The organism is Vibrio gelatinilyticus (genome assembly GCF_022836845.1).
In the GTDB taxonomy this organism is placed as follows: domain Bacteria; phylum Pseudomonadota; class Gammaproteobacteria; order Enterobacterales; family Vibrionaceae; genus Vibrio; species Vibrio gelatinilyticus.
This window is the reverse complement of the sequence record NZ_JAJNNZ010000006.1, coordinates 57,672-173,014: the sequence shown is the minus strand read 5'-3', so window position 1 is coordinate 173,014 and position 115,343 is coordinate 57,672. Positions and strand designations below refer to the sequence as shown.

General features: G+C 41.5%; 97 protein-coding genes and 8 tRNA genes (1 of these 105 only partly in view). 43 read left to right on the top strand and 62 right to left on the bottom strand.

Annotation, left to right across the window (positions count from 1 at the left end; genetic code table 11):
* Both LNL84_RS10025 and LNL84_RS10020 read left to right on the top strand, forming a co-directional pair.
* Positions 1 to 429, top strand: partial view of a GGDEF domain-containing response regulator gene (locus LNL84_RS10025; protein ID WP_244357102.1) — the 3' portion only. The gene continues 534 nt to the left of window position 1, outside the view; only the last 429 of its 963 coding nucleotides appear in the window; the start codon falls outside the window, past its left edge; it ends in the stop codon at positions 427 to 429.
* A 59-nt stretch (positions 430 to 488) separates the two neighbouring features.
* Positions 489 to 1,460 (top strand): Solitary outer membrane autotransporter beta-barrel domain, encoded by a 972-nt coding sequence (locus tag LNL84_RS10020; protein ID WP_244357101.1) that lies wholly within the window; start codon positions 489 to 491, stop codon positions 1,458 to 1,460.
* 1 nt (position 1,461) lies between these two features.
* Here the strand turns inward: LNL84_RS10020 and LNL84_RS10015 are convergent, their stop codons facing one another.
* Positions 1,462 to 2,700, bottom strand: a complete 1,239-nt coding sequence (locus tag LNL84_RS10015) for a GGDEF domain-containing protein (protein WP_244357100.1) — start codon at positions 2,698 to 2,700, stop codon at positions 1,462 to 1,464.
* Positions 2,701 to 3,037: 337 nt separating this feature from the next.
* Here LNL84_RS10015 and LNL84_RS10010 point away from each other — a divergent pair, with 337 nt between their 5' ends.
* From LNL84_RS10010 to LNL84_RS09975, 8 genes are all read left to right on the top strand, one after another.
* Positions 3,038 to 3,316, top strand: a complete 279-nt coding sequence (locus tag LNL84_RS10010) for an HlyU family transcriptional regulator (protein WP_244357099.1) — start codon at positions 3,038 to 3,040, stop codon at positions 3,314 to 3,316.
* 312 nt (positions 3,317 to 3,628) lie between these two features.
* Positions 3,629 to 5,167: a Re/Si-specific NAD(P)(+) transhydrogenase subunit alpha gene (pntA, locus tag LNL84_RS10005; protein WP_244357098.1), complete on the top strand. Its 1,539-nt coding sequence runs from the start codon at positions 3,629 to 3,631 to the stop codon at positions 5,165 to 5,167.
* Positions 5,168 to 5,176: 9 nt separating this feature from the next.
* The gene (pntB, locus tag LNL84_RS10000) at positions 5,177 to 6,556 is read left to right on the top strand and encodes a Re/Si-specific NAD(P)(+) transhydrogenase subunit beta (RefSeq protein ID WP_244357097.1); all 1,380 of its coding nucleotides are present in this window, start codon (positions 5,177 to 5,179) and stop codon (positions 6,554 to 6,556) included.
* Positions 6,557 to 6,743: 187 nt separating this feature from the next.
* Positions 6,744 to 8,168, top strand: coding sequence for a sensor histidine kinase VxrA (gene vxrA, locus LNL84_RS09995; protein WP_244357140.1), 1,425 nt, complete (start codon positions 6,744 to 6,746; stop codon positions 8,166 to 8,168).
* Complete coding sequence (vxrB, locus tag LNL84_RS09990; protein WP_244357096.1) at positions 8,143 to 8,802, top strand: response regulator transcription factor VxrB; 660 nt, start codon at positions 8,143 to 8,145, stop codon at positions 8,800 to 8,802. The genes vxrA and vxrB overlap by 26 nt, the downstream gene beginning before the upstream one ends.
* On the top strand, positions 8,802 to 9,680 hold the full coding sequence (locus LNL84_RS09985; protein WP_244357095.1) for a DUF2861 family protein: 879 nt from the start codon (positions 8,802 to 8,804) through the stop codon (positions 9,678 to 9,680). The genes vxrB and LNL84_RS09985 overlap by 1 nt, the downstream gene beginning before the upstream one ends.
* A 77-nt stretch (positions 9,681 to 9,757) precedes the next feature.
* Positions 9,758 to 10,900, top strand: a complete 1,143-nt coding sequence (locus tag LNL84_RS09980; RefSeq protein WP_244357094.1) for a conjugal transfer protein TraF — start codon at positions 9,758 to 9,760, stop codon at positions 10,898 to 10,900.
* Between the two features lie 57 nt (positions 10,901 to 10,957).
* Positions 10,958 to 11,104 (top strand): YoaH family protein, encoded by a 147-nt coding sequence (locus LNL84_RS09975; RefSeq protein ID WP_244357093.1) that lies wholly within the window; start codon positions 10,958 to 10,960, stop codon positions 11,102 to 11,104.
* 1,715 nt (positions 11,105 to 12,819) lie between these two features.
* On the opposite strand, the gene yciH is transcribed toward LNL84_RS09975, so the two are convergent.
* Together yciH and LNL84_RS09965 are read right to left on the bottom strand one after the other, a co-directional pair.
* Entirely contained in the window at positions 12,820 to 13,131 is a 312-nt protein-coding gene (gene yciH / locus LNL84_RS09970; protein ID WP_244357092.1) for a stress response translation initiation inhibitor YciH, read from the bottom strand.
* Between the two features lies 1 nt (position 13,132).
* Positions 13,133 to 13,498 carry a DUF3319 domain-containing protein gene (locus LNL84_RS09965; RefSeq protein ID WP_244357091.1) on the bottom strand — a complete coding sequence of 122 codons (366 nt, stop codon included), beginning with the start codon at positions 13,496 to 13,498 and terminating at the stop codon, positions 13,133 to 13,135.
* A gap of 91 nt (positions 13,499 to 13,589) precedes the next feature.
* Here LNL84_RS09965 and LNL84_RS09960 point away from each other — a divergent pair, with 91 nt between their 5' ends.
* Positions 13,590 to 14,552, top strand: coding sequence for a tyrosine-type recombinase/integrase (locus LNL84_RS09960; protein WP_244357090.1), 963 nt, complete (start codon positions 13,590 to 13,592; stop codon positions 14,550 to 14,552).
* Between the two features lie 6 nt (positions 14,553 to 14,558).
* Here LNL84_RS09960 and LNL84_RS09955 read toward each other — a convergent pair whose 3' ends face one another.
* Together LNL84_RS09955 and LNL84_RS09950 are read right to left on the bottom strand one after the other, a co-directional pair.
* Complete coding sequence (locus tag LNL84_RS09955) at positions 14,559 to 15,554, bottom strand: D-alanine--D-alanine ligase (protein WP_244357089.1); 996 nt, start codon at positions 15,552 to 15,554, stop codon at positions 14,559 to 14,561.
* A 151-nt stretch (positions 15,555 to 15,705) separates the two neighbouring features.
* A complete protein-coding gene (locus LNL84_RS09950) occupies positions 15,706 to 16,305 on the bottom strand; it encodes an SPOR domain-containing protein (protein ID WP_244357088.1) in 600 nt (199 codons plus the stop codon).
* A 219-nt stretch (positions 16,306 to 16,524) separates the two neighbouring features.
* On the opposite strand from LNL84_RS09950, the gene LNL84_RS09945 reads away from it, so the two are divergent.
* Positions 16,525 to 19,221: a bifunctional acetate--CoA ligase family protein/GNAT family N-acetyltransferase gene (locus LNL84_RS09945; RefSeq protein ID WP_244357087.1), complete on the top strand. Its 2,697-nt coding sequence runs from the start codon at positions 16,525 to 16,527 to the stop codon at positions 19,219 to 19,221.
* Between the two features lie 63 nt (positions 19,222 to 19,284).
* Here LNL84_RS09945 and LNL84_RS09940 read toward each other — a convergent pair whose 3' ends face one another.
* From LNL84_RS09940 to LNL84_RS09920, 5 genes are all read right to left on the bottom strand, one after another.
* A complete protein-coding gene (locus tag LNL84_RS09940) occupies positions 19,285 to 20,172 on the bottom strand; it encodes a LysR family transcriptional regulator (RefSeq protein WP_244357086.1) in 888 nt (295 codons plus the stop codon).
* A gap of 443 nt (positions 20,173 to 20,615) precedes the next feature.
* Positions 20,616 to 21,629 (bottom strand): UDP-glucose 4-epimerase GalE, encoded by a 1,014-nt coding sequence (gene galE, locus LNL84_RS09935; protein ID WP_244357085.1) that lies wholly within the window; start codon positions 21,627 to 21,629, stop codon positions 20,616 to 20,618.
* 136 nt (positions 21,630 to 21,765) lie between these two features.
* Entirely contained in the window at positions 21,766 to 23,163 is a 1,398-nt protein-coding gene (locus tag LNL84_RS09930) for an FAD-dependent oxidoreductase (protein WP_244357084.1), read from the bottom strand.
* 278 nt (positions 23,164 to 23,441) lie between these two features.
* The gene (locus LNL84_RS09925; protein WP_244357083.1) at positions 23,442 to 25,859 is read right to left on the bottom strand and encodes an ABC transporter permease; all 2,418 of its coding nucleotides are present in this window, start codon (positions 25,857 to 25,859) and stop codon (positions 23,442 to 23,444) included.
* Positions 25,849 to 26,535, bottom strand: coding sequence for an ABC transporter ATP-binding protein (locus LNL84_RS09920; protein ID WP_244357082.1), 687 nt, complete (start codon positions 26,533 to 26,535; stop codon positions 25,849 to 25,851). Before LNL84_RS09920 ends, LNL84_RS09925 begins: the two co-directional genes overlap by 11 nt.
* Here LNL84_RS09920 and LNL84_RS09915 point away from each other — a divergent pair.
* The 4 genes from LNL84_RS09915 to LNL84_RS09900 all read left to right on the top strand — a co-directional run bounded on the left by LNL84_RS09915 (position 26,534) and on the right by LNL84_RS09900 (position 32,302).
* Entirely contained in the window at positions 26,534 to 27,139 is a 606-nt protein-coding gene (locus LNL84_RS09915) for an arylesterase (RefSeq protein ID WP_244357081.1), read from the top strand. The genes LNL84_RS09920 and LNL84_RS09915 overlap by 2 nt on opposite strands.
* A gap of 129 nt (positions 27,140 to 27,268) precedes the next feature.
* Positions 27,269 to 28,465, top strand: a complete 1,197-nt coding sequence (gene fabV / locus LNL84_RS09910) for an enoyl-ACP reductase FabV (protein ID WP_244357080.1) — start codon at positions 27,269 to 27,271, stop codon at positions 28,463 to 28,465.
* Positions 28,466 to 28,674: 209 nt separating this feature from the next.
* Positions 28,675 to 30,537, top strand: a complete 1,863-nt coding sequence (locus LNL84_RS09905; protein WP_244357079.1) for a putative bifunctional diguanylate cyclase/phosphodiesterase — start codon at positions 28,675 to 28,677, stop codon at positions 30,535 to 30,537.
* 115 nt (positions 30,538 to 30,652) lie between these two features.
* Positions 30,653 to 32,302, top strand: coding sequence for an ABC-ATPase domain-containing protein (locus LNL84_RS09900; RefSeq protein WP_244357078.1), 1,650 nt, complete (start codon positions 30,653 to 30,655; stop codon positions 32,300 to 32,302).
* A 32-nt stretch (positions 32,303 to 32,334) separates the two neighbouring features.
* Here LNL84_RS09900 and LNL84_RS09895 read toward each other — a convergent pair whose 3' ends face one another.
* The 7 genes from LNL84_RS09895 to LNL84_RS09865 all read right to left on the bottom strand — a co-directional run bounded on the left by LNL84_RS09895 (position 32,335) and on the right by LNL84_RS09865 (position 37,191).
* Positions 32,335 to 32,949 carry a DNA-J related domain-containing protein gene (locus LNL84_RS09895; protein ID WP_244357077.1) on the bottom strand — a complete coding sequence of 205 codons (615 nt, stop codon included), beginning with the start codon at positions 32,947 to 32,949 and terminating at the stop codon, positions 32,335 to 32,337.
* Between the two features lie 128 nt (positions 32,950 to 33,077).
* Positions 33,078 to 33,917: an isopenicillin N synthase family dioxygenase gene (locus LNL84_RS09890; RefSeq protein WP_244357076.1), complete on the bottom strand. Its 840-nt coding sequence runs from the start codon at positions 33,915 to 33,917 to the stop codon at positions 33,078 to 33,080.
* A 200-nt stretch (positions 33,918 to 34,117) separates the two neighbouring features.
* On the bottom strand, positions 34,118 to 34,453 hold the full coding sequence (cutA, locus tag LNL84_RS09885; protein ID WP_244357075.1) for a divalent-cation tolerance protein CutA: 336 nt from the start codon (positions 34,451 to 34,453) through the stop codon (positions 34,118 to 34,120).
* A gap of 4 nt (positions 34,454 to 34,457) precedes the next feature.
* Positions 34,458 to 34,709 (bottom strand): hypothetical protein, encoded by a 252-nt coding sequence (locus LNL84_RS09880; RefSeq protein WP_244357074.1) that lies wholly within the window; start codon positions 34,707 to 34,709, stop codon positions 34,458 to 34,460.
* Positions 34,702 to 36,420: an SgrR family transcriptional regulator gene (locus tag LNL84_RS09875; RefSeq protein WP_244357073.1), complete on the bottom strand. Its 1,719-nt coding sequence runs from the start codon at positions 36,418 to 36,420 to the stop codon at positions 34,702 to 34,704. Before LNL84_RS09875 ends, LNL84_RS09880 begins: the two co-directional genes overlap by 8 nt.
* A 106-nt stretch (positions 36,421 to 36,526) precedes the next feature.
* On the bottom strand, positions 36,527 to 36,760 hold the full coding sequence (locus LNL84_RS09870) for a DUF3389 family protein (protein ID WP_244357072.1): 234 nt from the start codon (positions 36,758 to 36,760) through the stop codon (positions 36,527 to 36,529).
* Positions 36,757 to 37,191, bottom strand: coding sequence for a hotdog fold thioesterase (locus LNL84_RS09865; RefSeq protein ID WP_244357071.1), 435 nt, complete (start codon positions 37,189 to 37,191; stop codon positions 36,757 to 36,759). Before LNL84_RS09865 ends, LNL84_RS09870 begins: the two co-directional genes overlap by 4 nt.
* 104 nt (positions 37,192 to 37,295) lie before the next feature.
* Between LNL84_RS09865 and LNL84_RS09860 the strand changes: the two genes are divergently transcribed.
* Both LNL84_RS09860 and LNL84_RS09855 read left to right on the top strand, forming a co-directional pair.
* Positions 37,296 to 38,093 carry a M48 family metallopeptidase gene (locus LNL84_RS09860; RefSeq protein ID WP_244357070.1) on the top strand — a complete coding sequence of 266 codons (798 nt, stop codon included), beginning with the start codon at positions 37,296 to 37,298 and terminating at the stop codon, positions 38,091 to 38,093.
* Positions 38,094 to 38,260: 167 nt separating this feature from the next.
* Entirely contained in the window at positions 38,261 to 38,827 is a 567-nt protein-coding gene (locus tag LNL84_RS09855; RefSeq protein ID WP_244357069.1) for a PhnA domain-containing protein, read from the top strand.
* A 39-nt stretch (positions 38,828 to 38,866) separates the two neighbouring features.
* On the opposite strand, the gene LNL84_RS09850 is transcribed toward LNL84_RS09855, so the two are convergent.
* Positions 38,867 to 39,853 (bottom strand): endonuclease/exonuclease/phosphatase family protein, encoded by a 987-nt coding sequence (locus LNL84_RS09850; RefSeq protein WP_244357068.1) that lies wholly within the window; start codon positions 39,851 to 39,853, stop codon positions 38,867 to 38,869.
* 157 nt (positions 39,854 to 40,010) lie between these two features.
* Between LNL84_RS09850 and LNL84_RS09845 the strand changes: the two genes are divergently transcribed.
* Genes LNL84_RS09845 through LNL84_RS09830 form a run of 4 tightly spaced genes read left to right on the top strand, consistent with a single transcriptional unit; the run spans position 40,011 to position 45,704 of the window.
* The gene (locus LNL84_RS09845) at positions 40,011 to 41,741 is read left to right on the top strand and encodes a hypothetical protein (protein WP_244357067.1); all 1,731 of its coding nucleotides are present in this window, start codon (positions 40,011 to 40,013) and stop codon (positions 41,739 to 41,741) included.
* A 9-nt stretch (positions 41,742 to 41,750) separates the two neighbouring features.
* Positions 41,751 to 42,683, top strand: a complete 933-nt coding sequence (locus LNL84_RS09840; protein WP_244357066.1) for a glycosyltransferase family 2 protein — start codon at positions 41,751 to 41,753, stop codon at positions 42,681 to 42,683.
* Between the two features lie 13 nt (positions 42,684 to 42,696).
* On the top strand, positions 42,697 to 44,352 hold the full coding sequence (locus LNL84_RS09835) for an LTA synthase family protein (protein WP_244357065.1): 1,656 nt from the start codon (positions 42,697 to 42,699) through the stop codon (positions 44,350 to 44,352).
* 38 nt (positions 44,353 to 44,390) lie between these two features.
* On the top strand, positions 44,391 to 45,704 hold the full coding sequence (locus tag LNL84_RS09830; RefSeq protein ID WP_244357064.1) for an O-antigen ligase family protein: 1,314 nt from the start codon (positions 44,391 to 44,393) through the stop codon (positions 45,702 to 45,704).
* A gap of 423 nt (positions 45,705 to 46,127) precedes the next feature.
* On the opposite strand, the gene LNL84_RS09825 is transcribed toward LNL84_RS09830, so the two are convergent.
* Positions 46,128 to 47,177: a cysteine synthase A gene (locus LNL84_RS09825; RefSeq protein WP_244357063.1), complete on the bottom strand. Its 1,050-nt coding sequence runs from the start codon at positions 47,175 to 47,177 to the stop codon at positions 46,128 to 46,130.
* 168 nt (positions 47,178 to 47,345) lie between these two features.
* On the opposite strand from LNL84_RS09825, the gene LNL84_RS09820 reads away from it, so the two are divergent.
* Positions 47,346 to 47,561, top strand: a complete 216-nt coding sequence (locus tag LNL84_RS09820; protein WP_244357062.1) for an acetyltransferase — start codon at positions 47,346 to 47,348, stop codon at positions 47,559 to 47,561.
* A 280-nt stretch (positions 47,562 to 47,841) separates the two neighbouring features.
* Here LNL84_RS09820 and LNL84_RS09815 read toward each other — a convergent pair whose 3' ends face one another.
* Together LNL84_RS09815 and LNL84_RS09810 are read right to left on the bottom strand one after the other, a co-directional pair.
* On the bottom strand, positions 47,842 to 49,035 hold the full coding sequence (locus LNL84_RS09815; protein WP_244357061.1) for an acetate/propionate family kinase: 1,194 nt from the start codon (positions 49,033 to 49,035) through the stop codon (positions 47,842 to 47,844).
* Between the two features lie 275 nt (positions 49,036 to 49,310).
* Entirely contained in the window at positions 49,311 to 51,227 is a 1,917-nt protein-coding gene (locus tag LNL84_RS09810; RefSeq protein WP_244357060.1) for a DEAD/DEAH box helicase, read from the bottom strand.
* Between the two features lie 378 nt (positions 51,228 to 51,605).
* Between LNL84_RS09810 and rnb the strand changes: the two genes are divergently transcribed.
* Positions 51,606 to 53,606, top strand: coding sequence for an exoribonuclease II (gene rnb / locus LNL84_RS09805; RefSeq protein ID WP_244357059.1), 2,001 nt, complete (start codon positions 51,606 to 51,608; stop codon positions 53,604 to 53,606).
* Between the two features lie 63 nt (positions 53,607 to 53,669).
* Here rnb and LNL84_RS09800 read toward each other — a convergent pair whose 3' ends face one another.
* Positions 53,670 to 54,011, bottom strand: coding sequence for a DUF3024 domain-containing protein (locus LNL84_RS09800; protein ID WP_244357058.1), 342 nt, complete (start codon positions 54,009 to 54,011; stop codon positions 53,670 to 53,672).
* Positions 54,012 to 54,196: 185 nt separating this feature from the next.
* Here LNL84_RS09800 and LNL84_RS09795 point away from each other — a divergent pair, with 185 nt between their 5' ends.
* The gene (locus tag LNL84_RS09795) at positions 54,197 to 55,009 is read left to right on the top strand and encodes a phosphate ABC transporter substrate-binding protein (RefSeq protein WP_244357057.1); all 813 of its coding nucleotides are present in this window, start codon (positions 54,197 to 54,199) and stop codon (positions 55,007 to 55,009) included.
* Between the two features lie 49 nt (positions 55,010 to 55,058).
* Here the strand turns inward: LNL84_RS09795 and LNL84_RS09790 are convergent, their stop codons facing one another.
* The 14 genes from LNL84_RS09790 to LNL84_RS09725 form a co-directional block, all read right to left on the bottom strand.
* Positions 55,059 to 56,069: a tetratricopeptide repeat protein gene (locus LNL84_RS09790; RefSeq protein WP_244357056.1), complete on the bottom strand. Its 1,011-nt coding sequence runs from the start codon at positions 56,067 to 56,069 to the stop codon at positions 55,059 to 55,061.
* A gap of 15 nt (positions 56,070 to 56,084) precedes the next feature.
* Complete coding sequence (locus LNL84_RS09785; protein WP_244357055.1) at positions 56,085 to 57,014, bottom strand: type II secretion system F family protein; 930 nt, start codon at positions 57,012 to 57,014, stop codon at positions 56,085 to 56,087.
* 1 nt (position 57,015) lies between these two features.
* Positions 57,016 to 57,984 (bottom strand): type II secretion system F family protein, encoded by a 969-nt coding sequence (locus LNL84_RS09780; protein ID WP_244357054.1) that lies wholly within the window; start codon positions 57,982 to 57,984, stop codon positions 57,016 to 57,018.
* Position 57,985: 1 nt separating this feature from the next.
* Entirely contained in the window at positions 57,986 to 59,464 is a 1,479-nt protein-coding gene (locus tag LNL84_RS09775) for a TadA family conjugal transfer-associated ATPase (protein ID WP_244357053.1), read from the bottom strand.
* Between the two features lie 26 nt (positions 59,465 to 59,490).
* Positions 59,491 to 60,714, bottom strand: coding sequence for an AAA family ATPase (locus LNL84_RS09770; RefSeq protein WP_244357052.1), 1,224 nt, complete (start codon positions 60,712 to 60,714; stop codon positions 59,491 to 59,493).
* Positions 60,711 to 61,277, bottom strand: a complete 567-nt coding sequence (locus LNL84_RS09765; RefSeq protein ID WP_244357051.1) for a TadE/TadG family type IV pilus assembly protein — start codon at positions 61,275 to 61,277, stop codon at positions 60,711 to 60,713. Before LNL84_RS09765 ends, LNL84_RS09770 begins: the two co-directional genes overlap by 4 nt.
* Complete coding sequence (locus LNL84_RS09760; protein WP_244357050.1) at positions 61,267 to 61,716, bottom strand: TadE/TadG family type IV pilus assembly protein; 450 nt, start codon at positions 61,714 to 61,716, stop codon at positions 61,267 to 61,269. Before LNL84_RS09760 ends, LNL84_RS09765 begins: the two co-directional genes overlap by 11 nt.
* Before the next feature lies 1 nt (position 61,717).
* Positions 61,718 to 62,959 (bottom strand): pilus assembly protein TadG-related protein, encoded by a 1,242-nt coding sequence (locus LNL84_RS09755; protein WP_244357049.1) that lies wholly within the window; start codon positions 62,957 to 62,959, stop codon positions 61,718 to 61,720.
* A 26-nt stretch (positions 62,960 to 62,985) separates the two neighbouring features.
* A complete protein-coding gene (locus tag LNL84_RS09750) occupies positions 62,986 to 63,237 on the bottom strand; it encodes a hypothetical protein (RefSeq protein ID WP_244357048.1) in 252 nt (83 codons plus the stop codon).
* Positions 63,238 to 63,248: 11 nt separating this feature from the next.
* Positions 63,249 to 64,712, bottom strand: coding sequence for a type II and III secretion system protein family protein (locus LNL84_RS09745; protein ID WP_244357047.1), 1,464 nt, complete (start codon positions 64,710 to 64,712; stop codon positions 63,249 to 63,251).
* A 9-nt stretch (positions 64,713 to 64,721) separates the two neighbouring features.
* Positions 64,722 to 65,471, bottom strand: coding sequence for a Flp pilus assembly protein CpaB (cpaB, locus tag LNL84_RS09740; RefSeq protein ID WP_244357046.1), 750 nt, complete (start codon positions 65,469 to 65,471; stop codon positions 64,722 to 64,724).
* 3 nt (positions 65,472 to 65,474) lie between these two features.
* Complete coding sequence (locus tag LNL84_RS09735) at positions 65,475 to 66,809, bottom strand: AAA family ATPase (protein WP_244357045.1); 1,335 nt, start codon at positions 66,807 to 66,809, stop codon at positions 65,475 to 65,477.
* Between the two features lie 9 nt (positions 66,810 to 66,818).
* On the bottom strand, positions 66,819 to 67,328 hold the full coding sequence (locus LNL84_RS09730; RefSeq protein ID WP_244357044.1) for an A24 family peptidase: 510 nt from the start codon (positions 67,326 to 67,328) through the stop codon (positions 66,819 to 66,821).
* Between the two features lie 89 nt (positions 67,329 to 67,417).
* A complete protein-coding gene (locus LNL84_RS09725; RefSeq protein ID WP_244357043.1) occupies positions 67,418 to 67,594 on the bottom strand; it encodes a Flp family type IVb pilin in 177 nt (58 codons plus the stop codon).
* A gap of 456 nt (positions 67,595 to 68,050) precedes the next feature.
* Between LNL84_RS09725 and LNL84_RS09720 the strand changes: the two genes are divergently transcribed.
* A complete protein-coding gene (locus tag LNL84_RS09720; RefSeq protein ID WP_244357042.1) occupies positions 68,051 to 68,821 on the top strand; it encodes a helix-turn-helix domain-containing protein in 771 nt (256 codons plus the stop codon).
* Between the two features lie 53 nt (positions 68,822 to 68,874).
* On the opposite strand, the gene LNL84_RS09715 is transcribed toward LNL84_RS09720, so the two are convergent.
* Positions 68,875 to 69,558 carry a MaoC family dehydratase gene (locus LNL84_RS09715; RefSeq protein ID WP_244357041.1) on the bottom strand — a complete coding sequence of 228 codons (684 nt, stop codon included), beginning with the start codon at positions 69,556 to 69,558 and terminating at the stop codon, positions 68,875 to 68,877.
* Between the two features lie 332 nt (positions 69,559 to 69,890).
* Between LNL84_RS09715 and LNL84_RS09710 the strand changes: the two genes are divergently transcribed.
* Positions 69,891 to 69,981 (top strand) — tRNA-Ser (locus LNL84_RS09710).
* A gap of 86 nt (positions 69,982 to 70,067) precedes the next feature.
* On the opposite strand, the gene LNL84_RS09705 is transcribed toward LNL84_RS09710, so the two are convergent.
* Complete coding sequence (locus LNL84_RS09705; protein ID WP_244357040.1) at positions 70,068 to 72,539, bottom strand: molybdopterin oxidoreductase family protein; 2,472 nt, start codon at positions 72,537 to 72,539, stop codon at positions 70,068 to 70,070.
* A gap of 351 nt (positions 72,540 to 72,890) precedes the next feature.
* Here LNL84_RS09705 and cobA point away from each other — a divergent pair, with 351 nt between their 5' ends.
* From cobA to LNL84_RS09680, 5 genes are read left to right on the top strand one after another with little or no spacing between them, the layout of a single operon-like run.
* Positions 72,891 to 73,742 (top strand): uroporphyrinogen-III C-methyltransferase, encoded by an 852-nt coding sequence (gene cobA / locus LNL84_RS09700; protein ID WP_244357039.1) that lies wholly within the window; start codon positions 72,891 to 72,893, stop codon positions 73,740 to 73,742.
* A gap of 15 nt (positions 73,743 to 73,757) precedes the next feature.
* Positions 73,758 to 76,319, top strand: a complete 2,562-nt coding sequence (nirB, locus tag LNL84_RS09695) for a nitrite reductase large subunit NirB (protein ID WP_244357038.1) — start codon at positions 73,758 to 73,760, stop codon at positions 76,317 to 76,319.
* A gap of 10 nt (positions 76,320 to 76,329) precedes the next feature.
* Entirely contained in the window at positions 76,330 to 76,659 is a 330-nt protein-coding gene (gene nirD / locus LNL84_RS09690; protein WP_244357037.1) for a nitrite reductase small subunit NirD, read from the top strand.
* 19 nt (positions 76,660 to 76,678) lie between these two features.
* Positions 76,679 to 78,148 (top strand): NarK family nitrate/nitrite MFS transporter, encoded by a 1,470-nt coding sequence (locus tag LNL84_RS09685; RefSeq protein WP_244357036.1) that lies wholly within the window; start codon positions 76,679 to 76,681, stop codon positions 78,146 to 78,148.
* A gap of 31 nt (positions 78,149 to 78,179) precedes the next feature.
* A complete protein-coding gene (locus tag LNL84_RS09680; RefSeq protein ID WP_244357035.1) occupies positions 78,180 to 79,928 on the top strand; it encodes a bifunctional protein-serine/threonine kinase/phosphatase in 1,749 nt (582 codons plus the stop codon).
* A gap of 470 nt (positions 79,929 to 80,398) precedes the next feature.
* Here the strand turns inward: LNL84_RS09680 and LNL84_RS09675 are convergent, their stop codons facing one another.
* The gene (locus LNL84_RS09675) at positions 80,399 to 82,150 is read right to left on the bottom strand and encodes a bifunctional metallophosphatase/5'-nucleotidase (RefSeq protein ID WP_425244298.1); all 1,752 of its coding nucleotides are present in this window, start codon (positions 82,148 to 82,150) and stop codon (positions 80,399 to 80,401) included.
* 238 nt (positions 82,151 to 82,388) lie between these two features.
* Between LNL84_RS09675 and LNL84_RS09670 the strand changes: the two genes are divergently transcribed.
* A complete protein-coding gene (locus LNL84_RS09670) occupies positions 82,389 to 84,020 on the top strand; it encodes an ATP-dependent endonuclease (protein ID WP_244357034.1) in 1,632 nt (543 codons plus the stop codon).
* A gap of 49 nt (positions 84,021 to 84,069) precedes the next feature.
* Here LNL84_RS09670 and LNL84_RS09665 read toward each other — a convergent pair whose 3' ends face one another.
* Both LNL84_RS09665 and LNL84_RS09660 read right to left on the bottom strand, forming a co-directional pair.
* Complete coding sequence (locus LNL84_RS09665; protein ID WP_244357033.1) at positions 84,070 to 84,561, bottom strand: DUF1097 domain-containing protein; 492 nt, start codon at positions 84,559 to 84,561, stop codon at positions 84,070 to 84,072.
* A 129-nt stretch (positions 84,562 to 84,690) separates the two neighbouring features.
* On the bottom strand, positions 84,691 to 85,593 hold the full coding sequence (locus LNL84_RS09660) for a LysR substrate-binding domain-containing protein (RefSeq protein ID WP_244357032.1): 903 nt from the start codon (positions 85,591 to 85,593) through the stop codon (positions 84,691 to 84,693).
* Between the two features lie 289 nt (positions 85,594 to 85,882).
* Between LNL84_RS09660 and focA the strand changes: the two genes are divergently transcribed.
* Positions 85,883 to 87,331: a formate transporter FocA gene (focA, locus tag LNL84_RS09655; RefSeq protein ID WP_244357031.1), complete on the top strand. Its 1,449-nt coding sequence runs from the start codon at positions 85,883 to 85,885 to the stop codon at positions 87,329 to 87,331.
* A gap of 95 nt (positions 87,332 to 87,426) precedes the next feature.
* On the opposite strand, the gene LNL84_RS09650 is transcribed toward focA, so the two are convergent.
* The 3 genes from LNL84_RS09650 to LNL84_RS09640 form a co-directional block, all read right to left on the bottom strand.
* Positions 87,427 to 87,996: a YceI family protein gene (locus LNL84_RS09650; protein ID WP_244357030.1), complete on the bottom strand. Its 570-nt coding sequence runs from the start codon at positions 87,994 to 87,996 to the stop codon at positions 87,427 to 87,429.
* The gene (locus LNL84_RS09645) at positions 87,993 to 88,532 is read right to left on the bottom strand and encodes a cytochrome b (protein WP_244357028.1); all 540 of its coding nucleotides are present in this window, start codon (positions 88,530 to 88,532) and stop codon (positions 87,993 to 87,995) included. Before LNL84_RS09645 ends, LNL84_RS09650 begins: the two co-directional genes overlap by 4 nt.
* Positions 88,533 to 88,697: 165 nt before the next feature.
* Positions 88,698 to 88,934 carry a DUF2164 domain-containing protein gene (locus LNL84_RS09640; protein WP_244357026.1) on the bottom strand — a complete coding sequence of 79 codons (237 nt, stop codon included), beginning with the start codon at positions 88,932 to 88,934 and terminating at the stop codon, positions 88,698 to 88,700.
* 281 nt (positions 88,935 to 89,215) lie between these two features.
* Between LNL84_RS09640 and LNL84_RS09635 the strand changes: the two genes are divergently transcribed.
* From LNL84_RS09635 to LNL84_RS09620, 4 genes are all read left to right on the top strand, one after another.
* A complete protein-coding gene (locus LNL84_RS09635) occupies positions 89,216 to 89,860 on the top strand; it encodes a helix-turn-helix domain-containing protein (RefSeq protein ID WP_244357025.1) in 645 nt (214 codons plus the stop codon).
* 43 nt (positions 89,861 to 89,903) lie between these two features.
* Positions 89,904 to 90,539 carry a hypothetical protein gene (locus LNL84_RS09630; RefSeq protein ID WP_244357024.1) on the top strand — a complete coding sequence of 212 codons (636 nt, stop codon included), beginning with the start codon at positions 89,904 to 89,906 and terminating at the stop codon, positions 90,537 to 90,539.
* Between the two features lie 103 nt (positions 90,540 to 90,642).
* Positions 90,643 to 91,431 carry a lipase family protein gene (locus tag LNL84_RS09625; protein WP_244357023.1) on the top strand — a complete coding sequence of 263 codons (789 nt, stop codon included), beginning with the start codon at positions 90,643 to 90,645 and terminating at the stop codon, positions 91,429 to 91,431.
* Between the two features lie 342 nt (positions 91,432 to 91,773).
* A complete protein-coding gene (locus LNL84_RS09620) occupies positions 91,774 to 92,568 on the top strand; it encodes an EAL domain-containing protein (protein WP_244357021.1) in 795 nt (264 codons plus the stop codon).
* Here LNL84_RS09620 and LNL84_RS09615 read toward each other — a convergent pair whose 3' ends face one another.
* The 3 genes from LNL84_RS09615 to LNL84_RS09605 all read right to left on the bottom strand — a co-directional run bounded on the left by LNL84_RS09615 (position 92,569) and on the right by LNL84_RS09605 (position 94,546).
* A complete protein-coding gene (locus tag LNL84_RS09615) occupies positions 92,569 to 93,387 on the bottom strand; it encodes a hypothetical protein (protein WP_244357020.1) in 819 nt (272 codons plus the stop codon).
* A gap of 206 nt (positions 93,388 to 93,593) precedes the next feature.
* Complete coding sequence (locus LNL84_RS09610; RefSeq protein ID WP_244357018.1) at positions 93,594 to 93,986, bottom strand: nitrous oxide-stimulated promoter family protein; 393 nt, start codon at positions 93,984 to 93,986, stop codon at positions 93,594 to 93,596.
* An 83-nt stretch (positions 93,987 to 94,069) separates the two neighbouring features.
* A complete protein-coding gene (locus LNL84_RS09605) occupies positions 94,070 to 94,546 on the bottom strand; it encodes a LabA-like NYN domain-containing protein (protein ID WP_244357017.1) in 477 nt (158 codons plus the stop codon).
* A gap of 209 nt (positions 94,547 to 94,755) precedes the next feature.
* Here LNL84_RS09605 and LNL84_RS09600 point away from each other — a divergent pair, with 209 nt between their 5' ends.
* Positions 94,756 to 95,241: a DUF4174 domain-containing protein gene (locus tag LNL84_RS09600; protein ID WP_244357015.1), complete on the top strand. Its 486-nt coding sequence runs from the start codon at positions 94,756 to 94,758 to the stop codon at positions 95,239 to 95,241.
* A gap of 8 nt (positions 95,242 to 95,249) precedes the next feature.
* Here LNL84_RS09600 and LNL84_RS09595 read toward each other — a convergent pair whose 3' ends face one another.
* Positions 95,250 to 95,912 carry a potassium channel family protein gene (locus LNL84_RS09595; protein ID WP_244357014.1) on the bottom strand — a complete coding sequence of 221 codons (663 nt, stop codon included), beginning with the start codon at positions 95,910 to 95,912 and terminating at the stop codon, positions 95,250 to 95,252.
* A 105-nt stretch (positions 95,913 to 96,017) separates the two neighbouring features.
* Positions 96,018 to 98,249, bottom strand: a complete 2,232-nt coding sequence (locus tag LNL84_RS09590; RefSeq protein ID WP_244357013.1) for a peptidase U32 family protein — start codon at positions 98,247 to 98,249, stop codon at positions 96,018 to 96,020.
* A 338-nt stretch (positions 98,250 to 98,587) separates the two neighbouring features.
* Between LNL84_RS09590 and LNL84_RS09585 the strand changes: the two genes are divergently transcribed.
* The 4 genes from LNL84_RS09585 to LNL84_RS09570 all read left to right on the top strand — a co-directional run bounded on the left by LNL84_RS09585 (position 98,588) and on the right by LNL84_RS09570 (position 103,986).
* A complete protein-coding gene (locus tag LNL84_RS09585; RefSeq protein WP_244357012.1) occupies positions 98,588 to 99,991 on the top strand; it encodes an aminotransferase class V-fold PLP-dependent enzyme in 1,404 nt (467 codons plus the stop codon).
* A 62-nt stretch (positions 99,992 to 100,053) separates the two neighbouring features.
* Positions 100,054 to 100,986 carry a transporter substrate-binding domain-containing protein gene (locus tag LNL84_RS09580; protein ID WP_425244300.1) on the top strand — a complete coding sequence of 311 codons (933 nt, stop codon included), beginning with the start codon at positions 100,054 to 100,056 and terminating at the stop codon, positions 100,984 to 100,986.
* Positions 100,974 to 103,316 (top strand): putative bifunctional diguanylate cyclase/phosphodiesterase, encoded by a 2,343-nt coding sequence (locus tag LNL84_RS09575; protein ID WP_425244299.1) that lies wholly within the window; start codon positions 100,974 to 100,976, stop codon positions 103,314 to 103,316. The genes LNL84_RS09580 and LNL84_RS09575 overlap by 13 nt, the downstream gene beginning before the upstream one ends.
* Positions 103,317 to 103,488: 172 nt before the next feature.
* Complete coding sequence (locus LNL84_RS09570; protein ID WP_244357009.1) at positions 103,489 to 103,986, top strand: fasciclin domain-containing protein; 498 nt, start codon at positions 103,489 to 103,491, stop codon at positions 103,984 to 103,986.
* 69 nt (positions 103,987 to 104,055) lie between these two features.
* Here LNL84_RS09570 and LNL84_RS09565 read toward each other — a convergent pair whose 3' ends face one another.
* From LNL84_RS09565 to LNL84_RS09505, 13 genes are all read right to left on the bottom strand, one after another.
* On the bottom strand, positions 104,056 to 105,423 hold the full coding sequence (locus tag LNL84_RS09565) for a sigma-54 dependent transcriptional regulator (RefSeq protein ID WP_244357008.1): 1,368 nt from the start codon (positions 105,421 to 105,423) through the stop codon (positions 104,056 to 104,058).
* Positions 105,424 to 105,666: 243 nt separating this feature from the next.
* Positions 105,667 to 107,232, bottom strand: coding sequence for a hypothetical protein (locus LNL84_RS09560; RefSeq protein ID WP_244357007.1), 1,566 nt, complete (start codon positions 107,230 to 107,232; stop codon positions 105,667 to 105,669).
* 359 nt (positions 107,233 to 107,591) lie between these two features.
* A tRNA-Cys gene (locus tag LNL84_RS09555) sits at positions 107,592 to 107,665 on the bottom strand.
* 108 nt (positions 107,666 to 107,773) lie between these two features.
* Positions 107,774 to 107,860: transfer RNA gene (locus LNL84_RS09550), tRNA-Leu, on the bottom strand.
* Between the two features lie 69 nt (positions 107,861 to 107,929).
* Positions 107,930 to 108,005, bottom strand: a tRNA-Gly gene (locus tag LNL84_RS09545).
* A 19-nt stretch (positions 108,006 to 108,024) separates the two neighbouring features.
* Positions 108,025 to 108,098: transfer RNA gene (locus LNL84_RS09540), tRNA-Cys, on the bottom strand.
* A gap of 33 nt (positions 108,099 to 108,131) precedes the next feature.
* A tRNA-Leu gene (locus tag LNL84_RS09535) sits at positions 108,132 to 108,218 on the bottom strand.
* 82 nt (positions 108,219 to 108,300) lie between these two features.
* Positions 108,301 to 108,376 (bottom strand) — tRNA-Gly (locus LNL84_RS09530).
* A 20-nt stretch (positions 108,377 to 108,396) separates the two neighbouring features.
* A tRNA-Cys gene (locus tag LNL84_RS09525) sits at positions 108,397 to 108,470 on the bottom strand.
* 142 nt (positions 108,471 to 108,612) lie between these two features.
* Positions 108,613 to 110,058 carry an ATPase RavA stimulator ViaA gene (viaA, locus tag LNL84_RS09520; protein ID WP_244357006.1) on the bottom strand — a complete coding sequence of 482 codons (1,446 nt, stop codon included), beginning with the start codon at positions 110,056 to 110,058 and terminating at the stop codon, positions 108,613 to 108,615.
* 20 nt (positions 110,059 to 110,078) lie between these two features.
* Positions 110,079 to 111,740, bottom strand: coding sequence for an ATPase RavA domain-containing protein (locus tag LNL84_RS09515; RefSeq protein WP_244357005.1), 1,662 nt, complete (start codon positions 111,738 to 111,740; stop codon positions 110,079 to 110,081).
* 203 nt (positions 111,741 to 111,943) lie between these two features.
* Positions 111,944 to 113,458, bottom strand: coding sequence for an ATPase RavA stimulator ViaA (gene viaA, locus LNL84_RS09510; protein ID WP_244357004.1), 1,515 nt, complete (start codon positions 113,456 to 113,458; stop codon positions 111,944 to 111,946).
* Positions 113,452 to 115,143 carry an AAA family ATPase gene (locus LNL84_RS09505; protein ID WP_244357003.1) on the bottom strand — a complete coding sequence of 564 codons (1,692 nt, stop codon included), beginning with the start codon at positions 115,141 to 115,143 and terminating at the stop codon, positions 113,452 to 113,454. The genes viaA (LNL84_RS09510) and LNL84_RS09505 overlap by 7 nt, the downstream gene beginning before the upstream one ends.
* Between the last annotated feature and the right edge of the window lie 200 nt (positions 115,144 to 115,343).

Below are 115,343 nucleotides of genomic sequence, written 5' to 3'. Positions count from 1 at the left end.
CATCAAACACCCATGACCGTCATGTTACTTGATGTAGACCACTTCAAAGCATACAACGACAATTATGGCCATACGGCGGGTGATGACTGTTTAATAAAAATCGCCGACACGTTAGAACAGCTGTTTAGTCGAAGTGGCGAATATGTCGGACGCTATGGTGGCGAAGAATTTGTGATTTTTTTCAGTCAATCAGGGAAAAAGAGCGCTGAAGAAAATGCCAAACGCATTTTGGCGAATATGTGTCAGTTATCCATACCTCATGAGCACTCAGACACAAAGCCATACGTGACAGTGTCGCTTGGTGTGTTTTGTTATACGCCGTACGGGGATGAAGCACTAGCAAGTCTCTACCAGGCCGCAGACCAAAGATTGTATGCGGCAAAACACAACGGCCGAGATTGCTACGTACTAGAGCTCCCTGCTGGTTAATTTGGAACCAGAAAGGAATTGAATTACCTTTCGCTGTTAGCAAATAGACGGACTTATCATTGCGATTTCATCAACTACTTTTACTTTTCTTAGTGACCTCGACTCAGCAGGCTTATGGTGATGAGCGTTATCGAAGCTTCCTCGAAGATATGTTTGCGGGCGCGATTATCTTAAGTGACAGTGATGTATTCACAGTTGGCTTTAAAGATTTCGATCCCAATCAGTACTTAAATATTGATAACGAAGATATAGGTTCGTCGGAAGCTCTCGATCTAAGAAAAAGTTTTGACGTAACGACTCTACCTTGGTCTGTAGAATTGGAAGCCGATGAGTATAATATTAGCCGAAGTGTGGTATTTAGGTTTTCTGCTTTGAGTGCACGCGGTGATATTGTCAAGATTCCGAATGAGACTCCAGATCAGCATGATGAATGGATTTACGGAGGGTTTATTGGTTATGAACAGAAAATTCCCATTACGCAACACTGGTCTTTTGTTACAGGGTTAGGCGCTCATGTGCAATACTATCAAAGTAGCTATAGTTACAACTCGGCACTAACTCAAGAATACTTGAGGCCTGTTATCGATGGGTTACTTGTTAACACATCAGCGTGGGCGGCAGTGTGGCAGCCTAAGCTAAAGTTTCAATACGACAAGCCAGTGGGTTGGGGTGAATGGAAGTTGGCTTCAACGTATAACTACTATACAGGTACAGCTTGGGGGCAAGCTAATAATGGCAATGTAGGTGCCCCAGAAGGGTGGTACTTTAGTAATGAGGTAAAACTATTTTTTGATGTAACGCGTTGGGGGCGAGCCGTACAGACCTTATATACAAGTGCAAGACGCGTCGACATCGGAGGTAATTCTATCGATGTGTTCAATACGGCTAATTACTATGAAGCCAGTGTAGGGTGGTTGATGTCGCCACCTTTCAAAACCGACCTGTTTGAAAATGTAGGTTTAGGGCTAACAGTTAACTATGGAAGTGCGTTGAAAGGGGGGAGTTTGGTACTTTTTTTCAACCAAGAATAAGCTAACGGGAAAATACCACTCGGTTTCTACCTTGTTCTTTAGCTTTGTAAAGAGCATTGTCCGCTAACTTCATAACGGCTTCGGGATCGCGCGTCGTCCTGCTGTCAGCAGCGCCGATACTAATCGTCACATTAACAGACTTCGTTTTATTACTGATTCCTCTTCTTGCCGCTCCATCTGAAGCTTTATCAGGGCGGGCAGACGTATCGCGAAGAACCATTTCGTAGTGTTGGATCTCTTCTCTTAATTCTTCTAAATCGCGTTTACATTCTTTGGTTGTTTTTCCCTTGAAAAGAATAGTGAACTCTTCACCACCATAGCGATAAATTTTCGCGTTCCCACTGAGCATCTGCATACGAGATGCAACCAATTTTAATACGTCATCGCCGGTTTCGTGCCCATATGTGTCATTAAATTTTTTGAAATAGTCGATATCGAGCATCGCTATAGTGAACTTTCTGCCCATATGTTTTATGTCTAATTCAAGAGCTCGTCGACCTGGGATATTGGTGAGGCGGTCATTAAATGCCATGTAGTAAGTTGTCGAAATCAAATAAATCACCATCAATGCACCTGATAGGGAAAATAGCATGCAAGAGATATATGGCACGTGAAAAAAACTAAAGGTGGCACTAGATAAAAGCACACTGGAATAGATAACGACGTCGATTGACCGGTTGTAGTTGAGAACAAATATACCCCCAATGCCTGTCATAGCTAAGCAGTACAAAACCAGTACTACGGGCAGTTTAGACAACGTATCAACAGAATACAGTAGGTCCTGCCCAAAGCTGTCAAAACCACCTGTATAAAAATGCGTCAAGATAAGAGAAGACCATGACGCAAAAATTAATAATATAAAAATGAATGCAGCGACGCCCCGACTAAAAAGTTTAGTGTCACGAAACAAAAAAGGCAGTGTACACGAAACTGGCAATAAAAAGGCCAGGATAGACAGTTCCAATAATGTGGTTCCTGTCGATAAGGGAGTTTGAAGGCGAGTTTGTATAACTGTATATGCGGCAATCATGGCTAAAGCAACCATCGCTATGCGACCTTGCTTAAATAAGTGCGTCAAGACTAAAGAAGAACCGAATAAGAAATACGGAAGGTTTACAGAGAACCCTCGATTGTGTTCTATAAAAGACGCGATAGGTGAATACAAGGCCATCGTTACCGCAAGTAACAATAGCGGTAAAAACAGACGGCTTGAATTTGAACTGACTAAAGGTAATGACATTTAAAACGAGAGCTCTAATTACTCAATAATTAACGATTTGCTTACACTAAGCATACGATAATTTGATGATTTGCCAAGTAAATTCTTGTTTATGGATTTCATTTTCGGTACCCATGTTATACATCTGGAAACGCATAAGACAGTTACGTGAGCAGCAACTGAAGGTTTGGCTTATCGCTATTTTTGTCTTTGATACGGTTACTTCAATAATCATTGATTGACTTAGAACGATTTCGCCCACCTGTACGGCATTTATTAGATAGAGATGTTGACGCTTACTTATAAACGCTACAACATAGAATAGTAGTTAGTTATCAAGTTTCTAGGAGTCAATAAAGTGGTTTTTTTTTCTAAGCTTTTTGGAAGTAACAAAGAGAATAATACAAAGGTTGTAGAACCTGTTGAGTATAAAGGGTTCTTGATTTACCAAGATTCACTCGCTGAAAATGGTCAATATCGGATTGCTGGAAAAATTACTAAAGAAATTGAAGGCGAATTGAAGGAACATCGTTTCATCCGTTCTGATGTTGTCTCTGGTAAGGGTGACGCTGATGACTTGATGCTAAAAAAGGCGCAAATGTTCATCGACCAAATGGGTGATGGGATATTTGGGTGATCCTAAAGTTGTATCTTCTCCTCTGACCTCGTCAAAATGACGAATTCATTGACGCTAGTCATATGTTATTGAGCGAGTTTGCTTAGTATTAGCTTCTAACGTGAACATTCACTGTTAAAATGAGTTATCGCAGTGGTATGACCTCTGCTTTGCCCTAAATGTGTTGTTTTTTTACTGATATAAATTGAAAATCTTTCATTCCTCAAGGTTATATGTAATGAAATTTTGTATTTTTGTTACAAAAGGCTTGATGTTAAGTGCTTCATTAGTTTAAAAAAGAATAATCATTCTGCCAATAGTCAAGGAATAGCTATGCAAATTGGTGTGCCAAAAGAGGTGCTCGCGCACGAAACGCGAGTGGCTGCTACGCCCAAGTCGGTCGAGCAGTTAATTAAATTGGGATTTGATGTCTCAATTGAATTGCAAGCAGGCTTGCTTGCGAGTTTTGATAACGCAGCATATGAAGCTGTTGGTGCAAAACTTGTCTCTACAGAGGATGTATGGAATTCAGACCTTATCCTTAAAGTTAATGCTCCATCAGATGAAGAGATTCAACTGATCAAAGACGGTGCCAGTCTAGTCAGCTTCATTTGGCCCGCTCAGAACCCAGAGTTGCTAGAGAAATTGTCCAGCAAAAACATCAACGTTATGGCTATGGATTCAGTGCCACGTATTTCGCGCGCCCAAGCGCTTGATGCACTGAGCTCTATGGCAAACATTGCTGGTTACCGTGCTGTAGTTGAAGCCGCTCATGAGTTTGGCCGTTTCTTTACGGGACAAATTACGGCAGCAGGTAAGGTTCCGCCAGCAAAAGTTCTTGTAGCGGGGGCAGGAGTCGCTGGTCTTGCTGCGATCGGCGCTGCCGGAAGCTTAGGGGCTATAGTTCGTTCGTTTGATGTTCGCCCTGAAGTAAAAGAGCAAGTTCAGTCTATGGGGGCTGAATTCCTTGAAGTTGATTTTAAGGAAGATTCTGGTTCCGGTGATGGATACGCCAAGGAAATGTCTGAAGAGTTCAATAAGAAAGCTGAAGAACTCTATGCTGAGCAAGCTAAAGATGTCGATATCATTATCACAACAGCACTGATCCCAGGTCGCCCAGCGCCTAAATTGATCACCCAAGAAATGGTTGATTCGATGAAAGCGGGCAGTGTTATTGTGGATTTGGCAGCAGCTAACGGTGGTAACTGCGAATATACAGTGGCAGACAAAGTCATCACCACAGACAATGGTGTGAAAGTTGTTGGTTACACAGACATGGTTGGCCGTCTTCCAACTCAATCATCTCAACTCTACGCCACTAACTTGGTCAACTTGTTGAAACTTCTTTGCAAAGAGAAAGATGGCAACATTGATATCGATTTTGAAGATGTAGTACTGCGTGGGGTTACAGTCGTAAAAGAAGGCGAGGTTACTTGGCCTGCACCGCCAATTAAGGTTTCAGCGCAACCGCAAGCTAAGCCTGCTGAGCCAGTTCATGCAGAACCAAAAGTTGAAGAACCAACTTCACCCGCTAAAAAGCTAATCGGCTTGGCTGCAGGTTTGGGTGCTTTTGCTTGGGTAGCGTCTGTAGCTCCGGCTGCCTTTTTGTCACATTTCACTGTATTTGTATTAGCTTGTGTGGTTGGTTACTACGTTGTTTGGAATGTAACACATGCTTTACATACACCGTTAATGTCGGTAACTAATGCAATTTCCGGCATTATTGTCGTTGGCGCATTGTTACAGATTGGACAAGGAAGTGGCGTTGTCACTTTTCTGTCTTTCATCGCTGTTCTTATCGCAAGCATAAATATATTCGGTGGCTTTACGGTGACCAAGCGTATGCTAGAAATGTTCCGTAGAGATAAATAGGAGTAACACATGTCTGCAGGATTAGTACAAGCGGCATATATTGTTGCTGCTTTATTCTTTATTATGAGTTTGGCTGGGTTGTCAAAGCAAGAATCCGCGCGTGCCGGAAACTACTACGGTATCACGGGTATGGCGATTGCGCTTATCGCGACGATCTTTAGTCCTGACGCCCAAGGTTTTACCTGGGTTATCATCGCTATGGTGATCGGTGGCGGTATCGGCATTTTCTACGCTAAGAAAGTAGAAATGACAGAAATGCCGGAGCTAGTGGCGATACTTCACAGCTTTGTTGGTATGGCTGCTGTATTAGTTGGCTATAACAGTTATATCGATGCCCCTGAAGCGGCGACTCATGCTGAACACGTCATTCATTTGGTTGAAGTATTCCTTGGTGTCTTCATTGGAGCGGTGACTTTCACTGGTTCTATTGTAGCATTCGGGAAATTGCGCGGAATCATTTCGTCCTCTGCATTAAATCTACCTCACAAACACAAAATGAACTTAGCCGCATTAATTGCCTCGGCAGTGCTGCTAACTCAATTCGTTAACGCTGATGGTAGCATGTTTGCGCTGATAGTGATGACGCTAATCGCTTTTGTGTTTGGTTACCACTTGGTTGCATCTATTGGTGGCGCTGACATGCCAGTAGTTGTGTCTATGCTCAACTCCTACTCAGGTTGGGCTGCAGCTGCAGCGGGCTTCATGTTAGCAAATGATCTTCTAATCGTTACCGGTGCACTGGTCGGCTCTTCAGGTGCAATTCTTTCTTACATCATGTGTAAAGCAATGAACCGTTCGTTCATAAGCGTTATTGCAGGTGGTTTTGGGCAAGATGTGGTTGTTTCTGATTCTGATGAAGACCAAGGTGAACACACAGAATGCTACGCTGAAGATGTCGCAGATATGCTAAACAATTCTAAGTCAGTTATCATCACACCAGGATATGGCATGGCAGTTGCGCAGGCTCAGTATCCGGTACATGAGATTACAGAAAAGCTTAGAGCAAAAGGTATAGACGTTCGATTTGGTATTCACCCGGTGGCTGGCCGTTTACCAGGTCACATGAACGTACTACTCGCTGAAGCAAAAGTTCCGTATGATATTGTATTAGAAATGGACGAAATTAACGAAGATTTCGAACAGACTGATACAGTATTGGTTATCGGAGCCAATGATACCGTTAACCCAGCTGCTCTTGAAGATCCAAATAGCCCAATCGCTGGTATGCCGGTACTAGAAGTTTGGAATGCAAAGAATGTCATTGTCTTTAAACGTTCAATGAACACAGGTTACGCAGGTGTTCAAAACCCGTTGTTCTTTAAAGATAACACGATGATGTTGTTTGGTGATGCTAAAGAAAGTGTAGATGCAATTTCCAAAGCTCTATAACATCTAAATAATTTAGATAAGCCAGCGCTAGCTGGCTTTTTTTTCTTCAATCTAAGCCAAAAAGAAGGTTTGACACAGATTTAACGTGCACTGTTTTGAATTGTTGCCGATAATAGCCAATAAACAGGCCGACTTCTCAATATATAGATTATCTACTTTGAATAAAACGTTCAGATTTCTTGCATTAATGACAACTGTCTTTCTTTCTCTCGGAGCAAGAGCTGAATCCCTACCTGAAAGAATCGATAATTTTGTGGGGCTTTTTGATTTTGACAAGGCCACAGCTTCTTACGATATCCGTGTGATTCAGGCTGATTTCCCTACCCAGTTACTGACACCTCTTTCAATGTTGCCACAAACATCTAAGTATCCTTTAAAGGAAATCCAACTACTTTATAAGTTGGCTCAAAATTGCAGTGGAACATTACCTTTAAGCCCATTGATTACTGAACCTTTAGTTTTTACTCGAGCAATGTGTGCTGGAAGAAAACTCTCTAAAAAATGGTTTGCACGTAGCGGCTTGATCCATCCAGGAGGCGGAACGTATGCGGCTCGGTATATTGCAAAGTACCCGGAAATGTCCGACGAACTGCATAAGTACATGCACATAAAAGAACGCCGAATTGATATGCCCACTTCATTACTTGGTCGTCTTCAAGTCATGGACGAAAAAACAGTGATTTCTCTTATCCGCGGATCAACGATGTTTATTGAAAACAATGAGTTGTGGCTAAGACGTGGAAATCAATACTATTTATTTGAGCCAAGCCTATGGAAAGATAACATTAAAAAGGCTGGGTTGAGTTTCAAATTGTCCTCAGAAACAAACACCTGTTTTGTTCAACGAGGCAATTTATGCTGGGAAGTTGAAGATCATTCTGATTTACTGCGGGTCAGTATGATCAGTTTGATCATCGCCAATATCTTATTAGTAGTTGGCTGGGTGATCTATCGATGGAATGCCAAAAGACAAGAATTAAAAAGTAGAATGCTGGTTTTGCAAATTCTTACTCATGAATTGAGAACACCTATCGCTAGCCTATCGCTAACTGTAGAAGGTTTCCGCCGAGAATTTGAGCGTTTACCTGAATCGGTTTATGATGAATTCAGACGCTTGTGCGAAGATACCCGACGATTACGGCAACTAGCAGAAGCAAGTAAGGACTATCTTCAATCTGATAGTCGACCTTTAGCCACCGAATGGATTCCTTCAGTAGAAGAATGGTTAAGGTTTAAAGCGGAAGATGAGTTCGATGCTGACGTTAACTTGACTATTAACCAAGATATAGCGGCTAAAATCAATATATATTGGTTAGGAACATGTATCGATAATCTAATCCGCAATGCTATCAAATATGGCGTGGCACCAGTGACCCTTAATGTCGTAACGCGAGAGAAATCCATTCGTATTGAAGTTATTGACCAAGGGAAGCTAACCACAAGGGATTGGCGAACTTTGCGAAAACCGTTCGTAAGTAAAAGTGGCTTAGGACTCGGCCTTACGATTGTCGAATCGATGGTTGGACGAATGGGTGGGAAAATGTCCCTCATCGGTCCACCAACAACATTTATTTTGGAGATACCTTGTGAAACAGACACTGCTACTTGTTGAAGATGACAAGAATCTAGCTGACGGACTTCTAGTTAGTCTAGAGTTAGCTGGTTATAATTGCCTGCACGCTGAAATGATCGCTGATGTGGAGCAGCATTGGGCTGAAGCAGACTTGGTTATTCTCGATAGGCAATTACCCGATGGTGATTCAGTTGAACACCTACCAGGCTGGAAAACAATTAAAGATGTACCCGTGATTTTGCTTACTGCACTCGTTACAGTCAAAGATAAAGTAAGGGGGCTGGACTCAGGTGCGAGCGATTACCTAACCAAACCTTTTGCAGAGGCTGAACTTTTCGCACGAATTCGTGCGCAACTTAGAGCACCCGAGTCAGAAACTGATGACGCGTCAAAAGTATCAACCCAAAATTTGGTTATTGATAAAGCAACACGTGAAGTGATTTACAAAGACGAAATGATTACGCTCACTCGTACCGAGTTTGATTTGCTGCTGTTTTTAGCGAGCAATCTTGGTCGTGTATTCACACGTGACGAGCTACTTGATCATGTCTGGGGTTACAACCATTTCCCTACAACTCGAACGGTCGATACGCATGTACTTCAGCTACGCCAGAAGTTACCAGGCTTAGAAATTGAAACACTTCGTGGTGTTGGATATAAAATGAAGGGCTAATGAAAAAGTTTTTCTCAGCCCTAGCATTACTCACACTATTAGCGCCTTCAGTTAAAGGCGCTGATTGGTTTGAAACAAATACTCCTTTGACCCAGGTCCATCGATATTTGTTGAATAAAGATCTAGAAGCAATGTATAACGCTCTAGTTGAAGTGTGGCAACACAAACAATCGAAAAGTATAAAATCTCATATTAATAGAGTATTTCTTCAATCCCTTGAAGTCGATTGTGGTAAAGGATTGTCGAGTGAACCCCTTCCAGTTTGGTTACGGTCCGTGACCATAAGCCAGCAATCTGCACAAAGCCCAGGCCGTGATACATTCACTACATCGGTCGATATAGACTCGTTATCCAAAATAAATCAAATCCAGCTGTTAAAGTGGGTTGATAAAAAAATATCAAATGATTCAGAAGGTTATGAAACCATTAAGGGAGACGCTGTCAATAAGTTTTCTCGTTACGGAATTCGTTACAATCTAGCAGGTCCTTTAGAAGTCGGTTTATATAGTATTCAAGTGACTCTTGAAAGCGGGGAGTCTTGGAATCAATGGCTTATTTTTTCAGACCAAGCCTTGAAGCAGAGTGTACGCTGGGCAGCAAAGGACAAGTGGCGTATTGAGAAAAATGCTCTTTTAAACCCTTACTGTCCTTTGCCTAAACTGGAAGTTGCCTTGTACGATTATGTCGATGGAAAATACACTCAAGTGTGGGGAAAAGAGTACGAATCAGAATACCCAAGTCAACTCGAGGCAAAAGATATAGAACCAGACCGCTATGTCATTGCTGTATCGATAAAACAAAGTCGATGGCAAGGGCCGATTCTTTTTGTCCGTTCTCAAATAATTAGTAAAACGTTAGATGTTTCTCCAGAGGAATGAATTTCTATACAAATCAGTTAAAGTTTTCAAACTAAAAGCCGTTAATATTTTATAAAGGAATTAACGGCTTCTCTACAATGACAATAAATTTAAAACTCTTCGCCATTGCCACGATTACTGCTTCTACTTTTGCAAATGCAGCTACTAATACTGTAGATGCGCGCGGTGCGGGAATGGGAGGTGTTGGTGTGGTGTCTGGCTCTTATCTTACGGCTCCATTTTATAACCCCGCACTTACAGCAATCTATCGTAGAAATGACGACGCTGGAATGATAATTCCAGCATTGGGACTCAACTACAATGATGAGTATCAGATGCTTGATAAGATCGATAACGTTGTTAACTTGATGAACAATGGTGGTAGCCCTGAGGATGTCGATTCTGCTCTAAATGGACTAGAAGGGACCGATGCTAAAATTGATATAGGTGCGGCGGTTGCGTTTGGTATCCCAAATCGATTACTCGCTGCTACCATTTATGGTCAGGCATACACGGAAAATTTTGCGGCGCCAGATATTGATACAACAGGTTCAAATACCGCTGAACGAGTAACTCGAAGCGGAGTAAAAACAATGTCAGTCGGCATTGCGGAAGTTGGTGTGTCACTTGCTAAGTACCAAACACTTTTCGGGCAACATTTTTCTTTTGGCATCTCTCCCAAAATTCAAAGAGTTTATACTTTTACGTCAGTGAACACACTTAACGAATTTCAACTCGAAAACATTAAAGAGAGTTCATTGGGCGAAACCGCATTTAACTTAGATGCGGGGGCTCTATGGTTTCACGGACCGATGAGAGTAGGCTTTTCTGCTAAGAATCTAATGGCCAGAGAAATACAAACAGCGTCTGGTACCATTAATGTAGGTGGACGAGATATTCATTACGGTGACATATATAAAATGAACCCTGTGTATACCGTTGGTGCCGGCTTTGTAGCAGACTACTTTCAATTCTCTGTAGATTATGATCTAAACAAAGCTGAAAAGTTCTCTTCATTTGATGATGATACACAGGCACTAAGAGCAGGTTTAGAAGTTGATCTTGTTAGACAGATTCAGCTAAGAGCTGGATATATTAGAAACATGGCACGTGATACAGAAGATACGGTAACGGCCGGTATTGGTTTAAGTCCGCTAAATCTATTTGATATTCACGTTGCAGCGAGCTATACATCGAAGAACGCGATGGGCGCCTATTTAAACCTTGCCGCGTCTTACTAAAACACTATGCATCATTTGTATTTTGCTTTATAGTCGCCGTGATCTAGGGGAGGGCACATGTTAAACGACTTACCAACGTTGTCTCATGAAGAGCAACAAAAAGCAGTTGAACAAATTCAAGTTCTAATGCAGCAAGGGATCAGCACTGCTGAAGCCATTAAAATCGTAGCCGAGAAAATTAGAGCTGAACAAAAAACTGATTAAAAAGCCAAACCAAAACTAATATTTGGCATAAACATTATTAAGAGCCCTTTAGGGCTCTTTTTTGTGCCCGACAATTAACCATTCAAAATTACAATAGATACGCAATTGTGCATTGCCTTCATATCAAAACACATACCAAACAATGTCTACACGTTAATTATTCTACCTTTCAGTCACTTAGAGCAGAATAATCGACTGAGAGGTAGAATCCACTTAAGACTAGTGTAATTTTATTACACTAGTCTTAAGTGGAACAGAACGGGGTAGTGAAAAATACTGGCGTTAACACAAGGCCTCACGCGATAGTGAGTATTTACCATATAGAGCGGTAAAACTATGGCCATTCCGCTAGTTACATGTAGAACACGAAGAAGTAAAACTAATGCACTATAACTAATCGTTGGTAGCTAACAATAATTTGCTACCGTGCTCGTAAATAACCCGCAAACATCCTAACCATACTAACTAAGCCAAACGCTAAAGCTACTTGTAGCGTCCCGACAAGTGGATGCTATATTATTGATTTAAGTTACAGTGTGACATCTGACTGTTTATGATGCCGTTAATCAGCTAGGCTATACTAACAGTTTGTTTAACTAATTAAATTACTACTGTTATCCTTAATCAAACCATTCTTTAAATGTGCAAAAAATCGATTAAAATAGAACACTTTCTCGACGAACTGAACCCTGTGAACTATTGGTACAGATAATCTAAATTCTAAGCTCTTTTATTACTCGACCGTACTGAGTTTGACCTACTTATTTGTGTTTTTCTTGTTTTACATGAAAAGTCGAGTGTTTATCGCTGTAGAAAGTAACCAGATTACTATGCTCATGAAGGTATTCGTGGATTGCCAACATGTAATCCAACGCCGATTCGATTTTACTGAATCTTAAGTTCATCAAGCGACCAGTCGCATCATCGATGAAGACCAGTAGGCAGCACTTGTCACTGCGTCCTTCAAACCAATCATGGTGTGAGCCATCGATTTGAAAGAGTTCACCGAGACAATCACGACGAAGTGAGGCTGATAGACCCTAGGCTTTCGCTTGGTGTGAGGAGTCTAAAGGCCGTCAGCGATCATCCATTGACGGAGCGTTTCTTTAGAAACAGTCAGATTGTGATCCTCCGAGAGTTATCATAGCGGCGGTTGCTTGGACGACCACAAGATGAGTGCCAAGCATAAGTTAAAAGTTGATTTAGCAAGCGTCTGACATGTCGAGTAGAGATATTTAAAATATCAGCAGCGTCGATTTGTCGTAAGCGTTTTTCTCGCACATCTGTTGGGACTTTGAATCGATTAATCTCGTTATCACTCATAGCAATTAACATCAGTTTAGGTCCTCGAAGCTAAGTAATGTTTTAAGCTTAGGAGGACATTTTAAAGTTTCTCAAACCAAACATTACTATATTGCTCTTACAATCCCTATGCGCATTATGTATATTATGTTAAATGAGATCTAAGTTCGTATATGCCTATTAACCGGTACTTCACTCTTATGCCGCTATTTCTTCTTACTGTGTATTTCTTCTTTCGGTGATATTCAAAATACTTAATTTAACCTTATTTACCATAAAGTATATAATAATCAATCTGTTAATCTTTCGATTACCATCTGGAAATTATTATGAAAGACTAACCAATTTTGTTCTAAACACTAAATAATAACTAGCCGCAAATTTTGCTACAGCTAGTTATTAGCACCCAATCATTAACCACCGGATAATTTTACAGTGTGGCCTTTTTTCTCAAGGGTCAATTTAAGCTTATCGCGTACATCGCCCTGGATCTCAATGTTGCCATCTTTAACAGAACCGCCACATCCACAGGTTTTCTTAAGTTCTGCTGCTAGTAACTTAAGTGCGGTATCATCAAGATCTAAGCCAGTTACAATTGAAACGCCTTTACCTTTACGTCCTTTGGTTTGCTTGATAATGCGTACTACACCATCACCTTTTGGACGAACTGGTTTTGTTTCTTCTGGTTTAATTCTTCCAGTTTCTGTTGAGTATACTAAAGTCATTCTATCTACTTGATTGCTCTGCTTTTTGTTTCGCGATTAAGTAAGCTTCGATATGCCTTTGAATAGCAAGCTTACCACCTTTGATTAGTTTACCATTAAACATACAATACCAACCATTAATCTCGCCTGTATCATTACTAAGTGTATAACCATGGAATGATTCTTTAGATGCCGATGTTTTCGTTTCGTTTTGTACGTCTAAAGATGAAGGATCAATCAATGATGCCGTATCACACCACCAATCTATACTCTTCTTTACGCTGGTAAGCGTACCTTGTAACTCTCGTTTCTTTATCGAGACTTGCCAAATCTGATTGCTTTGTCCAACAGATTTTATAGTAAAGCCTCTGTAATTTGCTAAAGCCATTCTGACGTTCTCTATGTTCTGCGCTATGTCTTTGTATTGTAGTATGTTAACAGCTATAATCTAGCTATCAATTAAGTTATAGTGCATCAAAATGAAAAAAGATATACCAAAAATCCTAGATCAGGAACTAATTGATAAATATCTCGCCGCGCTTACAAGGCCAATAAACCTTGAACTGCTGAACGAAATGACGTCAGGAAAATATTCCCACAGTTCTCTGCTAGCAATTCGCAAGGATTGGCAACTTTTTCATGAGTTTTGTGTTGAGATGCACGTAAATAGTCTTCCTGCATCAGTTACCGCAGTTCGTCGGTTTATCGATAAACAAAGTAAATCTCGTAAATACTCTTCTATTAGACGTTATGTCATCACTATTGGCATGTTTCACTACCTTCTTGGTTTTAAAGATCCAACATCCCACAGGCAAGTTGGCTTTAGCCTTTCTGAATTAAGAACGAGTGAAAAGCACCAATCGGTTGAAACCAACCCTTTTACGGACAAACATTTAAATGAGTTAAACAAACGCCTATTTACAAGTAACGAGGCTTTAGATATTCGTGATTTAGCCATCTATTTCTGTATGTATGAATGTGCGCTAAAAAGACACGAACTTAGAGAACTCACTCACTCAAGCCTACGTATCGAGCCCAATTTAGTGGCTATAGAGATCAGTGATCAACTTTATATATTGAGCGAACAAGGTTCGATTGCAATGATAAAGTGGTTAGAGGTGAGTTCTGCACAAGGCGATATCGTCTTTTGTTCGATTGATAGACACGGGAACTTAAGTGGACGTCAACTTAATGATTCGTCGATATATAGAATTTTGCGACGGGCAAGTGCCCTATTATCTCTTCCAGAACACCTCAAGTTTTCAAGCCAGTCGGGACGAGTCGGACAAGTGAAGAAAAGAGCGAAAAGCGGACAAAATATCATTGAAATTCAAGATTTTGGTCGATGGTCTAGTCCGGCGATGCCATTGCAATACGCCGGAAAACTAGACTCTTCTGATAAGCAAAAGCAGAAGTTTAGACACAAAAAAGAATGGGATTGACTCTATTTACTTAGATCGCTCAATACAATCTCTTAGGAACTCACTAAATTTAAGGCCCGTATTCTCGACCATTTTAGGGAACATCGAGATAGGCGTCATGCCTGGAAAGGTATTGACCTCGTTCAGATAGACTTCGCCTTCATCAGTCAAAAAGAAGTCAATTCTAGATAAGTGCCTTAATTTCATGTGCGAAAACACTTTAAGTGAACTCTCTTTAATTAAATTAAGTTGAGAATCTGTAAGTTCTTCAGCTTCTACTTTCGTTATCGAATGACTATCTGCACTGTACTTTTCTTCGTAGGTATAAAAAGCATTATCTGGTGCGATGACTTCACCTGGCACCGTGACGTGGATTTGGCCTTCATATTCATAAGCTGCCACTTCAAGTTCACGCGGCTTTACGGCTTTTTCGACCACAACCTGATCCGAATATCCAAATGCACTATTAATCGCGTCCGCAAGCTGCGAGACAGAAGTGACCTTGTAACAACCTACGGATGAACCTTGTTTAGCCGCTTTAACAAATACGCTGCCCCATTTATCAAAAGCATCTTTAGAGCTAATGTGGGCCGATTCGTTGTTTTCCGTCAAAAATAGATAAGGCGTGTTGGGGATACCCAGTGCATCATACCAAAGCTTAGAAGTGATCTTATTAAAGCTATTGCTGCTCGCTTCAGGACAACACCCAAGATAAGGAATATCGGCTAATTCTAATAAGGACTGAATATCTCCAGTTTCACCTGGATAGCCATGAATACATGGTACTACGTAGTCAATAACACTAACGACTGACTCTTTGGCCTTGAGTTGCTTAGTGTTCAAATCTAGTGAAACAAGATTACCATCATTTAGAACCCAACCTTGCTTTGTGATTTCAACTTTAATTACGTTGTAATCAGCAAAACGCTTCAATTGAGCTTCTAAGTATCCCGCGGAGACCAGCGAGACTTCATGCTCCGCACTCGTACCGCCACACAAAAGTAAAATGTTCAGTTTTGACATGTAAAAACTATCCGTGAAAATCTATAGAGACATCATAAACTAAAGAAAAACAACATTCAGGTGAAATGTGTAAATTCGCAGTTAAATGCGTTTAGGTGGTGATTCTATATACGAAAAAAGGCAGTGTATGAATACTGCCTTGTGCTGTTAGTTAATTTAACTTGGTGAGTGTAGGGAAATCAGACTTCTTTATTGAGTCGATGCTTTTTACAAACGGCTTTAATTTATTGAAATCATCGGGTAGCTTTGTAATCGCCTCTTTAGCTTTTTTGCTTGTTGCGTAGTCACCGTACAATACTGTGTACCATTTAGTACCATTCACTACCTTGTAGTTAACCCAGATTGGTTGTTCGTTGTTAGGGAGCTTGCTCGAAAACTGCTCGACTTTTTCTCTGTTTCCAACCGCGACAACCTGAATAGTATATCCAAATCGCATGTTACTCTTTTCTTGTTTCTTAGTAGGAGGAGTAATCTTTACCGCACTTTTATTGGGTTGCTTTTGAGCTACAGGTTTGACTGAAGCTGATTGCTTCACCTGCGCATCGACGTGCGGCGTTTTCTCAGGTTTGGCTGGCGCGCTTTTCTCGCTAAAAGCACTTGCAGTGGCTACTACCGCAACTGGCTCTGAAACCGCTACAGTTTTGGGTGTAAAGTCTTCTTGGTAGCTTTCAGAGGTCACGTTGGTCGTATATGTACCTGAAGAGCATGCTGCTAATAATACTGATAATCCAACAATCAGAGTCTTTTTCATTTTATTTTTAGCCTAAGGTAGTTGTCTTTAAAATCATGCCGATTGAAGCCCGCATTATCAAGGCTTGTAAGCGCTGGACGCCATATCCTGTGACATGTTACACAATATTGGACTGACGGCAACACTATCATCTCAAATTAGCTTTGCTAACGGGTTAAATTGAACTTGCTCGGCTAATATATAGCCAAGTGTCTGATAATTAAGTTACAAGGATATCGTATGTCTTCGCTCGATACTCTGTTCAAACCCAACTCAATAGCGGTCATAGGTGCCTCTCAAAAACCTAATAGAGCGGGTAATGTTGTGATGAAAAATCTCCTTACGGGAGGTTTTTTAGGCACCATTATGCCCGTTCATCCTAGGTACCCTTCAGTAAACGGTGTGTATTGTTACAAGAGTATCGACAATCTACCTTTGACACCGGACATTGCCATTCTTTGCACCAACGCTAGCCGCAATGTGGCTATATTTCAACAACTCGCGGTTCGTGGTATAAAAGTCGCCATCGTCATGGCTGCCGATATGTCAGACCACCATGATGAAAGTAAAACCATTGAACAACGATGTATGGAGATTGCAAAGGAACACTCTATTCGCGTACTTGGTCCAAACAGTCTTGGAGTCGTATTGCCTTGGCTTAACTTCAATGCATCTTTCTCCCCCGTCACTGCAAAACCCGGCAAATTAGCTTTTATTTCACAGTCATCTGCGGTTTGCACAACCGTTCTAGATTGGGCAAACGAAAAGGACATTGGATTCTCGGCATTTTTGTCGCTAGGTAACGGAACTGACATTGATTTTGATGATGTTTTGGATTACTTGAGCCGAGATAGCAAAACAGAATCCATCTTGCTTTATATCGACTCGATTAGGGATGCCCGTCGTTTTATCTCTGCGGCTCGAGCTGCGGCGCGAAATCGAAGAATTTTGGTTTTGAAAGCCGGTCGCTCTCGCTCTACGCTCGCCTCCTGGATGGATGAGAAACACCAAACACTCGATATTGTTTACGACTCAGCAATACAAAGATCGGGAATGCTACGAGTAAATAACACGCACGAGCTGTTCGCCGCAGTAGAAACATTAACCCACTCGGTCCCGTTGAGAGGTGAACGACTTGCGATTATGACAAATGGAGGCGGTCCTGCAAATATGGCCTTGGATACACTGATGGATAAAGGAGGCAAGCTTGCCAACTTAAGTCAGGATGTCTTAGATAAGCTAAATGCCATTCTGCCCTCGACTTGGTCACAATGTAATCCTATCGATATGGTCGGCGACGCTACCTCTGAACGATATCAAAAGGTACTAGACATTTTACTTGATAGTGATGATATAGATGCCATTTTGGTAATGCACAGCCCTTCATCGGTCGCACCACAGGTTGAAACGGCCAATGCCATTTTAGACACGATAAAATCTAATAAACGTTCAACTCGCTTTAATATCCTTACCAATTGGTCTGGAGAATCAACAGCAAAGCAAGCTCGTCTGAGATTTACCCAAGCTAGTATTCCAACGTACCGAACGCCTGAAAGTGCCGTAACCGCATTTATGCACCTTGTGGAGTATAGGCGAAACCAGTGGCAATTAATGGAAACGCCCACCACAACTGAAACGATCAAACCTAAGCAACTTCACGACGCCAAATCCTGGATTGATGGTGCTCTGCAAGCGCATCACCAATCTGATTGTAAATCTGTTTTGTTAGACACCCACCAAAGTCACACGCTCTTTGATCTATTCGGCCTCAATACCCTACCCACCTGGTTAGCATCTAATGACGACGACGCCGTAAAAATCGCTGACACTATCAGTTACCCTGTAGCAATTAAGCTGCGCTCCCCTGATATCTTGCATAAATCCGACGTACAAGGTGTGATGCTAAACTTAAGAGATCAAACAGAAGTCCGCAACGCTACCAACGCGATCCTAGAGCGAACTCAATTGTCTTATCCGAACGCTAGGATTGAAGGTGTATTAGTTCAAGCTATGGCAAAAGTTGCCGGTGGGCAAGAGATCCGCTTGAAGGTTCAAGTCGACCCAACATTCGGGCCCGTTATTTTCATCGGCCAAGGTGGATCTGAATGGGAGCTTAGTAAAGAGTCCACTTCAGCCCTACTCCCACTAAATATGGCTTTGGCTCGATACCTTCTCATCCGTGCTATTACCAAAGGCACCGTTCGATTTCAAAAAACGCCCAACCCTGTAAACCTCAACGCTTTGGCCGAACTTATTGTTAAAGTGTCACAAATGATTGTCGCCTGCCCTGAGATTATAGAAGTTGACCTTCACCCCTTACTTATTAATGGCAATGAACTGACCGTCATTGATGCCTCAGTTTGTCTTGCTCCATTTAAAGGCGATGCCCAGCGAAGATTAGCGATAAGACCATACCCTTCAGAGTTAGAGCAAGTCACCCAGTTAAAAGATGGGACCAAACTGCTCATTCGGCCAATTAAGCCAGAAGATGAACCCTTTCATGCCGAGTTTATTAAGCACGTTACAAAAGAGGATCTTTACAAACGTTTCTTTTCAGACGTTGGTGAATTCAATCATGAAGCTTTAGCCAACCTCACACAAATTGACTACGATCGTGAGATGGCGTTTGTCGCAATTGACCTAGCCTACGAGCAACCACACATAATCGGCGTATCGCGAGTATTGGTAACTCCCGACAATAGCGATGCAGAATTTGCCATTCTTATTCGCTCTGATCTTAAGGGGGTTGGCTTAGGTAAGCTTCTAATGAACGAGATCATTGGCTATTGTCAAAACAAAGGAACTAAACAAATTTCAGGTATGACCATGCCTACCAATAGAGGAATGCTCACCCTAGCTCAAAAGTTAGGGTTTGAATTGGACGTTCAATTTGAAGATGGGGTTGCGGACATGGTGTTAACTCTTTCCAGAAGCTAAGTCACGCCCGCTGATAGTGAAATCACACATCAGAGTTTGAAGCAAAAACTCTATGCTGTGTTTTCACTTTAAAACCCAATTCCGTGTTAGATGACGGATGCTCCAGGACTTTGCTTCACCAATATTATTTCGTTTCCACGCTACCACGATTTCAATAGCGGTATCTTGTCCACCAGCGATTTTTTTTAGCTTTCCTTCAGAAACATACCTTTCTGCCACTTGCGTAGGAAGAGTTCCAATACCTAGGCCTGAGATCAGAGCGTCCACCTTTGAGCTGAAATTCGACACCGTTAGCCTTGTTTGTTTTTCAAGTACGTTTACGCTTAAAGCTGGTTGTTCACGTGCAGTATCTGCAATGGCAATAATGCGGTAGTGAGAGCGTGCATCATCATTAAAATCACCTGATCTTTTATGTACATAGTGATCATTTGCCGCGACCCATGTAACACTCATACTGCCTAGCGGCTCTAATTTAACATCCAAAGGCGGCGTTTCCGGCCGTGGGCAAACCAGTAAGTCGCAACGCCCCTGCTGTAAAGATTCCCAACAACCAGCCAGAACTTCCTCTTGCAGTTTAACTCGAGTGCTACTCACTTCTCCTAGCTTGTTCACTAGTGTGAAAAAGTTCTCAATGGGTATAATGCTGTCATAAGCAATAGTAATGTCAACTTCCCATCCATTGGCTAACAACCGTGCGTCATTGACCATCGCTTCTGCTGCTTTCAGCAACATGCGCCCTCTATCTAGTATCAAGCGTCCAGCATCGGTAAGGTTGGCTTTATGACCAGAACGATCATAAATAATAATATCGAGATCCTGCTCTAGCTTTTGAATTTGATAGCTTAACGAAGATGTCGCTTTGTCCAATTCGGAAGCTGCCGCAGAGAAACTGCCTCGTCGCTCAATGGCATCCAGTATATAAAGCGCCTCAAAAGTAATTAGTTGATTCAAAACTCTCTCCAAAACAAAGGCTAACCGCTTGTGTTATAGCCTAACACAGAGCGTAGTGTTTCGTCTTAGGAGTCTTTCGTTGGTAGCGACTGTTGTGATTTTGAAAGGGAGGTAAGGAATATTTCTCTGTGAAAAGAAAAGCCAGCATTGCTGCTGGCCTATAATTCATCTGAAAGAGTTTAAATAAAGTGTTGATGAATTTTAGTTTTGTGCTTTTTCGCGCGTTACCATAACAACAGCGGCTACAACAAACGCAATGATGAGAGCTAGCTCCATCGTATTCCCCTAGTACTTGTGACAATTCGAACCAATTGAATCATTGGTCACGACAATGATAACAAATAATCAAATAGGGATATAAATTAATACAATTTTACGCGACATAGATCAAAAACTAATCGAGTTAATTTCTCTATTAGGACCATGTCGCATAGTTCAACTCTTTAGTCTGGATAACCTTCTGGGTTATTCGACTGCCATAACCAACCATGCTTAGTCATATCATCTAGTGTACGCACAGCATGCCAACCAAGCTCTCGATTCGCCTTCTCCGGATTTGCCCAACACTCAGCAATATCACCAGGTCGTCTGTCGACTATAGCGTAGGGTACAGGTTTGTTAGATGCTTTTTCAAATGCGATAACCATGTCTAATACACTATAGCCATTGCCCGTACCTAAGTTATAGATATGCAAACCTTGTTTTCTTTTTAGCACATCGAGAGCGGCAACGTGACCATCAGCTAAATCCATCACGTGAATATAATCTCTTACACCGGTGCCGTCTTTCGTTGGATAATCGTTACCAAACACAGATAGCTTTGCTCGTCTGCCCACTGCAACCTGTGAAACGAAAGGCATTAGATTGTTGGGGATCCCTTGAGGATCTTCGCCCATTTCACCGCTCGGGTGTGCGCCAACAGGGTTAAAGTAGCGAAGTAAAGTAATACTCCAATCAGGGTTAGCCTTTTGGAAGTCGGTTAGACACTCTTCAACCATGAGCTTACTTCGGCCATAAGGGTTTGTTGCGCTAGTTGGAAAATCCTCGGTTATTGGCACACTAGCGGGATCACCATAAACTGTTGCAGAAGAGCTGAAGATTAGATTGGTAACATTCGTCTCGCGCATCGCGTCTACAAGAACGAGCGTTCCATTGACATTGTTATCATAATACTCAAGTGGTTTTTCAACCGACTCGCCAACAGCCTTAAGCCCAGCAAAGTGAATCACCGCATCAATTTTGTATTCAATTAATGCCTCTTTAAGTGCATTTTTGTCGCGAACATCGCCTTTAACAAAGACTGGTCTCACGCCCGATACTTTTTCTATCCGCTGTAGAACCGCCGGCTTACTATTGTACAAATTGTCAAAAATAACAGGCGTCATACCTGCTTCTAGCAATTGTACGCAGGTGTGGCTTCCGATATAACCAGCTCCACCTGTAACAAGTACATTCATAATTAACTCCCTGAATAATTGGGAAAGATTATATCTTACATTTTAGTATCTCGGCATGAAAAAACACACATATTGCGTATAAAAAGCCGCCAATCAACCTAAGGGGAACCCTAGCATTCATACACGACTTTCAATTCTAGTACGCTTTTGCGAGTGACTCTGGATATTGACGTTGTTTGGCGATAGATCTCGCTCGTGATTCTATGTCGGTTTTGCGTATCGGCTTACGCTTATCCGAATCGCCTGGCAAATTAATACGTTGTGTTGTGAACCATTTATGATAGATCTTTTTTGCGGCTTCTAATGAAGATGACGCTTTTACGATTTCTACTCTGGCGTAGTTCGCATGACCAAAACTTACATCGGCGCTACGCAGCGTAGCGTTTCTACCCGGAATTTGTTGTGCACCAAATAGAGGCTTACCCGCAACGGTTGCCGTTTTAAAGTTGGGTAAAAACTGGGCGACATGTTCAATCGCTTTTCTACCTCTCTCTTCAATAATGGTAGCTTGCCATCCATGGTTAATCTTGTTAATTAGATAGTTTGGCAGTTGTGGCTGCGCCGAACCATTCTTTGTAGCAGCTAATCCATCTCGAAATAACGTAATCTCTTTGGTCATACCGTGTAATTGGAACATTCCATCAGCATAAGGCGTGAGTTGTGCCATACCATTTGGTGTACCTCGTTCACCATGAAAGATGACTTCAGGCCACTTGCCGTTCTTTTCACTCCATTGCGTCACATAGGCCGCTTTGAATTCAACTAAACGCTCCTCTTTGCAGTCGAGCATATCGTCAATAATCCCCGTTTCAAATCCACAAGCATTGATGACAAAATCATAGAATTCAGAGGCATTATCTCCTAACTGAACGTCCCACCCGTTCCTATTGGGATGAAGTTCTTTTATCTCGGAGTTCAGTTTAACGTCAAGGTTAGGTAATGCTGCAGATCGCAATTGAATACTTGCGGCAACACGAAATAGACTCAAGCCAAATTCCTGAACAGCGTAGACCGGATATTTCAACCGTTCAAGGTCTACCTGTTGGCTAAACGGTATCAGCCAATGTTCAAGGTCGGTAAGGTCACACGGTTGAGATAACTTGGATAAGCGTCGAAGATCGTCTTTACTATAACTTTTAAAATAGTGAACCGGTTTTCCTAACACAGCATTGCTAGGATCATCATCGACGAGGTTCTGGTAGAACGCTGCTAAGTGAGTCAAACGCCTTTCTAGTGCTGCAGGGTCTCCATTGTCCGATACTGGAACTGCAATAACAGTCGGTCTTGCATTAACCACGTACGGATAGAACTTAACAAATTCGATTGACTGCTTTAACAATGATTCACATTGATCTAAGCTAATCTCTCTATATAAATTACCACCAGCATGCAAGTGACAAAATGGTGGACCATTAACTAAAGAATCGCCTTTTTCAATCAAAGTTACATCAATGCCCTGTTGTGCCAAAAACAGTGAAACAGTCGACCCTGCGACTCCTCCTCCAATAACAGCAACTTTTCTACTCAATTTCATCCGACCTATGGTAATCGTTATTAGTATTTACAGTTATAAACAACTGCTATTTTAGCGCTATATATTATTAAAAAAAAACACATTTATTGTCGTGTTTTTCCTTGACAGAAAATGGACTCTCTACTGTTGAAAAGTCATATTTTCAGTCTTTAGTGCCTCAGGATTGATGGCACAATGGCTTTCGAGTTATTTAGTGAATGAATCAGTGAAGTTATCCAAAACTTTATCCACGGTTTTTGTGGATAACTAAAAAAACCACAGAGAAATCTTAGACTCCCCTAGTCAACGGGGGTTAACATTCTTCTAATTAATGAGCGAAGTACCATTGCTAAAACCAAAAATGCCGATAGAGGAACCGCTAGCCATATCTCTGGATGCGGCCTCCAATCTAATTCAAACCCGTAGTTCATGATCACAGCAACTACCAACTCCGCGCCAAAGGCAGAGATCACTCCTGCCACTACTGCCATTACGCCATACTCAGCCCAAAGTGTTCTCACTACTCGTCTACGACTTGCCCCCAGAGTGCGATACAAACGAATCTCTTGTTGTCTTTGAGATAAGCCTAATCTCAGCAGTGTAAAGATCAGTAACACGCCAGCCAAAACCCCAATTCCAGCAAGTACGGTAATAGACCAGACTATTTTCGCCAAAAGCTGCTGTATTTTTTCGCCCATGATTCTGATATCCATCAGACTCACTGTTGGGTAACGTCTGGATAATTCGTTAATTAACTGATCATGATTTTGATTTAAACGAAAGCTAACCAACCAAGTGCTTTCAATGTGTTTTAATACGTCAGGTGTAAAAATAAAATAGAAATTCGGCTTCATGTCTCGCCATTCTACGGTACGGATCGTATTCACCAAGGCCTCGACTTCAAGCCCGTTGATCATGAAGGTGAGTTCATCGCCAATTTTGATATTAAGACTTTCAGCCACTTCTTGTTCAACGGACACTCCCTGTTTAGTAGACCATTGACCCGATACGACGCTATTGTAATCAGGGAGCTGTTCTGCATACGTGAAATTGAGCTCACGACTAAGGGCCTCTTGAGATCCATCACCAAAATACGATTTCGCGTCATTCCCGTTGATCTGAACAAGGCGTCCTCTTGTGATTGGAAAAGCTTGGCTACGATTGATATCCACTGCGTCCAGAGCGGCTAAATAACTGTCTTTGTCGTATTGAGAAATATTAAGGGCAAAGGCATTTGAGGCATCGTCAGGTAATGTTCTTTTCCAGTCAGAAAGCAGATCCGTCCTTACTAGCCAAATTGTCGTTAACAGCATCAACGATAGGCCCAACGCTCCATATTGTAACCCGGTAGAACGAGTCGAACGGTTGATCCGGCTAATTGCCAGTTTAAAAGACACTGACAGTGGCATCGACTTAAACAGTTTTACCAACAGCAAACTGACGATAGCGAGAACAAAAAACAGTCCCACAATCCCTAACAATACCAGCCATACAAGGGTATTCTGCCAATAGAAGTACACTAACGCCGCCAGCGGTAACAACACTAAAGCGTTAATTAAGCCAATTTTTGATTCACTTGTCCTCTGCACAACCTCAATTGATGAAATCGATACCAAACGGTATAAAGGGATACCTAACGCTGGAATACCTATTACAATGCTAACCCCTATCGCAGTCAGCACTGGTTTTAGTCCGTAAGGGGGGATCGGATCAGGTAACAGTCCATCTAAAGGGACGCGTAACAAATATTCTAACAATACCCCAGATGCCAAACCTAAGATTATCCCTACCGCGAGCAAAACAGAAATCTGAATCACGAGCCAACGAACTAACCATATTCTGCTTGCCCCTAAGCTTTTCAGCATCGCAACTGTCATGCGACGAGATTGCACATAATTCTGACACGTCAAAATCAAGGTTGCTGCAGACATAATAATAATTATTGCTACTGTCAGCGAAAGGTATTGTGTTGTTTTATCGAATATATCATTGGTTCTACTAGATTCCCCTCTGTCTCTCCAGCGATCACTCGCCGTCAAGGGTATCTGGCTTTTCAGGCTACTTACCTGAGCATCATCTCCGACCAAATACACACGAAACTGAACGCGACTACCCAGCTGAACGGCCCCTGTGGCATCTATTGATGAACTATGAATATAGGCGGCTGGCATTTGTTGAAAAGGATTAAAACTCAAGCCCGGCTCAGATAGAATAGTGCCCGTAAAAGTCAGGTCAGCATCACCAATAGTGACAATGTCACCTATTTTTATTTCTAATTGATTCATGATGCGCTCGTCAAGCCACAACTCACCCGGCTCAACGTGTTGCGTCAGTCCTTTATTCCCTTTCAGCTGCAAATTTCCGCGAAGTGGATAGTTAGAATCCACGGCTTTCACAGTAACAAGTTGCATTGATGTGTCACTAAACGCCATAGTTGCGAAGCGGGTATAAAACGACGAATCCATCTCGCTGAACTCGATAGCATCGATAACTTGAGTATTAATCTGGTTCGAACTAACAAAAACTGTGTCGGCTGTAAGAGCATCTTTACCCTGTTTAACAATGACTTGCTCCATTCTTTCCGCCAACGCACTTAGTCCAAAAATACAGGCTATGATTAGAGCAAATGACAATGCGACTGGCCATAGTTGCCCTTGGCGAATTTCATCTACAGACCAAGCAAACAACCGCTGCAATACTCTGTATTTATTGCTCATCGGTTGACTCCTTTAATGTGCCATTATTCATTAGTAATACTCGGTCACATTTATCAGCTAACGCCAAATCATGAGTAACTAGGACTAAGGTCGTTCCATGCTTTGCGTTAAGATCAAATAAAAGCTCAACCACTTTCTGTGCTGTTTTCTGATCAAGGTTTCCTGTGGGTTCATCAGCAAACAGTACATCTGGGTTTGTCATAAAAGCCCGAGCTATAGAAACTCGTTGCTGCTCTCCGCCAGAAAGTTGAGAAGGCAAATGATCGGCTCTGTCTTTCAGGCCAACAGAATCTAATAGACGCAATGCTTGTTTCTGATCTTCTTTTTCCCCACGCAGTAAGCACGGCAAAGTAACATTGTCTAGAGCGGTCAAACTTGGAATCAACAAAAAACTTTGAAATACAAACCCTACATTTTGGCTTCGGATTGCCGCTCTTTCTTCATCATCAAGTTCAGAAATGGTGTTGCCTAGCAAAGAAATTCGGCCTTCGCTTGGTCTGTCCAGGCCTGCAAGTAGCGTCATCAAGGTAGTCTTACCGGCTCCGGAGGTGCCTACAATAGCGACGGTTTCACCTTGATAAATATCTAGACTGACATTTTTTAGGATTGTCAACGACTCGGATTTCGTAGACACTACTTTATTAATCGATTCTGCTTTTATAATGGTTGAGCGCATGATCCGTAAAATTTCCTTTGTCTTGTTTCTAATATTGTCATTCGCAGTTCACAGTAAGACTCTACTTGTCCTAGGGGACAGTTTAAGTGCCGGATACAACATGAGCATTGAACAAAGCTGGCCTTCATTGCTACCAAACGTCATTTCTCAGGAGCACAACCAAACAATAGAAGTAATTAATGGTAGTGTCTCTGGTGATACTACTGGAAATGGGCTGGCTAAACTTCCTGCACTAATTGAACAGCATACCCCCGACTATGTACTGGTAGAGCTCGGAGCCAATGACGGTCTAAGAGGTTTCAAACCAAACCTAGTAAAGGACAACTTAAACGAAATCATATCATTAAGCCAATCCTCTGGTGCGAAAGTGTTCCTAATGCAGATCAGGATCCCACCTAATTATGGTAAAAGATACACTCAACTTTTTGAAAACATCTATCCTGATCTGGCACATTCAAACCAAGTCACCCTTGTACCGTTTTTCTTAGAGCACGTAATACAACGCGCAGATTGGATGATGGACGATGGTCTGCACCCAAAGGCCCAAGCTCAGCCCTGGATTGCCGAGTTTGTTGCTAATCAATTGCAACCTCATCTCGATTAAACCTGCTTAGGCATGTAAAAAAGTACATTTTTAATCAACATTTATTCACTTTTAGTGGTTTAGCTCAAGACTCATCTTCGCAACATCACTTAGTCTAATGAGTATTGTTCACTCTACAGGTTGTCTCTTGTGATTATTACACCCATTATTAACGGCGTGGTCGCGCGCTCCGCTCATCCTGAAGGCTGCAAACAGTCTATTGATTCTCAAATAGAGTACGTTAAGAACGCAAAGCAGATCAAAACCCCGCCTAAAAGAGTGTTGATTTTAGGGGCTTCGTCTGGATTTGGTTTAGCGGCACGTATTGCACTTACTTTTGGCGGTGCCAATTGCGATACTATCGGAGTTTCTTTCGAAAAAGGCCCTTCTCAAAAAGGGATTGGGACTGCCGGTTGGTACAATAACATTTTCTTCAAACAGCGAGCTCAACAAGCCGGTCGGCGTGCGATTAATATTGTTGGCGATGCTTTTTCTCAAGATACTCGTGATCAAGTCATCGAAGCCATTGAAACCTATTTCGAGGGTGAAGTTGAGCTAGTCATTTATAGCTTGGCAACTGGCGTTCGACCTAAAGGTAATGGAGAATTTTGGAAAAGCGCCATTCGACCTGTTGGGCAAAGCTTAGATGGCTCTATTATCGATCTTGAGCATGACCGTTGGATAGATACTGTGATGCCTGCTGCCACTGAGAATGAAATTGAAGGAACACTCAAAGTCATGGGTGGTGAAGACTGGGAGAGCTGGATCGATACATTAATCAATGCAGAAGCTGTTGCTCAAGGCTGTAAAACCATCGCGTTTTCCTATATGGGACCAGAAGTCACACACCCTATTTACTTGGATGGAACACTCGGTCGGGCAAAAATTGATCTCCACCAAACCAGCCACTTTCTTAATATTGAGATGGCTAACTTTGGCGGGAGTGCTTATGCCACGGTATGCAAAGCGTTGGTCACCAAAGCCAGCGTGTTTATCCCCGGATTGAGCCCCTATCTCCTTGCTCTATACAAAGTAATGAAAGAAAAAGGCACTCACGAAGATTGTATTGCACAGATGCAACGCCTGTTTTCCGACAAGCTTTATGGTAACGAAAATGTACCTGTCGACGCAGAGCGACTGTTGCGTATGGACGATCTCGAGTTGGATGCCGATGTACAATCTCAAGTCGCTGATATTTTGAAAGACATGGATCATTCCAACTTTAAAACCCTTGGTGACTATGAAGGTTTTAAGTCGGACTTTTTAAAGCTCAACGGATTTAGCTACGACAATATCGATTACTTGGCCAAAACCGATATCACCAGATTGAAAAAACTGGTCCCATAACGTCGTAATGTTCTTGTCCTCGTCTCACTATTGAGAACAATGTAGTTTAGAAACCTTCTATTTTTATTAGAAGGTTTTTTTTGTAATCGGGCCATGATTAATTTCTTATACTTTGTCATAGACATATATAAAAAGGGATTTCTATGCAAAGGATGCAGGTTCGGTCAAGTGATAACACTTATATAAAAGAAAACCCATTTGGGACGAGCATGTCCTTAATGAATTTTGTATCTGAAATAACTCATTGCCCTGTTCTCGCACTGTTCACTTATCAAGGTTCAGAGCTGTACCTAAAGGTTGTCGTTGGCTCGTTTATCAAAAAAGATCTCTACATTTCAAATATAAAAGTACCCGAAATAGAAGCGATTACACCCTTCCTTACCAAGTCTGTTGATACTCACGAAAAAACAGCAATCGATCATTGTTTTAATTACTTCAAGCAATTTGGCGAACCTAATTCCATCTATTATTTCAAAACACTGTCGGTTAGACAGATTTGCTTAGCCAAAGGCGAACCCTATGGCGTGCTTGTGTCATTGAATACCAATGAAGACTATGCCACAGCCACAATAGAGCACTTAGCGGGTATCTTAAAAAATAATCTGCATATTCATATGTTGCAAAAAGAGATTGAAGTTAACCAAAAAACAGCGGGCGCACTCATCAGTAAACTTGATACCAAGGTTGACCAGATTAGCCACAGTTTAGAAGTTGAAACCAACCTTAGAATCCTTTTGGAAAAGCAACTAGAGCATCAAAAAAATCACGATGCGGGCACATTAATGCTTAATAGAAAAGGGTTTGAAATTGCGTTAAAAGAGCAACTTATCCGATGTGAACAAGGAAGTTCAAACAAATTTCTTGCTGTTATTCTCATACATTTAACCAACGGCGAGAGGATACATACTAGGCTTGGCAGCCATGAATTTGAAGAACTCCTGATCGACTACGAAAAAAAAATAAGACAATGTGTCAACGACAACATCAGCATGGCGCGAGTTTCAACAACTGAAATAGCCTTTTGTGTGCATGTCTCCCCCAACGACGAAGGCTATTTGGCTAAACTATGTGAGCAACTAGCGAGCGTTGGCCGAAAAGGTTTTGTCGTAAAAGAGCATGAAGTTCATATTCATGCCTATATGGGGATCGCGACATCCTATCACACCGATGATCCAGATAAGCTGATCAACAAAGCCTACCACGCATCAGTATCATGCAAGGAGTCAGGCGCGCAATACACACTTTTCACCAAAGCAGACTCAGAAGAACAAAAAGAGTTTAATCAACTTGAATGTTACCTACTTCAAGCCGTTCGCAATGATGATCTTATCTTGTACTTTCAGCCAAAAGTGAGGCCTATTGATCAACGTTGGGTTGGCGCTGAGGTCTTATTAAGGTGGAAGCATCCCATTTTAGGCGAGATTTCAAATGAAGCCCTAATACACATGGCCGAACAAAACGGCCTTATCATTGAACTTGGAAACTTCGTTTTAAGGGCCGCCATCGATAAGGCTTCAGAATGGGCAACGATGGAAAGCGAATTCAAGGTGTCTGTCAATATCTCGGCTAAGCAAATTTGTGACCCTTTGTTTGCAGAGCGGTTGATTGACCTATTAGAACAACACGAATTGCCTGCCAAAAATATTGAGTTAGAACTTACCGAAAGCTGTCTGATTTCTAATCTCGAAGTAGCAAAGGCAAATGTCTTAAGCTTGCACGAGCAAGGTGTCTCTTTTTCTTTAGATGATTTTGGTACTGGGTACGCCTCGTTCAACTACCTAAAACAATTACCGTTTGACAGTATCAAAGTAGACAAAAGCTTTTTGCAGAACATACACGACAACCCCAATGACGAGGCTATCATTCGGTCAATTATCAGTATTGCCAAAAAGCTGAAGAAAGAAGTGGTCGTAGAAGGTGTTGAGAACAAGCTTCACCATAGCTTTATTTGCAAAGAAAACTGCGATATTGGCCAGGGCTACTACTACGCACGACCAATGCCTGGCGATGAATTTGAACAAAAATTCTTGCAACGTTTTCCACCGAAAGTTGCGAACAATGTCATACGTTAATGCTCGGCATTAGCCCCTGACCACTATCTTGCCTGATAAGCCACGTTACCCTTTACGTAGCCTTGATAGGCTCCTATAATCGCGCACCAACTTATTGAAACTTGAGACGATCGTTATGGATCAGCTAATCGCGAAACTTAAGAAAATTGAAAAGCAAAATTATCGAGCTTACCAACAGATCAAAGGTAGCTATAATTTTGCAGATTTTGAGCTCCATATCGATCATGTACAAGCGGATCCTTACGCTTCATCTTCTCGCTTTCGTGCTTTTAGGCAATGGTCGTTAACAGATTTAGCCTGGTTGAAAGAACATTCAACGGCCTATCAACTCGCAGCTCGAGATTTTATTGCACGTAGATTTGCCGAGCTCGCTAAACAAGAAAACTTACTGTCGATAACCCTTACAGGGCAAACAGTGCTTGACTCAACAGCCGTCGTCTTCACAGAACAAGGGATCGAGCTACGATTTCGAGTAAGTCTTCCGGCAGAAGGTCGAAGTATTCTTGGGAAAAAGGCCATTAACTTATTGACCTTTCATTTACCAAAATACATTCGTAAATCGACAATCGAACGCGAACTCGACCTAGATGGCCTAAAACGTCATTGCGAAATCATTGAAGACCAAACTGCCCTGCGTGGACAGCTAAATGAAAAAGGCTTAGTCGCATTTGTCGGAAATGATAGCGTATTGCCAAGATTATCTGGCGACTGTGATTTGCCGATGAAAGACGCAATTACCTTTCAATCACCCGAGTCACTGGCGGTCACATTAGATAGACCTAATCAGGGTCCGATAACAGGTATGGGGATCCCTAAGGGTGTTACATTAATCGTTGGTGGCGGTTTTCATGGTAAGTCTACACTGCTTAATGCCATTGAACGCTCTATCTATAACCACATACCGGGAGATGGCCGAGAAGCTATCGTCACTGATGTCAACGCTGTCAAGATTAAGGCCGAAGACGGGCGAAGTATCCATGCATTGAACCTGAGTAATTACATTAATCACTTGCCTCATGGCCGTGATACCAAAGACTTCTCAACTCAAGACGCATCAGGCTCAACGTCCCAAGCAGCATGGCTACAAGAGTCTATCGAATCCGGTGCAAACAGCATTCTTATCGATGAAGATACGTCAGCGACAAATTTCATGATCCGCGATGAGCGTATGCAAGCTCTGGTATCTAAAGGCGATGAGCCCATCACGCCTTTCGTTGACCGTGTAGGACAGCTTCGCGATGAATTAAACGTTTCGACCATAATCGTTATGGGTGGTTCGGGAGATTACCTAGATGTCGCAGACACTGTCATTCAACTACATGAATACCAAGCCATTGATGTAACAGAAAAAGCACAAGAAGTGATCAAGCTGCATCCAACAGCGAGAAAGAATGAATCAGAAAAGCCCCTTGAACTGCTTCCACCGCGTCAACTCGATCAATCTTTACTGATGAAAACACTAAGCGAAGGTAAGTTTAGAGTGTCTAGCAAAGGGACTCATACTCTTAGGTTTGGACAAGAGTTTATAGACCTATCTGCGTTAGAGCAGCTTGAGTCAGGTTCTGAAGTCAACGCTATTGGTTGGGTTTGGTTTCAGCTAGCTCAAAATGCAGGTTGGGCGACTCATCCGCCTAAAGCCATATCTGAGTTGCTAAACGAACGTTGGAGCGATTCGATGCCTAACTCAGGAGATTTAGCTAAACCGCGAGTCATTGATGTCATTTCTGCTTTAAGCCGTTTCCGCAAAGCAAAGTTTCGTCAGTAGTCCAATCCGTCAATAATCAAACAGAGGGGGGATTAGTTCCCCCCTCTTAATACTGACCATGCTTCACAAGCTTCACGAAACTCACTCTCATCACCACCTTCTCTGTCTGGGTGCCACTTCAGTGCAAGCTTTCTCCAAGATTTTCGTATATCCCTTTCGGTTGCCCATTCATCGAGTTCGAAGATGTCCAAAGCCAATTTGCGTGACATTGTCACCTCACCTATACCAACGTGCTCTCTATAACGAGTCCAGAACTGATTCAGTAGACGTTTTATTTCCGTCTCATCTGCTTCATAGTGCCCCCAATCCATATAGTACTCTCGCATTGGATCATTAACCGCGATTGAGTGGCTAACCGGATGAAATCGCATGAGTTCGATCTCCATAGACTCAACATTGAGCCACTGCTTAGGGAACAACAACTCTTGAAGCTGATAAAGCGCATTCATTAACAGAAAATTTCGTTTGAATAGATCTTTTTCAGAGCTATGGTCTAATACCGGAATCATGCCCTTTTCTGAAAGCTTACTCGCGAGCGTATGGATTTTCCATCCACTAGGGTTATGTCGAAGGATTTTTAGGATAGACCAAATTAACGGATTTTCAGAGGAATAACTTGCGGATAAATCTGTGGTTCTTTGGGTCATAAATCTTCTCAATACTCTCACGCTTATTTGCTAATGTTAGCAGATAGAAAAACCAATCTAATAAGAATCATGTTGAACAGATACGTTGGTCCCAAAGGCCAGCAAATCCAATTGCTGGCCTTTACATGTTAGATAACCCCTAATTCTCTTAAGCGCTCCATTAAGTAGCTATCTGCTGTATACCTTTGTGACAACACAACCTCCGGCTTTGGATGTAAAAATAAAGGCAGTGAGATTCGTGAGTTGTCTTGTCTTTTGCCAGTAGGGTTAACGACTCGATGAGTCGTTGAAGGGTAATAGCCGCTTGATGCTTCCTGTAGCATGTCACCCACATTAATGATCAAGCTACCAAAATCGCAAGGTACATCAAGCCAGTCACCTTCTTTACTTAATACTTGCAAACCTGGCTCATTAGATGCTGGAAGTACCGTTAATAAGTTAATATCTTCATGAGCGGCTGCTCGAATCGCGCCAGGCTCCTCGTCACCAGTCATCGGCGGGTAGTGCAGTACTCTCAATAGAGTTTTATCGCTTCCTTCGATCATTTCTGGAAGCCTTATTGAAAAGTGCTCTTTAACATCTTGTGGCGCGTACTCTTCAACCCAGGAAAGTAGCTCTTCTGCAAACTGATTCGCCAGACGATAGTACTCTAGAATCTCGTCGCGTAATAAATCGGGAATTTGGCCCCAAGGATAGATATGGAAATATTCTTTAATATCTTTAACGGTATGCCCTTTAGCTACTTCCGAAACATCAGGTGGAAAGTAACCGTCTTGTGTTTCTACGTTGAACTGGTACTTCGCTTTATCCGTGCTCAGGAAAAACGCCTGCCAATTATTATAAATTGAATCAACCAGCTCTTTAGGTATTGGGTGGTTTTTCAGTACACCAAAGCCAGTTTCCTTTAAAGATGTGACAAATTTTTCAGCGGCATCGTGATCTCGGTAATCAACGGTTTCTAATTTCATCTGCTTCTACTTTTTATTTGTGAGCCATTACAGTCCAATGTTAGAATTACGTTAAGTCCAAATCAAATATTTTCTGAAAAGTGAATTTAAATCTCACAGATAATGTGAGACAGAACACACCGAGCAGCCAAAGACCATATTCAATACACCTTTAACTCGGTTACTTCTAATTTTAATAAATGTCATGAAGCCGCTCCAATTCAATTTGAGACGTTGCTTTTCACCCAATCAAGATAGCTCGATAAACCGTGCTCTATTGGCAGCGCGACAATCTGAGGTACGTCATATGGGTGGTGGCGGAGTATCGTCTTCTCAACTTCCTCGTAAGAATGATTTAATGTCTTGATCGTTAACAGCACTTCCTGACTGTTGCACAATTCGCTTTGCCAAACGTAGTGGCTGTCGATTTGCTGTGTTTGAATACACGCTGCGAGCCTAGACTCCAGAAGAGCATTAATGATGACCTTCGCTTGCAGGCTGTTTTCGGTCGTAGTCAGCACGACAATGACATCGCTTGGTTTGCTTTCCTTTACCATATCGTTATTTCATCCTTGTTTTTCCACCTACTATTTTGATAGCTGGTGTTCCTCGAACTAACGTATCTCGCCCAAAAACGGAATTACAGCTTGGGCAAACTCCTAGGTTAGATGTGTAATCCTCTGTGATCCGCTCTTTAAAACACTTTACCAGCGCACCTTTGCCACCTTTACGATAGCGGTAAAGCTTTTCACCACACTTTGCACAATATATATCGACACTTTTGCTTGGGCCCTTTTTGTTGGGTTTAGCCATCTAGCGCCTCCGTTGTTTCAGGCTTGACCCATACTTTACTAAAATCGAACCAGCCCAATGCGTTACATTTGGCGTTTTGTAATGTCCCACAATGGTCATGACTTATCCCCATCCAGCAATGAAACATTGGAATGATTTGAATTTGCTCGATAAGATCACGACTGATTTCTCTTGCTGGGAAAGGCTTTTCAGACTCTTGTCTCCAATCGTTGATAAGACGGCTCCAACGCAAGAAATCATCTGTATTCGCCATTTTCTCTATGTCACTGTAGTCTAATAACCAACCGGCGATCGCATCCTCTCTTCGAGTCGCAATTCCCATAGGCTGAATCCAAATATCGACTTCTTCACTTTTTGGGCTTTGTAAATCGTACTTAATAAACTCCACTTTAATACCATCTTCAGAAAGCAGTGACGCTACACATTGTGCAATCACCGGAAACGTTGGATGTTGCGCGTAATATGCGATATACACTGGCCTTTCAAGTTTTTTCAGTTCATTAACATCCACGACATCGTTAAATTTCGGCTGGTGATACCACCCAGGCTTAAGACCATGAGCTGGAATTAACCCAAGTTCGTTTATGACATCTTCAGGTAGTTTTTTATACAAAGATAATGAATTAAGTTTACCCGACAAATATCGAGCCCACCTGTCGTCCTTTGCCACCCCTTTCAACTTATTTAAAAGTAGATAAGTACAGCCAGGATCGAGATCAACTAACTCATGCTGCCTTGTCTTTTCATTAGGAATTGGGTCTGCGAGTGTGGGAAATACTAGAGAAGAGTGTGTTTTATCGATCACCCAAACTTCTACAGTATCAAGCAAAGGCCGATATCCGAAGTAGCCATCAAAAGCTGACAATACCAACCGTTTATCATCATTACTATCGACGCGATAAGGGCCGGTTCCTATTGGAAATAAGTCAAAGTCATCGCTTCTCATTGACGTAGGTGGCAGTACTTTTGCGCTAAGCTCGGCGAGCAAAACAGGAAGATGGTGATCTTCGCTATTTAGGTGAATATCGACAACCCAAGACGTACCAGTCGTCACTTTATTTATATGACAGAAAAGATTGGTCGACTTTAATGCGTTAAGACTTTCAATGATATGTTCGACCGTGAGAACTTCTCCATTATGAAATCGAACTCCCGGCCTTATATAGAATCGCCATTGCAAAGGGGTTACCAATTGCCAGTGATGGGCTAGGTCTGGTTGAATTTGCTCATTTTCATCGAGTTTGGTTAATCCACTAAAAATTTGCCGTGCAATATGGAGCTCCGAGCGTCTCAACGCTTTCGTTGGATTAAGCATGGTTAGCGGTCGGTAGTACGGTAACCGTATAACCTGTTTACCATTATGTTGCTGCAACCCCAGATAATTTTGAATCGCATTGGTTAGACGACTTACGTCTTTATCGAGAACATTGAGTGCATGGCCTATTTTCCCTTCATCGAGATAACGCCTAGCTAATGTCTCTCCAACTTCATGTCTGTTTTGCTTAAAGACCAACTGAGACAGCTTTCCACGACCAGCTGCTGGGTGCCACTCAATCCACCCTTCTTCTTCAAGTTTATTCAGAACGATACGCGCATTTCTACGCGTACAGAATAATATTTCTGTTACATCATCGAGCTGGGTTCCTGAATTTTGGCCAGAAAAATGTTCAAAAAGTGTTTCAAACTGCTTGCGAAGTCTAGGGCTACTCATAAAGGGGGAAAAAACCAATTTCAATTCATAATAGTAGTTTCCTCTTTAAAGATTAAAATGGCAAGGATACTTGGGGTTTTCCAGTTCAAAACAACTCGGTACAGTATTAGATTTTGATTGTATCGATACCCATTGCTGTGGCGATGTCATTTAGTTGCTTTTCCGAGTCAACGCGAACGGACCATTTGCACTCAGAGCCATTCGCTGAAATGACGTTAGCGCCCAAAATCAACTGCACAGCATCATTTTGTGATTGAACGGTCACACCAGTGTCCACTAACCGAATGACGATTTCATGGGGCGTAACAATGATCTTGCCCTGGCTAAATTCGACCATCATGATTGCTTTCTCTTATTCTTTTTCACTGCAATCGTTAAACGACTTGTACAGACGAGTCGTGACTTATCATCAACAATATCAATTTGCCAAATTTGTGTGGAAACGCCCAAGTGCAGCGGTTTAGCCGTACCATAAACAAAGCCACTGCGCATTGCCCTTACGTGATTTGCGTTGATATCTAAGCCAACACAGAAGTGATCCTCACTCACACAAAAATTAGCAGCAACAGACCCGAGTGTCTCGGCTAAGACGACTGACGCCCCTCCGTGCAACATCCCAAGTGGTTGGTGGGTTAACTGACAGACGGGCATTCTGCCAGTAATCGATTGGTCATCGAAATCCGTATATTCAATCTGCAAATGCTCGACTAAAGTGTTCTTTGAGGTTTGATTTAGGGTATCCAGAGAAAAATTCTGCTTCCAAATACTCATCTATAAATCCTATACTTAGCTAAGGGTGTTGAAGATCATGCCCCCTTTTAGAGGTCAAGGCAATCGCAATTTATTAAACTCATTTTTTGCTTAGGAAAGCTAATATGTTGACAAGGATGAAAACAAACTCGCTAATCTTGTGTTCTGCCCTCATTACCGCCTGTGCGTCTTCCCCAACAGGTCGAAATCAATTGATACTTTTTTCTGACGTTCAGATGAGCCAACTTGGTACACAGTCCTTTGAACAAATGAAAAAACAAGAAAAAATTAGTACTGATGAGTTGACCAATGCATACGTTCAATGTGTAACGAAAAGCATCACAAGCCATGTTCCACCACAGCCTGAGTTTACTGATTGGGAGGTGGTGGTATTTGACAGTGATCAGGTCAACGCATTTGCTCTGCCAGGTGGCAAAATTGGCGTCTATACAGGGTTACTCAAGGTAGCCAAAACCCCTGATCAACTCGCAACGGTCATTGGACATGAAATCGCTCACGTTCTTGCGGATCACAGTAACGAACGCATGTCACAAAGCCAGCTTGCCAACACGGGTTTACAAATCACGAGCGTCGCAATAGGCGCTTCAGATTACGCTCAGTATCAGAACGTGACAATGGCTGCGCTCGGCTTAGGAGTGCAATACGGCGTCATCTTACCCTACGGTCGAACTCAAGAATCCGAGGCTGATATCGTGGGGCTAGAGTTGATGGCCAAAAGTGGTTTCGACCCATATCAAAGTATCGAGCTTTGGAAAAACATGAGTAAAGCCTCTGGGGGATCTCAGCCTCCGGAATTACTGTCTACTCATCCATCTCATAGTACGCGAATTAGCGAGCTCACTGCAAAAGCAAACGCATTGCCCGCATACAACGCTAAACGCCCTGTTTGTTCTGCTCCTTAAATGAGCGAACTATCCACTTAGAGCCATTATAGAGGTAAGCTAACATCACACATCTAAGCAAAACCATGTATAATGCGCGCCTATAAAACCCAGATTGAGTCTAATAATCGGGTAACTAAATTGTTTAAGGTTGCATTTTTAGCAACCCAGTTAATAAAGGTATGATTATGTCTACTGAAGCAACTTTGCTTGAGCGCTGCGAAAATAAATGTGAATTATGTTCAGCGCAAACCACACTTACTCCATACGTTGTTGCACCGCACTCAAACGTAACGGTGGATCACGCCATCATGCTTTGTGAAACGTGTAAGAGCCAAGTTGAAGACCCCGCAACGATGGACGTAAACCACTGGCGTTGTCTTAATGACAGTATGTGGAGCCAAGTTGCACCTGTTCAAGTAACGGCATGGCGACAGCTTAAGCACCTTTCAGCTGAGAGCTGGGCGCAAGACTTGCTTGAGATGATGTATCTAGAAGAAGACATCGCTAAGTGGGCAGAAATCGGCATGGACGACGATGCTGAAAAGCCACGCGACGTGAATGGCGTTGAATTGAAAAAAGGTGACGACGTAACCGTCATAAAGGACCTTCCGGTTAAAGGGACAAACCAGGTTATTAAACAAGGTACTGTGATCCGCGGTATCAGTCTTGGCGATGATCCGAGACTTGTATCTGGTAAAACAAACGGTGGCCAGTCTATGTATGTCATCGCAGAGTTCTGTCGTAAAAAGTAATGATTACGTTGTGATTTAGGCGCCTACGAGGCGCCTTTTTTATTCCAGCGAAATCGTCGTTAAAACCGGGTAGTGATCAGAACCTTTGATTCCGGTAAGAGCCTCCCTACTGCAAATTCGGTTATTTTTATTATTTACGGATAAGAGAAGATGGTCTAAAGCCACTATTGGCCATACCGGAATATCCCAGTTCTTTAGAAATACTGGCCAGGTATTGACTGGGGCAGATTGAAAATTTCTTGCGATATCACGATAGCGCCTCGTGCTAGAAGCAAGATTGAAGTCACCAACAAGCAAAGTAGTTTCTAAAGGAGACCGCTCTGCCAATTTCAGCGCGGTATTTATAACCGCATTACGTTGATGCCAGAGTTCTTCATTACGTGGTGACGGAGGGTGGAACGCGACGACAAATACTTCTACACCCTCCTCTGCTCGCCAAACCGTTTGAATGATCTTATGTCCATTAGGCGTCGTTAACACGTTTGTCCCATATAACGGCTTGCGACTCAGTAACATCTGTCCACTTGGGTAGCCTACTGCCGGTTGCCCGCCAAACGTAAAAGGGTAAGTTTGTTTGAGCGCAGCTAATTGGTGACCGTGCTGTGGTGAGACTTCTTGTAGGACCAATAAGTCAGATTGAATCTCTTCCACTCTACTAACAAAGAGATCCAAACGCTTGTTATCGTAAAAAAGATTGTATTGAAGCAATGTGTTAGCTCGAGCACAATCTTTTTTCTTGCGCTCTTCGGGAAAGATAAAGAAATACCCAAACCCAGCAATTAAAAGACAAAGTGTCGTATGTCTATAGTCAGCTCGAACAAAAAACAGTCCGGCAATCGCAAAAAAATACAACCCGAGATATCGATAAAACGAACTGAGGTTCTCCAACCACCAAGGTGAAGTTGCCCAATAGAAAAGTCCTAAGAAAAAGGCGGGAAGGACAATAAGCAATAAACGAAAAATGGTTTGAGACCTCATCGCCAAAACATAGTCGTAAGTGTAGAGCATAGATAGGGATGACGACATGAAGCCCTTTAGACTCGAAATGAATTTTTAGGCGTTTTTTAATTCCTCTTTGGCTAGAACCATATCGAATCAATAATGTGAATTGTCTCACTTATTAGTCAGTTACCGTCGGAATTTTTGTCTACACTAAGAAGATAAAGGATTTTATGGACGTCATATGGATACGACAAGCCAAACGAACGCTGAAGATTACCGCAAGCTAATAGCTTTTGCTGTACTTGTATGGATAGTTGCTACCATTGGCGCGGTCAACCATAGTTATCCGAATATCATGAGTTGGCAACTTGGTGACAACGATAACTATATGAGGTTGCACCAAGTTGAAACGTTCCTCGAGACGAAAAGTTGGTATCAAAAACCACTAGAGGACTTCAACCCTCAAGATGGAAGGATCATGCATTGGTCGCGTATTCCCGACCTTCCTATCGCTGCATCCATACTATTATTGGGAACATTTCTTGATGATCCCAAAAACATACTGGCCACGCTTTTCATTATACCTTCGATATATTCATTACTGTTCATAATATCTATTGGCATATTTACATATCGCTTTTTCAATATAAATATAGCGTTAACAGCCATATTTATAACGCCATTCGTAGCAGCTTATGCTAAATTTTTACCAGGTAATATTGATCATCATGGATTACAAATAGTTATTTTTTCAGTTTTTTTGGCAACATTGCCTATCAAAGGAAAAAAACTTAACCGAAATCACTTAGTATTCAACTCAATAGCAATCACTTTATCCTTATTAATTGGACTCGAAGTGCTGCCTTTTATAGTAATTGTGTTAATTACCTTGCTAGTATCGAATGTGAATGATGAAGCATCTTATGATTTCATCTGTGTTACCTCTTTTTCATCTTCTATATTAGGAATAATAGGCTTATTAACTCTAGAGGGATTCAGTGGAGTTACATCTCAAAATTTTGACACCGCAAGCTCTTCACTATTCATACTCATATTTTTTTGTGGATTTATACTTTATGCCAATAAAAAAATAAAGTTGTTATTATTCCTAGTGATACAGTCCATAGTGTTTCTTACATTAGTTTATTTAGTACAACCAGATTTAATAAGTAGCCCATACAGAAATTACCCAGCGATTCTCAATGACTACTGGTTAGAGAAAGTCATGGAAGCGAGGCCATTCTATGTGTCTATTCAAGAAGATCACATTAGCCTAATGAATGTATTCATCTCGATTACTACTATTATACCTATCTTCTCTATAATAATTAAAAAGGTTCAACATATAAAACTAGTCTATATATCTTTTATATTTTCATTATTACTTGTGTATTTTTGGCAAATTAGAACCATACTATTTTCTTCCATTCTTGCTTTACCACTTATGGCAAACATAGCTTATCTAGGTTTTAATAGAATGAGAACACCTGTTGTCAGAATGTTACCCATAGCTTTGTCTTTGCCTTTCGCTACATCCATATTAGTGTACAAGTTGATTTCAGAACCAAGGCTAGAAGATCAGGTTAAAAGCACTGTCTATAAAATAGAGACTTTAGAACTCATTAACACTAGCAATATAATCAATAAGAAAATAATGACCTCTGTTGAAGTAGGAGCAATATTGCTCGCTCTTTCAGATAATTCAATAATAAGTGCTCCTTATCATAGAAATATAAACGGTAATTTGTTATCCATTGAATCTTTCATATCACATGATATAAAAAGCACTCTGAGAGCTTTGCATGATAATAGAATTGATTATATCATTGTAGATAAAAGAGACCCTCATATAAAGATTTTGTCAGACAATAGTAAAAATCATAGTCTGATAAACCTACTTTTGAATAATAAACCTCCAAATGGAATCAGTGTTATAACGAGTAATAATAACTTAACCATATATTCATTGTAAGGATTATAAATGAAGAATGAACATAGAGTAGCGGTTATAATACCTTGCTTAAATGAAGAAGGGGCAATAGGGAAAACTGTATCTGAGTTCAAGAGAACGTTACCAGACGCTGATATATATGTTTACGATAACAACTCTACTGACAATACTATACTTGAGGCTAGAAATTCGGGGGCTCTTGTTTATAAGGAGAAAAGACAAGGTAAAGGGCATGTAGTCAAAAGAATGTTTTTCGATGTTGAAGCCGATGTTTATATTCTTGTTGATGGAGACAACACATATGATGCGACGATTGCGCCTTTTCTTGTTGAGCAAATGTTGAGAGAAAAGATAGACATGATTACAGCTACCAGGAACTTTCAAGACCATTCTTTTCCCCCAGGACATATACTAGGTAATCGTATCTTTTCAAAGCTTATCAATACCTTCTTTAATGCAGAACTTACGGATGTTTTCTCTGGTTATCGGTTTATGACACGTCGATTTGTTAAATCCATACCAATAGTCAGTAATGGATTTGAAATAGAGACGGAGTTAACCGTTCATGCACAACAAATACGAGCATCAACGCTCGAGGTTCCTTCAAATTACGGTTCACGTCCTATCGAAACAAAAAGTAAACTTAGTACATATAGTGATGGCTTTAAAATATTACGATTCATTCTATTTTTATTAAGAGATGTTAAACCATTTTTATTTTTTAGTGCTATTTCCTTTATGCTAACATGCACAAGTCTATCACTTGGCGTTCCAGTTATATCTGAATTCTATGATACAGGACTAGTCGAAAGGTTTCCCACTGCAATATTATCTAGTGGCATAGGGCTAATAGCAGTAATGTGCTTTTTTACTGGTATTATTTTAGATAGTATAAGTAGGTCTCGATTGGAAACAAAAAAAATTAACTTTTTGTCAATAACCAATAATATTGAAAATTTGTAAAGGTGGTAGAGAAGTGTTTCCATTATTAATAGTAGTAACCACCTTTATTTATAAGTGTTTACTATATCACTACGAATTTGGATTTTCAATTGAAAGTGGATTACTTAAAGTCCTACTTTCAGATGGAAATTACATTGCTATAATAGTGATTCTATTAGTTGATTACAAAGTTCGTAGTCAAAGCATCACAGTAGTTAAAAGTTTGTTGGCCTGCCTTTTATATGTCATTTACCTTTGCGATTTCATCCTAACTAGACTCGTGAATACAAGACTTTATATCTCAGACTTAGTCAAATTTTATGGCGAGTTTATTAAACTTGGAGAAATAGCTCAGGTCGATATATTGTTGTCAGCTATACTTACATTATCTTTGTTTATTATTTTCGTTAGGTCAGAAAGTATTATAATTTCAAGAATGCAATTTTCATCTTTACCCGTAGTATTTTTGGTAACAATATCCAGTTATTTTTACCCACGTAATTCAGTTGTTGAGTCGTTCTTTCAAAATGTTCTAGTTGTGAACCTCGACAACAGTTATATGGTCAACTATAGCGACGAATTTCATAAAATATTTTCATTTAAACCAAATATTTCATGCAACAATATCGAAGCGATAAAACCTAGTAACATATACATTTTCGTCCTTGAGTCTTGGTCAAAGTATCAAAGCAAGCATTATGGAGGATTAAACGATTGGACTCCTAGGTTAGATAAACTGGCCTCCGAGAACATAACCCTTAAAAACTTTCACGCCAATAGTTACTCAACCGAAGGAGGATTGTACTCCTTACTTACAGGAAAACCACTCATCGAAATGCCTGGTTTCATAGGTACAAATGGCTCAATTAATGTAAATAACATGCCAGTAGATAATAGTATATTAGAAACATTAAGCAGTTTTGGATATGAAAAGCACTTTATAACATCTGGGAATTTGAATTTTTTAAACAAAAAGGAATGGCTCAAAAAATTAGGTTTTGACAAAATTATAGGTTCTGATAACTTCGAAGAAAACCAAAAGAAATATTTATTTAATTCCGTCAATGACCAGAAGTTATTCGAAAAAGCTAAAAATATTTTTGACAGTAATACTAATTATAAATTTGTAATTGTAGAAAATGTAGGTACACATCCACCCTTCTATTCCCCGGGAAAAAACGGAATAGTCAAATCCGAAGAGTCATCATTTAGGTATACTGATATGCACCTCGGAGAGCTCATAGACTCAATAGATAGAAAAAATAACCTTATAATTGTAGTTAGCGATCATAGAGCGTTAACCCCTATTACTGAAAACGAATTGGACCTTTATGGTGATATGGCTGCAAGTCAAATTCCTGCTTTTATTATTTGGGATGGAATAAGGTCTACCATAGAAACAGACTCTCAACAATCTGATCTAATTAAAAGTATTTCTAACGCTATGCAGGGGAAATCGTGTAATGGCGATATTGAAGGAAGTATTTATCCTTTTGACAATGCGACAGAAGCACAATGCATAGTATTTAGGAGAGGTGATTATCGATCATGGATTACCACAAGATGTAATGGGAAAAATAGCAATGCGATATTGGATGGAGACAATACAAGGTTAGTCAATGGAAAACAAATAAAGAGAGACGTATCTATCGACATCATAAACTATCTGAGATTGACTCATGAAAATTAAATACAATTTTATTTTCACATAACACTACACGGTTGATTATGAAACTAAAACGAATTTTTTTTGCACTACCAAGTTGTTACAATGAGAATAGAGAGTTTTTTAGTAGATTTCTGATCCTAGGAACTATATTGGTATTATTTTGTGGTGGCATAGGTCCTTTCATTACTGCTTTTAAAATCGCTATTTTTGAGTTATTATTTACTATTTTAGTGCTTTACACACTACTAAATGTAAAAAGTAATAATCTACCAATTAGAAAAGGATTATATCCTAAGAAAAATTTTATTATTATAATAATGCTGTGCATTTTCATATCACTTTCCTTAAACATTGACTTACTTGGAAGTTCTGAACCAAGTAAAATGGCATATATTAGTATTATATTACTCTTGATTTCTTGCTTGTATCTGTACTCATTAATAGAAATATCAATAAAATACAATATAGAACTTTCCATTGCACTTAAAATCACACCGTTAGTAATTTCCATTCTAGGATTATTAGTCTTTCTAGTAGGTATTTTCGACTACCCCAAAAGTCTTCTACAATATTCATTAACTGGTGGCGTACCTTTTGGTAGTAATCGTAGGTACCTTGGTTATATATGTACAATAGGGACAAGTATATGCTTATACTATTTGATGATGAGATATAATATATCTAAAGCCTTCGTAATTGTATATTCCTCCATTTTCACAATTAATTTATCTCTTACTATCTGGCTAGGTGGTAGAGCTGCTTTGATTTCTATTTTTGCTACACTGTTTATTTTTTGCATTTATTTAATCAACATTAAAAAATTTAGACCTCATAATTTAACTCAACTTATAACCTTATCATTCATAGCATCTTTCATTGCATACTACTTTAGTATTTTCGAGTGGAATGGTCCAGGAAGATTCATACTTCACCTTCAAGAAAATAATATTGAGAACAAATTCAACTTGGATAAATCTGTGCGTGCAGAGATTTGGTTGCAGACATACAACGCGATAATAGAAAAACCATTGTTCGGTCATGGCCCTGAAGGTTATAGTTATCATCCCGATCATATCTTCGGATTACAACCCCATAACAGCATCCTACAAATATTAATGTCATATGGGTTAATTTCAAGTTCCATTATCTTGTTTTTATATATCCAATACACTACGTCAGGTATTGCGTCAATATTAAATACCCATAATGAAAACTCTATCTTGGCTTTATTAGTTATTATTAGCCTTACTATACACAGTCTTGTTGACGGTACGTTCTACCATGCTCAACCAATTTACTTTTTAGTGATTTCCTATTCAATTATAATTGTTGAGCGATATAAATCCCTAAATAGACCGTTAATTGACATTTGAGCCTCACATGTTTCTCGTGTTTTTACGTCCGTATAATTAATAGACCAGATGCTCCAATAAGTACTGATTACCCCCTATCCTTTCTTTATGTTACCCTTTTGACAACTAGTCATTTATGTTACTTACGAGTACATCGTTTAATCATAGCGTAAAGGAATTAGTTTGGTGAGAGTAGAAGCGGCCAATTAAGTAGTCGGTCACTCGTTCAAGATGCAATAATGTCGGAAGCGATAGATGGTCTATCAGAATGAGAACAGCAATTTCGCTTGCTAGAAGCACTCCAATTTACAATCATAGAGCGTCAATACAGAACCCCATCTTATCAGGGCGCAACATAATCGCCTAAGATAGCCCCGACTTTTAAATCGTATTACTGAAGTTTATAAAGGTAATAGTCTCAAAAGAACATTGTCTGCAACACCACTATACAGTGACCACCATGTTGCCATCATCTGCCAGGTAACGTGCCCACATTTCAACGAGATTCTCTTTATTGAGCTCTATCCCCTTTTCCTTAATAAACTCCTCATTGTATAGCTTTGAATAGGAACGCTCGGCAAGGTCACAACTGAATGTGACAATTGTGTTTCCTTTACCCATTCTAGCGGCAACGTATAACGCACCGGCCACGTTCAACGATGAACTGCTTCCCAATAAAATACCGTCATGTTCCGCAACAAGTCGGGATATCGTGACCAAATCCTGATCGGGTAGAGTTATAGCGTGGTTTATTTTTGCCTGCCTGAAATTTTCAACGGTTCGCATAATCCCTATCCCTTCCGTAAACGAAGATCCCATTGATTCATAGTGTCCATTTTTCAGAAAAGAATAAATACCTGAACCGTTCGGGTCTACTAACCAAGTTTCTAAATTTGGTTGTTGCTCCGATAAGTAATGCGAGTTTCCGGCAATGGTTCCTCCAGTCCCAACCACTGATACCAAGGCATCGATATTACCTTGAGTTTGCTGCCAGATCTCTGGTCCGGTATGTAAATAATGCGCTCGATAGTTACTCAGATTTTCAAATTGGTCAGCCCACCAGTAGTTATCTTGCTCAACACCAATCCGCTTTGCAGTGTGGTAGAAGTGCTTAGGATTTGCAAAAGGACAAGGGTCTACTAATAACAGTTCAGCATCGTAAAGCGATATCATGCGCTCTTTCTCTATTGCCTGTCCCTTAGGCATCACCACCAACATTTTATATCCAAAGGACTTAGCCACAAGTGCCAGACCAATCCCTGTATTTCCTGCAGTTCCTTCGACTATTGTCATTCCCGGTTTTAGTTTGCCAGCCACTGTCGCATCCGTCACAAGTTGAAGTGCAGCTCTGTCTTTTATCGAACCACCTGGGTTCTGATGTTCGCACTTAAGAAGAATGTCACAGCCCGAGATATCTGAAAGACAATTAATTCTGACCAGGTCAGTATCGCCGATGAGTTCACTGACATTGTTTGCAATGCGGTCTATTGACATAGCGACTCCACTTATTTGCTAGTTAATTGGTTTGTCGATCGGATAGGCGATCTTCATAAGAGTAGCTCTGAGGTTTGCGTAGTCAAGGAATGTGAAAATTGAAAATACTCTCATTTTCTAAATAACAATTATAATTAAACATGATCGATTCGCTTGAGGGAAAAGAAAATGTTTTTAAAAGAGAGAAAGAGCGGCGACCTGGTGGACGTTGTTGAAATGACGAAATTAACCAATTTGTTTCGGGATACTGTCGAAGGTCGGCTTCAGGCAGGTGAAGAGCAGCAAGACCCTCAGACGTTCAAAAAGTCCGAATTAGTTTTTATGTCGGGTGAAGAATTACCCCGCTGCTGGACAGATCCAAATTATCGCTCTAAAACCAAGTAACTTAGAGGTGTTTCTGTGTCTTTATAGAGTTGCGTATATCTAACAATGCCTCGAAAGCCACTAATCTCAACGGTTTGTGGCTTTTTTCTCTACTGAATATTATGGATATACCGCAATGGCACTGTTAGTAGGTCCTTGCTTTTGAAGAACTTCTTTTACAAAGATCGACACCTGTAATTTTCGATACTCGCATCTTCTTCTTATGGCACGAGCTAAATTCTAGATGACGACGAAAAAGCGAGCGCTAAGCTCGCTTTTCAAGCTCTTGTTGAAAGAATTCTTATAGTAGCTCAACCGACTGTTGCGCAATGACATATTCTTCATTGGTTGGGATTACCAACGCCAATGCGTTTAGCATTTTAGATTTGGCGATAACACCCGCGTTACCAAAGCGTGCATCTTCATTGCCCTTAACATCTTCTTCGAAGCCAAGGAGTTTTAGGTTGCTAAGAATCTCACGACGTATTGGCATTGAGTTCTCACCGATGCCACCAGTAAAGATGATACCGTCAAATGAATCTAATGCAGCTAAATAAGACGCGATGTATTTGGAGACTCGATAAGTGAAAACTTGGAACGCAAGTGTCGCGCCTTCGTGACCTTGTTCCATTGCTTCCAAGATTCCACGTGCGTCGCTTGTTATACCAGAAACGCCTAGAAAGCCCGATTCTTTGTTAAGTGCATTAAAGACTTTATCTTGTGACCAACCTTTCTTCAGTAAGTACTCGATAATACCTGGGTCTAGGTCACCACAGCGTGTGCCCATCATAAGGCCAGATAGCGGTGTGAAACCCATAGAGGTATCGACTGACTCACCGTTGTTGATAGCACATACCGAGGCACCGTTACCAAGATGTACAGATATGAAGCTAGACTCTTCAATAGGCTTATTGATCATCTTCGCAGCTTCACGACTCACGAAATAGTGGCTCGTGCCGTGGAAGCCGTAGCGGCGGATACCGTAGTCGGTGTATAGCTCATTGGCGATAGCTCCCGTGTAAGCACGCTTTGGCATTGACTGATGGAATGCGGTGTCGAATACTGCAAATTGAGGAAGGGAAGGAAAGGCTTCCATCGCAGCTCTGATACCGATAGCACCAGCAGGGTTATGCAAAGGAGCAAGATCCGCAAGCTTTTCAATTTCCGCCGTAACTTCTTCATTAATGCGGACGGTTTTAGTGAATTTCTCCCCACCGTGAACGATACGGTGACCGACAGCTACGATGTTCTCTTGTAAACCTAACTCTTCAGTCAAACCTACGAGCTTGCTAATGGCAATTCTGTGGTGGCTGTCATCGCCTTCTATTGAAATTTCCGTTTTTTCACCGTTAATTTTCCAGCTCATTCGAGACTCAGGAAGACCAAAACACTCACCTAGACCAGATAATACTGCTTCACCATTTTTTGAGTCAATCACAGCAAACTTCAGCGAAGAACTACCAGAGTTAATCACGAGAACAAACGATTTAGACATGGGGGGATATCCTGTATTGAGCATTGATGGAAGACAACTTTCTATATTTGTTTATATTATTCAATATTTTTTTAATCTTTCAACTTTCTTTTATACATACCATTGTATCAAAATGATATTTATTGATTATGATCAAGACCATATTTAATTCACGACCTGAATTAAATCGTATGCACACCTTGATTATAGGGTTCATTCACACCAATTTCATATTGATGCATACAAAAAAGCCGGGCTAGAGCCCGGCTTTCAACTATTTTTTAATAAAAACTAAATTATGCTTCGTCACGACGGTTGCGTGAAAAACTGCGCTCGCCACGATGACTGCCACGATGATCACCACCACGGTTGCGGTCAAAACGACGCTCACCATCACCACGGCCACGGCTACCTTCACGACTGCCTTCACGATTGCCTTCACGATTACCACGATAGCCGCCGCCTTCACGGTTGCCACGATGACCACCACGGTTGCCATCACGGTTGCCATCACGGCGACCACGAGGCTCACGGAAATCAGTAAAATCTACGACAACAGCACCCGCTTCTTTTTGACGAATACGCAGTTTACGAAGCTTGCCAGCAACATCTGACGTCATTTGCTTCGGTAATTGAACGTAAGTTGATTCACGGTCAAGCTTAATTGCACCGATAGCGCCTTTAGTTAGACCAAGCTCGTTTGCTAGTGCACCAACGATATCTTTAACCTGCACACCTTGCTCACGGCCTACTTGCAGTTGGTACGTATCCCAATCTGCAGTATTGAAGCTACGACGGCCTTCACGTCCACCATCACGACCACCATCACGACCACCTTCTCGGCGCTCTTTACGGCGTTGCTTGTCGCGTTCTATCGCAGCGATCATTGGATCATCGCCTACGTAGAATAGCGGGCGCTTGCCTTGCTGGCGCTTAAGAAGGATTGCTGCGAGTGTTGCCGCATCTAGTTCTAATCCTTCTTGAAGTTTCTCCACAAGGTCAGTAAATTTGTCTAAAGACTTGTTCTCTTTTTCTTGTGCGAGTTCTTCACCTAGTTTTACTAGACGAGCCTCTGCAACTTTGTCACGAAGTGGAAGTTGGATTTCTTCCATTGATGATTTAGTAACACGCTCGATAGTGCGAAGCATCCGAATTTGGTTTGTACGTACAAGAAGAATCGCTTTACCTTTACGTCCAGCACGACCGGTACGACCGATACGGTGGATGTATGATTCAACATCGAATGGGATGTCATAGTTAAATACATGCGTAATACGTGGAACATCAAGACCGCGGGCTACGACATCAGTCGCAACTAGGATATCGATAACACCTTGTTTGATGTGATCGACTGTACGTTCACGCAAAGACTGAGGAATATCGCCATGTAACGCTGCCGCTTTAAAACCACGAGCAGATAGCCAATCCGCTAGACGCTCTGTATCTTGGCGAGTACGAACGAATACGATAGATGCATCTGTTTCTTCAGTTTCAAGTAGACGAGACATTGCTTCGTCTTTTTCAACACCTTTAACAACCCAGTACTGCTGTTCTACTTTGTCTACGGTGTGGTTTTTACCAGCGACGTCGATATACTCAGGCTCACGCAAGAAGCGATCAACAATCTTCTTAAGCATTGGAGGCATAGTTGCCGAGAACAACACGCGCTGGGCTGATTCAGGAGCATGCTCCATGATCTCTGTGACATCGTCAACAAAGCCCATGTTTAGCATTTCATCAGCTTCATCAAGGACAAAAGTGTGCACTTCGTCTAGGTGCAAACGGTCACGGTTGATAAGATCTTGAACACGGCCAGGTGTGCCAACAACAATGTGAGCACCATTTTTAAGCGCTCGCATTTGATCAACGATAGACGCACCACCGTAGATCTCTAGCACTTTTAACCCGTTGATATTTTTACCCAGGTTTTTTACTTCTGCAGCTACCTGAATAGCAAGCTCACGAGTAGGCGCAAGAACCACAGCTTGTGGTTTACGCTGATCAAGATTTACCTTGTTAAGTAGAGGAAGAGAGAAAGCTGCTGTTTTACCAGTACCTGTTTGAGCTTTACCTAGCGCATCTTTACCCTCTAATAGGTGTGGAATAGCTGCAGCCTGGATAGGAGTTGGTGATACGAAACCCATTCCGTCAAGAGCAGAAAGGATTGAGTCGTTCAGCGATAAATCGCTAAACTGGATTGAAGAATCTTGCATTGGGATCCCATTTATCAATAATTAACATAAGGTCCCATGAGCTCTACCAATTCCAAACTGATCCAGATTGCTTTAAAGCAACCCTTAAAGAGCTGATTCCATTCAGATGCGGATAAGTAGCAAATCGCATCAAGCCGCTAGGGACGTAAACAAGGAGGCGGATTATTCCCTAAAAGCATAAAAAAAGCCAGAAAAAATTGAAATACATCACAATTTTTTCCAAATTTCCCTTTTTTCGGTCACAGTATCATCAATATTTACGCATAACGGTTAAATCTATAGCGTTAAGGGTCAATGATCTCTTTGAATTTTTCATCTAGGCAGGCAACTATTCATTGAGGTATAGTGTCGTCACTTTCATCGATTAGAATTTTATACATGTTCCAAGATAACGCGCTACTCGCACAACTCAAGCAACAAATCCAAGAAAACCTACCGAAAAAAGAAGGTACAATCAAAGCCACTGAAAAAGGTTTTGGCTTTTTAGAGGTTGATGCTAAGACGAGTTTTTTCATTCCACCTCCTTACATGAAAAAATGCATGCACGGCGACAAGGTCGTTGCGATCATTCGTACGGAGAAAGAGCGAGAAGTTGCCGAGCCGCAGGAACTTTTGGAACAAGGGCTAACTCGGTTTATCGGCCGTATTAAACTATTTAAAGGAAGACTTAACGTCGTCCCAGATCATCCCCAGTTAAAAGGCTTATCACTAAAAGCAAAAACAAGAAAAGGACTTAAACAAGACGAATTTAAAGAAGGAGACTGGGTTGTCGCTCATGTCATTCGCCATCCATTAAAAGATGACAATGGCTTTTTCGTAGAAATCAGTGAAAAAATAACAACAGCAGATGACAAGATTGCTCCATGGTGGGTAACATTAGCACAAAATGATTTGCCAAACACAGAGCCTGCCGGCATAGATAATTGGGAACGCAAAGACCCTAGTGAACTGCAAAGAAAAGACGTCACCCATTTACCTTTTGTCACTATCGATGGTGAGTCTACAAAAGACATGGACGATGCACTCCATGCTCAAAAGCTCGACAATGGCGACTACAAAATCACGATCGCTATTGCAGATCCTACCGCTTACATTACTCCAGACGATGAAATGGATAAAGTCGCTAGAGAGCGTGGCTACACGATTTACCTTCCTGGCCGTAACATCCCTATGTTGCCACGTGACCTTGCCGATAACTTATGCTCACTTATCGATAACGAAGTGCGTCCAGCTTTATGTTGTGAAGTAACTGTAAAGAAAGACGGTGTTATTGACAACGATATCGAGTTTTTCGCTGCAGATATTAAATCTCACGCTCGCCTTGTTTATGACCACGTATCTGACTGGCTAGAAGCTGGAAAGAGCGAAAACTGGCAACCTTGTGATTTAACTGCTTCGGTCGTCCGTGATCTTTATGACTTTTCGCTAGCTCGTTCTTCGTGGCGTGAAGCCAACGCTGTCGTTTTCCCTGACAGACCTGATTATCGATTTGAGCTCAGCGAAGATAATGACGTTGTTGCTATTCACTCCGAGATGAGAAGAACATCGAACAAACTGGTTGAAGAGGCGATGATTACGGCTAATATTTGTGCTGGACGCGTATTAAGCAAATCATTCGAAACTGGTGTTTTTAATACACATTCAGGCTTCAAAGCAGAAAAAATCAAAGATGTTATTGCACTTGTAAATCCTGAAAATTCTGATCCAATTCATACAGTAGAGTCCCTCTCTACACTAGAAGGCTTTGCCGCACTTCGTAGAGAGTTAGCCGCCCAAGAATCGACGTATATTGATAATCGAATTCGCAAACTGCAAGCTTACAGCGAAGTTGGCAACGAGCCTAAACCACATTACGCGATGGGTTTAGATGTGTATGCAACATGGACCTCACCAATCCGAAAGTATGGCGATATGGTTAATCATCGTCTGCTAAAAGCTCACATTCTTAATCAAGAGCCAACACAAATTCCTGATGACAAGCTCGGAGAGGAACTTGCTATACACAGACGCCACCATAAAATTGCCGAACGTACCGTAGGCGATTGGCTTTACGCTCGTACTCTATCCGGTGCACCTGAAGCTCAAACTGTTTTCACGGCCGAGATCTTTGATATTAACAGGGCTGGCATTCGTGCGCGTTTAATGGAAAATGGCGCAACGGTATTCATTCCAAATTCTTTGATTTTGAATGACAAAAAACGTTTAGAAACCAATAACGAAGAAGGTAAGATCCTTATAGATAAGGACGTCGCCTATAAGTTGGGCGATCAATTCGAAGTTACCCTACATGAAGTGAACATGGAAAACCGCAGCTTAGTTGCCAAACCAGTGAAAGTGTTTTCAAGTTCAGCGCCAACCGAAACAGAAGAATCTGAATAGTTTGACAGATAAAAACAAGGCCCTTAAAGGGCCTTGTTTTTCAATACGTTAAGTTAGACTATCTTACCAAAAATAGGACTTTGGGTCCTTTTCTATCTCACGCATTATCGCCGTTAAATCCGCACTTCGAGCCAAAAACGGGTATGGGATCCACCTATCTTCCTCATTAGGAACAAACAACATCCACATGTTAGTGTCTAAATCCAGCTCGACTTTTGCAACCGAACTCGTATAGCTACTTGACACTGAATCTAGTAGGTAATGAGCTTTAGAAAACACGACTGTATTTTCATCTAATTCATATAGAGACTTACCTAACTCTACTGGCATACTCTTGTTTCTATTGGCACACAAAAGCTCAGCACAGCGCTCGAGTCGGCGTTGAGTCATTTCAATTAATGACATATCCCTCCCCCACATTTCTTTTTCCTAGTAATTACTATATACGCATTACCCTTCTAATGTTAGCCAATTAGTTTGACAATGGATGCCAACTAACAGTTTGAATATGTCTATGAGAGCACCATTCACGAAATTGTCACATAAGCGCAATATCATATCGCAAGAATTTTAGATTGATGGAGTAAACTATGCTACGAATCGCCTTCGCAGCCCTACTATCGCTACTTGCAGTCAACTCACCCCTAGCAAAAGAAGTCAATATTTCTGGCTCGACTTCTGTCGCTAGACTAATGGATGTTTTAGCGGAAAAATATAATCAGACTCACAGCGAAAGTTACATCGCAGTACAGGGAATAGGCTCGACTGCTGGAATCACAATGGTTAAAAAGGGCGTCGCCGATATTGGTATGAGCAGTCGTTACCTAACTGAACGAGAATCCGATCAAGACCTTGACGTCTTTCCTATTGCCTTTGATGGATTAGCCATCGTCGTAAACCGTGCTAACCCGGTCGTTAACCTCACTCGCGACCAGATCTATGATATCTACAAAGGAAAGATTACCAATTGGAAAGAAGTCGGTGGTAACGATCAAAAAATCGCTGTAGTCACTCGTGAGGCATCTTCTGGCACTCGCTACAGTTTTGAAAGTCTCTTGGGGTTAACCAAAATCGTCAATGAACGTTTAGTATCAGATATAAACCCGACAAATCTCGTTGTGAACAGCAACAGCATGGTGAAAACTATCGTTAATCACAACTCGCACGCAATTGGATTTGTATCAACAGGTTCTATTGACCAATCTATTAAGCCGCTGACATTAGAGGGCGTAGAGCCAACGTCAAAGAACATCGCCGCTGGCAGTTACAAACTAGCCCGTCCGTTTTTGTTATTACACAAGAACGATGATATCGAAGATGCAGCCGATGACTTTATCCGCTTTGTTACCTCATCCCAGGGCCAACGCCTTATCAATGAGTACGGTTATACTGCCATCAAATAGGTAATATCAAACTAAAAGGGGCTAGCTCTAATGCGTGCCCCTTTCCCTATTACTGAGTCACAGCAATCTCTTTCATCCTAATTTCACTCAGCGCCCTCTCCAAATTATCGTTGGCTAGTTTGTAATAGGACGCTTTCTTATCTATTGCTTGTTGGAAGTACGGTACCGCGTTTTCAGGCTTACCTTGAAGTAACAAAAAGTAACCGACATTGTTTAATGCTTCATAGTTTTCCATGTGGCGTGTAAACATATTTAACGCTTTGTTCTCTTGCCCTTTCGCCAGGTAAATCAACGCCATGTTATTCTGAGCTTTTTCATTGTTTGGCGCTTGTTTCAACGCTTTTTGAGTAAACATTTCTGCTTTGGTGTAATCACCTGACATATAGAATGAGTACCCTTGATTAATGAGTAGCTTAACGGAATTGGGCTTGATAGAGTAAGCCTTGTCATAGAATGATCTCGCTAATTCGTATTCATTTTTAACGTCAGACAATACACCCAAACCAAGATACGCTATCGCTGGTGACTCTTTATCAACGACTAGCTCTCTCACCTTGTCTACTGAAATGGTGTTAAATTCAATGGTGGCTTTATTGTTCATTCGAATTTGATCAGCATTTACAGAACGTAAAAAATAGGTTTCTCCTTCATCAACCCTCCCTGTTGCTGTATACAAAGCGCCTAACTGTTGCAAGGCTAATACGTTATTTGGATTAGTTTCAACCGACATCAAAAACGCTTGTTCAGCAAGCTCATTATTACCACGAGATAAGTGTATGCGTCCGATAGTATACAAGGTTTGATCTTTATACTCCGATGGCTCGAATGATAAAGAGCGTATATATTCATAGAGCGCCAAATCGATGTTCTGACTGTTTAGCGCAGCGTCACCACGCTTTATCGCTTCCACTTCAGTTTTGGGTGGTGGATCTTGCGTCAACGTGTCTATCGGACGCCCTTGGTATAAAGATGTATCATATTGGGGTTGTTCTTCTTTTGTTGCACAAGCTTGTAATGAAATACAAAGCAAACATACAATTATAGATTGAAGTCCTTTCATAGTAACAATCCTTATTCAGAAAGCTTCTTTTAATATGAGTATAGCGGGTCCAACGGCTACAATGAAAAAACACGGCCAAATAAAAAGTAACATTGGGAACATCATCTTAGTTGGCATCTTAGCGGCCATTTCCTCAGCCTGTTGGTTTCGTTTATCTCTATAATCCTCAGTGTAATCTCGTAAGGTTGTTGCAAGGCTACCCCCAATTCTTGATGCATGCGATAACATACTAACCAGCCCGTTTAGCTCTTCTAATCCTGTTCTTACTACCAGCTCTGAAAAAGCTTGGGGCAATTCTACGCCAGCTTTAACTTTGGCACACACTGTATCAAGTTCATCGGCAAGCTCAGGGTGCGATATGTAAGCTTCATTTGCCACCCTACGAAGAGCAGCTAAAAAGCCGAGTCCTGATTCTGTACACACGACCAATAAGTCAAGTACATCAGGAATCCCACCTCTAATTTTTCTTTGTCTTGTCTTGATGAGTTTCTTTAAAATAACATTTGGAATAAACAAGCCAAAGAAAACAGCCCCAATCATGCAAAAATTTCGCCAAGACGCATCTGCAAACAATAAGAAGATCAAGGCTGAAAATATCACTCCTACAACAAAAGAAAACAATTTTATCGCATAGAAATTGGCTATAGCTTTTTTGTCATGATAGCCGGCATGCATCAATTGACTTCTTATATTGTCTCGTTCTTTGGAATCACCTGGTATATAAAAAGGCGCTAATGATTCGAGCGTGTTTCTTACTCTACTATTTTCTTTCCTGTCCTCAGAATCAATCAAACCATCGACTCTTCGCTCTACATTACTTTTAACTCCAGACAATATAAAGCCTAATGTAAAAACAAAGAGTGCAACAGCTAGCAGTATAGCGCCCAGAACCAAATTGTCTCGCGTAAAGCTAATATCACTTAAAAATAAGATTAACTCATTCATATTACACCTCTAGGCTGATAACCCTTTTCATCCAGAATGCTCCAATCATCAAACTGATCATTCCAAAACCAATAAGTTTGAGGCCAGCTGGATGAGTGTAAAGCACAGACACATAATCTGGATTTATAACTTGAAGCGCGGCAAACAATGCGAAAGGAGCTAATACAAGGATCCATGCAGCCATACGACTTTCGGCTGTTAATGTCTTTATTTTTCGAGACAACTTAAACCTTGAACGCAATACTTCGGAAACCTTTTGAAGGTTTTCAGAAAGATTGCCCCCTGTATCTTTCTGTAGTAACACTGCTGATGAAAATGCTAACATGGAAACAGTCGGTACTCTGTCGGACATATTAAGGATTGCAATCCTCATATCATACCCAAAGTTTAACAAATTAAAGGTATTTCGGAACTCTTCTCCCGCTGGGTTCGGTAGCTCATCACCGACTTCCTTAAAAGATTGAACTAAAGGTTGCCCGGTTTGTAACATTCGCCTCATAATATCAAGGGCTTCTGGAAGTTGCTCTTCAAATTTCATCAACCTAAAGTTTACTTTCCAATTAATGTAAAATGTGACTGACAACACAACAAATAGGCAGAGAGCTAAACCAAAATACCATGGTTGGTTGATGAGCAATATTAATATGAACAATGCTAAGCAAACTAAAATTACCCTGGCAACCAGATCGGCAAGCCCCATCCGTATCCCGGCCAATTCCATCATTTTCTTTAAGTTAGCAAAATAACTAATCTTAATAAGATTTCGGTCAAACGGAGATAAAGATTTATTATAATGTTCATTTAAAAGGTTTATGCTTTCACTATCGAGATCACTCTTTGTCATTTCAAGACGTTTAGTTAACTCTTTATGTTTAGCTTTTTGTCCCGCCGCAGGCATAATCAATGCTTGTGAAATAATGAATACAGATACAAAAAGCAAGACAAAAAATAATGTGCTATTAACTTCCATATCACCCCCTTGGACGTTTATTCGTCTCATTAAATAGCTCATAAGGAAGATCAATGCCTCTCTTCACTAACGAACTATGTGATTCAGGGATAACACCGGTTGCTTTATAAGCACCAATAACATTTCCTTCTGAATCTACACCTTGCCGCTCAAACTTAAAGATTTCGGACATTGTAATAACTTCACCTTCCATCCCGTTTATCTCTTGAATGCTAACCATTCTTCTTTTCCCGTCTTCTTGACGTTCCATCTGGACGACTAAATGAATTGCTGAAGCAATTTGTGCTCTCAAGTTTTTTGTCGAAATGTTCCAACCTGCCATAGAAAACATATTTTCTACGCGGCTAAGTGCGTCTCTAGGCGTATTAGCATGGATGGTGGCAAGAGAACCATCGTGACCTGTATTCATCGCTGACAACATATCTACAGCTTCACTGCCCCGAACCTCACCAACTACAATTCTGTCTGGTCTCATACGAAGTGAGTTTTTAACAAGCTCCCTTTGAGTAATCTCACCTTTACCTTCAAGGTTAGCCGGCCGAGTCTCTAATCGAATAACATGTGGCTGTTGAAGTTGTAACTCAGCAGAATCTTCTATTGTAATAATTCGTTCATCTTCTGGTATAAACCCTGAAAATATGTTCAAGGTTGTCGTTTTACCAGAACCCGTACCACCTGAAATCAGTATGTTCAATTCACCTTTGACGGCTCCTTCAATAAATCTTGCCATATCATGAGACAGAGAGTTCAGTTTAAGTAAGTTATCCATAGTTAGTCGGTCTACGGCAAACCTACGAATCGATACTGACGGGCCATCAATTGCCAATGGGGGAATAATTGCGTTGACACGAGATCCATCCTGCAAACGAGCATCAACCATTGGCGAAGCTTCATCTATTCTGCGACCCACCAAACTAACGATTCTATCGATAATATTCCTTAGATGGCGATCATCAAGAAATGTATAAGGTGTACGCTCCAATTTACCCCTGCGTTCAACATAAATATGTTTAGCGCCATTAACTAATATATCGGAGACTGTTGTATCTTTTAAAAGGGGTTCTAAAGGCCCCAATCCAAAAACTTCGTCTTCGATTTGCGCGAGTACTCTTTTTCGTCCTTCGTGACTCAGCGGATGTGAATTATCATCTGCCATTAGTTGTTGAACGGCTTGGTGTAATTCCTTTTTAGCAGTCTCTTCATCAAGGCTAGAAAGCAGTCCTAAATCCAGTGTTTCTAACAACTTTTTGTGAAAATAGTGTTTTACTTCTAAATCTTGTTCAAGTTGCTTTTTCGCCTCGTCGACAGCCTTTGATTTTGCAAGTGAACGGTCGCTAGGTGTTATGTTTAAATCATGTTCTTCAAACGCTACTACCGGATCATCAACCGTGTCTATCCGTGCAATCTTCCCGGCCTCAATATTCGAGTCAGCCAATTTTTTTTCTAAGTTTGGGTTTAGGTTCTTCCGTTTAAAAAACATAATCTGTCCTCTTCCTATCTAGACTTCTAATTAAAAAACCGACTAAACCAACCCTTAGATTTTTCACGCTCTGGGATTAAGGTACTTGTAAGTTTAACGACCGACTTACTAATAATACTTTTTTTCTTGTAGTGAATTATTGGCTTTCCTAAATTTGCACTCTCGTTTGCTACTTTAAAGTCGTTGGGAATAACATGACTTGTGGTGTTTGGTAACGTTTTAGTTATATCCTTTAGGCTAATTGGTTGATTTTTATCATATCTATTTATCACTAATTCAATTGAATCAATAGGTAATCCAAAGTCGAATTTTAATTCTTTAACTATTTGATTAGCATTTTTCAGTGACATATAGTTTTGTTGTATTACCAAAAAAAACTTTGTCGATGAGGGCAACACTGCTGAAAAAATAGGGTCAATGCCTCTAGAAAAATCAACAACAACATATTTATAAAACTGTCTAAGTAAAGGAATCAGTTCATAAATCTTGTCAGAATTTTTCATAAGATCACTATTCTGCCCTCTGAATATACTGATTGTATGAAGGTTTTTATCGTATTTTGTAACCATACTGCTTAAGGACGTTTCATCTAGGTCTGAAACGCAATCTAAAATATCACAAAAGCTATATTTCGGTTCGAGATTTAAGTATTCACTCATTAAGCCAAATTGAGTATCTATGTCAATCAAAAGAACTTGATCTGGAAACTTATCAGCAAGATCAATTGCGACATTCATAGCTATGGTTGTCGCCCCATTGCCCCCTTTAGTATTAACAAAAAAAAGTAGTTCCCCCAAATCTCTGCTTACTAACATATCTTCTGAGATGTTTTTTAACAGTGGAAATAGTTCGTTAAGGGTCGCTTTGTCGGGTAAATAGTCAGATGCTCCTAACTTTAAGGCAAGTCTCAAAGAAGCAGTATCATTTTCATCCCCAAAGACTATCAGCGAAGCTTGCATATCACCGAAAGGCAAGTTGTAATGCTGAAACTCCAAAATCTTTGCAGCCCAATGATCCCGAGCTTCAACAATTATTACATCAGGGGAATTCATAGAGGATAAAGAATCTTCTGAAATCGCTCCTACTTTCATTACTTCAATTCTGATATTTCTACTTCTAGAAAGCTCACTCGTTATGTGATTTCTAAAAGAATCATTGATATAAAGAACCCAGATATTAATATTAGTTTTTAAACTAAATTCAGTTTCCAAGTCATATTCCTTTGAAATGGGTACAGGTTCAACCATCATACGCCTCCACAATGTTCAATTGCGCCCGAAGGAGAGCCGTCGTTATTACGAATTATCCCTAAGCTTTCAATCGGCAAGATTGTTTTAAAACTGGGTACCTCAACCGCTCCAGCATCTCCAAAAAAAGACAGTAGCGGTACAAATTGAAACTTAAAACTTTCTGTGTCGATCTCAGCACTTACAAACCTAATTTGAGAAAATATTTGGTTCATCTCGTTCTGTTGGTCCTCATCATCCTCATCAGGCTCAGAAGTAAAACCGTCCACGTTAACTTCCACACCATCACGATCTAAGTAATTTATTAATAGATAAGAAGAGTCAAAGTCAGTTGGACTGTTTTCCACGACCTCTGGCAACGTTAAAATATCATCCCGACTTTCGATTGAGCAGACCACGGCTAACCTCGCAGCTTTTCTTGTCATTTCATTTAACATTTGCATAGACAGTACATAACGACTAAATTCAAAAGCCGTAAAAATGAGTAGTAACGCCACCAAAATAACTAAGGTAAACTCTATAATCGTTACACCACTCTTCTTACCTATCGTGCTTCTATAGCGCATTACGTTTCTCCATTATTGAAGAAGCTGAATAGCTAACGTTAAATGAAATATCTGTAAATGGTATTTTCACAAATACAGGTGTGTAGGTGTGACTTGCTGTAACTACTACAAAACCTTCAAATTCTTCACTAGTGTCAAGTGATATATCATTAGGCACCAACCCTGGCAGTAGAGGGGCGGCATCGTCAGCCACAACTGGCTTTCCGTAAACGACCATATTCTGGATTTCAGATAATGGTGCTATTGCCCCCCCACTTGCTGTTCCATAAACATTAGTTATAGCGAAGCGAGCACCATTACGTACCATTTTGCTCAACATCTGATTTTCAACTAGAAACTTTCCAACCTCAATATTGATTACGAACAAGAAAATAATAATTGGTGTAATCAAGACCAACTCTACTGCTGCAAGACCTTTTTGCTTTGAGGCAGTTTTCATATCAGGATTCTCCACTCGAAGGATCTTTATACAATTGGATTTTATATACACCTTCATCGCCCGGTTCAATGCCAGTAGAACCATTTTCGATTGTACAATCTTCTATAAACTGACCCACAACCCCCTCTTTATCTCCATTATCGGTAGGAGCCTTTTTCAACATAAAAAAGCAACCTACTGCTTCAATCTTTAGTGGGGTTGAACCATTTTTAGCCTCATCACAATTAATCATAGGTACTGGTAAAATACGACGCCCAGGATCTCCAGAGGTGCAATTTCCTGAGGAGGTCCCATTACACTTAGCTGCTTCAGTTCGATAGTGTTCATAATAGTCCTCAATATCACTATCATTCGAGTATGTTACTGAGCCATCGTCATTTGTAGTTTTTGTAGGAATAAATTCTTCTATGTATAAATCTGATGGGTAATCTTCAGCTGTATGCTGAGGATCATGATCGCCGAAACGAGTATTAAGGCCCTTCCCTACGGGACCAATTACGTTACCGGGTTGGCTTTGAGTTGTAATCTGTTCAGCAAAAGTCACACATTCTGTAAAACCGCCTGCAAGCGCCTCGCCGACGGTGTTACCGCCACTACCAAAATCGAGTAACTGATAATTACCAGACGTCATCGACGTCTCACTACCATCGCCGACTTTCAGCGCATATATTTCCCCAAACTCATACCCCAATACATCATCTTCAGTACTCCCGGTGCCGGCACAAACAGCCATTGGTACTACATTACATGCCGTAGTGATTTCAGAACTTGGCCCAGCAACGGCACTAGCTGCGCCTACTTTGGAGATACCAAACATGCTTACAATAAACGATCTCAGCGGCACGTTGCTTACTGAAACACGTATATAAGTATCTCCATCCGAGTCATAAGCAGCTATTGCTGCATTAGAAAAATCTTGTGGGTCATTTGAGAACTGCACTAGAACAAACTCATCAGTCTCCGAGACTTCAGTGTTACCAGCGGCACTAAAAAGAGCGGCGACAGTATCAATCGCTGCCTGTCTTGCTACCTCGTCTGATTTCCCATCACTTGCTTTTACAGCCCCAGCTAGTGCAGCGGCATCAACAGCGTTTTGAAACCTCGTTTTATTTAACATTGCATGGTTCACATCAAATGCAAAAGCTGCGAACATCATAAATAGAATGAATATAGCCGTAAAAAAAACCAGCGTAATTCCACTCTGTTTTTTCATACTTATCTTGTAATCATTACTATATTTCATCTAATTTACCTCTTTTACATAGTCTGCTAAAAACTAGTAGACATGCCTCCTACCACGTTTTCACCTGAATACGCATTTTCCCCTGTGTACACGTCGTATGCCTGTTGCATCTTCGTCCCGGTTCCTGTAGGCACGACATCTTTATTATTTGTTGTCGCATTATGGTCATAGGTTTGCTCATGCTTTAATGTTGCGACCGAGTAACCAAGTGGTTTATCATTTGCGCACCCAAACATTAGTGAACCTAAAATAAACATAGCCAGTATCTGTAGCTTCATACCTTAACTCCTTATAACTCATGCCCGAAGGAACCCTCCGAACCACCCTGGCTCGATGGAACACTACCTTCCGTATTTGTTTCATTAACCTGACTTGTACTTTCCATATCAGCTAAGTAAGAGCCTTTCCCAAGTAAATAAAACTCGATATCGTTAGGTTTGACGAATGCATCTGTGGGTAGCAAAATCTTATCTCTATCCACAGGGCGCGCGAGCCGAGGAGTCACCAGTATCACCAGCTCAGTCTCACCGGATATATATTCTTGACTGTTAAATAATTGCCCTAAGACCGGTATTTCTCCTACACCCGGCATCTTATTAGAAACATCACGAACATTTTCACTAAGAAGCCCTGCTATTCCAATTGTCTGTCCATCCGCTAACTCTAATGTTGATGACGCTGATCTCTTGGTTATTGGAGGTATAAAGTAACTCGCATTGGTATCGACAGGCGCCAACGTTAATGACCCAGAATTTGCTACTTCGCTTACCTCAACTGACAAAACAAGATTTACCTTTTGATCACTTAAAATAGTCGGAACAAACTTTACGCCTACGCCAAATTCTTTATATTCAACAGTAATACCATCTCTATTCGGTACAGGAATTGGAAATTCTCCGCCCGCCAAGAACTCAGCCTGAGATCCACTAAGCGCTGTCAAATTAGGCTCTGCGAGTACCTTCGCAACGCCATTTTCTTTAGCTACATCAAGAGCTAACGTAAACAAGGTGTTACCATCAAGGAACGTAGCCAATAAACCAGGACCACTAACCGTTGGCGTCCCAAAGATTGGCCCCACACCTCCGCCAATATCATCTAGGATGCCACCTGAGTTAGTTGCACCCCAGCCGAAGTTCCCGTTTTGAGAAAAAAAGTGAAAGTCGGAATCAAAGCGGCGGACTAAACTTCGTTGAACTTCAGCCACAGTCACCTCCAGCATGACTTGCTGAGCTCCGCCGATGGTCATCAGGTTAATAACATTGGTTTGATTTACCGTAACGTCTTGCGACGAAGTACTTGCATCAACTGTTTTACCGGCCGTAAATGTTTCGGCCAATTTAACAGCGGTATTCATTGCTTCCTGGCTACTAACTTGCCCACTTAAAAGTAACTTGTCTTGTGAGCTGTGCACCTCAATTGTTTCATTAGGAAGGAACTCATACATCTTCGATTTAACACTATTGATATCATGCGTCACTTCTATATTGATCGATTCGATTAGACGTCCACGACTGTCCCATGCCATAAGATTTGTCGTTCCAAGTTTTTTACCGATCAAAAATAACTCGTTGGAACGAAGCATAACTATATCAAGTACACTAGGATCACCCAGTGAAACCCTTTTCGCTTTGCCCGAAAGCATGACATATTCAGATTTATGATGAGGAACCGTCACAACTTTGCCACTGGATGTAGCCGCGTGGACAAACGTAACCATTCCAATTATAGAGAGTAAAAGAAAAATCCGTTTCATATCGTCACCTTAATCCTTAACTCGAATATTTGAAGACTGCGTACCTTTAATGATAGTTACACTCGGAGACACGTAGCTCTTAGGTGGAGGTGGATCTTTTTGTTGCGGGTTTCTCAATGCCAATTGGATTTTTCCACTACTATTAGCCGATAGAAGTGTCGCCGCTTCACGAGGCGTCACTTCTACGGTAACAGCGCGTACTATAACGGGCTTGTTCTCTTTGGTTCTCGCCGTTTGATCCACAGCCAACACCTTAATGTTCTTAAGTACTGTTCTAGTGTAAGCGGAATTCTTTCCTGCTGGAGTCGTTTTCATAATATCAACACGGTTGCCCGGTAATAAGAAACCCGCCACGCCGATAACATCATTCACGCGAATAGTCACAGCCCTTTTATCTTCAGTGATTATTGACGCTAATGTTGACCCTTCACCAGGCACAGAAACCCGAGACTTATGAACCACTTCTCCTGAGTACATCGTAGCGCTCGCTACTTTACCAATTACTTCTTCTTGATCTAAGAACAATGTATCCTCGTCAACCCAATCTTTTTCGAGTAACCTAAGGGAAATAAATGCAGCTTCAACAATCGTTCCTGCTGGAATTTCTTGTTCTGCCACCACAACAGGCAATCGCTCTACAACCTCTTGAACTATCTCAGGTTGTGTTTGTTGATCCATCCATTGCTTAGCAAAAAAAACCGCTGTTAAGCCTAGAACTATTGATAATAGCATCAGCAAAAACACTTGTGATTTACTCATTCTCTAATCCTCCAATCCATCGGAAGTAAAATAAAGGCGCCAAGAAGCTTCAATAACATTATTGGTTAACTTCCGTTCTTTTTCCTCAAACTTGATAATATCTTTACAAATTCCGACAACATCTTTTGGAATACAAGGATAAAAAGGAACCTTAAAGTGTGAATGTAAAAAAGATAGATACTTTAGCGCTTCATGAGTTGCCTCAAGATCATTCTTTTCACAGACAATTTGAACCAAATCAAAGTATTCATCTTCCAACAGTGGTGAAAACTCGACCTTATACCCTAGACGCCTCAAAAAAGCGGGGTCTCCAATCTCCATTGGGTTTAAGTTCGTCGAAAATGCTAAAGTTAATACAAATGGAATACAAACTTGCTGTCCACTAGGTAAGACAAGATAGTCTACGGAATATTCCATGGGTACAATCCATCGATTCAGCAATGTATCGACAGATATTTTTTGCCTTCCTAGATCATCAATTATTAGTAATCCGTTATTAGCAAGCATTTGCAGCGGAGCTAACCATACCCTATTGTGTTCGGAGTGATTAACTTCCAGCATGTCCATTGTTAGTTCTCCGCCAACCTGAACATTTGGTCTTTCACAGAGCGCCCATCGCCGATCATATTGTTGATTAAAATGGATTGTTTTGGCCGACGAGTTATTATCTAGTGGCTTATGATGTAGGTCAGAAAACACCTTAATGATGTTTCCGGAAGCATACACTGAGAATGGTATATAAACTGATGTGTCGAAAGCGTTTAGTAATTGCGCTGCGACAAAGCTTTTCCCTGTCCCAGAATGACCGTACAGTAACAACGCACGCCCCGAGTTTAGAGCAGGCCCCAGTATTGGGACCATATGTTGGGCACCCTGAACACCCTTCAGCGCATTACTTATGTTTTCGTAATTAATATTATTCAACCGAATATCTTGCCTAGAAACTATGTCGTTGTATTCTTCAAGTGTCACCGGGACTGGACCAATATATGAGTCATTTAAGAACGCCAATTCGGCATCTTGCAAGCCTGATGCAGATAGCCCATAAAGAATGTGGTGTTTGCTTACCGTGCCCGCTCCCAAGTGCGGTTGGTAAACTTCGATAAGTGACCTTTTACGAAGTGACTGAAGTAACTCTTCTACGATATGTGTACTGATACCCATCAGTTCAGAAAGTCGTAAAATATCGACTTTATTTTGATGTGCAAGGTGCTTTAACGTCAGGTTTTCAAGTACTACAACCGGAATTTTCAATTCTGAAATACTTAAAGGTACTACTGGCGGGTCTATTTGGGGCGTAAGTTCCGGCTTATTGTTTGCTGATGTTATTGCATTCATAACATTCCCTCAAATGGTGGTGCTAGACAGGAGCAATAGCGCCAGCATGATGGCCGGAGCAAAGGGTATTGCCAGCTTAGCATCAACACTTGAAGCCATATTTTTCCGTTGGGCAATATTTAACACCGCATATTGCTTGAAGTTTTCAATTAACGTAACTCCTGATCTCGAAATATTATCCAATAAATAATATACACCGATAAAACCACCGCTAAGTATGAGTAATAAGGAATAATCCCCCAGTTCATGTAGGCCAATTGTAAATCCGACAACACCGAGTAATTTAACATCACCAGCAGCCATGGCTCGTAAAATATAAAAAATCAAGCCACCAAAAAAGGCTACGAGCCCTCCGTAAACGTGATCTAGCTTGATCGAAGTTACTCCACCATATTTGATCGTAAGCAATAGAAAAGAACATCCCAACAATACCACAACCCACTTATTAGGAATTCTATTCTCCTTAACGTCAAACACCACAATGACCGATAGAATAAGCCAAAATGACACGTGTTCCATGATCCCTGTGCCTCCATGTCTTACGCAGAATAATGCGCGCCAAATCAGATACACTCTGATTGGCGCAAAACTGCATTACATTTCCCTTATTAACTTGCTGCCGGCACAGAATTAAGCGTTGTCGAAAGTTTGTTCATCAAACCATTCCAAGGATCAGCAGCAATTAATGCGATGACTATGAGAGCTGCGCCTATCACATACTCTAATATGGTCAAACCTTCTTCATCTTGTGCAAAGTCTTTTACAAATTTGATTAGCGATGACATAAGAAATCTCCTTTTTACTCGTATCTCGTTGATCGCTCTTCAAAAGTAGATGGATTAGTCGACTAATCGTTAGTACTTTTTTGTCAATAATTAGGACTTATTTAATGGGGTTGTGATGTTAAAAAAATGACAAAATAAACTATAGGCTTATAAAACAAATAAACTTTAGTTTATATTTTCGTGTTTTGGCCTCTTTAAACTCTAACCAATGTGGAGGGGTCCCTGACTTTTACTAGGGTTTATTTGCTGATTACATACATATTCATCTTCGTTTATTCTGAAGGGTTTAATTGCCAACAATATATCTATCAATAGGTTAAATATACACCACGTATTATTTTTGAGACAAAATATGATTTACTTAACGATTAATTTAACATTCATTGGTACTTTTATCATTTAGTCCTAAACTAAGGTTATAGTTTAGTGGTAAAGTCTTAAAAATGAGAGGTTTGAATGTCATACTGGTTGGGGAAATCTTACCTTTTCCTGCCCGAAGGGGTTAGAAAGTTGATGGTAGAGAAGTACGCTCTAATTGATGTTGGAGGCGATGTTTCTACAATCACTGATCCTAATGTCTTCTTTTGCTTCCTCTACGCTGATAAAGATTTTGACGAGGAATTGCTTATGATGTGTATACGGATCTGCAATAATCTCTCAAAGTCACTAATTGTCTTTCACGAAGCAAGCGTGCCGAGTCGCTTTTTAAATGACGAGATCGTTTATGCCAGTGTCGACCTTTCTCAGTCACAACACATCAAACAAATTGCGTACATTGAAACAAAGCTTCGTCGGGACAATATTTATACTTCACAAACTCAAGGTAAATCAGTAACTCAAAGCAAAAACATTTCCACATTACGGAAAAGTGTTCATGAAACAGACACTATCACCAATGTGCTCGCGTATATAGAAAAGCACTATGCTGGCACGTTAAGAGAAAGAGACGTTGCCGACCACTGCCACCTTTCCATCCCCTACTTTTCGCGCCTATTTCATCAAGAAATTGGCGAGAGTTTTCGCGATTACGTAAGCCACAAACGCATATCGCTGGCCAAGCAATTACTGAAAGACAATTCAAGGCAACAAATATCTGCCATCGCTTATCAATGTGGATTTAACGATGTGTCGTACTTTTCTCGAATGTTCAAGAAAAAAACAGGAATGAGCCCGGGTACATATAGGAATATTGGCGGCACAATAGATTTGGCGACCAAAGATAACTAGATGTGCTGAATCCGAGAACACGCTTTCAGGCCACATCTAGCGATTTTATCTAGTTAAAAGTGCAAATGGATAACAGAAACCGCAACGCAAGCTGGACGCCTAACACCTTCAATCTCGACTCTGATCTCACGTTCAATTTCTAGCCCTTTTTTAATCGGCGTGACTTTAAGCAAGGTACTTTTCGCTCTAATGTTACTACCAACTTTCACAGGATATGGAAATCTCACTTGATTCAAGCCAATATTAACCATCATTTTTGCAGTCGGGAACATTGGTTTAGTTGGATCGACGCTGTCTGTCAGTGCAGGCAAAAGAGCCAAAGTGAGGAAACCGTGAGCAATCGTCGTCTTAAACGGAGACTCTAACTCAGCTTTTACCGGATCGGTATGGATCCATTGATTATCTTCTGTCACCAAACCGAATTGATTGATTCGCTCCTGGTCAACTAGGATCCAGTTCCCTACGTGTATTACTTCACCAATTTGACGTTGCAAGTCATCAAAGAGGATTTGTGCATCTTGAGTGAGCACAATCTTCTTGGTTTCGTCTTCAACATGTGGTTCGTTAACAGCTGGCTTATGATAGTCTCTCACCCAAGATAAAAAATTGCTTGAATGGGTTTTTCCTAAGAACTCCCCCCAATATTCACGTAAACTTGGAGACATCCATTGCATAATCTCTGAGTGGTACTTCGATGAAGACTCAACTCTTTGTTTAAACAATTTCACGACTTTCATATTGACCTCAATTTAATCGCCTAGTAGAGCGCATCCCTATAGTTTGAACGACATCACAAAGTTAGGCAATCACTTTCGGGCGAACATTCGTATCCTGAACCCACAATAAAGATTATTAATCAGTTAGTTAAGGCAATAAAACAATATTTTATTATGAGATCTCTGTCATGAGTTTACCTGCTTACTACATCAAAATGACCCATTAATTGCTTGCAATTTTGAGTTTACGTATAACCATTACCTGTAATGGCTAATAAACAATCACTTAAACCAATCGGTTCTTATTTTTTCTTTACAAGCGTCATGGGCCAGAATATTATACGTCCCGAAAAGGAGAGATGGCTGAGTGGTCGAAAGCACCGGTCTTGAAAACCGGCAACCGTTAATAGCGGTTCTAGGGTTCAAATCCCTATCTCTCCGCCACTTTTTAAAGCCCGCTGATTATTCAGCGGGCTTTTTTGATCTGCATGGAAAAGATTGTCTCCGGACACTGCAATACAAACCCTTTCTCAAGCTACGCAGCTCTCAAAGAAATTTTGATGACGACTCTCATTTTCTGAAATGGTAAGCCCCTTAAACCACAGCGGCTCTTCATGATTCAAAGTGTCACCCACTGCGAGTGCGACTAACAATTCATTACCATCAAACTTCGCAACCTTTACAGCCGACGTACTATCTTTATATGACAGCATTACTCCCTTTTGCCTATCTATTATTGGCATAAGACTCTCAGCTAATTCCGGTGCTGTGCTCGTAGAGGCTATATGATACACATAGCCATCTGTTACCTTTTGTCTAACCCAGTACTCATTTGTAAAGTTGACTAGGCTTGTCCTGGAAAACAGTTTCGCCTCACTTTGTTTAGGCCATCGTGACAATTCAACCATCGTATTTTTAAATTCAGGCTGACCTGACATTGGGTCGACGTTATCGTCAATAATTTCACATACCGTCGACTGGCCTGAATTGCTTTGATTCCAGTGGATGGGGATAAATATGTCTTCCGGTTCTACGCTTTGAGAGATAGCTACACGTAACTTGAGTTTATTCCCCAAGTTCTCAACGCACGCAATATCTTTATCTTTGAAGCCAAATCGTTCGGCAGTTTCTGGGTGAATTGACACTGTCGGCTCAGGGGAAAGCTCACTAAGTGACTCTGATAACCCTGTTCTTGTCATCGTATGCCAGTGCTCTTTCGTGCGCCCTGTATTTAGTCTCACTTTATTCATGCCATCTAAGCTTTCATTCGTCGCTAAATACCTCACAGGGATCAAGTTCGCTTTTCGAGAAGGCGTTAGGAACTGCTGATCTTCAAAAAGGCGCTGGTTCTCAATGGCTGTTTGAACGTTTTCAACAGGCCATTGCTGAGGGGCAAGCTGATTGTATTCACTGTCGGTAAGTTTGGTTAATCCTTTCAGGTTTAAAGCTCGCTCAGACTCACTCTTAATCGAAGTCATACTGGCGTATTCTCGGAAAATCTCTCCTTCGTGACGATAGCTAAAAGCGTCACCAAAGCCCATTGCACTTGCAACCTGAGATACAATCCACCAGTCAGGCTTGGCTAAGCCCGGACTTGGCAATAATCGCCTTTGCCTCGATATTCGTCGCTCAGAGTTTGTAACAGTACCCGACTTTTCACTCCACCCTTGTGCAGGAAGGAGTACATTGGCATACCGAGTCGTTGAAGTGTCTTTAATACAGTCAGATACCACTACCAAAGGACATTTATCGAGCGCTTCATGTATTCTCGATTGATTTGGCAAACTGACGGCAGGATTCGTTGCCATAACCCATACTGCTTTGATTTTGCCCAAAGCGATAGCATCAAACATATCAACCGCTTTTAGCCCTGGTTTAGATGCTAAGTTTGAGGTATTCCAAAACTGAGAGATCGCGCCTCTATCACTTTTAGAATCAAATTCCATGTGCGCAGCTAACGTATTTGCCAAAGCACCAACTTCCCTGCCACCCATCGCATTTGGCTGCCCTGTGACAGAAAATGGCCCGCTCCCTACTTTGCCTATTTTTCCGCTCGCAAGATGGCAGTTTAGAATGCTGTTTACCTTGTCACATCCCTGGGAAGATTGATTCACGCCTTGTGAGTAGATGGTCAGTACTTTGTCTGTTTTAGTGAACAAGTCATAGACATTAACCAGATCTTGCTTATCCACTCCGACAAGGGCTGATAACTTGACGAGATCATCGCTTTCGAGGTGTGCTTGCATAAGCGTTTCTTGCAGGCCGTTGGTCCTTTTATTTACAAACTGCTCATCCAAACCGCCATTTCTTGCCAAATAAGAAAGTAATCCGTTGAAAAGTGCCACATCCGTTCCGCTGTTTATGGCGAGATGAAGATCTGCAATTTCGCAGGTTGCGGTTTTACGAGGGTCGATCACAATCACTTTTAACTGAGTATTTTGCTGCTTTGCTTTTTTGAGCCGATTGAACAATATTGGGTGACACCAGGCTAGATTCGATCCAACAATCACCACCAGCTCAGTATGCTCTAGATCGTCATAGCATACGGGTACGATATCCTCTCCAAAAGCGCGCTTATGGCCCACTACCGACGAAGCCATGCACAGTCTTGAGTTGCTATCAATATTTCCGCTACCAATAAACCCTTTCATTAGCTTATTCGCAACGTAATAGTCTTCTGTCAATAGTTGGCCCGATACATAAAATGCAACGCTATCTGGGCCATATTCTCTGATGATTTCGCTGAATTTGTCTGCTACATAGTTAATTGCACTTTCCCAACTTTTCTCTGCGCCATTTACAATTGGGGTTAGTAATCGACCTTCATGACTAACGGTTTCACCTAGAGCAGCACCTTTAACACATAATTGACCATAATTTGAAGGGTGTTCCTGGTCTCCACGGATCATTAAAGAACCGTCCAACTTTGGTTTTGCTTCTACACCACAACCAACGCCACAATACGCACACGTCGTTTTTATCCAACCATCTGAATAAGACATACATTACCTTAAACTTTCAATACTTAATTCTTCTTAAAGCAATTTACATACCGAAAACCATAACCACACAAAAATATAATGCGCGCTTATATATATAGCCTGCAATAGGTACCTTCCTTTATTAGTGAATACTTATTGCACCACTTTAAAGATCTTTGCACTAATATCGAACAAACCGTAATTAATAAACTTAAAAAAGACACAACCATTCATCGAAACACTTCCAATTTAATACCCCTTAAGGGGTAAATAACTATCAATTCCCTTTAGATTTAGCTGTGAAGGTTTTTTTGGCATCCATATTGCTCTGTTAACTCAATATAGAAAGTTAGATATGCAAGGAATGCAGCTATGTCATTGAACAATAGAGATAAACGAGTGAGTCACTTAGGTAAGGTGTTGTTAACTGGTGCTGGTCCAGGAGATCCGGAACTACTGACCTTAAAAGCTCTGAAAGCGATACAAACATCTGACATTATTGTTTATGACAATCTGGTCAGTGATGAAATCAAAGCACTATTCCCTTCTCAAACACTTACTATAAATGTTGGAAAATCTAAAGGTAACCATAGTTCCACTCAAACAGAGATAAATGAAATATTAATTTATCATGCATTAAATGGTTCCTCTATTTGTAGAATAAAAGGCGGCGATCCTTTTATTTTCGGCCGTGGTGGTGAAGAGATGATTGAATTAACTAATTGTGGTATTGAAGTTGAAATCATACCGGGAATAACATCTGCTTCTGGTTGTACCTCATATTCCAACATCCCTTTAACCCATAGAGGCGTTTCTCAAGGTTGCACTTTCATAACTGCACATGCTGAGAAACAGTTATCAGTAAACTGGCAAGCACTTGCACAATTAAATCAGACAATTGTTGTCTATATGGGATTATCCAAAACCGATGAAATTACACAACACCTAGTCGATGCTGGTCTATCTAAAGAGACCCCTGTAGCCCTCATTGAAAAAGGGTGCTGCCCAGAGCAAAGAACAATTCGAGGCACACTAAGTAAGCTGACCTCTCTCAAACAAAAATACGATGTTCGCTCTCCAGCACTGATTGTTATCGGTGAGGTTGTCAATATCCATACTCAACTGGAAGAACACGCTGAACTCGATAGCCAATTTGCTTTTTTGTATCAACAAGATTTCGGCAAAAGGCCCGTTACGCCTTCTGCTGTCCAAGAAACCATTTAGAACTAGGGAACAGTTATGACAAAACAACGAGTAATAGTCGTTGGCAACGGAATGGTTGGCCACAAATTTATAGACACAATATCGTCACAAGATCCTGATATTGATATCGTTACATTTAGCGAAGAGCCGAGGCTTGCCTACGATCGTGTTCAGTTAACGTCGTATTTGACGGGAAAGACCGCCGACGATTTAGCACTGACCTCCGCGAGCCAATACGCCGAAAAAGACGTGCGCTTTATTGCTAATGATAAAGTGATCAAGATAGATCGCACACATCAATCAGTGACGACCAGAGAGGGGCGAATAGAAGCCTACGACAAACTCATTCTAGCGACGGGATCCTACCCATTTGTACCTCCTATACCTGGAAATGACTCAGAGCATTGTCACGTATATCGAACAATCGAAGATCTTGATCAGATACAAGCTTCGAGTACGCTAAGTTCAACTGGCGTTGTCATTGGTGGTGGTTTATTAGGCCTTGAAGCAGCAAACGCAATTAAAAGTCTTGGTTTGAACACTCACGTTGTGGAGTTTGCTCCTCGACTTATGGCGGTTCAACTTGATGAAGGTGGCGGCACTCTCCTCAGGCGCAAAATAGAAGATCTTGGCGTTACAGTCCATACCGAGAAAGCCACTAGCGAAATCGTCCCCGGAGAACATTCGCGCTATCGAATGAACTTTGCTGATGGAAGCCATCTAGAAACCGATATGATCGTATTCTCAGCGGGTATCCGGCCTCAAGATGAATTAGCCAAGCAGTCTGGATTAGCGACAGGCCCTCGTGGTGGCATCGTCATCAACGACAACTGCCAAACAAGCGACGAAAATATCTACGCAATTGGCGAATGTGCACTTTGGGAGAATCAAATCTTCGGTTTGGTGGCTCCCGGCTATCAAATGGCTAAAGTTGCAGCTCACCATATCATGGCTAAGCCTTCTGAATCCTCAGCCCTTCTATTTAAAGGAGCTGATATGAGTACGAAGCTCAAGTTACTGGGTGTTGATGTGGCCAGTATCGGTGAAGTCCACGACAAAACACCTGGTGCTCGCTCCTATACATTTAATGATGAAATTGAGCAGGTGTATAAACGCCTAATCATTAGTGAAGATGGTAAAAAAATTATTGGTGCAGTGCTGGTTGGCGATGCGGATGCTTATGGTGCTTTATTGCAAATTAAGCAAAATGATATGCCATTACCAAGCAGTCCTTCAACGCTAATTTTACCCAATGTCGCTGAAGACGGTGAGAATGCAGTTGGTGTTGAAGCGTTGCCCGATAGCGCCGTTATCTGCTCCTGCTTTGATGTCACCAAAGGCGACATTGTACAAGCTGTAGCCAATGGTTGCAGCACGATGGCCGAACTAAAACAAACCACTAATGCTTCAACTGGCTGCGGTGGTTGTTCAGCCCTAGCCAAGCAAGTTCTTGATTGTGAACTCGCGGCGACGGGTGTAGAAGTCAACAACCATCTTTGTGAGCACTTTGCTTATTCTAGGCAAGAACTCGCCGATATCATTCGAGTCAGTAAACTGACCACTTTTGACCAGGTACTGGAACTTCATGGTGAAGGACTTGGTTGTGCTGTCTGTAAACCCACCGTTGGTTCTATCCTCGCTTCCTATTGGAATGACTATATCCTGAAGACGGAGCACGTTGAGTTACAAGACACCAATGATATCTATCTAGGCAACATGCAAAAAGATGGGACCTACTCGGTTGTCCCTAGAGTGCCTGGTGGTGAGATCACTCCCGAAAAACTCATTGTTATTGGGCAGGTTGCAAAACAATTTGACCTATATACGAAAATTACTGGTGGTCAGCGAATCGATCTGTTTGGCGCTCAACTTCATGAACTTCCAGAAATTTGGCAACAATTAATAGACGCTGGTTTTGAAACCGGTCACGCTTATGGAAAATCTCTCAGAACGGTCAAGTCCTGTGTTGGTAACACATGGTGTCGCTATGGCGTCGATGATAGCGCTGGTTTTGCGATTGAACTAGAAAATCGCTACAAAGGGCTACGTTCTCCTCACAAACTTAAGTTTGCGGTTTCTGGCTGTACACGCGAGTGTGCAGAAGCACAGTCCAAAGATATTGGCGTCATTGCTACTGATAAAGGTTGGAACCTCTATGTCTGTGGCAACGGTGGTATGAGACCGAGGCACGCTGATTTATTGGCTACAGATTTAGATAGGGACACTCTTGTTCGCTACGTCGACCGATTATTGATGTTTTACATTCGAACCGCAGACCGACTTCAGAGAACTTCCGTTTGGCTAGAAAACCTAGAAGGTGGTATCGATTACCTAAAGAAAGTCATCGTGGACGATAGCCTAGGCCTAGCTAAAGAGCTTGAGAAAGAAATGGACAACACAGTCTCTAATTACCAGTGCGAGTGGAAAACAACCATTGAAAATCCAGAAAAGCTCAAGCGATTTAGTCACTTTATTAACCATAGCGAGTCTGACACTTTGCAATTTGTCACCGTTCGAGAGCAGCGCGTTCCTAAACCAAGTCAGACCGTTAGTGAATCCACTATCGACCGAATTGATATTGTAGAAATTACAGAGTAAGGAGACTCATATGAGTGAATGGAAAACAGTATGCCATATCAAAGACTTGGTACCTCAAACCGGGGTTTGCGCCAAAGTCGGAGCGCAGCAAGTCGCCATATTTTATTGTTCTCGTACAAGTTCGATATACGCGACGTCCAACTACGATCCCGTTGGCCAAGCCAACGTGATATCGCGTGGTATTATGGGCTCAACGCAGGGTGAACCTATCGTTGCATCACCATTGTATAAGGAAGCATACAGCCTTCGAACGGGTATATGTCTCGACAACGACAAGTTGAAGTTAGACACATTCCCTATTCGAATTGAAAAATCACTTGTTCAAGTTCAGGCTCATTGATTATTTAAGGATATTTACAATGGATAGTGGGAAATTCTCCTTATTTTCTTTCACTGGAAAGATGAAAGTACTCCATCTTAGTTGGATGGCTTTTTTTGTCACCTTCGTCGTTTGGTTTAACTTTGCTCCTCTATTACAGATGGTTAAAGCAACGTTTGGCCTAACCACACAAGAGGTCAAAACACTTCTTATCCTTAACGTTGCCCTCACCATACCAGCGCGCGTCTTAATAGGTTCGTTAACGGATCGCTTTGGACCTAGGGTGGTTTACAGTGCTTTACTCGCATTATGTTCTTTACCCTGTTTTGCTTTCGCATTCGCAGAATCTTTTATCCAATTAGCCATTTCTCGATTCTTACTTGGATTCATTGGCGCTGGTTTTGTAATCGGTATCCGCATAGTGTCCGAATGGTTCCCTCACAACGAACTGGGCACGGCTGAAGGTATTTATGGTGGTTGGGGTAACTTTGGCTCTGCTGCTGCAGCATTTACACTGCCTACTTTGGCGCTTATGTTTGGTGGCGATGAAGGCTGGCGCTACGCAATCGCAATAACAGGTGTGATGAGCTTAGTATTCTCTTGGATCTTCTATAACAATGTGTCAGATACTCCAAAAGGTGCTACTTATTTTAGACCTAAACACTTGACCGCAATGGAAGTGACGTCAAAAGGCGACTTCTTTTTACTGTTGGCTATGAAAATTCCAATGTACGGTGCACTCGCTCTGCTGGCTTGGAAGTTATCGCCATCAAGCGTAGGAATGCTTTCTGACTTGGTGGTTAACGTCATTTACATCGCCCTTGCCACTTTATACCTGTATGAAGTCAGTCAGGTTTGGAAAGTAAACAAATTAATTTTCCGCCAACCTGTGGACGAAATTCATCAATACAAGTTTAAGCAAGTCGCTGTTCTTAATATCCTTTACTTTGCAACATTTGGGTCAGAGCTCGCTGTAGTCTCTATGTTGCCACTGTTTTTCTTAGAAACGTTCGAGCTCAGCCCTGTCGTTGCAGGAATGGTCGCCTCTGCCTACGCATTTATGAATTTGATGTCGCGACCTGGTGGCGGCTTACTCTCTGACAAGTTCGGCCGCAAGTCTGTGTTGTTATTTCTCACGGCAGGACTAGCAGTAGGTTACCTATTGATGGGACAAGTCAACTCAGAATGGCCGCTTTGGTTGGCGATTGCAGCAGCGATGTTATGTTCATTCTTTGTGCAGGCCGGAGAAGGCGCTGTCTTTGCAACAGTTCCTCTTATTAAAAGACGTATGACCGGACAAATTGCAGGAATGACGGGTGCCTACGGTAACGTTGGGGCTGTTGTGTATCTCACTGTACTGTCTTTCGTAGACTACCAAACGTTCTTCTTTGTTATTGCTGGTACTGCGGTAGTAGGTTTCGTTGCTCTGCTTTATATGGAAGAACCAAAAGGACAAATTGCCGAAGTCAATGACGATGGAAGTGTAACTCTTATTGATGTCGCTAGATAATCAGTAACTCAGACAACCAAGAAGGCGTTTAATGGACTCTATCTATACTGCAAACAATAAACTCAGCGTGTCATACGGTGGCTACTCTAGTGCAGGAACAAAAGAGATCAATCAAGATGCTTTCTTGGTTTACTCACCCACATCGAATAAAGAGAAAGAGAACAAAGGTATTGCCGCTTGTATTGCTGACGGCGTCAGTTGCAGCGCTCAGGGCCAACAAGCAAGCCAAACCGCTGTTGTGCAATTTATTAATGACTACTACTCAACGCCAGACTCGTGGGGAGTTAAGCGTTCTGTTTCAAAGGTATTAACGGCACTCAATAGTTGGCTGTACTACCAAGGTAGCCAACAGACTATGTTACACGACCAACTGATATGCACATTCAGTTGTATCGTGTTTAAAGGAACATCAGCACACATATTCCATGTTGGAGATAGCAGGGTTTACCTCTATCGGGATGATAAACTACAGCTGCTTACTCGTGATCATCAAAGAAAAGCCTATGGCTCACACCATTATTTGACACGCGCTCTTGGGATAGATAGCCGCTTGGATGTTGATTATCTAGCCATTAAACTCGAGACGAACGACCTGTTTTTACTCACCACCGATGGTATTCACGATAATCTAGATCCAAATGACATTGCTGCGAGTTTATCCAAAAGGGAAAATTCCTTCGAGGCTGTAGGGCAAGATCTCGCACAAAAAGCGTTAAGTGCACAGAGCAAAGACAATCTAAGTTCTTTATTGCTTTGCGTCGATCATCTAGAGCTACGTTCCCACAATGATTACCTGTCACTACTCAACAACCAAAATATTCCCCCAGCACTAAACATTGGCAATAAAATTGATCAATTCGAAGTATTAGATGTGATTCATAATGGAACGCGAAGTCATGTATACAAAGTTATCGACAAGGCCAACAACAGTATCAAAGTGTTAAAGACTCTGTCTGAAAGTCTGTCTGAAGATCCAGACGCGATTAACAATTTTCTTCGAGAACGTTGGGTTGCTTCGCAATTAAATCACCCGCAACTAATGAAGTACTATCCACAAAATGATAAGTCTAAATTCATCTACAACATTTACGAATTTTCTGATGGTTATACACTGAGGCAGTGGATTCGCGATCACAGAAACCCACCGTTAAACGCCGTTAGGGAAATTATCACCAGTATTGTTAAAGCCGTAAGGGTTCTTCAACGCTTAAATATCGTTCATTGCGACCTGAAACCGGATAACATCATTTTGCAACATGATGGTAGCATCAAGATCATTGATTATGGCGCGGCCTTTTCACTCGATAAAGACTGTATCTTTAACGGTAGAGTTAACGTACCACTAGGAGAGGCGAATTATTTGGCACCAGAAGCTATATTAAAAAGCGACTATTCACACCAGACCGACCTATATGCGATTGCAGTTATAACCTATGAGATGCTAACAGGAGAACTTCCTTATCAAAGCATCGATAGCCAGTCTCTCACGCGAGCACGTCACCATAAATGGCATTATACACCGCTACCAACACACAGAGAGGATATCCCCTTGTGGTTTGACGCTGCTATAAGACGAGCTTGTACAACCGATAAAAAAAGTCGATACAGTGTATTTAGTGAATTTCTCATTGATATCGCCAAACCAAATCAGCAGCTGATTTCAACCTACACTGAAACAGGCTTGATCAACACAAATCCGATTTTGTTTTGGAAACTTAGTACATTGCTGATATCGATGTGCGCTGTCATTGAATTGCTATTGCTAATACAAAGACAGTAGACGACTCATAGAGCCAGTTACGATTCCTTAACTACTAGGAACATAAAAAAACAAGTCAAACATTTGAAATTGTTAACTCAGCCGCACAACAACAAGCTTGTTAGAAATGTTCAAGTTTATAGCGAGTCAAATTTGACAGCCGTACGGTAAAAGAATTACCGTGACTTGAACGCCTTTGCTTGCGCGTCTGGAATGGCCGAGATTATGTTGTACTCGGCCTTTTCCTTTTGTCACAGAGCACCGATTTTACTTAAATTAGGTAAGTGTGATTCCACAATGCCTACAGTGCGCCTCCGATTGGCACGAAATACACCAATACTGACCATGCACCTACCCAGCCAATGACAACGAGCATGTCAAGCCAATCTTTATTCCACATGCTAACTCCTTGTACTGTTGATTGTATAAGTCTACGTAAGTGGACTTACCAGATCGAGAACAGTTCATAAATCGGCAAAACTTACGCCAAACTATGGAATTAACATCGCATTTTCGTAGGTAGCTGATTGTTCGAAGGTTTTAGGGTTATCTGCTAAGAATTCGATAAAGCAATCAGCCATTGACAATGCCGTGACTTCTCCTGCGTCCTGCATGTTTAGGATAGCATCATAACCTTCTTTACCTTTCATGGTGTAAGCACTTGAAGTGCCCGTATAAACTCTATGGCTCACCACAAACTCCCAACCGAACTCTCCCATTATTTTCAAATTTAAAATACGAGAACCCAACGGGGCGTGACGGTCGTACTTGAAGTCCAAATGATAACAATAGGGGTAACTCCCTGAGCCCGTTCCAGCAACGCCATTGCTAATGGCGTTGTTAATCGCCCCTTCTAAAATGGTGGCAATGTGATGACCTTGTATCTTGTATACACCGATGGGAACGGCAAAAGGCAATATTTTTCCTGCAATGTCTGCCAGTGACACTTGCCCTGCATTTAACGAGTTTCGGACTCCACCAGCATTGTGTATGGCAAAATCTGGGGCGTAACCTCGATTGGCCATTGCATAATAGAACGATTTCGCAACCAAAGGGGCAATTACGCTCCCACCTTGCTCATCGGGTATGCGAATATGCCTAGCTGGAGAGGTTAAGAAAGCAACTTGTTGCGCTTGCAATTGACGCACTTTCGGCTGATATTTATTTTGAATAATTGACTGTATATACGGATCTTTCTTGCAGACAACAACATTCCCATGATTATGAATGGTTGCTAAAACGTTACGGCGTATATGATCCTCTACCGTTTCCGATAAAGAAGCATCTACAAAAAATCTGCGACCAATCAAGATTTCATTTTTACCTTCACATTGCTGCACAATCCCATGTTCATCAAAGGTAAGTTCACAATGCCCTAATGTTAACGCATGATAACCTGCCTGTACGACAACGGTTTGATTAACCCTAACGCCATATACGTCGCGCGATGTCACACCGAGTTTAGAAAAATCCCCTTGCAATACATGGCTATGTCCGCCAACGATTACACTAATACCTTGCACTTCACCGGCAAGACGTAGGTCGCCTTCATAACCAAGGTGACTAAGAAGAATAATCTTATTGATACCCTCTTGGTGTATCTTATCTATGGTATTACGCGCTGTTTCTAGAGCATTGACAAAAGGTGTATCTATATCTGGGTTAGCAATATCTGCCATCAAATCAAGTGATAGACCAAAGATGGCAATGCGTTCTCCGTCTATGTCTCTGACAATATACTTTGCACTTCGGGTTTCATCATCAAAGCTGTAGATGTTATTCAAATTTCTCAATGGGTTAAGTTTGTCTTTATACTCGTTACTTAAATCCCAGTTCCCAGCCAACAAAGGGAAATTAATCTGGCGCACAAACTGGCCAACTGGATCATTACCCATGTCTAGTTCATGATTGCCCAGCGCCATAGCGTCAATACTTAGTGCATTAAGTAATTCAGCATTGGCTTTGCCTTTAAACAGAGAGAAATATAGTGTGCCCTGGAAACAGTCTCCAGCATGAAGAAACAGAAAACCTTGATTTTTAGCCAACGCATTGGCTTTCAATTGTTGAGCACGTGACGCTAAGCGTGCAAAGCCGCCAACACTAACGAAAGGAGAATATACCTGGTTTTCGACCTCGATACGGAATTGATAAGAAGTCGGCTCAAAATAAGAATGGGTATCATTGATATGGGCTAATGTAATGGTCAGTGTTTTGTTCTCTGTCATATTTTCTTCTCGTTTCATTCCCTTTATCCTAGCCCCTGTTTTATGACATTTGTATTAATTTGATGAAATCAAGTGAGAAGTATACAGGTCTTTAAGAGAGATATATCACGTTTTGTTTCGTTATAGGCACAATAATCTATGAGGTTCTTATCGTTATTACGATTGATTTCGCTCCGTTTTTTTAAAGTTTCGTATAATTGAACTATTGGCCGTTCTAACGTGTACATCCTGTATTGCGTCAAAATTGGGGGGCAATATGAAGCTTGAACGTATTGATGTTTCTGGTTTTCGGGGGATTAAACGCTTAGCTCTCTCTTTTGATGAGCTCACCACCCTTATCGGAGAAAATACTTGGGGTAAGTCTTCTTTGCTTGATGCGCTGAGTGTAGTGTTGCCATCAAATGGCTTTCCATACCAATTTTTAATGACCGATTTTCATGTCGATCATTCTATTTCACACCCACAATCTCGTCACCTTCAGATCATTCTCAGCTTTGTCACAACAGAGAAAAATGAAATACATGCTGGCCGCTATCGCAAACTAAAGCCCATTTGGCAATTAGACGAGTATGGCAATCATCGATTTTACTACCGGATAAGTGCTACGCTCGAAGGGTATGAACCGATAACTCGCTACACCTTTCTCGATCTTGAAGGTAATCCTTTAAAATTGCATCACTCTGAAAAATTGGCTCAAGAGCTCATGAGCTTACACCCGGTGATTAGACTGAGGGACTCGAGGCGTTTTAATCGCCCCTTTGAGAATGGAAATGGCGTCAATTCAAATATCGAGAAAAGAATAAACAATACTTGCCGTCGCCTGCTGGCCGTACCGGGTCATGTGAACAAAGGTGAAATGAAGTCCAGTTTAAACGCTATGCGTGCATTAGTTGAGCACTACTTTTCTTTTCGCAGCCAATCAAGAACACTTCCAAATCAACTGCGTGATGGTATTTTTTACAGTCGTCCACAAGGTGATCAAAATCTCACCCAAGTAATTGATGAAACCAAAAACCATCAAACTCGCTTGTTGTTACTCGGACTATTGAATGCCTATTTGCAAGCAAAAGGCCCTAATGATTTACGTCGTTGTGCAAGACCTATATTGCTATTAGAAGACCCCGAAGGTCGATTGCATCCGACACATCTATCTAGAGCCTGGAGCCTGTTGCAAATGTTGCCCATGCAAAAAATCCTCACCACGAACAGCAGTGACTTGCTTAGTGCAGTGCCCATTCAGTCTATTCGACGTTTGGTAAGGCAATCTGACCGAACCATTGCTACAAACCTCTCTACAAAAAACTTATCTCACGACGAGCTAAGACGAATTGGCTTTCATATTCGTTTTCACCGCTCTCGCGCATTATTCGCTCGTTGCTGGTTATTGGTCGAAGGAGAAACTGAGGTCTGGCTCTTTAATGAGCTCGCCAATCTTTGTGGTTATAATCTGGCGGCAGAGGGCGTTCAAATCATAGAGTTTGCACAATCAGGATTAAAATCACTTATCAAGGTGGCTAAGACCTTTGGGATAGATTGGCACGTTGTTACCGACGGAGATGCAGCAGGTAAAAAGTACGCGGCAACGGTTGTGCATCAGCTAGGCAACGAACACCCAAGACATCACTTAACTGAACTGCCAGATAGAGATATCGAGCATTTTCTCTACGCTCACGGGTTCGAACTCTTTTTTAAAGACTTGGTAAAAATCCCTCATGACCAACCTATTCCTCCTAAAAAAGTAATAATAAGGGTTCTAAAGAAATTTGCTAAGCCTGATCTCGCCCTTGCGATCGTTGGCTATTGCGAAGAACAAGGGGTCGAGCAAGTACCGTTATTGATCCGATGGATTTTGAAGCGCGTCATTACAATGGCCAATGGCAATACTTAAAGCACCTTTCCGGTGCTATCAAATAAATTGATTGTCGATTTCAAGCCATTTAACTGTTGGAAGGTTCGCTTACCGTTGATGCTGTGTTGGCATTGCTTAACATCGCACTTAACCACAAACCGCTCGATTTCATGCTAAAGCCAAACAAACCACCCAACATCAGTGAAGGGGCGACGATTTGCCAATCACCGTTTGCCGCAAATGTCGCGCACGCGCCTATAAACGTTCCAGGAATGTACGCTAGCCAGCTTCGCTTCGCCTGAATACACATCATAAAGGACACAATCGCTGTCATAATATAGCCGACAATTTCAGCGTCAAACATTGAACTGCTCTTAATAATAACCAGAGCCCATGCAACACCAGATAAATTAGTCATCATGCTTTTCGCCAAGCCTTTGGGCCCATCACTAGGTGAAGCAAAAAAGCTGGTACAACCAAGAAACCCGGCCCACGACAACAGGCCCAGCGAGATGGATAACCAGCCCCAGAGCCCTGAAAGAACACCAGTAGTAAGGGAAATTGCGATGAGAGGGTTCATAGTCGTGCCCATTTACTGTTCAATTTATGCACATAGACTAAATGAGTTCGCCCTCTAAAACCGAGGCGTGGCTCGCAAAATCAAATGCAATACTGCAACAAATTGGACGTAAAAGTGATCTACATCACCCTATAATGTAGGTTTGCCCTTCATCATTCTCATACCTTCCCTTTTTACGCATTCAACCAACGGATTTTCAGCCATATCGGCACGCCAGATAAATGATAACGTTCTTTCCATTTTCAGTTCTGGTACGTTTAACGCTACGAGTGACCCAGATTCAATAAAGCGTTCGATGTCTAAGTACGGCAAACATGTCAAATATTGACCATTAGCAACCATGCTACGCAGTACAGGGACATGCTCATATTCCCGCCATACATCCAGATCAGCGATGAGATGGTGGATTGAGCTATCAAAAATCATTCTCGTACCTGAACCGTGTTCTCGTAGAACCCACTTTGCTTGTTCAAGTTGAGACAAGCTTACTTTTTCTCTACGAGCAAAAGGGTGGTGCGCAGATGCTACGACCATTAAGTGGTCACGGCACCAAACGTCTTGATGAATGCGATTGTCATCACAACGACCTTCAATAATACCGAGATCATATTTGTAATCTAATACACCTTCGATAACTGAATCGGTACTCTGAACACCCAACGAAACGCGCATTTCTGGGAAATCGTTATCTATTGCACTAATTAAGTCTGGAACAAGATGTTCGCCAGGTGTTTGGCTTGCACCCAATTTAAGTTCGCCACTGAGTAGATGTTGTTCATAAAATCCCATTTCGATCTGTTGCGCATCTTGCAATAACCGTTTGGCTTTGGGGCGTAACCAAACTCCCCAATGCGTTAGGGCCATCTGTTTTCCTTGCCGTTCAAACAAAGGACGTCCCAACATTTTTTCTAATTGTGCTAAAGACATACTGGTTGCCGATTGAGTCAATGCCATCTTCTCTGCGGCTTGACTAACACTTCCTGAATCAGCGACCGCATCGAATACTGCCAACTGTTTTAATGAGTACCGCACTAAGATTCCCCTGCCGTTTAGTTCGTAATTACTTGAAGGTGCAAGACTCTGTTTTCGTTCTTAATATGAGTGAAGTACCACGCATCGATTTGCACATGGTTCATTTTACCTAGTGTAAAGGTGTTATCAATAAAATTGATTCATATTTTCAAAATTATCAATTTTACGAGTACCACTGAAACGTCATATTCTGATTTTGAAGCAAGGCATGGGGCCTAGCTCTCGCCAACGAGTTAAGGAGTTAATCAATGAGCGAGAATCAAAACAATCAGACTTTTAAGGAATAGCTATGTCGTCAACACACGCCAACGATCGTCTGCTGTTTTCTCCAACAGAAATGATGGCAGAAGCAGAAAAATTCGCACTGAGTAAAGCGAAGAAAACCAATTCGATGACGATGAGCCTCGCCATTATGGCTGGTGCTTTTATTGGCCTTGCGTTTCTCTTTTACATTACGGTGACGACGGGCAGCGCGGACGCAGGATGGGGACTCAGTCGTTTGGCTGGAGGTTTAGCGTTTAGCATGGGACTCATCATGATTGTTATTTGTGGTGGAGAGCTGTTCACCAGCTCGGTTCTATCAAGCATATCATGGGCCAACAAGCAGATTACTTTCTCAAAGATGTTAGCGATATGGGGAAAAGTCTACGTTGGTAATTTTATAGGCGCGATGTTTCTGCTCGTTATGGTTTCTGCAGCGGGTCTTTATCAAATGGACAACGGCCAGTGGGGTCTCAACGCACTGAACATTGCACAGCACAAATTGCATCACACTTGGGTTCAGGCTTTTGCTTTGGGCGTCTTGTGTAACCTATTGGTATGTCTCGCCATTTGGCTGACGTTTAGCTCAGCCAACGCCATGACAAAAGCAGCCATGACCATACTGCCAGTGGCTATGTTTGTCAGTAGTGGCTTTGAGCACTGCGTCGCCAATATGTTTATGGTTCCTTTGGGTATCACTATTCAGATGTTTGCCGGGCCTGACTTTTGGACAAGCATTGGGACCAATGCAGGTCAGTACTCAGATCTAACGCCCTGGCATTTTGTAAGCAGCAACCTTATCCCTGTAACTTTAGGGAACATCATTGGTGGCGCAGTACTTGTTGGCTTAGCGAACTGGAGTATTTACCGCCGACCACAACTAAAAGCAACAAACGTTACAGCTATTACCACTACAACTACTATATCGTCAGTCAAGGAGTCACCTATGAACAACAACATCGCAATTAAAGAAATCATGAACACTCAACCTACAACGCTAAGCGTTGAAATGCCAACGTCTGTCGCACTAGATACTCTACTGGATCACAATCTAACTAGTGCACCAGTAATAGATATTGAAGGGCGCTTGGTTGGTTTCTTTTCAGTACATGATGTCATGGTAGACTTGTGGTGTCAGGACTATATCCCTGAATCGGGCCAGAAGGTTGTCGATTTGATGAGTCGTGATGTAGTTGCTATTGATGCTAGTGAAAGACTTGTCGATGTTGCTGAATTCCTGTGTATTGACAAAGAGAAGTTGTACCCAACATCTTCTATGGGAATTGCGACCAGTTTTACTACCTTGTCTTTAGAAGAACGCGCTAAATCTATGAAAGTGAGTAAACCTCACGTGTTACCCGTTCTTGATGGTGGGACTTTGGTAGGAACACTGTCACGAGCGAATGTGATGTCTGCTTTACGTCCTATCTACGGTGAACGATTGAACATTGTTGAAAATGAACTAGCAAGTGCTTAACTCTATAAAACCATAAATTACATTTATGTAAATAACAACACCCCGAGGTCTGAAGTGACCCTCGGGGCGTTGTTATTTTACGTAACTATGATGGTTTACTTTTTCACACCTTCAACATGTAATTCCATGTCTACATAGCTTGATGCACCCATGACTGCGATGTTGAAATCTGCCAACTCTAGACGCGTTGTTCCGTAAAAACCAGCACGTTGCCCACCCCAAGGGTCTTGACCTGCTCCAATGAATTCAGCACTTATCACGATAGGTTTAGTCACACCATGAAGGGTTAAATTGCCGTCAATATTAAGCATTCCGTCACCGGCATCTGACACCTTGGTACTTTCAAATACCGCTTCACCATATTTGCCTGCATCAATAAAATCTGAGCTACGAATATGTTTGTCACGCTCAGCATGGTTAGAATCCAAACTCGTCGTATCCACACTCACCTTCACAGATGAAGCAGAAACATTTTCGGGTTCATAGCTAAACTCACCGTTGAAGGTATTGAAGCGGCCCTTAATAAAGGCATAACCGAGATGACTAACCTTAAAGTTGATAGAGGCGTGAGCACCCTTAGTGTCAATAACGTAGTCGGTAGCCATCGCGCCAAAAGGCATCAACATCGCCGCCGTCAGTCCTGTTGTTATTAGTAGTTTTTTCATTTCACAGCTCCTAGCATTTTTTTAAGGGTGTTGTCTTTATTAATAAAGTGGTGTTTCAACGCGGCCAAGGCATGAAGTGCCGATAACGCTATCACAGCCCAGCCACAGTAATAATGAATTTCGCCAGCGACATCGGATTGGTTTGCAAATAATTCACCCATTGCTGGCACAGTAAACCAACCGAATACTTCTATTCCTCGCCCATCTGAGGTTGAAATAAGGTAGCCAGATACAAACAAGCCAAATAACAACAGATACAACGTATGATGAGCCATTGTTGCGGCTTTCATCTCGAACCTAGAACCTTCAACTCTCGGTTCCGCCGAAAGGGCTTTCCAGACCAATCTAAAAATGGTTGCTGCAGCGAGAATCAACCCTATTGATTTATGCCACTGCGGAGCTGTTTTGTACCACTCACTGTAGTAAGACAAATCAACCATCCACAACCCGACGCCAAAAAGGCTAAAAACGGTTAACGCGGAGATCCAATGCAGCGTGCGTGAAATAAGGTTGTAGTTTCGAACAGGTGAACTCATTTATACATCCATCATTTGAGTTGATAACTATTTGCGATAGTAACAATGTCGTTTCGAATTAAACACATTATTTACAATCTTTGACAAATCTTCGAGGTGGCGTTTTAGAATGTCATGTTCAAGTTTTTTGAAGAAGCCTCGCGGCTGGTTACAACCACCGGTTCTTTAGTAATCGCTCTCTTTTTCTATTTCAAACAACTCATCTGTGATATCAAGAAGCCTTTTATCTATCACTGTTTTGGCATCCGCTAGCCCCTGATTATAAAAGGCGGGCCCTAACGTTTTGATCAGATGGTCAAGTAGAAACTCAACATCAAACTGGCCGACCTCTACTTCCATTTCGTCCTGGAAATATTCTTGAAGGCCATGGACAATCTGTGTTCTTTGTTTGTTGCTAAACATATTTTCACCATTTAAGTTAGTTGTTTGCCCTAAGCAAAACACAGTGTACTTGCCCCTCAGCAAGTTCTCTAGACAGTTAAGGTTTACTGATATTAGTTATCAACATTTACATCCGTTTTCTGTCACCGTTTGACGCTACGCTCGACTTAATTCATCCTTTTTGTCTTCAACTAAATAGGCTAACTGAGGAGCCAGTCTCATAATCAGAGTTACTTTACAAATTCAGTTTCATTTATGAGGTTGATTGCTTAAAATAATAGAAGTTCTACTAGGAAAACATCATGGATGAAGGATACCAAGAACGTATAACGTTTTTGTTGAAGAGTACTCAATGCACTACTGGTGAATTGGCTCATGCAATCGGTAAAGGAAAAGCGACCATCAGTCGTTACCTGAGCAAGGGAAACAATCGCACTTACCCGACGATCGAAGATCTGGTTAAGATAGCTGCCTTTTTCGATGTTCAGCCACATTGGCTTTGCTTTGGTATTGGAGACCAAGCTACGCCAGCCGAGGCGCTTAACCAAGCCACAAAAAACGACGCCTCTTTAATTAAGGTGTACAGACGAAACGATGTTCCTGATTTAATAGAGTCAGGCACGGCCACAAGCCACGTTAAAGTTCCGGTTCCTTGTGAATACTCTGACTGCTTTGGCGTTTTTTACCCAATTAGCAGTACCGTTACTTATAAGTGGGATTGCATTGCGATCGTTAATCGCAAAGAATCGTGGAACAACGATGACATCGTGTTAGCTCGTCTGCCTGGAAACCCAATTCCAGACTTTTTCACACTCGTTAAAGTTGGTACGACAATTCACGTATGGTACGGTGACGATACGTCCAAAAACGCTATCGAACATGTTGATGACGACAATATTGAGATCATTGGTGTCGTTAGTTGGGGTACATGGAAAAAACGCAATTAAATATACTTCGCTGTTTATTTATGTATATTGATGGAGATGGAATTTGTTACTTGATTTGGTTATTCACAGCATCACTGGATTTCAATCTGATTGTTTAAAGCTTTGTGAAAGACACTACCCTGCTGTTCATAATCGCGGTATGAAAGGCCACCACCTCAGTCTAGCATTCGCTAAACGACTTAGTCATACACAGCAGCAGTTTGGTCACATGACCGAAATGGAAGCAATAGACACGATCAAAGTTCATGAATTTCCTCATCACTATCGAATAACATCTGAATTAGGATCTGTATGGGTGCTAACCCACCATTTGGTAAACGCGAGTAAACACAGCCGAGATAGCTTAATGCTCGATGTTGATGAGTGGTTGAGTGAATATGCCTTTGCAATTCAACCCAGTGATCTTTTGGTCCTAATCAGTGACCATTGGATCTCTCGTAGCGTCCACAGCAAAGAGTTGATGCACTGGTGGACAGGTGAAATGCCGGATGATTTGGAAGACTACGTGCGACAAGGAATTGTTCTTCATGAAAGTCATTCTCAATTCGCGCAAACATTGTACCAACGATTTTCTCTCAGCCCCTGCTTCATACAATACGGCCATCCTTTGAAACGTTCATCCAATCAAGAACTCGTTCGTAAGTATGTTCAGCTTTACGCCGTGATTCAAAAACAGTGAATAGCCACTAATTTGACTCAAATGCACTAATCAGCTCATGGCTGTCATTCTCTGTTCATATTGAACCCGCATATTTGCTTTTTAGACTTTACTCGAAGACTCCGTGAAAAGACTTAAACGATATCAATATGAAAAATACGCTGTCCTGTGTAACCTAGCTTACCCACGAGTGTTTCGACAAACCCAATACGGGTTCGATCCTAACGGTCAACGAATTATTGCTAATCGGTTTGGCAAAACGATCATTAGAGTTCTATGGAGTAAACACCAGCAAGAAGCCATTATTGTGATTAAAGGATCGCACAGCCTATGGGACTGGATTGGCACCTTTGCGATGTGGCAACGTCGTTGTAAGCCTTTGTTACTCCCCTATCGAATTCATGCTGGTTTCATGGCATTGCTTTCACAAGAAAGTCGTCCGTCTCACAAAGATGATACGTTGGGGCAGACGGTATTTGAGAAAACCATACGGATCAGTGAAGAACTGATTAGAAAAGGCAAGCGGATCACCGTTACAGGTCACTCTTCTGGAGGGGCGATTGGGTGCATTATTGCTGATGCACTTGAACACCGCTTTCCAAAATCCATCAAAAGGGTCGTGACATTTGGTCAACCCGCTGTCGGCGGATGGCAGTTTAAGAAGTCTTATAAACTTCACCATAAGACCTATCGTATTTGTTGTGATATTGATATCGTGACGTTTCTGCCTCCTCTACCTTTTTATTACTGGCATGTAGGGAAAATGCTATGGTTATACAATGGACGTATATACGAAAATACACCGACTCTTGAGCGCTTAATACGTTCGTTGTTTTCATGGTTTTTGCGACCGTTCTCCTATCATTTAATGAGCAAATACATCAGAAACAAAGTTTTCTTTGATGAACATTAAATGTTTCATAGTAACGAGATACTTCTCAAATTTTAGAGATATTTTTAAGTCGCTCGTTTCGCTAGATAATAGAAAACGAGTCTATTTTTAATAATATAAAAGACACAATGGGCTAGCTAAACTCGCCAAAAATTGATGCAAACTATTGAATAGATTAACTAATAATTTATCAAGTGAAAAGCAACACACCCAATTTTGTATACTTGAAACTTGTGTAGAACATTACTCTCAAGACGAATTGGACAAATTTCAATCAACCATTTGGTTTGACTTTTTATGCTAGAAAGCGAATATTATAATTCATTACTGGGTAAAGATTAGTATTAACAGAATTACGTTACGATGCTTTTAAAAGATAAATCTGATTTTCAACGCTGCATATATATTGGCCAAGATGGTTGCTTTTCTGCGCGCTATAAAAACCTTGTGTTAAGTAGCGTTTATCAACCTGTCTTTAGTCGTAATAACAAGGTCGTTGGTATCGAAGCTCTTGTTCGCATCAAGGACAATCGCGGAAACAGTGTCCCGCCGAATGTTTTTTTCCAGCCGCAGAATTACTCCGTGACAGATCAGCTAAACGTTGATCGTTTGAGTCGAGCAATTCATATCAGAAACTTCAGTTTATCTGCATTTCATAACCATCTTCTTTTCTTAAATTTTTTGCCAATTTCTAGTGAGCAACTTGCCCGTGATGGCGTTGATACTTCTTTGCTTTGTAATAGGTTAAAAGAGTTACAAGTTTGCAATAAACGTGTCGTAATTGAACTTCTAGAGCTCGATGCGAAAGAAGAAGAAACCTTTTGTCGTGCTTCTAATAAACTCAGAGAGTCCAAGTTTCTTGTTGCCATTGATGATTACGGATGCGATGCCTCAACAGATAAACGGGTTACAGCTATTCAGCCAAACTTGGTGAAATTTGACCGTTCACTGCTTTTAGAGTTTATGAGAGGTGAAGAAAAAAGACTGACGGATGGTCTTGCATTAGCAAAAAGCTGCCATGCCCTCACTGTCATCGAAGGCATTGAAACGGAGGCTCAACTTGAAGCGATGAAAGCTATCGGCTTCGATCTCTATCAAGGTTACTATTTGGCACTACCAAGCGCTATTGAGCCCGTTATCCAGCAATGTGTGTCCTAATTAGAAACGTTTACCTAGCATAAACGTCACGCCTTGCCTTGTTTTTCCGTCTTGCATCATTACTGATGCTTCCCAATTGTCGACAAACTCCTTTTGCATCCCGACCATAGTTGACCAACGACTTGATGTTTGCGTGGCACTAAACTTTATATCACCGAGATCCCCTCTTAGCTTCTTTTGGTAATCTTGGTATTGACCACCAATAACCACCCTCCATCCTGTCTCACCAATATTAAGCCCAAGCAACGGTGTAATGACTAGAGCATCTAGACTCACTCCCACGCCGGAAACCGATGTTTGTATGTATTGCGCGTCGACTGTTGCGAACATATTGCGATGTCCAAACGCCAGACTGGTTCCCAATGCTGTAATAGTGCTTGTCGTCGCCAACCCATTGACTTCAAGCTTGCTCAAATTACCATTTTGAAAATCAGCTAAACCAAGAGAGATATTCGAAGACGTGACCGCTTTTCCTATCATGGCATTAACCCCCCAAAAAGGAAGTATCCAGACATCGCCGCGCAGTGCCACGATACTTGTCATATTGGTTGTTTGACTTTCACCATTAGGAAGTAGATCGTTCACAGACTCACCATCAACTTTAAAGTCGCCAAGATGCATAAGATCTTCTTGCTGGTGCGTGAACAATGAAATTCCGATCGGTTTGGGTAACGTGATCCCCATATCTCGCACTCTATCGCCAAAAAAAGGCAATGTCCGCCCATAATCTTCATCGATTTCTGGCGCTGGTGCTGCAATTACAGTAAAGGATATTGCACATATTAATGCGCATAGGTAATAAGAGGAGATGTGCTTCACGGAGACTTCGCTAATCAGCTTTAAAAATGGCCGTGAATTCTAACAAGTATAAACTTGTTAGAATAATTTTTAATTTGCATACCTGAAGGCTTGGTGATTGAAGCTAACAATACCTAATAGTAGCCATGTTGTGCCCTTTCACTTTCAGTCGTCGTCCTACCTATCACACGAACATTTCGGCGCTGAACTGTCCCAAAACATTCGCTCTATTGTTTGGTTTTGTTCAAGCGAATAGCTCGATTAGACAAATTGTCATCTGGCTTACGAGGCACGTTTTTTCTCTCGTGAAGTAAGTGACGAATTGACAGTATAGGATGAGGTAACAACATTTTTGGGCCGGAGAATCGCATTACAGTTTTCATTTGCTCTTTAGGTTCAGGCTTATAACAATGAATTGGGCATTTGTTGCACGTCGGCTTTGATTGTCCATATGGACAGCGATCCAAACGCAGTTCTGCATAGTTAAGCAGAGCCTGACATTCATCACACAGGCCATCTTGATGATGGTGCTGTTTACAGTATATCTGCATCATCGCTTTAACAGTTTTAAACTCAGTCTCTAACGCACCAACTAAGATTTCACTAGCCTTACTACTCATATTAAACCTATCAAACAAACCACTACCAGAATAGACGCTATCGTGGATTTGAAGTCAACGCCTAGGGCTCAAACCGAAACAGATCACCAAAGCAACAATGAATCGTCGATTTTTCTAAATCGAGTCGCAGCCTCAATCAAGTTATTGGCAGTAAGCTTTTCGACTCCGTACACCAAAACTTCGACATCGAATCGTTCTCGAATTCGATCAACTAATATTTGAAAATCACCATCACCTGAAAGTAAGATAACCGTGTCTACTTGAGAAGCTTTTTCATAGACGTCCAGTGCAATACCAACATCCCAATCTCCTTTAGCGCTGCCGTCCATTCTCTGGATGAACGGCTTTAAACAAACATTAAAACCGATACCACGCAATATGTGATGGAACTGTCTCTGTTTTGGGTTGTGGCTTGATATAGCATAGGCATTCGCACATGTGACATCGTAACTACTGGAGACTTCCTGCCAAAATGCATTGTAATTAAAATGCTGGCCGTAAGCATCTCTCGTCGTGTAATAGACATTCTGTACATCTACAAATATGGCTGCTGTTTTCATCGTTTTTCATCATCTCATTGTTTCTCAATAGTATACCTCAACTTAAGCCGTCAGTTCTTGTCTAACTGCTTAGCTTGATGTTCACTTTTTCTCGCTGTTCGCTTTACAAGCGACTTAAGCGTCAATCCAATTGACTATAATTTACGTATACAAAGGACGAGTCCAATTTTAAATCGCACTATTTCGTGCATTTCCTCGGAAGGGGGGTGATGATGCGTTACTCAATTTCTTTGCTGATTTTCACTTTATTATGCTCGCTGCCTATAGGCGGAGTTTTCGCCTACCCCAATTATCAAAGTGCTCCCAAGTCAGAATCCGGACACCAGTACATGCGCTTACATCATCGTAGCGTTATTTACTTTGCTCCTAGCAGAGACACTCACGTGGACACCTTTCTACTTGGTACTTTTACCAATGACTGTGCACTCAAAGAGCGCGATGTGGTCAGTATCGTAGTGACAAAAGAGGGATTCTCTTATCCTGAATGGGTTGCCAGCATATTTGATTACGCGACTTTGTCAGCCTTTTTTAACATCAAAGAAGGCAGTCACGCCGCCATTTTGATCGGCAAAGACGGAGAGGAAAAACGGCGATGGAGCGATAAAATAGATTGGACCCAACTTCAAGAACACATTGATGAAATGCCTCTAAGGCAACAAGAAAGTCTCATTACAAAAACCCGTTGTTCGATTTGAATCTTATGCTATTTTTTTGCGTCTTTTTGGCTTAGGTGACTGCTAACCAAGCTCGCGACTAAGATAGCCAAATAAAAGCTCCCAGTTATCGCCTCTAGAAAGACAAAGAACTTTGGAATAGCAAGGGTCGGTGAGATATCCCCAAATCCGACGGTAGTGAGTGTAATGAAACTGAAGTAAATCACTTCAAACAGGTTATCAAGCCAAGGCTTATGCTCTAATCCATTAAACGGTGTGTTAAAGAGTTCTAATTGTATTAAGTAAATAAACGCAAAAGACAAACCAAACAATAGATAGACGCAAATTGACCCTACTATTTGATTAAGTGTCACCTCTTTGGGAGTAATCACCTGTTTCAGAGCTGAGAAGGTATGTGCCAGTAAGAAGAACAACATCGCGCTCATTGTGACTAGAGATAAATCAACCTCTTGAAATAAAGACAGTGACCCCGAAGCAACCACAACCAAAATTAGTATAACGTACCATGAACGATAAAAAGCCTGTTTACGGTGTACACCGACAATCGAGACTCCCATGCATAGAACTAGAGACATCAACACAAATGTTTGCGCATTGTCTCGATATTGATGAACAACTGCACTTATGAAAAAAAGACTCAATAATGAAATCAGCAAGAAAAAAAAATTGTCATCTTTCGTTACGATTTTCACTAGCTACCTCGTGGATTTTTTTTGAACGCCTTTACAATTTAGCATATTCACTAAATTCTGTATCTAACTGATTGATTTAATCCAATAAACACGACCAAAGCTTATTTATAAGCCTTTCTTGTACTGTTTATTGCACGTAGGCTGTAATTGTCCATGAAGGTTATGGCGTTCACCTGCGATAGCCAATTTAAACTCTTTGACGAGGCTTGCTGTGTTAGAGGTTCGTTGGGTATGGGTCTTAATCGGCCTTAGATCAACCATCATACCATCAAAGTTATTCGATGGTTGTTCAAGAACTTCAGTGTTCAACATATTGTACTCGGCATACACGATGTTGTGATGGCCTTTTTGCTTATCGAGCACAAAGGCACTGTCTTTCAAATTCAATATGGATGCTGTTTTCTCACACTTGGTGAGACATCGAGCATCGAAACGTTTTCTACGGCATCCAACAGTCTGATGAAACAAGCATTGTCTGCTAATCATTAACGCATTAGGTTGATACATACAGTAGTGCAGCTCAAATCCTTGAGGAGCAACGATACGCTTAATCTGTTTCTGATTCAGCTCATTCGATATAAAAGCTCCTGAGCAATTAAACTCATCTTTCAAACATTTAAGAGCGTATGAATTACTTAAGTTCATTTGTGGCCCCGCAAGCCACTCAATTCCCCGTTGGTAAGCAAGATAACCAATACCGCTATTGTTAGTAACAATCCGTTTGGGCTTGACTTCGTCGAGTATTTTTTTAGCGGCGTCAAAATCTTTGCCAATGACAATAGCTGGGAAATAAGGCACAAGGCGCGGAAACTGTTGTAATAAAGCAATGGTGCTTTCACTCTCGACATACAAAGTTTCTGGCAATGGGTAATAGAGCTCTATGTCATCATCAATGTCACTGAGATTATCGACATCAGATAACAGTGCAGCAAGTTTTGGCTTGAACTTTAATTTTTGTGGACTTTCAACACGAGGAAGTACAACTTCTGGCGTTATTAACCGGTCATTGTTTAATGCTTGAACGAGCTGCTCACGCATCTTAGCCTGTTCACTAAAAGGCAGATACAAGTCGCAGCTTAACTCAGTTAGGTCAATTCGCTCTATAATATGATCAATATCGTTTAATCCATTTAACCACTTCTCAACCGAACATTGATCAAAACCATACTTACTTGAAGACGTTAATACTGAATCAGATTGGACACTAAAGTGCCTGCTTGGCGTCTTGATAGTGACAATAAGTGGTCTATCGATCTTTCCTGACAGAGTTACCGTGATTGGCCACTTATCAGTATCCAAGTGAGCAACTTTTTCACGTACCGTTCCGATTATGTCGGTTTTTTTATCATATAAACGCTTTTTGATGTCAGTCAACTGCTCGGGCGTTGATGCTTGTTCTTGTTGTGCTAGGTGGTGAGCAGCATTGTCCCTTGGATTATCAATGAACATCGCATTTGAGATATTTCCCATCAAGAACCCATTGGAAAAATCTCTGTTGAATACCGTGTGCAGCTCACTATTGTCGGCCAGCAAAGGTTTATTGTCACAGTAACGATCTATCTGTTTACGCCAGTTATCCACGACGGTATAAACATAGTGTGACTTTTTGATTCTTCCTTCTATTTTTAACGAATAAACGCCTGCTTTGGCGAGGGCATCCATATCATAAAAAGCTGAGTTGTCTTTCATATTAAGAGGGTAGTTTTTACCAACATCAGTGGGCTGGTATTGCTCACGACATGATTGACGACACCGCCCTCGATTACCCGAAGCGCCATTTTGTAGTGAGCTGATATAACACAATCCGGAAAAGCTCACGCAATATGAACCATGAACAAAGACTTCCATCAATACATTGTGGTCTCGCCCATAACTCGCTAGCTGAGTGATTTCATCAATATTGAGCTCTCTAGACAAATTAACGCGACTGGCGGTTAGTTGCCCGAGTAACGCTACTTGTCCTTCATTATGAGTATTGAACTGAGTGGATGCATGTACATCCATAGTAGGAAAGTGATGTTTTAAAATATAAGCAAGTCCAAGGTCTTGAACAATAACACCATCAATATTGGTGTTAACGAGCGTATTAAGCAAACGAACAAGCTCTGGGATCTCTTGCTCTAGCATAATAATATTCAGTGTGAGGAAGACTTCACAATCGTATTGGTGCGCTAATCTTACAACGCCATTAAGGTCGTCCAAGCTCAGGTTTGTCGCCTTATTACGCGCGTTGAATTTCCCTAGTCCACAGTATACCGCGTCCGCTCCGGCGACTATCGCGGCTTTAATGGATTCTAGATCGCCTCCTGGCGCTAAAAGCTCAAATTGCTTGCTCATATTTTGTAGCTCACATGACATCAAAAAACGGCGTATTTTACGTGCCATGGCTCAGTTTTGTCTAACACTATCGTACTCATCAAAATTTCATAGCTAAAAATACAACCCGGACAATTAAATACTAAACTGACTGCATAAGCTGCTACTAAGTCACGATCGATAAGGCATCGTAGACTATATAAATCTTATTCAATAACAACTAGTTATGGAATAAAGATCACCTTTTTGTGGTTGAGTTCTAATAGAATACATATTAAAAGGTAGAATTTGTTATTTTAGCTCACATCTTGCAACACATTGAACTTATGGACATTAACAACACACAAGGAAATGAATCAATGAAAAAACAGGACCAGAATAAAGACGTTGTCTCAGTCAATCGTCGTAATTTCATCAAAGGTGGTGCAAGTGTGGCCATTGCCGGTATCGGCAGCACTGTGTTTAGTGCAGCATCGGTAGCTGATGAGTTAGATAATGACTGGGGAATCAGCCGTTATTCGAGTGATGAAGAATTTTGGGATGGTGTGCGCTCCCAGTTTATCCTTGACGACTCTACTACTTATATGAACATTGGCACAACTGGCTCAATGCCTAAACACGTTCTCAAAAATTACCATAAGAACAATAAAACGGTTGCCAAATATCCCTGGGATATGGACAATAAATTTGGTAGTTGGCCTTATGTTTCTGACATGGTTTCTGACATCGCGGCTAGTTTCGGAGCCGAGCCGCATGAAATCATTCTAAGTCGAAATACTACCGATGGTATGTGTTCGATCATCAATGGATTGAACCTACAACCAGGTGATGTCATTCTCACCACACACCATGAACACATTGCTGCCGTTTCTCCTCTTAACGTTGTTAAAGAAAGGTTTGGAGTAGAAATCGTTGAGATACAATTACCTGTCTTTACAGGCAGCGAAAACGTCACAGAGCGTGATTACGTTAAAGCGTTCCGTAAAGCCATTAAAGAGCATTCAAACGTTAAACTTATCACTTTTTCACATATAACCTATAAAACAGGTACTAGATTACCTGCCAAGAAAATTTGTCAATTAGCGACCAAACATCAAATTCCGACACTGGTCGATGGTGCTCATACCATTGGTATGCTTGATCTTAACTTTCACGACATTGAATGTGACTTTTACGCTGGCTCTGGTCATAAGTGGCAATGTGGTCCTGGCGCAACGGGCATTCTTTACGTTAGAGATAACATGAACCGTTTGAAAGAGTGGTCAAATGGCGAAAAGCCTTACTGGGCTATCAACTCGTCACTGGGTCATCTCGACTTTTTTGGTAGCCAACTTCAACTCCAATACATTGGAAATGACAACTATCCAGCCAAGCAAGCATTAGTCGATAGTTGCAAAATGTGGGACGATATTGGCCGTGCTCGTATCGAGAAACGCGTTTTAGAACTGGGGTCTCTATGTAAAGACCTCCTACAAGAAGCACTGCCTAACGCTTACATTTTCTCTCCGAACGAAAAAGGATTAACGAGCGGACTCACCACCTTCAATCCATTTGAACTTGAAGATAAAGAGTTACTTACACAGTTTAGAGATCGCTTAAGAGAAGATTATGGCTATATCATCCGTACAACAGATTTCAAATTATACAAAGACGATACCGCAGACAGCAACGCGTTAAGGATCTCTACTCACCTCTTCCACAATGAAGAAGACGTCAGAGGTCTCGTTTCCGCGATACGCGATTTGTATGACTATATGGCCTAAGGATTATGCGCCCAGTTGAATTTGGGCGTATACTTAAAAAGTTAGCAAGGAGGCTGCCAATGATAGCAAGAAAAACACGTCGACACATATTCAGTTCCATAGCGTCACTTTTACTCTGTATTGCCTCCTTTTCTTCATTTTCAATGGATTTAGAAGAAGTAAAAAAGAGAGGTGTTTTAAGGCATTTAGGTGTTAGTTACGCCAACTTCGTTTCCTACATAGGCCAAAATGATTTTCAATATCTCAGTGGACTTGACGTCGAATTAATGCAAGGCTTTGCTAAATCCTTGGGTGTTGAATACCAGTATGTTCCTGCCGAATGGACAAATGTCTTTGGAAAGCTGACCGGTCAAAATACCCAGTTTACCAACAACCAACTGGTTTTCGGTGAGAGCATGCCAATAGAGGGTGATATCATAGCGAATGGGGTCACTATTTTAGAGTGGCGAGCTCAGGTCGCAGATTTTTCAGATGACTACTTTCCTTCTGGTGTTTGGTTAATCGCCAAGTCTAATTCTTCTATGAGACCTATTCGACCATCAGGAGAATTACAACAAGATATCGCTCAGGTTAAAACCCTCATGCGTGGCAAAGATGTATTGGCCATGGAACAGTCCTGTCTCGATCCAAACCTTTATAACCTATACGAAACCGGAGCAAATATCATTTTACCAGTAAAGCAGAGAAAACTTAATGAAATGGTGCCTGCGGTTCTTAATAGCGATGCTGAAAGTACATTACTCGATGTACCCGACACCCTAATCGCTTTAGAAAAATGGCCAGGAGAGATCAAAGTTATTGGGCCAGTATCAGAAGATCAGCGTATGGCCGCAGTATTTAGAAAAGAATCCCCCAAACTCCGACATGCATTCAATCAGTATTTATCAAAAATCAGGAGTGACGGTACCTACGAACAACTTGTTGAAAAGTATTACCCATCTGTGTTTTACTTTTATGGTGATTATTTTAAGGGCAATAGTCAATCACAGCTATGATCAAAAACTTTACCAGAAACACCTACATTATCGTTGCCGCACTGCTATTAGCTGGCTATCTAGTTTCAATTTTAGCAGTAACAAATCTTGGTCAAACTCGTTTAAACGAGTCACTACACCGAGAGCTTGAACTCAAAGTTGAAAACTATGCGAGTGCGCTAGAATATTTCTTCTACGTCACAAACGAAGATATAAACACACTTTCGCAAACCCCTGTAATGCATGCTTTCTTTGCTAACTTGGCCTCAGGGATGTCAATGAAATATGGATTGGCATCAAGCATCTTAGCGCTTGATAGAAAACTGGCATACACGATTAAAAACAAGACCATAAATCAACAAAAAATCTATGACCGATTTACCCTAATCAGTTTAGACGGCTCGGTCATTTCCGATACATCTCCAAATTCAGCGACAAATATAGATATTCAAGAATTAAACAATCACTCTACTCGACCTGCTTTTTTTCGAACTGTCGATAGTGTTAGCAGTAATGAAATCCAACTTGTAAAAATGGTATTGTATTCAGGAACCCCGACTGGCTATCTGGTCGCCACACTCAATAAAAAAGTAATTTTTGAACAACTCACCTCACAAGAAAGTGAACAAAGTAAAAGTCGAATTGAACTGCTTTCTAACTACGGCCATTCTTTTCTTTGGAATTCACCTTTAAATAGCGACACGCTGATTACCAAACAACAATTGGCAGAAGCCATCAACTTCAGCTTGCCAATTAAAAACACGCCATTTGTTCTAAACAGCTGGTTCGAACCGGTTGAACACAAAAGTGTACTAACCTCGTCTTGGTTTACGCTCGGGCTGTCGTTTCTTGCAATTCCCGTGTTCGCCGGATTGATTTATATATTCGTGATAAATAATGCCAACCTAGTGTTGAGAACAAAGATAGATGCTTCACGAAAGCAGCAAGGATTGCTTTCCTCAAAAAACAAACAACTCATTGAGGAAATCGAAAAAAGGAAGGAATCGGAACTAAAACTTTCTTATCAAGCCTCACATGATGCGCTCACTGGATTGCCAAATCGAAGTTACGGTAACCAAAGGCTTCAAGTGGAAATAGACAAAGCAAATTATAACAATTCTAATTTGTTGGTAATGTTTATTGATTTAGATAACTTCAAGCAAATCAACGATACTTTGGGACATTTAGCGGGTGACGAAGTTTTAAAACAAAGTACAGACAGATTAATTAACGCCGTCGGAAGTAAAGATCTCCTTTCTCGCTTAGGGGGAGACGAATTCCTGTTTATCATACCTGAGCTCGATAATCAGGAAGTGTCAAAAAAATATGCTGAGGAAATTTTAAAACTCTTTGACGAGCCCTTTGTCTGGAACAACCAAAAGTTCTTTGTTTCTATAAGTATTGGGATGTCCCGTTACCCACAAGATGGTAACAGTACTCAGCAGTTGTTAGCGAACGCAGATATGGCGATGTACAGCGTAAAACAAGATGGCCGAAACGCTTATAGCTTTTACAACACTGAAATGAGCAGCAACGTTCAACGCAATCTTAATCTTGATGGCCGACTACGCTATGCAATTGCAAATCAAGAACTTGAACTCTACTATCAACCAATTATAGACCTCGAAAGCAGCAAAATTATCGGTGCGGAAGCTTTGATGCGCTGGAATGATAACGAATATGGAATGATACCACCTGATGAGTTCATTCCCTTAGCTGAGGGGAACGGTCTGATACACCAACTGGGTGAGTTCGCAATCATGTCCGCTTGTCAACAAGCTGCTCAATGGCAGTCAATCGCCCCACTAAGTATCTCGATCAATTTCTCCAGCGTACAATTTCGTTATTGTGAAAAACTATTTACGCAAATTCGCTATAGTTTGATGAAGTCCGGCTTAAAGCCTGAGTTATTGGACATTGAGATCACTGAGAACCTACTTTTTAATCATAACGAAGATGTGATCAACCTATTAAACAAATTAAGAACAATGGGTGTTCGCTTGACCATAGATGACTTTGGTACTGGCTATTCTGCTCTCAGTTATTTACAAAAATTCCCATTCGATCAACTAAAAATAGACCGAAGCTTCTTAATGAACATTCGCAAAAATAAAGCGGATCGTGAGCTCGTCACTGCAATCGTTGCGATGGCAAAAGCGCTTAATCTTTCGGTTGTTGCAGAAGGAATAGAAGAGCAATGGCATACGAACTTCCTCAACTCTATCCACTGCGAATTTGGGCAGGGTTTCCTCTACAGCAAGCCAGTCCCCGCAGTAGAATTCGAAAAATTGTTAATAGCAAACCTTGAAGAGACTCGCGACCACCAGCCCGCTCTAAATATTGTCAAATGACGTTCCTGCAGTACTCACCTAACACACTATAGAGGCCCTCCAGACAAGAGAGCCCGACGACACATGATTTTTATTGGCTATTGAGTATTATGATCGCAACACCCTTTGGACACGTAGGAAGCTTCGAATACTTATTAACTGGGCTTTGCGTTTAAGTCCCTTGGAGTCACGTATGTTTAAGCGTATTATTTTACCCACCACCATACTTTTTCTATCCCTACTGTCGTTCGGAACCGTTCATGCAAATCACCATGGAATGAAAAAAGACATCGTTGATGTTGCTGCAAGCAATGACGCCTTTTCAACGCTAGTTGCCGCGGTGAAAGCCGCAGATTTAGTCGACACTTTGAAAAGTGAAGGCCCTTTCACTGTTTTCGCCCCGACCAATGAAGCGTTCGCTAAGTTGCCAGAAGGGACATTGGAATCTCTTCTCATGCCTGAAAACAAAGATCAACTTGTCGCCATTCTTACCTACCATGTCGTTTCCGGAACGGTAATGGCAGCAGAAGTAATCAATTTGACTAAGGCAACTACCGTGCAAGGTCAAGACCTCACCATTAAAGCAATGGATGGGAAAGTAATGATTGATAATGCCATGGTGACCGCCACAGATGTAAAAGCTAACAATGGGGTTATACATGTTATCGACACAGTTTTAATTCCAAACTAGTTTAGTTCTCGTTGCACTATAGGATTCATTCTATCTTTCAATAAGATAAGGCTGGGCAATTGTTCAGCCTTACTTTGTTTGATGTAGACTGTGTTTTGTCGATTGGGCATTTTTGAGTAACCGGTAGAAAGTGGTTCTCGATATATGAAGAGCTCTTGACGCAGCTGAAATATTGTTACCACAGTTATGTAACGTTTCCAACAGCTTTTCTTGATCTAGCTTTAGTTTCTTTTTCTGTAAGTGCCCTTTCAATATTGCTGGTTTGTTTTCGTCTTGTAGTCCCAAGTCTCCTGGCATGATTCGGTTTCCGGCCGACAATATGCATGCTCGCTGGATTCTGTTACGAAGCTCTCGAATATTTCCAGGCCACTGGTAACGATGAATTCTTTCCAAAGTCACTGGTGCAAACTTTAATTGATTGGCGCTAAAGATCTCTAGATAATGAGTGGCAATACGTTCAATGTCCTCTTCAAGTTCTCTCAAAGGTGGCATTTTTATTTTCAATACTTGTAACCGGTAGTATAGGTCTTCACGAAACTGCCCTTTCTCGACGGCTTTCTCTAGGTTGACATGAGTGGCAAATATCAAACGACAATCTACGTCTATCCATTTTGTACCTCCCACACGCATTAGTTTCTTCGAGTCGATAAACTCTAGTAATTGAATTTGCATTGATTTGGAAAGATCGCCAATCTCATCTAAAAAAAGTGTACCTTTATTTGCTTTTTCCAATTGTCCAATATGTTGTTGATAAGCATTAGTAAAAGCGCCTTTTTCATGTCCGAATAACTCTGAGTGAACGAGGCTTTCCGGAACGGCACCACAGTTAACTGTGATAAAGGGCTTTTCATTACGCGGCGATATCAAGTGGATATGTCGAGCACATAAACCTTTGCCAGTACCCGTTTCACCCGTAATCAAAACAGGGCAATCGCTCGACGCAACTCGACCTATCAATTCTCTTAACTGATTGTAACTATCTGAATCTCCGATTAATCGATTCGTTTGAGTTAAGTTTTCAGTGGCTCTATTCTCACCATGGATTAGCATTTCTGTTAAACCAAAAGCATGCCCTAGACTTTTTAGAAAATGAGAGTTGGGCAACGGAGTATGAAAGATATCCCAGCATACATCCGCAAAGTCCTGAATAAATGCAAGTTCATTAGCCCGATCTGATTTAAACACAGCCAGCCAATGGACTCTTGGGAAGCTTTTCTTAAGTTTAGTGACACAACTCAATGAGTTAACTCGATTTTTAGCAGTGACGTAGACAATTGACACGACAAACGGATTCTTTTCAAGCAAGGCCTGTGCTTGCTCTAAAGTGCTGCTCCGATTTGTGCACCATTGGTCAGGGAGGAGGTTTTTTAAATCGAGCTTTTCGATACCAAGCTCTAATAGCAGTACATTCCTTGTATCTTGGCTCGTTGTGTTCATAGTAACACTGCCTCGAATACAAATATTATCCTTACTAAGAGTAGTCTAATTAGCACAAAAGATAAGGTGGTATTTCGAAGAAAAGAGACCATGTGGGAATGTTGGTCATTGGCAATTACATTTAGCTTTAGCGTACCATCGATTTGGCTATGAGCTAACCTTCTGTTGTTTATATAAAAACTAAGGTGCCTTTTTTACTAACAAATAAAAAAGGCACCTTACACTTGGCTTGAGATGATACTTTTAGTTAGGTTTTACACAAAGTGGACAGTCAGCCGAAACTGGAAGCCCAGAGTCGACAGGTAGTCCAAATATTGCTGTAGTACCTTTTGCTACAACTGTGTCGGTAAATGTCCTAACATCGTGAGCAGGCAAAGGTAAGTTCTCCTCAGCAGGGGGAACAGGTACATACTCACCGTTGTAGTCTTGACATGATTTCGGCCCGATATCACCAACAGTGATCGTACTATTCTTACTGTCGTGGTTTTCGGTAATACTCACAGCATTGATTTTGACCAGCGAGTCATTACAAACCTTACCTTTGTATTTGACCAGCACGCCATATTGCCCCGCTGACGTTCGGTTAATCAATGTTTCACACTCTTTGGTAATGGACAAAATGCCTGGATCCGGAATCGTTGGACACTTAAATTCAGTAGTATCATTTATCTCTACTGTGCCTCCTGCTACCAAAGCAGCGGTCACACTCGCTTTATTTAGCACACCGTTGGTTTGTGTTTCCAAGGTTCCGCTAAACTCGGCAGTATCACCAGCAGCTAAGAGTGCCTGATAGTAATCATCGTTAGCTGTAATATCTTTTACGTTGATATCATGTAGCGAACCAAAGCCCGTATTTGTTACCTTCACAGTATAGTTATAGATTATCGAATCACCCGTTTGCGATAGTGTACCGCCGGAGCAAGTTTTCGATAAGTCAATGCCACACAACTCAAAGTCCCCAAGTACGAAGTCTTTTAGTGACGCTGTAAATGAGCTCGAAGATCTTGTTTCTGCCATGAAGCTACTGAAACATGTATTGGTACCTTGAAGTAACTCAGTAAGGTTTACACCACCTTCGTAAAAACTTTCAGATGGGAAGTTTGACGCTCCTGATTTAGATAAATAAGGCCAAAACGAATCTGTAGTGTCGCTATTTGTAATGGCGCAACCATTATCATCTGAATCATTGGCACCACATTCCGCACTGACGTCGTCAGACGATTCAGCTTTCAGTCTGAGATTTTTCGCTGCACATTCTTCTGGCTGAGGATCATTACTGTCCGCTTTGTTACAGGTCGGATCCCATACCAGCAGCGCCGCATAGGGGTTTTCGTTTGCACCTTGCGGGTAATCTATCAGAACGAGTACGTCTCCATCTTTATGTACACCCGAGAAACTGCCATTTGGCATTGCCTCGACTTTTTCCTGGAAGAACCAAAAACCTATATAAGCGTCACCAACATTAGCAAATCTATCGGCACCAAAGTAAATGACGAGATCTTTTCCACCCGTGGTATTGTCCACGCCGTAAGCCGCTGCGTAGGCATTAGTTAGGTCATCCTTATCCGGTACAGAACCATCTTTATGGCCCCATTGTGGTATATCCTGGATATCTTTTCGTCCACCGGTAAAAATGGACACTGGAGAGGGATCGGCTATTATCCCTGTCGTTGCATTTGAACTGTCCGTCTTATCGTAGATGTTCTGCCAATCGTCTCCATCAATATTTACATTATCTGCAGCATCACCATCGAGCTCGAACACGCCTAATTCGTGAACCGCGTAAGCTGGTACAACAAATAATGTCATTGAAAATCCAAGTATTATGGCTCTCCACCAAAGACTTACCTTTAATAACTTCATGATCGGTACTCCCGTAACCAATTGATCTATTGGGGAGCTTGTTTGGTGGTTATCTGTCTATTCCACGCAACGCTTCTTTTGTTTACGGCTCCCCTGAGAGCCAGAGCGAAGCAATATTTAAACCATAATTAACTATCTGAAGTTATTGACAATTTATTTTTCAGATGTGTTCAGATGTGCTCACCATCAGGTGTTCACTCAATACATGATAGGATTATCTAATGAAAACAACATGGTCGTTACATTGTCTCGCAATGTGAACAGGTGGACAGGTGGACAGTTGGCGTTTGAGTATTTTCAAAGAATGGAGGCGCCTCCCGGAGTCGAACCGAGGTCCACGGATTTGCAATCCGCTGCATAGCCACTCTGCCAAGGCGCCTTTAAATTGTGTGCTAATTGCTTAGCGAATAGATGCTGCGCCAAGGCCGGAGTTGATGGTCCGACATATCGGCCGGCACTCAAGCCGGGTGCTAAATCTCATAAATGATGGTGCCCCGGGCCGGACTTGAACCGGCACAGCGCGAACGCCGAGGGATTTTAAATCCCTTGTGTCTACCAATTCCACCACCAGGGCACGCAAAACTTGTTGCGATGGGTAAGACACCATCTAATGTAATATTGATAAACACTACATTTTTAAATTTGGAGCGACACACGAGGTTCGAACTCGTGACCTCAACCTTGGCAAGGTTGCGCTCTACCAGCTGAGCTAGTGTCGCATTTTTCTCGAATGAGAAATGGAGGCGCCTCCCGGAGTCGAACCGAGGTCCACGGATTTGCAATCCGCTGCATAGCCACTCTGCCAAGGCGCCTTTAAACTGTGAGCTAACTGTTTAACGAATAGATGGTGCCCCGGGCCGGACTTGAACCGGCACAGCGCGAACGCCGAGGGATTTTAAATCCCTTGTGTCTACCAATTCCACCACCAGGGCACGCAAAACTTGTTGCGATGCCGATTACTGAAAAGTAAAACACCATCTTATGTAACGTTGTAAAACACTACATTCTATAATTTGGAGCGACACACGAGGTTCGAACTCGTGACCTCAACCTTGGCAAGGTTGCGCTCTACCAGCTGAGCTAGTGTCGCATATATCTCGAATGAGAATATGGAGGCGCCTCCCGGAGTCGAACCGAGGTCCACGGATTTGCAATCCGCTGCATAGCCACTCTGCCAAGGCGCCTTATTAATCAACACGTTAGAAAAAGCATCTCGCCGTGTTCGGTGCATACTTTACGGATTGAGGAGAATTAGTCAAACACTAATATGAAATAGTTGGTTCGTTTGCCGAGTTTTGAATCAATATGATCGTCAAAGCAGCATTTTTACCATTTTTTCATCAGTCGTCCGACAAGATTTGGGTGATAAGACCAACAATGATCAAACATCTCCATGAGTTTTGGATTACCATACTTAGAGAGGTTGATGGCGTGAAAACGATTTTTCTTCGCTTTCAACGACTCTACTCTCTCTATGATTTCGTTAGTCTGCTGAGGGGCAATGAAATCAGAGATCACGACCAGATCGGCGTTTTTATAAGTACCCGTTAGCATCAGATCGACTGACTTTATTAACACGGGTTCTAAATCGGTACCACCGTGGAAGGTATAGCTAAGAAAGTCACTGGCTTCGCGAAGACCATCTTGTTTTGTCAATTGATAGGTAATGTGTTCTGTTGAAAACAAGATGACATAACAATCACGCTCTTCAGCCAAAGCAATCTGCATCAGTGCATAGGCCATGGCCTTAGCACACTGTTCTGGGAAACCACTCATTGAGCCCGATGCATCCACACACACTATAAAAGGGCCTTTTTCTACTTCGAGTTGTTTGTGATCGGGCTTATTGGTGCTGACTTTTTTTAACGTTCGAGTTTTGCCCTGCGTCTTATAGTTCATTAAACGCTTGTCGACTAGATGCTTATAAAAAACCACTTCGAGCTCTGGATAAGCCAGAAACATCGTTTCATTTGGAAGAAGCTTATTGAGATCATCAGATTCATGAACACCAACAATATCGTCGGTCGCTTCATCACTGACCTCTTCAACCATTTCAAGGTCGTCACATGGGGCTTTGTTTAATTCAGGATCATCTATTTCACTCGCCATACGCCCCAGCTGTTCGGAAATCTCCTGCAGCCCCTGATTCTTCTTTAAAAAATCTGCATGCTGATGCATCACTTTTAAATCGGTTTTCGTCAACTTCGCAGAGGCCATATCCCACAGTCGACCCAATGCTCCTTCATCACCGTGTTCGGTAACGGTATCCATTTCTTTGAGTGTTTCCATTCTTTGATACAGATCGGCAAGGAATTTTTCTTTGTTAGCTTCAAGCTCAGAAATCTCAGCTTGTTTGATGGCATCTGCGAGACTTTTATACCAAAGGTCGCAAAAGTAATGAGGAAACATAGGATTATTTAGCGCTTTATTTTTCTCAAGAAGACGTCTGGCCTGAAGATAGAAGGCTGAATGCCATTCGAGCTTTTTGACAACGTCTGAAATGTCTTTAAAAAAACGTTCTTCATCCCAGTGAATGACTTCTTGATACAAATTCAGTTCTTGTTGAAAACGCTCTGTTTCACACACTTTCGTCATGCGCTTTTTCACCGAGCCTCGCCACTTCGCTAGGTGGTTTTTGACAGACGATTTAACACTGCGATTTTCGGTAATCGCCATCATTTGTGAGCGAGCCATAAGATCGTTTACAGCACTATCGACAATCCCAGAGTCGGCGATCATCAAAGCCAAATTTAGTCCATCTGCTCCTAACATAGGCTCACTCCGTTTCGGCGTTATTCGAAAAACTGCTTTAGACTTTTAATTCTAAATATGACTTTTTCACTTTCAGAGGAAGTTGATTCCAGCAGTTTCGCAACTTGCTGTAGGCTCGATTCCATTTCCATCGGTAGAGTCGCTTCGATAAAACCATGGGGTAACGCACCATGAAATTTGGAACGTACCAGCCTCAAATGATGTTCCGCATGGTGTATCTGTGCCATCACTTGGTCCGCTTTGGTCACCCACTCTTGATACAATGACTCATCAATACCAGCTGTGGTGACAAGTGCAACAAGGACCGACCGATTTGCGATGTCTTTAACGACAAGGTTATTGGATGCATCGAGATCGAGTTTCAGACGACACAGCGACGTGTTTTGGTTAACATAACCGTAGATATCGCTGCCCCCTTCGCGTATACAACGCTCCAACTCGTCTTTGGCGACATAAAGCCAGCGGCTATCGCCTTTTTCAGATTCGGAAACCGACATGTTACTTTGCAAAACAACCAATTTAACCAGGTTCGTTGCATTACCGACCTTAAAACTTTTAGCGCCGGAAATATCGTATTGAAAAACCTCTTTTCTTAAGATGCCTGTTGTCATTTCCATTGAGAGTGGCATGGCAAACTCAGATTCGATTTCTTCTTGTATCTCCGACAAAATCTCTTTGCCTTCTTCTATCTGTACAGACACTTCACTTTGGTCAAAAGCGCAATTTAGCGCAAAGTCCCGCACTACATCGCGGACAATCTCGCGGGATTCTGGGCTATTCCAAAGGCAATCTTGCAGTAACAGTAAGTCCAATGGATTGACACTATCTCTACCATTAAAGAAGGCGCTCGCTTTTAGCAGTTTAACCGCCTTTTTCCAACGGCGGTCAGAAACATAAAGGTCAGCTTCCGCCAAATGAGCACCTTCTTTTGCCGAGGCACTCTCAAGCATCTGCTTTAACTGATATAACTTTTCGAAAACATCATCAGACAACTCCAACTGTTCAAGTTGCGTTTGCCATAGGTGATATTCTTCATCGGTGATCGCTAACCCATGGGGGATCTTCGCTTCTTGTGGCGTCCCTACTGTTAACATTGATTTAAAGTTCTGCTTGTTTTGAATTCTGTTGACAAAGATACGAACTAACATTCTGTCATAAAGCGCTTCTAGTCCGCTGTCTTCATCAGGAAGTTCGTTAGAAGCGGAGACTAATAAGCGCATTGGAACAGGCTCTATTTCGCTGCCATTTTTGAAGGTTTTTTCATTCACAACCGTGAGAAGGGTATTTAGTATTGCGGGGCCTGCTTTCCATATCTCATCTAAGAACACCACTTGAGCGGTAGGAAGATAGCCTTCGGTTAATCTTAAGTAACGACCATTGTCTTTGAGCTCCTGAATACTTAATGGACCAAACACTTCTTCTGGAGTAGAAAAACGCGTCATTAAATATTCAAAATAACTACTGTTATCGAATGCTTGAATCAGTCTTTTTGCGATCAAACTTTTTGCAATACCTGGGGGGCCCAGTAGAAAAACACTTTCACCTGCCAGAGCTGCAAGCAGGCACAATTTAATTGTTTCTTCACGTTCATAGACACCGTCTGACAACGCCTGGGTTAACTTATTGATACGTTCGGATAATAAAGCCTTGTCTGCATGTGATACTACTGACGGTTTGATCATACCATTCCCTCACAAAGCGGATTTAATTGTTACTACATTTATACATTTGTTATCACTTTGTTACAAGAAAAATAGACCGAGACTTTGTTTTAGCGCAATTCAAACTCTATCCGTTGATGAACACGCTTTTCAAAGCCGGTATTAAGCCATAAATGCAACCCAGTAATTGCATTTACTATGGTGGATTTACATCGGTTTGACCATTAGCCAATGGTCGCAGATTGCTGGCCTTGAGCTGGTATTAACGTGCTATCCATTTTGCTTTTTAAATGCTTAATCGGCTTTTTGAGTAGCCGTCCCATCGCAGACGGATGGTAACGCCATTGGCAATCAAATAACGCAAGTACTTCAGGATTGCCATATTTAGACAAGCACAATGAGTGAAAGCGATTGTGGTGGCCCTGCAAGTTTCTAATTTTATCTTCTAATGCTTGTGACTGCCTTGGCGCGATAAAGTCTGAGATCAGCAACAGATCGGCATTTCGATATTGTTCACCCGTCATCAGTTCTACGCCATGCTCAAGTACCTTCTCTAAGTCTGTTCCTCCCATGAAACTATAAGAGAGAAAGTCACTGACTTCTTGAAGGCCCGATTGCCCGGTAAAATCATAAGTAATGAAGGTCGACGAAAAAATAATCACGTGACATTCACGATCTTGTTCTATCGCCAGCTTCATCATGGCGTATGCTGTTGCTTTCGCGCATCGTTCCGGAAATCCCATCATCGAAGCTGACGCATCAATCGCCACAATGAAAGGCCCCTGCTCTTTTTCTTCACTACGTTGATCATGCTTTGGTGCATTGACCTGTCGAACACTTCTTTGTTTACCCTCCGACTTGTAACTCAACAAGCGCTTTTCAGCCAAATGCTGATAAAACACCGTCTCAAGCTCTGGGTACGCTAGATACATTGTCTCGTTAGGAAGCAACTTATTGATGTCATCACTAGTATGGATACCCACGATGTCATCGATCGCAAAATCGCTCGGTTGTTCATTACATTGCAAATTGTCACATTGTGCTCGGTTTAACTCGGGAGCCTCTACCTGCTGTGCCATACGGCCTAACTGTTTGACAATGGACATCAAATCGCCATTTTTTTTCAAAAACTCAGAGTAATTCGCTATCCGAGAAAAATCTCTTTTGGTGAGTTTTGCCCCGGCAAGATCCCATAACCGCCCTTGGTTGCCACTTTCACCTTGTTCTGAGACGCGTTCTAACTCTTTGAGCGTTTCTAACCTTTTGTAAAGTTCATCCAGCAATTTTGATTTGTGGGTCTCTAGGGCTTCAGTTTGAGTTCGCTCGACATCTTTCTTAAGGCACTCGTACCACTGACGACAGAAAGATTGGGCGAAGTTAATCGAATGGGCAGACATCGTGTTTCGTTGCGAATGCACGATTGTGTGAAACGATGAATTTGGGTGGATATTGACAATGATACTGTCGACGTTCTCTAGAAACCTTTGTTCATCTAAATAAATAGTGTCCTGATACAGTGCAAGCTGCTCAGTAAGCCAGTCGCTGTTTCGACGCGTTGTGACTTTATGGCGCACTGTTTTATGCCACTTTTTAAGATGCTTTTTGATGCTTCGCTTTACTCCTGGCCTTTCAGACATCATCAAGAGTTCAGGTTGACGCAAAATATCCTGTACTGCAGTATCAATAAGACCAGAATCCGCGACCATCAAAGCCAGATTGATACTGTCCGCTCCTAGCATGATGAAGCCCTTAACAGATTAACTAGCATTGACGCTCTGTCCCTAAACTTGCGGTGCTTGGCGATTGTATTGTCAATCTCATTAGCAATCGTGGTGATTTCTTGATCAATGCTAACAATAAGATCTGTATCGACGAATGGGTGAGGTAATGATGCATTAAATTCACTGCGTCCTCGCTTAACTTCAGCATTCACATCAGCCAAAGCACTTTGCCATTGATTAATCGATTCTTGATACTTTAAGATTTCCTCACAAAAGTATGCGTCTTTTTGTACTAAACAAGTAGGTATTGAGCGGTTTGCCAGATCTTTGACTATCACACGGTCATTCGAGTCGACTTCTAATTTCAATCGACACAGAGTGGTATTTTCGTTAACCAGACCAAGCGCGTCACCACTGCCCTCTTTAACGACTTTTGCCAAGTCGCGCTCCGCAATATAAATCCAGCGCGCGTCCCCTTTTTCCTTTTCGCTTACCGAAATATTGTCTCGTAGCAAGGCCAAACACAGCATTTCAGAATTGTGTAGCTCATAGCGTTTGGCATTACTTAGATCTAACAGAGGGACGAGTTTTCGACGTAGGCCACTTCCTGACTCTGCAATGATCTCCAGAGACAACTTATCCTCTAATTCTTGTTGTATCTCACTCATCTCATCATGGTAATGTTCAATCACGCCACGTACCCTATCGAGCGAATAGACTTCATTCGTGGCAAAGCTTTGTATCACCTGAGTTACAACCTCTCTAGATTGCGGTGTGTTCCAAAGGCAATTTTCTAGAATCAAAATGTCTATCGTCGAGAGCTCATCTCTACCGCTAAAAAACGCACAGGCTTTGATTAATTTGATGGCCTTTTTCCATCGCCTATCTGAGATATATTGGTCAGAGTCCGATAAAGCACTTTCAGCCAATTTGGATTCTAACTGCGTCTTCAGTAAGTAGAGCTTGTCAAAAAAATGGTTGTTTAAAGGGATGTTCTCAAACGCTCTTTGCCAAGCGTAATACTCGGTGTCTGAGATTTTTAGATCGTTCGGGATTGGAACTTCTTGAAATGTGCCCACGGTAAGCATTGACTTGAAGTTTTGTTTACTCTTAATTGGCGAAACATATAGACGAAGTAAAATACGATCATAAAGCGCATCTAAGCCACTATCGTGATCTGGCAGTTCGTTAGACGCGGTAATAAGTAGCCTCATAGGGACGCGTTCAATTTCGCTGCCATTCTTAAAGGTTTTCTCGTTCACCACAGTAAGAAGCGTGTTGAGGATCGCAGGTCCGGCTTTCCAAATCTCATCAAGAAATACGACCTGAGCCGTAGGCAAATAACCTTGGGTTAATCGTAGATAACGACCATTGTCCTTTAACTCTTGAATACTAAGTGGACCAAAAACCTCTTCAGGTGTAGAGAATCGTGTCATCAAGTATTCGAAATAGGAGTTATCGTCAAAAGCCTGAATAAGTCGTTTAGCAATGAGGCTCTTGGCAATACCTGGAGGCCCTAACAAGAAAACACTTTCTCCCGCTAAAGCGGAAAGAAGACTCAGTTTGATGGTTTCCTCTCTCTCATACACTCCGTCAGACAACAGAGTTGCAAGTTTGTTTATTCGCTCAGCAATCAATGCTCTTGAGCTATGATCAAAGTAAAATGCTTTTAAAGAACCGACTTGCGCGTTTGGGGCTACCATCCTGTCTCCTGTATGACGCTAAACCATCGTTCGCCATCACAGCGAAACAAATTGTTACAGGTGTATACCTAAACTCTCCATTGAGAAAAAGTAGAACAAACAGAGATTTCATTTTCGAAATCATGCGGCAGACACTTTAGACAGTGACTTTCGAAAGGCTTTGTGGTCATATGTGAACAATAGCCTGTTGTAGTAAAGGT

Bases quoted from the DNA above. Each gene is read 5' to 3' on its own strand.
- LNL84_RS09585 (WP_244357012.1), top strand. From the start codon at position 98,588: ATGAAAAAACAGGACCAGAATAAAGACGTTGTCTCAGTCAATCGTCGT.
- LNL84_RS10015 (WP_244357100.1), bottom strand. From the start codon at position 2,700: ATGTCATTACCTTTAGTCAGTTCAAATTCAAGCCGTCTGTTTTTACCG.
- LNL84_RS09605 (WP_244357017.1), bottom strand. From the start codon at position 94,546: ATGAAAACAGCAGCCATATTTGTAGATGTACAGAATGTCTATTACACG.
- LNL84_RS09645 (WP_244357028.1), bottom strand. From the start codon at position 88,532: ATGAGTTCACCTGTTCGAAACTACAACCTTATTTCACGCACGCTGCAT.
- LNL84_RS09900 (WP_244357078.1), top strand. From the start codon at position 30,653: ATGGATCAGCTAATCGCGAAACTTAAGAAAATTGAAAAGCAAAATTAT.
- LNL84_RS09570 (WP_244357009.1), top strand. From the start codon at position 103,489: ATGTTTAAGCGTATTATTTTACCCACCACCATACTTTTTCTATCCCTA.
- LNL84_RS09720 (WP_244357042.1), top strand. From the start codon at position 68,051: ATGTCATACTGGTTGGGGAAATCTTACCTTTTCCTGCCCGAAGGGGTT.
- LNL84_RS09750 (WP_244357048.1), bottom strand. From the start codon at position 63,237: ATGAAGCTACAGATACTGGCTATGTTTATTTTAGGTTCACTAATGTTT.
- LNL84_RS09800 (WP_244357058.1), bottom strand. From the start codon at position 54,011: ATGTCATTAATTGAAATGACTCAACGCCGACTCGAGCGCTGTGCTGAG.
- LNL84_RS09840 (WP_244357066.1), top strand. From the start codon at position 41,751: ATGAAGAATGAACATAGAGTAGCGGTTATAATACCTTGCTTAAATGAA.
- LNL84_RS09785 (WP_244357055.1), bottom strand. From the start codon at position 57,014: ATGAATGAGTTAATCTTATTTTTAAGTGATATTAGCTTTACGCGAGAC.
- LNL84_RS09825 (WP_244357063.1), bottom strand. From the start codon at position 47,177: ATGTCAATAGACCGCATTGCAAACAATGTCAGTGAACTCATCGGCGAT.
- LNL84_RS09650 (WP_244357030.1), bottom strand. From the start codon at position 87,996: ATGAAAAAACTACTAATAACAACAGGACTGACGGCGGCGATGTTGATG.
- viaA (WP_244357006.1), bottom strand. From the start codon at position 110,058: ATGTTAGGAGCAGATGGACTAAATTTGGCTTTGATGATCGCCGACTCT.
- LNL84_RS09985 (WP_244357095.1), top strand. From the start codon at position 8,802: ATGAAAAAGTTTTTCTCAGCCCTAGCATTACTCACACTATTAGCGCCT.
- LNL84_RS09680 (WP_244357035.1), top strand. From the start codon at position 78,180: ATGGACTCTATCTATACTGCAAACAATAAACTCAGCGTGTCATACGGT.
- LNL84_RS09760 (WP_244357050.1), bottom strand. From the start codon at position 61,716: ATGAAAACTGCCTCAAAGCAAAAAGGTCTTGCAGCAGTAGAGTTGGTC.
- LNL84_RS09795 (WP_244357057.1), top strand. From the start codon at position 54,197: ATGCTACGAATCGCCTTCGCAGCCCTACTATCGCTACTTGCAGTCAAC.
- LNL84_RS09515 (WP_244357005.1), bottom strand. From the start codon at position 111,740: ATGATCAAACCGTCAGTAGTATCACATGCAGACAAGGCTTTATTATCC.
- LNL84_RS09670 (WP_244357034.1), top strand. From the start codon at position 82,389: ATGAAGCTTGAACGTATTGATGTTTCTGGTTTTCGGGGGATTAAACGC.
- LNL84_RS09880 (WP_244357074.1), bottom strand. From the start codon at position 34,709: ATGGCTAAACCCAACAAAAAGGGCCCAAGCAAAAGTGTCGATATATAT.
- LNL84_RS09725 (WP_244357043.1), bottom strand. From the start codon at position 67,594: ATGTCATCGCTAATCAAATTTGTAAAAGACTTTGCACAAGATGAAGAA.
- LNL84_RS09640 (WP_244357026.1), bottom strand. From the start codon at position 88,934: ATGTTTAGCAACAAACAAAGAACACAGATTGTCCATGGCCTTCAAGAA.
- LNL84_RS09975 (WP_244357093.1), top strand. From the start codon at position 10,958: ATGTTAAACGACTTACCAACGTTGTCTCATGAAGAGCAACAAAAAGCA.
- LNL84_RS09915 (WP_244357081.1), top strand. From the start codon at position 26,534: ATGATCCGTAAAATTTCCTTTGTCTTGTTTCTAATATTGTCATTCGCA.
- LNL84_RS09955 (WP_244357089.1), bottom strand. From the start codon at position 15,554: ATGTCAAAACTGAACATTTTACTTTTGTGTGGCGGTACGAGTGCGGAG.
- LNL84_RS09505 (WP_244357003.1), bottom strand. From the start codon at position 115,143: ATGGTAGCCCCAAACGCGCAAGTCGGTTCTTTAAAAGCATTTTACTTT.
- nirB (WP_244357038.1), top strand. From the start codon at position 73,758: ATGACAAAACAACGAGTAATAGTCGTTGGCAACGGAATGGTTGGCCAC.
- pntB (WP_244357097.1), top strand. From the start codon at position 5,177: ATGTCTGCAGGATTAGTACAAGCGGCATATATTGTTGCTGCTTTATTC.
- focA (WP_244357031.1), top strand. From the start codon at position 85,883: ATGTCGTCAACACACGCCAACGATCGTCTGCTGTTTTCTCCAACAGAA.
- yciH (WP_244357092.1), bottom strand. From the start codon at position 13,131: ATGACTTTAGTATACTCAACAGAAACTGGAAGAATTAAACCAGAAGAA.
- LNL84_RS09590 (WP_244357013.1), bottom strand. From the start codon at position 98,249: ATGAGCAAGCAATTTGAGCTTTTAGCGCCAGGAGGCGATCTAGAATCC.
- galE (WP_244357085.1), bottom strand. From the start codon at position 21,629: ATGAATGTACTTGTTACAGGTGGAGCTGGTTATATCGGAAGCCACACC.
- LNL84_RS09610 (WP_244357018.1), bottom strand. From the start codon at position 93,986: ATGAGTAGTAAGGCTAGTGAAATCTTAGTTGGTGCGTTAGAGACTGAG.
- LNL84_RS09950 (WP_244357088.1), bottom strand. From the start codon at position 16,305: ATGAAAAAGACTCTGATTGTTGGATTATCAGTATTATTAGCAGCATGC.
- LNL84_RS09560 (WP_244357007.1), bottom strand. From the start codon at position 107,232: ATGACATTATTTGTTGTACCAGCTTACGCGGTTCACGAATTAGGCGTG.
- LNL84_RS09770 (WP_244357052.1), bottom strand. From the start codon at position 60,714: ATGATGGTTGAACCTGTACCCATTTCAAAGGAATATGACTTGGAAACT.
- LNL84_RS09890 (WP_244357076.1), bottom strand. From the start codon at position 33,917: ATGAAATTAGAAACCGTTGATTACCGAGATCACGATGCCGCTGAAAAA.
- LNL84_RS09775 (WP_244357053.1), bottom strand. From the start codon at position 59,464: ATGTTTTTTAAACGGAAGAACCTAAACCCAAACTTAGAAAAAAAATTG.
- LNL84_RS09930 (WP_244357084.1), bottom strand. From the start codon at position 23,163: ATGAAATTGAGTAGAAAAGTTGCTGTTATTGGAGGAGGAGTCGCAGGG.
- LNL84_RS09685 (WP_244357036.1), top strand. From the start codon at position 76,679: ATGGATAGTGGGAAATTCTCCTTATTTTCTTTCACTGGAAAGATGAAA.
- LNL84_RS09620 (WP_244357021.1), top strand. From the start codon at position 91,774: ATGCTTTTAAAAGATAAATCTGATTTTCAACGCTGCATATATATTGGC.
- LNL84_RS09920 (WP_244357082.1), bottom strand. From the start codon at position 26,535: ATGCGCTCAACCATTATAAAAGCAGAATCGATTAATAAAGTAGTGTCT.
- viaA (WP_244357004.1), bottom strand. From the start codon at position 113,458: ATGCTAGGAGCGGACAGTATCAATCTGGCTTTGATGGTCGCGGATTCT.
- LNL84_RS09780 (WP_244357054.1), bottom strand. From the start codon at position 57,984: ATGGAAGTTAATAGCACATTATTTTTTGTCTTGCTTTTTGTATCTGTA.
- LNL84_RS09665 (WP_244357033.1), bottom strand. From the start codon at position 84,561: ATGAACCCTCTCATCGCAATTTCCCTTACTACTGGTGTTCTTTCAGGG.
- LNL84_RS09745 (WP_244357047.1), bottom strand. From the start codon at position 64,712: ATGAAACGGATTTTTCTTTTACTCTCTATAATTGGAATGGTTACGTTT.
- LNL84_RS09735 (WP_244357045.1), bottom strand. From the start codon at position 66,809: ATGAATGCAATAACATCAGCAAACAATAAGCCGGAACTTACGCCCCAA.
- LNL84_RS09855 (WP_244357069.1), top strand. From the start codon at position 38,261: ATGTCTACTGAAGCAACTTTGCTTGAGCGCTGCGAAAATAAATGTGAA.
- LNL84_RS09730 (WP_244357044.1), bottom strand. From the start codon at position 67,328: ATGGAACACGTGTCATTTTGGCTTATTCTATCGGTCATTGTGGTGTTT.
- LNL84_RS09925 (WP_244357083.1), bottom strand. From the start codon at position 25,859: ATGAGCAATAAATACAGAGTATTGCAGCGGTTGTTTGCTTGGTCTGTA.
- LNL84_RS09905 (WP_244357079.1), top strand. From the start codon at position 28,675: ATGTCCTTAATGAATTTTGTATCTGAAATAACTCATTGCCCTGTTCTC.
- LNL84_RS09705 (WP_244357040.1), bottom strand. From the start codon at position 72,539: ATGTCTTATTCAGATGGTTGGATAAAAACGACGTGTGCGTATTGTGGC.
- LNL84_RS09860 (WP_244357070.1), top strand. From the start codon at position 37,296: ATGTTGACAAGGATGAAAACAAACTCGCTAATCTTGTGTTCTGCCCTC.
- LNL84_RS09715 (WP_244357041.1), bottom strand. From the start codon at position 69,558: ATGAAAGTCGTGAAATTGTTTAAACAAAGAGTTGAGTCTTCATCGAAG.
- LNL84_RS09565 (WP_244357008.1), bottom strand. From the start codon at position 105,423: ATGAACACAACGAGCCAAGATACAAGGAATGTACTGCTATTAGAGCTT.
- LNL84_RS09865 (WP_244357071.1), bottom strand. From the start codon at position 37,191: ATGAGTATTTGGAAGCAGAATTTTTCTCTGGATACCCTAAATCAAACC.
- LNL84_RS09870 (WP_244357072.1), bottom strand. From the start codon at position 36,760: ATGATGGTCGAATTTAGCCAGGGCAAGATCATTGTTACGCCCCATGAA.
- LNL84_RS09675 (WP_425244298.1), bottom strand. From the start codon at position 82,150: ATGAAACGAGAAGAAAATATGACAGAGAACAAAACACTGACCATTACA.
- vxrA (WP_244357140.1), top strand. From the start codon at position 6,744: ATGACAACTGTCTTTCTTTCTCTCGGAGCAAGAGCTGAATCCCTACCT.
- LNL84_RS09755 (WP_244357049.1), bottom strand. From the start codon at position 62,959: ATGAAATATAGTAATGATTACAAGATAAGTATGAAAAAACAGAGTGGA.
- LNL84_RS09830 (WP_244357064.1), top strand. From the start codon at position 44,391: ATGAAACTAAAACGAATTTTTTTTGCACTACCAAGTTGTTACAATGAG.
- LNL84_RS09600 (WP_244357015.1), top strand. From the start codon at position 94,756: ATGATGCGTTACTCAATTTCTTTGCTGATTTTCACTTTATTATGCTCG.
- LNL84_RS09790 (WP_244357056.1), bottom strand. From the start codon at position 56,069: ATGAAAGGACTTCAATCTATAATTGTATGTTTGCTTTGTATTTCATTA.
- LNL84_RS09850 (WP_244357068.1), bottom strand. From the start codon at position 39,853: ATGTCGTCATCCCTATCTATGCTCTACACTTACGACTATGTTTTGGCG.
- rnb (WP_244357059.1), top strand. From the start codon at position 51,606: ATGTTCCAAGATAACGCGCTACTCGCACAACTCAAGCAACAAATCCAA.
- cutA (WP_244357075.1), bottom strand. From the start codon at position 34,453: ATGGTAAAGGAAAGCAAACCAAGCGATGTCATTGTCGTGCTGACTACG.
- cobA (WP_244357039.1), top strand. From the start codon at position 72,891: ATGTCATTGAACAATAGAGATAAACGAGTGAGTCACTTAGGTAAGGTG.
- LNL84_RS09945 (WP_244357087.1), top strand. From the start codon at position 16,525: ATGTCTTCGCTCGATACTCTGTTCAAACCCAACTCAATAGCGGTCATA.
- LNL84_RS09875 (WP_244357073.1), bottom strand. From the start codon at position 36,420: ATGAGTAGCCCTAGACTTCGCAAGCAGTTTGAAACACTTTTTGAACAT.
- LNL84_RS09980 (WP_244357094.1), top strand. From the start codon at position 9,758: ATGACAATAAATTTAAAACTCTTCGCCATTGCCACGATTACTGCTTCT.
- LNL84_RS09810 (WP_244357060.1), bottom strand. From the start codon at position 51,227: ATGCAAGATTCTTCAATCCAGTTTAGCGATTTATCGCTGAACGACTCA.
- LNL84_RS09765 (WP_244357051.1), bottom strand. From the start codon at position 61,277: ATGCGCTATAGAAGCACGATAGGTAAGAAGAGTGGTGTAACGATTATA.
- LNL84_RS09965 (WP_244357091.1), bottom strand. From the start codon at position 13,498: ATGGCTTTAGCAAATTACAGAGGCTTTACTATAAAATCTGTTGGACAA.
- LNL84_RS09960 (WP_244357090.1), top strand. From the start codon at position 13,590: ATGAAAAAAGATATACCAAAAATCCTAGATCAGGAACTAATTGATAAA.
- pntA (WP_244357098.1), top strand. From the start codon at position 3,629: ATGCAAATTGGTGTGCCAAAAGAGGTGCTCGCGCACGAAACGCGAGTG.
- LNL84_RS09635 (WP_244357025.1), top strand. From the start codon at position 89,216: ATGGATGAAGGATACCAAGAACGTATAACGTTTTTGTTGAAGAGTACT.
- LNL84_RS09820 (WP_244357062.1), top strand. From the start codon at position 47,346: ATGTTTTTAAAAGAGAGAAAGAGCGGCGACCTGGTGGACGTTGTTGAA.
- cpaB (WP_244357046.1), bottom strand. From the start codon at position 65,471: ATGAGTAAATCACAAGTGTTTTTGCTGATGCTATTATCAATAGTTCTA.
- nirD (WP_244357037.1), top strand. From the start codon at position 76,330: ATGAGTGAATGGAAAACAGTATGCCATATCAAAGACTTGGTACCTCAA.
- LNL84_RS09815 (WP_244357061.1), bottom strand. From the start codon at position 49,035: ATGTCTAAATCGTTTGTTCTCGTGATTAACTCTGGTAGTTCTTCGCTG.
- LNL84_RS09845 (WP_244357067.1), top strand. From the start codon at position 40,011: ATGGATACGACAAGCCAAACGAACGCTGAAGATTACCGCAAGCTAATA.
- LNL84_RS09895 (WP_244357077.1), bottom strand. From the start codon at position 32,949: ATGACCCAAAGAACCACAGATTTATCCGCAAGTTATTCCTCTGAAAAT.